At 62.8% G+C, this 113,603-nt stretch carries 105 protein-coding genes and 3 pseudogenes (1 of these 108 running past the window's edge); 38 read left to right on the top strand and 70 right to left on the bottom strand.

Going from position 1 to position 113,603, the window contains the following annotated elements; genetic code table 11:
- Nucleotides 1-55, bottom strand: partial view of a TetR/AcrR family transcriptional regulator gene (locus tag AC1DQK_RS08745; RefSeq protein WP_477869489.1) — the 5' portion only. Its footprint begins 572 nt before the window's first position; 55 of the gene's 627 nt are visible here — the first part of the coding sequence; its start codon is at nt 53-55; its stop codon lies beyond the left edge, outside the window.
- A 92-nt stretch (nt 56-147) separates the two neighbouring features.
- Here AC1DQK_RS08745 and AC1DQK_RS08740 point away from each other — a divergent pair, with 92 nt between their 5' ends.
- From AC1DQK_RS08740 to AC1DQK_RS08725, 4 genes are read left to right on the top strand one after another with little or no spacing between them, the layout of a single operon-like run.
- The gene (locus AC1DQK_RS08740; protein ID WP_477869487.1) at nt 148-1,275 is read left to right on the top strand and encodes an acyl-CoA dehydrogenase family protein; all 1,128 of its coding nucleotides are present in this window, start codon (nt 148-150) and stop codon (nt 1,273-1,275) included.
- A 10-nt stretch (nt 1,276-1,285) separates the two neighbouring features.
- Entirely contained in the window at nt 1,286-2,470 is a 1,185-nt protein-coding gene (locus AC1DQK_RS08735; protein WP_477869485.1) for an acetyl-CoA C-acyltransferase, read from the top strand.
- Nucleotides 2,471-2,483: 13 nt separating this feature from the next.
- A complete protein-coding gene (locus AC1DQK_RS08730; RefSeq protein WP_477869483.1) occupies nt 2,484-3,245 on the top strand; it encodes an SDR family NAD(P)-dependent oxidoreductase in 762 nt (253 codons plus the stop codon).
- The gene (locus tag AC1DQK_RS08725) at nt 3,242-4,033 is read left to right on the top strand and encodes an enoyl-CoA hydratase/isomerase family protein (protein WP_477869481.1); all 792 of its coding nucleotides are present in this window, start codon (nt 3,242-3,244) and stop codon (nt 4,031-4,033) included. Before AC1DQK_RS08730 ends, AC1DQK_RS08725 begins: the two co-directional genes overlap by 4 nt.
- Before the next feature lie 126 nt (nt 4,034-4,159).
- On the opposite strand, the gene AC1DQK_RS08720 is transcribed toward AC1DQK_RS08725, so the two are convergent.
- From AC1DQK_RS08720 to AC1DQK_RS08710, 3 genes are all read right to left on the bottom strand, one after another.
- A complete protein-coding gene (locus AC1DQK_RS08720; RefSeq protein ID WP_477869480.1) occupies nt 4,160-5,314 on the bottom strand; it encodes a hypothetical protein in 1,155 nt (384 codons plus the stop codon).
- A 294-nt stretch (nt 5,315-5,608) separates the two neighbouring features.
- Nucleotides 5,609-6,487 carry an LLM class F420-dependent oxidoreductase gene (locus AC1DQK_RS08715; RefSeq protein WP_477869478.1) on the bottom strand — a complete coding sequence of 293 codons (879 nt, stop codon included), beginning with the start codon at nt 6,485-6,487 and terminating at the stop codon, nt 5,609-5,611.
- Between the two features lie 128 nt (nt 6,488-6,615).
- A complete protein-coding gene (locus AC1DQK_RS08710) occupies nt 6,616-7,395 on the bottom strand; it encodes an SDR family oxidoreductase (protein ID WP_477869476.1) in 780 nt (259 codons plus the stop codon).
- Between the two features lie 639 nt (nt 7,396-8,034).
- On the opposite strand from AC1DQK_RS08710, the gene AC1DQK_RS08705 reads away from it, so the two are divergent.
- Complete coding sequence (locus AC1DQK_RS08705) at nt 8,035-10,473, top strand: TonB-dependent receptor (RefSeq protein ID WP_477869474.1); 2,439 nt, start codon at nt 8,035-8,037, stop codon at nt 10,471-10,473.
- Nucleotides 10,474-10,582: 109 nt separating this feature from the next.
- On the opposite strand, the gene AC1DQK_RS08700 is transcribed toward AC1DQK_RS08705, so the two are convergent.
- From AC1DQK_RS08700 to AC1DQK_RS08675, 6 genes are read right to left on the bottom strand one after another with little or no spacing between them, the layout of a single operon-like run.
- Nucleotides 10,583-12,652, bottom strand: a complete 2,070-nt coding sequence (locus AC1DQK_RS08700) for a 3-hydroxyacyl-CoA dehydrogenase NAD-binding domain-containing protein (RefSeq protein ID WP_477869472.1) — start codon at nt 12,650-12,652, stop codon at nt 10,583-10,585.
- Nucleotides 12,653-12,699: 47 nt separating this feature from the next.
- A complete protein-coding gene (locus AC1DQK_RS08695; protein WP_477869470.1) occupies nt 12,700-13,584 on the bottom strand; it encodes a crotonase/enoyl-CoA hydratase family protein in 885 nt (294 codons plus the stop codon).
- Nucleotides 13,585-13,634: 50 nt separating this feature from the next.
- Nucleotides 13,635-14,393: an SDR family NAD(P)-dependent oxidoreductase gene (locus AC1DQK_RS08690; protein WP_477869468.1), complete on the bottom strand. Its 759-nt coding sequence runs from the start codon at nt 14,391-14,393 to the stop codon at nt 13,635-13,637.
- An 18-nt stretch (nt 14,394-14,411) separates the two neighbouring features.
- Entirely contained in the window at nt 14,412-15,593 is a 1,182-nt protein-coding gene (locus AC1DQK_RS08685; RefSeq protein ID WP_477869466.1) for an acetyl-CoA C-acetyltransferase, read from the bottom strand.
- A 49-nt stretch (nt 15,594-15,642) separates the two neighbouring features.
- Nucleotides 15,643-16,809: an acyl-CoA dehydrogenase family protein gene (locus tag AC1DQK_RS08680; RefSeq protein ID WP_477869464.1), complete on the bottom strand. Its 1,167-nt coding sequence runs from the start codon at nt 16,807-16,809 to the stop codon at nt 15,643-15,645.
- 7 nt (nt 16,810-16,816) lie between these two features.
- Nucleotides 16,817-17,602, bottom strand: coding sequence for an SDR family NAD(P)-dependent oxidoreductase (locus tag AC1DQK_RS08675; RefSeq protein ID WP_477869462.1), 786 nt, complete (start codon nt 17,600-17,602; stop codon nt 16,817-16,819).
- A gap of 154 nt (nt 17,603-17,756) precedes the next feature.
- On the opposite strand from AC1DQK_RS08675, the gene AC1DQK_RS08670 reads away from it, so the two are divergent.
- On the top strand, nt 17,757-18,164 hold the full coding sequence (locus AC1DQK_RS08670) for a nuclear transport factor 2 family protein (RefSeq protein WP_477869460.1): 408 nt from the start codon (nt 17,757-17,759) through the stop codon (nt 18,162-18,164).
- Nucleotides 18,165-18,205: 41 nt separating this feature from the next.
- Here AC1DQK_RS08670 and AC1DQK_RS08665 read toward each other — a convergent pair whose 3' ends face one another.
- The 4 genes from AC1DQK_RS08665 to AC1DQK_RS08650 form a co-directional block, all read right to left on the bottom strand.
- On the bottom strand, nt 18,206-18,661 hold the full coding sequence (locus AC1DQK_RS08665) for a VOC family protein (protein ID WP_477869458.1): 456 nt from the start codon (nt 18,659-18,661) through the stop codon (nt 18,206-18,208).
- Between the two features lie 39 nt (nt 18,662-18,700).
- Nucleotides 18,701-20,140 (bottom strand): aromatic ring-hydroxylating oxygenase subunit alpha, encoded by a 1,440-nt coding sequence (locus AC1DQK_RS08660; protein ID WP_477869456.1) that lies wholly within the window; start codon nt 20,138-20,140, stop codon nt 18,701-18,703.
- Nucleotides 20,137-21,360 carry an aromatic ring-hydroxylating oxygenase subunit alpha gene (locus AC1DQK_RS08655; protein ID WP_477869454.1) on the bottom strand — a complete coding sequence of 408 codons (1,224 nt, stop codon included), beginning with the start codon at nt 21,358-21,360 and terminating at the stop codon, nt 20,137-20,139. Before AC1DQK_RS08655 ends, AC1DQK_RS08660 begins: the two co-directional genes overlap by 4 nt.
- Nucleotides 21,361-21,452: 92 nt before the next feature.
- The gene (locus tag AC1DQK_RS08650; protein ID WP_477869453.1) at nt 21,453-22,265 is read right to left on the bottom strand and encodes a helix-turn-helix transcriptional regulator; all 813 of its coding nucleotides are present in this window, start codon (nt 22,263-22,265) and stop codon (nt 21,453-21,455) included.
- A gap of 107 nt (nt 22,266-22,372) precedes the next feature.
- On the opposite strand from AC1DQK_RS08650, the gene AC1DQK_RS08645 reads away from it, so the two are divergent.
- Complete coding sequence (locus AC1DQK_RS08645) at nt 22,373-23,371, top strand: NADP-dependent oxidoreductase (protein WP_477869452.1); 999 nt, start codon at nt 22,373-22,375, stop codon at nt 23,369-23,371.
- A gap of 16 nt (nt 23,372-23,387) precedes the next feature.
- Here AC1DQK_RS08645 and AC1DQK_RS08640 read toward each other — a convergent pair whose 3' ends face one another.
- Together AC1DQK_RS08640 and AC1DQK_RS08635 are read right to left on the bottom strand one after the other, a co-directional pair.
- Nucleotides 23,388-24,143: a glucose 1-dehydrogenase gene (locus AC1DQK_RS08640; RefSeq protein WP_477869450.1), complete on the bottom strand. Its 756-nt coding sequence runs from the start codon at nt 24,141-24,143 to the stop codon at nt 23,388-23,390.
- Nucleotides 24,140-24,580, bottom strand: coding sequence for a putative quinol monooxygenase (locus AC1DQK_RS08635; protein WP_477869448.1), 441 nt, complete (start codon nt 24,578-24,580; stop codon nt 24,140-24,142). Before AC1DQK_RS08635 ends, AC1DQK_RS08640 begins: the two co-directional genes overlap by 4 nt.
- A 113-nt stretch (nt 24,581-24,693) precedes the next feature.
- On the opposite strand from AC1DQK_RS08635, the gene AC1DQK_RS08630 reads away from it, so the two are divergent.
- Complete coding sequence (locus AC1DQK_RS08630; protein WP_477869446.1) at nt 24,694-25,914, top strand: cytochrome P450; 1,221 nt, start codon at nt 24,694-24,696, stop codon at nt 25,912-25,914.
- Nucleotides 25,915-26,050: 136 nt separating this feature from the next.
- Here the strand turns inward: AC1DQK_RS08630 and AC1DQK_RS08625 are convergent, their stop codons facing one another.
- Entirely contained in the window at nt 26,051-26,647 is a 597-nt protein-coding gene (locus AC1DQK_RS08625; protein ID WP_477869444.1) for a carboxymuconolactone decarboxylase family protein, read from the bottom strand.
- 34 nt (nt 26,648-26,681) lie between these two features.
- Nucleotides 26,682-27,188: a nuclear transport factor 2 family protein gene (locus AC1DQK_RS08620; protein WP_477869442.1), complete on the bottom strand. Its 507-nt coding sequence runs from the start codon at nt 27,186-27,188 to the stop codon at nt 26,682-26,684.
- A 132-nt stretch (nt 27,189-27,320) separates the two neighbouring features.
- Here AC1DQK_RS08620 and AC1DQK_RS08615 point away from each other — a divergent pair, with 132 nt between their 5' ends.
- Together AC1DQK_RS08615 and AC1DQK_RS08610 are read left to right on the top strand one after the other, a co-directional pair.
- Nucleotides 27,321-28,181: a TetR/AcrR family transcriptional regulator gene (locus AC1DQK_RS08615; RefSeq protein ID WP_477869440.1), complete on the top strand. Its 861-nt coding sequence runs from the start codon at nt 27,321-27,323 to the stop codon at nt 28,179-28,181.
- 105 nt (nt 28,182-28,286) lie between these two features.
- Complete coding sequence (locus AC1DQK_RS08610; RefSeq protein ID WP_477869438.1) at nt 28,287-29,933, top strand: AMP-binding protein; 1,647 nt, start codon at nt 28,287-28,289, stop codon at nt 29,931-29,933.
- A gap of 127 nt (nt 29,934-30,060) precedes the next feature.
- On the opposite strand, the gene AC1DQK_RS08605 is transcribed toward AC1DQK_RS08610, so the two are convergent.
- Genes AC1DQK_RS08605 through AC1DQK_RS08585 form a run of 5 tightly spaced genes read right to left on the bottom strand, consistent with a single transcriptional unit; the run spans nt 30,061 to nt 34,148 of the window.
- Nucleotides 30,061-31,038, bottom strand: coding sequence for a class I SAM-dependent methyltransferase (locus AC1DQK_RS08605; protein WP_477869436.1), 978 nt, complete (start codon nt 31,036-31,038; stop codon nt 30,061-30,063).
- Between the two features lie 2 nt (nt 31,039-31,040).
- Complete coding sequence (locus AC1DQK_RS08600; protein ID WP_477869435.1) at nt 31,041-31,253, bottom strand: DUF5989 family protein; 213 nt, start codon at nt 31,251-31,253, stop codon at nt 31,041-31,043.
- Nucleotides 31,250-33,019, bottom strand: a complete 1,770-nt coding sequence (locus tag AC1DQK_RS08595; RefSeq protein WP_477869886.1) for a carbamoyltransferase family protein — start codon at nt 33,017-33,019, stop codon at nt 31,250-31,252. The genes AC1DQK_RS08600 and AC1DQK_RS08595 overlap by 4 nt, the downstream gene beginning before the upstream one ends.
- Nucleotides 33,019-33,729: a ferritin-like domain-containing protein gene (locus AC1DQK_RS08590; protein ID WP_477869433.1), complete on the bottom strand. Its 711-nt coding sequence runs from the start codon at nt 33,727-33,729 to the stop codon at nt 33,019-33,021. Before AC1DQK_RS08590 ends, AC1DQK_RS08595 begins: the two co-directional genes overlap by 1 nt.
- 11 nt (nt 33,730-33,740) lie before the next feature.
- The gene (locus AC1DQK_RS08585; protein WP_477869431.1) at nt 33,741-34,148 is read right to left on the bottom strand and encodes a cupredoxin domain-containing protein; all 408 of its coding nucleotides are present in this window, start codon (nt 34,146-34,148) and stop codon (nt 33,741-33,743) included.
- Between the two features lie 132 nt (nt 34,149-34,280).
- On the opposite strand from AC1DQK_RS08585, the gene AC1DQK_RS08580 reads away from it, so the two are divergent.
- The 8 genes from AC1DQK_RS08580 to glpD all read left to right on the top strand — a co-directional run bounded on the left by AC1DQK_RS08580 (nt 34,281) and on the right by glpD (nt 42,867).
- On the top strand, nt 34,281-34,877 hold the full coding sequence (locus tag AC1DQK_RS08580) for an RNA polymerase sigma factor (RefSeq protein ID WP_477869429.1): 597 nt from the start codon (nt 34,281-34,283) through the stop codon (nt 34,875-34,877).
- Between the two features lie 7 nt (nt 34,878-34,884).
- Nucleotides 34,885-35,508, top strand: a complete 624-nt coding sequence (locus tag AC1DQK_RS08575; RefSeq protein WP_477869427.1) for a zf-HC2 domain-containing protein — start codon at nt 34,885-34,887, stop codon at nt 35,506-35,508.
- Between the two features lie 29 nt (nt 35,509-35,537).
- Nucleotides 35,538-36,734, top strand: coding sequence for a S8 family peptidase (locus AC1DQK_RS08570; RefSeq protein WP_477869425.1), 1,197 nt, complete (start codon nt 35,538-35,540; stop codon nt 36,732-36,734).
- Complete coding sequence (locus AC1DQK_RS08565) at nt 36,652-37,422, top strand: TorF family putative porin (protein WP_477869423.1); 771 nt, start codon at nt 36,652-36,654, stop codon at nt 37,420-37,422. Before AC1DQK_RS08570 ends, AC1DQK_RS08565 begins: the two co-directional genes overlap by 83 nt.
- Nucleotides 37,423-37,479: 57 nt before the next feature.
- Nucleotides 37,480-38,709, top strand: a complete 1,230-nt coding sequence (locus tag AC1DQK_RS08560) for a hypothetical protein (RefSeq protein WP_477869421.1) — start codon at nt 37,480-37,482, stop codon at nt 38,707-38,709.
- On the top strand, nt 38,706-39,791 hold the full coding sequence (locus tag AC1DQK_RS08555; protein ID WP_477869419.1) for a type III polyketide synthase: 1,086 nt from the start codon (nt 38,706-38,708) through the stop codon (nt 39,789-39,791). Before AC1DQK_RS08560 ends, AC1DQK_RS08555 begins: the two co-directional genes overlap by 4 nt.
- A gap of 98 nt (nt 39,792-39,889) precedes the next feature.
- The gene (glpK, locus tag AC1DQK_RS08550; RefSeq protein ID WP_477869417.1) at nt 39,890-41,377 is read left to right on the top strand and encodes a glycerol kinase GlpK; all 1,488 of its coding nucleotides are present in this window, start codon (nt 39,890-39,892) and stop codon (nt 41,375-41,377) included.
- Nucleotides 41,378-41,391: 14 nt separating this feature from the next.
- Nucleotides 41,392-42,867 (top strand): glycerol-3-phosphate dehydrogenase, encoded by a 1,476-nt coding sequence (gene glpD, locus AC1DQK_RS08545; RefSeq protein WP_477869415.1) that lies wholly within the window; start codon nt 41,392-41,394, stop codon nt 42,865-42,867.
- Here the strand turns inward: glpD and AC1DQK_RS08540 are convergent.
- Together AC1DQK_RS08540 and AC1DQK_RS08535 are read right to left on the bottom strand one after the other, a co-directional pair.
- Nucleotides 42,864-43,058: a hypothetical protein gene (locus tag AC1DQK_RS08540; RefSeq protein WP_477869413.1), complete on the bottom strand. Its 195-nt coding sequence runs from the start codon at nt 43,056-43,058 to the stop codon at nt 42,864-42,866. The genes glpD and AC1DQK_RS08540 overlap by 4 nt on opposite strands.
- Nucleotides 43,059-43,186: 128 nt before the next feature.
- Nucleotides 43,187-43,624 (bottom strand): response regulator, encoded by a 438-nt coding sequence (locus AC1DQK_RS08535; protein WP_477869411.1) that lies wholly within the window; start codon nt 43,622-43,624, stop codon nt 43,187-43,189.
- Nucleotides 43,625-44,202: 578 nt separating this feature from the next.
- Between AC1DQK_RS08535 and AC1DQK_RS08530 the strand changes: the two genes are divergently transcribed.
- Nucleotides 44,203-44,667 (top strand): nuclear transport factor 2 family protein, encoded by a 465-nt coding sequence (locus tag AC1DQK_RS08530; RefSeq protein ID WP_477869409.1) that lies wholly within the window; start codon nt 44,203-44,205, stop codon nt 44,665-44,667.
- Nucleotides 44,668-44,673: 6 nt separating this feature from the next.
- Here the strand turns inward: AC1DQK_RS08530 and AC1DQK_RS08525 are convergent, their stop codons facing one another.
- Both AC1DQK_RS08525 and AC1DQK_RS08520 read right to left on the bottom strand, forming a co-directional pair.
- Nucleotides 44,674-44,913 carry a hypothetical protein gene (locus AC1DQK_RS08525; RefSeq protein ID WP_477869407.1) on the bottom strand — a complete coding sequence of 80 codons (240 nt, stop codon included), beginning with the start codon at nt 44,911-44,913 and terminating at the stop codon, nt 44,674-44,676.
- A 13-nt stretch (nt 44,914-44,926) separates the two neighbouring features.
- On the bottom strand, nt 44,927-45,250 hold the full coding sequence (locus AC1DQK_RS08520; protein ID WP_477869405.1) for a hypothetical protein: 324 nt from the start codon (nt 45,248-45,250) through the stop codon (nt 44,927-44,929).
- A 94-nt stretch (nt 45,251-45,344) separates the two neighbouring features.
- Here AC1DQK_RS08520 and AC1DQK_RS08515 point away from each other — a divergent pair.
- Nucleotides 45,345-45,437: pseudogene (locus tag AC1DQK_RS08515) on the top strand (IS5 family transposase); the annotation flags it as partial.
- A gap of 91 nt (nt 45,438-45,528) precedes the next feature.
- On the opposite strand, the gene AC1DQK_RS08510 reads toward AC1DQK_RS08515, so the two are convergent.
- From AC1DQK_RS08510 to AC1DQK_RS08490, 5 genes are all read right to left on the bottom strand, one after another.
- The gene (locus AC1DQK_RS08510) at nt 45,529-45,927 is read right to left on the bottom strand and encodes a hypothetical protein (protein ID WP_477869403.1); all 399 of its coding nucleotides are present in this window, start codon (nt 45,925-45,927) and stop codon (nt 45,529-45,531) included.
- A 68-nt stretch (nt 45,928-45,995) separates the two neighbouring features.
- Nucleotides 45,996-46,259 carry a hypothetical protein gene (locus AC1DQK_RS08505; RefSeq protein WP_477869905.1) on the bottom strand — a complete coding sequence of 88 codons (264 nt, stop codon included), beginning with the start codon at nt 46,257-46,259 and terminating at the stop codon, nt 45,996-45,998.
- A gap of 26 nt (nt 46,260-46,285) precedes the next feature.
- Nucleotides 46,286-47,308 carry a 4-hydroxy-2-oxovalerate aldolase gene (dmpG, locus tag AC1DQK_RS08500; protein WP_477869401.1) on the bottom strand — a complete coding sequence of 341 codons (1,023 nt, stop codon included), beginning with the start codon at nt 47,306-47,308 and terminating at the stop codon, nt 46,286-46,288.
- Nucleotides 47,305-48,234: an acetaldehyde dehydrogenase (acetylating) gene (locus AC1DQK_RS08495; RefSeq protein ID WP_477869399.1), complete on the bottom strand. Its 930-nt coding sequence runs from the start codon at nt 48,232-48,234 to the stop codon at nt 47,305-47,307. Before AC1DQK_RS08495 ends, dmpG begins: the two co-directional genes overlap by 4 nt.
- 12 nt (nt 48,235-48,246) lie before the next feature.
- Nucleotides 48,247-49,026, bottom strand: coding sequence for a 2-keto-4-pentenoate hydratase (locus tag AC1DQK_RS08490; protein ID WP_477869397.1), 780 nt, complete (start codon nt 49,024-49,026; stop codon nt 48,247-48,249).
- Between the two features lie 84 nt (nt 49,027-49,110).
- Between AC1DQK_RS08490 and AC1DQK_RS08485 the strand changes: the two genes are divergently transcribed.
- Complete coding sequence (locus AC1DQK_RS08485; RefSeq protein WP_477869395.1) at nt 49,111-49,881, top strand: IclR family transcriptional regulator; 771 nt, start codon at nt 49,111-49,113, stop codon at nt 49,879-49,881.
- On the opposite strand, the gene AC1DQK_RS08480 is transcribed toward AC1DQK_RS08485, so the two are convergent.
- The 4 genes from AC1DQK_RS08480 to AC1DQK_RS08465 all read right to left on the bottom strand — a co-directional run bounded on the left by AC1DQK_RS08480 (nt 49,814) and on the right by AC1DQK_RS08465 (nt 54,958).
- On the bottom strand, nt 49,814-50,842 hold the full coding sequence (locus tag AC1DQK_RS08480) for a ketopantoate reductase family protein (protein WP_477869393.1): 1,029 nt from the start codon (nt 50,840-50,842) through the stop codon (nt 49,814-49,816). The genes AC1DQK_RS08485 and AC1DQK_RS08480 overlap by 68 nt on opposite strands.
- A 201-nt stretch (nt 50,843-51,043) precedes the next feature.
- Nucleotides 51,044-53,440, bottom strand: coding sequence for a TonB-dependent receptor (locus AC1DQK_RS08475; RefSeq protein WP_477869391.1), 2,397 nt, complete (start codon nt 53,438-53,440; stop codon nt 51,044-51,046).
- A 177-nt stretch (nt 53,441-53,617) separates the two neighbouring features.
- Nucleotides 53,618-53,851 (bottom strand): SDR family NAD(P)-dependent oxidoreductase, encoded by a 234-nt coding sequence (locus tag AC1DQK_RS08470; RefSeq protein ID WP_477869389.1) that lies wholly within the window; start codon nt 53,849-53,851, stop codon nt 53,618-53,620.
- A 78-nt stretch (nt 53,852-53,929) separates the two neighbouring features.
- Nucleotides 53,930-54,958, bottom strand: coding sequence for an NAD(P)-dependent oxidoreductase (locus AC1DQK_RS08465; RefSeq protein ID WP_477869387.1), 1,029 nt, complete (start codon nt 54,956-54,958; stop codon nt 53,930-53,932).
- A 104-nt stretch (nt 54,959-55,062) separates the two neighbouring features.
- Between AC1DQK_RS08465 and AC1DQK_RS08460 the strand changes: the two genes are divergently transcribed.
- Nucleotides 55,063-55,818 (top strand): enoyl-CoA hydratase-related protein, encoded by a 756-nt coding sequence (locus tag AC1DQK_RS08460; protein ID WP_477869385.1) that lies wholly within the window; start codon nt 55,063-55,065, stop codon nt 55,816-55,818.
- A gap of 44 nt (nt 55,819-55,862) precedes the next feature.
- Here the strand turns inward: AC1DQK_RS08460 and AC1DQK_RS08455 are convergent, their stop codons facing one another.
- The 13 genes from AC1DQK_RS08455 to AC1DQK_RS08395 form a co-directional block, all read right to left on the bottom strand.
- Nucleotides 55,863-56,633 carry an SDR family NAD(P)-dependent oxidoreductase gene (locus AC1DQK_RS08455; protein ID WP_477869383.1) on the bottom strand — a complete coding sequence of 257 codons (771 nt, stop codon included), beginning with the start codon at nt 56,631-56,633 and terminating at the stop codon, nt 55,863-55,865.
- A gap of 90 nt (nt 56,634-56,723) precedes the next feature.
- Nucleotides 56,724-57,845 (bottom strand): acyl-CoA dehydrogenase family protein, encoded by a 1,122-nt coding sequence (locus tag AC1DQK_RS08450; RefSeq protein WP_477869381.1) that lies wholly within the window; start codon nt 57,843-57,845, stop codon nt 56,724-56,726.
- Nucleotides 57,842-59,044 carry an acyl-CoA dehydrogenase family protein gene (locus AC1DQK_RS08445; protein ID WP_477869379.1) on the bottom strand — a complete coding sequence of 401 codons (1,203 nt, stop codon included), beginning with the start codon at nt 59,042-59,044 and terminating at the stop codon, nt 57,842-57,844. The genes AC1DQK_RS08450 and AC1DQK_RS08445 overlap by 4 nt, the downstream gene beginning before the upstream one ends.
- 2 nt (nt 59,045-59,046) lie before the next feature.
- Nucleotides 59,047-59,919 carry a MaoC/PaaZ C-terminal domain-containing protein gene (locus AC1DQK_RS08440; RefSeq protein WP_477869377.1) on the bottom strand — a complete coding sequence of 291 codons (873 nt, stop codon included), beginning with the start codon at nt 59,917-59,919 and terminating at the stop codon, nt 59,047-59,049.
- 73 nt (nt 59,920-59,992) lie between these two features.
- Entirely contained in the window at nt 59,993-60,934 is a 942-nt protein-coding gene (locus AC1DQK_RS08435; protein ID WP_477869375.1) for an acyl-CoA dehydrogenase family protein, read from the bottom strand.
- 2 nt (nt 60,935-60,936) lie between these two features.
- Complete coding sequence (locus AC1DQK_RS08430; protein ID WP_477869373.1) at nt 60,937-62,079, bottom strand: acyl-CoA dehydrogenase family protein; 1,143 nt, start codon at nt 62,077-62,079, stop codon at nt 60,937-60,939.
- Entirely contained in the window at nt 62,076-63,284 is a 1,209-nt protein-coding gene (locus AC1DQK_RS08425; RefSeq protein WP_477869371.1) for a CaiB/BaiF CoA transferase family protein, read from the bottom strand. The genes AC1DQK_RS08430 and AC1DQK_RS08425 overlap by 4 nt, the downstream gene beginning before the upstream one ends.
- Before the next feature lie 125 nt (nt 63,285-63,409).
- Nucleotides 63,410-64,555, bottom strand: coding sequence for an acetyl-CoA acetyltransferase (locus AC1DQK_RS08420; RefSeq protein ID WP_477869369.1), 1,146 nt, complete (start codon nt 64,553-64,555; stop codon nt 63,410-63,412).
- Nucleotides 64,556-64,557: 2 nt separating this feature from the next.
- Entirely contained in the window at nt 64,558-64,959 is a 402-nt protein-coding gene (locus AC1DQK_RS08415) for a Zn-ribbon domain-containing OB-fold protein (RefSeq protein ID WP_477869367.1), read from the bottom strand.
- Between the two features lie 20 nt (nt 64,960-64,979).
- Nucleotides 64,980-65,753 (bottom strand): SDR family NAD(P)-dependent oxidoreductase, encoded by a 774-nt coding sequence (locus AC1DQK_RS08410; RefSeq protein ID WP_477869365.1) that lies wholly within the window; start codon nt 65,751-65,753, stop codon nt 64,980-64,982.
- Between the two features lie 370 nt (nt 65,754-66,123).
- On the bottom strand, nt 66,124-67,008 hold the full coding sequence (locus tag AC1DQK_RS08405) for an IclR family transcriptional regulator (RefSeq protein ID WP_477869363.1): 885 nt from the start codon (nt 67,006-67,008) through the stop codon (nt 66,124-66,126).
- A gap of 189 nt (nt 67,009-67,197) precedes the next feature.
- Complete coding sequence (locus AC1DQK_RS08400) at nt 67,198-67,950, bottom strand: SDR family NAD(P)-dependent oxidoreductase (protein WP_477869361.1); 753 nt, start codon at nt 67,948-67,950, stop codon at nt 67,198-67,200.
- A 34-nt stretch (nt 67,951-67,984) separates the two neighbouring features.
- On the bottom strand, nt 67,985-68,794 hold the full coding sequence (locus AC1DQK_RS08395; RefSeq protein ID WP_477869360.1) for an enoyl-CoA hydratase/isomerase family protein: 810 nt from the start codon (nt 68,792-68,794) through the stop codon (nt 67,985-67,987).
- A 352-nt stretch (nt 68,795-69,146) separates the two neighbouring features.
- Between AC1DQK_RS08395 and AC1DQK_RS08390 the strand changes: the two genes are divergently transcribed.
- From AC1DQK_RS08390 to AC1DQK_RS08365, 6 genes are all read left to right on the top strand, one after another.
- Nucleotides 69,147-70,124: an enoyl-CoA hydratase/isomerase family protein gene (locus AC1DQK_RS08390; protein ID WP_477869358.1), complete on the top strand. Its 978-nt coding sequence runs from the start codon at nt 69,147-69,149 to the stop codon at nt 70,122-70,124.
- A 74-nt stretch (nt 70,125-70,198) separates the two neighbouring features.
- Nucleotides 70,199-71,065 carry an SDR family oxidoreductase gene (locus AC1DQK_RS08385; RefSeq protein ID WP_477869356.1) on the top strand — a complete coding sequence of 289 codons (867 nt, stop codon included), beginning with the start codon at nt 70,199-70,201 and terminating at the stop codon, nt 71,063-71,065.
- Nucleotides 71,066-71,551: 486 nt separating this feature from the next.
- Nucleotides 71,552-72,358: an SDR family NAD(P)-dependent oxidoreductase gene (locus tag AC1DQK_RS08380; RefSeq protein WP_477869354.1), complete on the top strand. Its 807-nt coding sequence runs from the start codon at nt 71,552-71,554 to the stop codon at nt 72,356-72,358.
- Nucleotides 72,359-72,412: 54 nt separating this feature from the next.
- A complete protein-coding gene (locus AC1DQK_RS08375; RefSeq protein WP_477869352.1) occupies nt 72,413-73,162 on the top strand; it encodes an enoyl-CoA hydratase-related protein in 750 nt (249 codons plus the stop codon).
- 96 nt (nt 73,163-73,258) lie between these two features.
- On the top strand, nt 73,259-74,065 hold the full coding sequence (locus tag AC1DQK_RS08370; RefSeq protein WP_477869350.1) for an alpha/beta fold hydrolase: 807 nt from the start codon (nt 73,259-73,261) through the stop codon (nt 74,063-74,065).
- Between the two features lie 161 nt (nt 74,066-74,226).
- Complete coding sequence (locus AC1DQK_RS08365; protein WP_477869348.1) at nt 74,227-74,988, top strand: SDR family NAD(P)-dependent oxidoreductase; 762 nt, start codon at nt 74,227-74,229, stop codon at nt 74,986-74,988.
- A gap of 200 nt (nt 74,989-75,188) precedes the next feature.
- Here AC1DQK_RS08365 and AC1DQK_RS08360 read toward each other — a convergent pair whose 3' ends face one another.
- Together AC1DQK_RS08360 and AC1DQK_RS08355 are read right to left on the bottom strand one after the other, a co-directional pair.
- Complete coding sequence (locus AC1DQK_RS08360) at nt 75,189-76,298, bottom strand: NADH:flavin oxidoreductase (protein WP_477869884.1); 1,110 nt, start codon at nt 76,296-76,298, stop codon at nt 75,189-75,191.
- An 86-nt stretch (nt 76,299-76,384) separates the two neighbouring features.
- On the bottom strand, nt 76,385-77,512 hold the full coding sequence (locus AC1DQK_RS08355; RefSeq protein WP_477869346.1) for an acyl-CoA dehydrogenase family protein: 1,128 nt from the start codon (nt 77,510-77,512) through the stop codon (nt 76,385-76,387).
- Nucleotides 77,513-77,747: 235 nt separating this feature from the next.
- On the opposite strand from AC1DQK_RS08355, the gene AC1DQK_RS08350 reads away from it, so the two are divergent.
- Nucleotides 77,748-78,782: a zinc-dependent alcohol dehydrogenase gene (locus tag AC1DQK_RS08350; RefSeq protein WP_477869344.1), complete on the top strand. Its 1,035-nt coding sequence runs from the start codon at nt 77,748-77,750 to the stop codon at nt 78,780-78,782.
- Between the two features lie 50 nt (nt 78,783-78,832).
- Here AC1DQK_RS08350 and AC1DQK_RS08345 read toward each other — a convergent pair whose 3' ends face one another.
- Entirely contained in the window at nt 78,833-79,966 is a 1,134-nt protein-coding gene (locus AC1DQK_RS08345; protein WP_477869342.1) for an acyl-CoA dehydrogenase family protein, read from the bottom strand.
- Nucleotides 79,967-80,155: 189 nt separating this feature from the next.
- On the opposite strand from AC1DQK_RS08345, the gene AC1DQK_RS08340 reads away from it, so the two are divergent.
- Nucleotides 80,156-82,207: an oxidoreductase gene (locus AC1DQK_RS08340; protein WP_477869340.1), complete on the top strand. Its 2,052-nt coding sequence runs from the start codon at nt 80,156-80,158 to the stop codon at nt 82,205-82,207.
- A gap of 33 nt (nt 82,208-82,240) precedes the next feature.
- On the opposite strand, the gene AC1DQK_RS08335 is transcribed toward AC1DQK_RS08340, so the two are convergent.
- Together AC1DQK_RS08335 and AC1DQK_RS08330 are read right to left on the bottom strand one after the other, a co-directional pair.
- Nucleotides 82,241-83,059, bottom strand: a complete 819-nt coding sequence (locus AC1DQK_RS08335) for a sugar phosphate isomerase/epimerase family protein (protein WP_477869338.1) — start codon at nt 83,057-83,059, stop codon at nt 82,241-82,243.
- 45 nt (nt 83,060-83,104) lie between these two features.
- Nucleotides 83,105-83,920 carry an enoyl-CoA hydratase/isomerase family protein gene (locus AC1DQK_RS08330; protein ID WP_477869336.1) on the bottom strand — a complete coding sequence of 272 codons (816 nt, stop codon included), beginning with the start codon at nt 83,918-83,920 and terminating at the stop codon, nt 83,105-83,107.
- 432 nt (nt 83,921-84,352) lie between these two features.
- On the opposite strand from AC1DQK_RS08330, the gene AC1DQK_RS08325 reads away from it, so the two are divergent.
- Both AC1DQK_RS08325 and AC1DQK_RS08320 read left to right on the top strand, forming a co-directional pair.
- Nucleotides 84,353-85,987 carry a class I adenylate-forming enzyme family protein gene (locus AC1DQK_RS08325; RefSeq protein WP_477869334.1) on the top strand — a complete coding sequence of 545 codons (1,635 nt, stop codon included), beginning with the start codon at nt 84,353-84,355 and terminating at the stop codon, nt 85,985-85,987.
- Nucleotides 85,988-86,037: 50 nt separating this feature from the next.
- Nucleotides 86,038-86,877 (top strand): enoyl-CoA hydratase/isomerase family protein, encoded by an 840-nt coding sequence (locus AC1DQK_RS08320; RefSeq protein WP_477869332.1) that lies wholly within the window; start codon nt 86,038-86,040, stop codon nt 86,875-86,877.
- Here the strand turns inward: AC1DQK_RS08320 and AC1DQK_RS08315 are convergent.
- Nucleotides 86,864-87,841, bottom strand: a complete 978-nt coding sequence (locus AC1DQK_RS08315) for a LysR substrate-binding domain-containing protein (protein ID WP_477869330.1) — start codon at nt 87,839-87,841, stop codon at nt 86,864-86,866. The genes AC1DQK_RS08320 and AC1DQK_RS08315 overlap by 14 nt on opposite strands.
- 142 nt (nt 87,842-87,983) lie before the next feature.
- On the opposite strand from AC1DQK_RS08315, the gene AC1DQK_RS08310 reads away from it, so the two are divergent.
- The 3 genes and pseudogenes from AC1DQK_RS08310 (at nt 87,984) to AC1DQK_RS08300 (ending at nt 91,650) form a co-directional block, all read left to right on the top strand.
- Complete coding sequence (locus AC1DQK_RS08310) at nt 87,984-89,678, top strand: FAD-dependent monooxygenase (RefSeq protein WP_477869328.1); 1,695 nt, start codon at nt 87,984-87,986, stop codon at nt 89,676-89,678.
- Nucleotides 89,679-89,704: 26 nt separating this feature from the next.
- Nucleotides 89,705-91,096: pseudogene (locus AC1DQK_RS08305) on the top strand (FAD-dependent oxidoreductase); the annotation flags it as partial.
- Between the two features lie 26 nt (nt 91,097-91,122).
- Nucleotides 91,123-91,650: a nuclear transport factor 2 family protein gene (locus AC1DQK_RS08300; RefSeq protein ID WP_477869326.1), complete on the top strand. Its 528-nt coding sequence runs from the start codon at nt 91,123-91,125 to the stop codon at nt 91,648-91,650.
- 195 nt (nt 91,651-91,845) lie between these two features.
- On the opposite strand, the gene AC1DQK_RS08295 is transcribed toward AC1DQK_RS08300, so the two are convergent.
- Both AC1DQK_RS08295 and AC1DQK_RS08290 read right to left on the bottom strand, forming a co-directional pair.
- Complete coding sequence (locus AC1DQK_RS08295) at nt 91,846-92,844, bottom strand: DUF1214 domain-containing protein (RefSeq protein ID WP_477869324.1); 999 nt, start codon at nt 92,842-92,844, stop codon at nt 91,846-91,848.
- Nucleotides 92,845-93,131: 287 nt separating this feature from the next.
- Nucleotides 93,132-94,334 carry a sulfotransferase family protein gene (locus tag AC1DQK_RS08290; RefSeq protein WP_477869322.1) on the bottom strand — a complete coding sequence of 401 codons (1,203 nt, stop codon included), beginning with the start codon at nt 94,332-94,334 and terminating at the stop codon, nt 93,132-93,134.
- A gap of 623 nt (nt 94,335-94,957) precedes the next feature.
- On the opposite strand from AC1DQK_RS08290, the gene AC1DQK_RS08285 reads away from it, so the two are divergent.
- The gene (locus AC1DQK_RS08285) at nt 94,958-96,037 is read left to right on the top strand and encodes a phosphotransferase (protein WP_477869320.1); all 1,080 of its coding nucleotides are present in this window, start codon (nt 94,958-94,960) and stop codon (nt 96,035-96,037) included.
- Between the two features lie 118 nt (nt 96,038-96,155).
- Here AC1DQK_RS08285 and AC1DQK_RS08280 read toward each other — a convergent pair whose 3' ends face one another.
- The 3 genes from AC1DQK_RS08280 to AC1DQK_RS08270 all read right to left on the bottom strand — a co-directional run bounded on the left by AC1DQK_RS08280 (nt 96,156) and on the right by AC1DQK_RS08270 (nt 99,904).
- Nucleotides 96,156-96,677 (bottom strand): aromatic-ring-hydroxylating dioxygenase subunit beta, encoded by a 522-nt coding sequence (locus tag AC1DQK_RS08280; protein WP_477869318.1) that lies wholly within the window; start codon nt 96,675-96,677, stop codon nt 96,156-96,158.
- On the bottom strand, nt 96,677-97,969 hold the full coding sequence (locus AC1DQK_RS08275) for an aromatic ring-hydroxylating oxygenase subunit alpha (RefSeq protein WP_477869316.1): 1,293 nt from the start codon (nt 97,967-97,969) through the stop codon (nt 96,677-96,679). Before AC1DQK_RS08275 ends, AC1DQK_RS08280 begins: the two co-directional genes overlap by 1 nt.
- A 198-nt stretch (nt 97,970-98,167) precedes the next feature.
- Nucleotides 98,168-99,904, bottom strand: coding sequence for an enoyl-CoA hydratase-related protein (locus AC1DQK_RS08270; protein ID WP_477869314.1), 1,737 nt, complete (start codon nt 99,902-99,904; stop codon nt 98,168-98,170).
- A gap of 173 nt (nt 99,905-100,077) precedes the next feature.
- Between AC1DQK_RS08270 and AC1DQK_RS08265 the strand changes: the two genes are divergently transcribed.
- A complete protein-coding gene (locus tag AC1DQK_RS08265; RefSeq protein ID WP_477869312.1) occupies nt 100,078-100,872 on the top strand; it encodes an SDR family oxidoreductase in 795 nt (264 codons plus the stop codon).
- 49 nt (nt 100,873-100,921) lie between these two features.
- On the opposite strand, the gene AC1DQK_RS08260 is transcribed toward AC1DQK_RS08265, so the two are convergent.
- The 5 genes from AC1DQK_RS08260 to AC1DQK_RS08240 form a co-directional block, all read right to left on the bottom strand.
- The gene (locus AC1DQK_RS08260) at nt 100,922-102,523 is read right to left on the bottom strand and encodes an AMP-binding protein (protein WP_477869310.1); all 1,602 of its coding nucleotides are present in this window, start codon (nt 102,521-102,523) and stop codon (nt 100,922-100,924) included.
- A gap of 71 nt (nt 102,524-102,594) precedes the next feature.
- Entirely contained in the window at nt 102,595-103,392 is a 798-nt protein-coding gene (locus tag AC1DQK_RS08255) for an enoyl-CoA hydratase-related protein (RefSeq protein WP_477869308.1), read from the bottom strand.
- A gap of 123 nt (nt 103,393-103,515) precedes the next feature.
- A complete protein-coding gene (locus AC1DQK_RS08250) occupies nt 103,516-104,688 on the bottom strand; it encodes a thiolase family protein (RefSeq protein ID WP_477869306.1) in 1,173 nt (390 codons plus the stop codon).
- A 28-nt stretch (nt 104,689-104,716) separates the two neighbouring features.
- The gene (locus AC1DQK_RS08245) at nt 104,717-105,850 is read right to left on the bottom strand and encodes an acyl-CoA dehydrogenase family protein (RefSeq protein ID WP_477869304.1); all 1,134 of its coding nucleotides are present in this window, start codon (nt 105,848-105,850) and stop codon (nt 104,717-104,719) included.
- Between the two features lie 118 nt (nt 105,851-105,968).
- Entirely contained in the window at nt 105,969-106,727 is a 759-nt protein-coding gene (locus AC1DQK_RS08240; RefSeq protein ID WP_477869302.1) for a short-chain dehydrogenase/reductase, read from the bottom strand.
- Nucleotides 106,728-106,875: 148 nt separating this feature from the next.
- Between AC1DQK_RS08240 and AC1DQK_RS08235 the strand changes: the two genes are divergently transcribed.
- Nucleotides 106,876-107,688 carry an SDR family NAD(P)-dependent oxidoreductase gene (locus AC1DQK_RS08235; RefSeq protein WP_477869300.1) on the top strand — a complete coding sequence of 271 codons (813 nt, stop codon included), beginning with the start codon at nt 106,876-106,878 and terminating at the stop codon, nt 107,686-107,688.
- Nucleotides 107,689-107,927: 239 nt separating this feature from the next.
- On the opposite strand, the gene AC1DQK_RS08230 is transcribed toward AC1DQK_RS08235, so the two are convergent.
- The 5 genes and pseudogenes from AC1DQK_RS08230 to AC1DQK_RS08210 form a co-directional block, all read right to left on the bottom strand.
- Nucleotides 107,928-108,821: an SDR family NAD(P)-dependent oxidoreductase gene (locus AC1DQK_RS08230; RefSeq protein WP_477869298.1), complete on the bottom strand. Its 894-nt coding sequence runs from the start codon at nt 108,819-108,821 to the stop codon at nt 107,928-107,930.
- Nucleotides 108,822-108,941: 120 nt separating this feature from the next.
- Nucleotides 108,942-109,721, bottom strand: coding sequence for an SDR family NAD(P)-dependent oxidoreductase (locus AC1DQK_RS08225; RefSeq protein WP_477869296.1), 780 nt, complete (start codon nt 109,719-109,721; stop codon nt 108,942-108,944).
- A 215-nt stretch (nt 109,722-109,936) separates the two neighbouring features.
- Nucleotides 109,937-111,985, bottom strand: coding sequence for an acetoacetate--CoA ligase (locus AC1DQK_RS08220; protein ID WP_477869294.1), 2,049 nt, complete (start codon nt 111,983-111,985; stop codon nt 109,937-109,939).
- A gap of 131 nt (nt 111,986-112,116) precedes the next feature.
- Entirely contained in the window at nt 112,117-112,911 is a 795-nt protein-coding gene (locus AC1DQK_RS08215; RefSeq protein WP_477869292.1) for an SDR family oxidoreductase, read from the bottom strand.
- Between the two features lie 521 nt (nt 112,912-113,432).
- Nucleotides 113,433-113,603: pseudogene (locus AC1DQK_RS08210) on the bottom strand (electron transfer flavoprotein subunit alpha/FixB family protein); the annotation flags it as partial.

The raw sequence follows: 113,603 nt of genomic DNA, 5'->3' as shown, positions 1-113,603 counted from the left end.
CCTCGGCCTTCTGCTCGCGCGTACGAAACGGTGATTCGGTGTTTTCCAGCTGCACTTCGGCTTCCAATGACCCTGATCGCTGCTTGACATGAAACCGATGGGGATGCAATCTACTGATGAGTAACCACCCCCAATCGCAGAGGTTTCATGATTCTTACGGAGACCCAGTCGGCCATCAGGGATGGCGTGCGAGACTTCGCCCAGGAACGTATCCGCCCGCGCAGTCAGGCGTTTGAGTCGGCCAAGGGTTATCCCAAGGAATTGTTCGAGGAGGTTGCCGGTCTCGGCCTGATGGGGATGGTCGCGCCCGAATCGGTCGGCGGCGCCGGGGCAGATTATGTTTCCTATGCGCTTTCGCTGATCGAGATCGCCGCCGCCGACGGCGCTCTTTCGACGATCCTCTCGATCCAGAACAGCCTGCTGGTCGGTGGGCTGCTCAAGGAAGGGACCGAGAATCAAAAGGCCCGCTTCCTCCCCGAGCTGATCGGTGGCCGCATTATCGGCGCCTTCGCCCTGACGGAAACCGACGCTGGATCGGACGCGGCCGCGTTGCGCACCCGCGCCACCCGTGCCGACGGCGGCTGGAAACTCAATGGCGCCAAGCAGTTCATCAGCTCCGGCAGCATCGCCGGGCTGGTCATGGTGTTCGCCGTCACCGATCCGGAAGCGGGCAAGAAGGGCATCTCCGCTTTCCTGGTGCCCACCGACAAGCCGGGATTTTCGGTCGACAAGATAGAACATAAGCTGGGCCAGGGCGCGTCGGACACCTGCGCGATCCGCTTCGACGATCTATTCGTCGAGGATGACCTGCTGTTCGGCCAGGAAGGGCGCGGCCTCAACATCGCGCTCGCCAATCTCGAGGCCGGGCGGATCGGCATCGCAGCGCAATGCGTGGGCATGGCGCAGGCGGCGATGGAGATCGCAATCGGCTATGCCCGCGACCGCAAGAGTTTCGGCAAGCCGATCATTGAGCATCAGGCGGTGGGTTTTCGCCTGGCCGACCTCGCCACCCGGCTGGAGGCCGCCCGCCACCTCGTCCTACATGCCGCGACCTGCAAGGACGCCGGGCTTCCCTGCCTGAAGGAAGCCTCGATGGCCAAGCTGTTCGCGTCGGAGGCGGCTGAAGCCATTGTCTCGGGCGCCCTTCAAACGCTCGGCGGCTATGGCTATCTGGAGGAATATGGCCTGGCCAAAATCTACCGCGACGTCCGCGTTTGCCAAATCTACGAGGGCACTTCCGACATTCAGCGGATGGTGATCGCCCGCGCGCTTTGAGGATAGCATCATGAACATCGATCCGATTGTCATCGCATCTTATGCCCGCACCCCGATGGGTGGTTTCCAGGGCGCGCTTGCGGGCGCTTCGGCCACTGAGCTTGGCGCCACGGCAGTGAAGGCCGCGGTCGAGCGCGCCGGCATCGACACCAGCCAGGTAGAGCAGATCTTCATGGGCTGCGTGCTGCCCGCGGGTCTCGGCCAGGCCCCCGCCCGCCAGGCCGCGCTCGGCGCGGGCCTGTCGATGTCGGCCGAAGCCACCACCGTCAACAAGATGTGCGGATCTGGCATGCAGGCTGCGATCATGGCGCATGACGCGCTCGCCGCCGGCAGTGCCGATATCATCGTCGCCGGCGGCATGGAGAGCATGTCCAACGCGCCCTACCTGCTTGCCAAGCATCGTGGTGGCGCGCGGATCGGCCATGATGTCGTCAAGGATTCGATGTATCTCGATGGCCTCGAGGATGCCTACACCCCGGGCAAGCTGATGGGCGCGTTCGCCGAGGACTCGGCGCGCGACTATCAGTTCACCCGCGAGGCGCAGGACGATTATGCGATCCGTTCGCTCAGCCGCGCCAATGCCGCGATCGACAGCGGCGCGTTCAACCGCGAGGTCGTGCCCGTGACCTTGGAGACGCGCGGCGGCACCGTCACCATCGAGCGCGACGAACAGCCTGGCAAGGCGCGTCCCGACAAGATCCCGACACTGAAGCCCGCCTTCGCCAAGGACGGCACGATCACCGCCGCTAATGCTTCGTCGATCTCCGACGGCGCCGCCGCCCTGGTGATGACCCGCGCGAGCGTGGCCGAGAAGCTCGGGCTGCCCGTTGTCGCCAGGGTGGTGGCGCACGCAGCGCATGCGCATGAGCCGGGGCTGTTCACCACCGCGCCGGTCCCTGCGATCCGCAAGCTGCTCGCGAAGGCCGGCTGGGCCGTCGGCGATGTCGATCTGTTCGAAATCAACGAGGCGTTCGCCGTGGTGGCGATGATCGCCGCCAAGGAACTCGACATCCCTGCGGAGAAGCTGAACGTCAACGGCGGCGCCTGCGCTCTCGGCCATCCGATCGGCGCCAGCGGCGCGCGGGTAATCACCACCTTGCTGGGCGCACTCGAGCACCGCGGACTCAAGCGCGGCGTTGCCAGCCTGTGCATCGGCGGCGGCGAGGCTACCGCCTTCGCTGTCGAAATCGTCTGAGGGGAAGAAGTTCATGGATCTTAACGGAATTGCCGCCATCGTTACCGGTGGCGCCTCGGGGCTCGGCGGAGAGACCGCCCGCCTGCTCGCGGCAAATGGCGCGAAGGTCACGATCTTCGACCTCAACGCGGAAATTGGCGCGGAAACGGCTGCCGGGATCGGCGGCCATTATGTGCCGGTCGACGTGTCTGACGACGCCAGCGTCGCCGCTGGGCTGGCCGAAGCCGAACAAAAACACGGCGTCGCCCGTATCCTCGTGAATTGCGCCGGCATTGCGCCGCCGGCACGCATTGTCGGCAAGGACGGGACTCCTCACGCGCTCGATATTTTCCGTAAGGTTGTCGACATCAACCTCATCGGCACGTTCAACGTCCTGTCGAAGTTCGCGGCGCGCCTGATCGCGGCAGAACCGCTCGGCGAGGAACGCGGCGTGATCGTGAACACCGCTTCGGTGGCCGCCTATGACGGCCAGGTCGGCCAGGCCGCCTATGCTGCGTCCAAGGCCGGCGTGGTCGGCCTCACCCTGTGCGCTGCGCGGGACCTCGCCCAGCACCGTATCCGCGTGATGACGATCGCACCGGGGATCTTCATGACGCCGATGATGAAGGGCCTTCCGCAGGCAGCGCAGGACTCGCTCGGCCAGCAGGTGCCGCATCCGAGCCGCCTTGGCAACCCGGCCGAATATGCGCTGCTCGTCGAGAGCATCGTCCGCAATCCGATGCTCAACGGCGAAGTGATCCGGCTGGACGGCGCGATCCGGATGGCACCGCGATGACCGACAGTCCCCTCCTCTTCGAACGCGACGGCCCGATCGCAAAGATCACGCTTAACCGGCCCGCCGCCGGCAATGCACTGGATCTCCCGCTGGGCAGCGCGCTGGTGCAGGCGGCGATCCAATGCGACAGCGACCCCACGATCCGCTGCGTCGTCCTCACCGGCGCGGGCCGCATGTTCTGCACCGGTGGTGACATCGCAGTGATGGCGTCGTCGGGCGACCAGGTAGGCGCCGTGGTCAGCGAACTTGCCAGCACGCTGCACATGGCGATGTCCCGCCTCGCCCGGATGGACAAGCCGCTGGTCATATTGGTCAATGGGCCCGTGGCCGGCGCCGGCTTTGGGCTGTCGCTATGTGGCGACATCGTGCTCGCCGCGCGATCGGCAAAGTTTTCGGCAGCCTATGGGGCGCTGGGGGTAAGCCCCGACGGCGGCCTGACCTGGCTGCTGCCGCGCCTCGTTGGGTTGCGCAAGGCTCAGGAGATCATCATCTCCAATCGCCGGATCGACGCCGAAGAGGCCGAGACGATCGGGATGATCACCCGGGTCGTCGACGATGAGGCGCTGGCCGACGAAGGTGCGAAGCTCGCCGCCGGCCTCGCTCGATCGGCTACCCGCGCGATCGGCACGTCGCGCGCGCTATTGCTTTCCGCATTCGACAATGGCTGGGAAGTCCAGATGGAACTCGAAGCGCGCGGCATCGCCGCCAACATCGCCAGCCCCGAAGGCCGCGAGGGCGTCGCGGCCTTCCTAGCCAAGCGCAAGCCCGACTTCGCAGGCCTCAAATAAGGATCAGCACAGGAACTGCCGGCCCGCCTTCGCCTATGCTGGCTGAGCCGGCGAGACCCACTTCGTTACCGCTTCACGCGGCATCACGATCGAGCAGGTGACGTGCTCCGCATCGACAGGACCGGCTCACAGGACAGGTTCCGACCTGCGCATGCGATTGAGTGTCGGCAGGATCAGTTGCTTCAGCTTGCAGCGCGCCTTCAAATATCGGATGCGACGGCGAAGTTGATTTACCCAAGGCGCCTCGATCCCGTTCTTCAGCGCCGTTTCCACTATGTCGTCGAGATAGGCGACCTGCACCGGATTATACGCCTTCAGGCCAGCGATCTGATTTGGCCCAAGACTGCCCAAGGCTGGTGGCACGGCTTGCCCGGTCGCGAGAAAGTTGAGCTTGGTTCTGATGCATTTTTCGCAAACTCCGCAATTCCTGCCGGTCATTGGCCCCTGCCAACAGACCCTGAGATTCGCGAGGGCTTCCGGCCACTGCCCCAACCCCTCGATCTTCGTCGAGCGCGTGAATTCACCGGCGTCATAACGGATGGCCATGTCGCCTGACAGATAGGGGATGGTCAGGGGATTGGATCCCCAAGGCAACTCGAGGTGCCCATAATCCTCGTCTGAGCCCAGCAATGCCGTCCCCGCGTCGCCCGACCATTGATGCATGACGGCGGCCAGTCCCGCGCCGAACTCCATCTCCCAGTCATCACAGATCTTGTTTTTCCAATCCGTCCGACAGCTCGAAACAGGTATTGATCGCGATGCCAGGGTTGCTCGGGAGGCCGATAGCGCAATCTTGAAAGCCTTGTCGTCCACCAGCGGTATGTCGAAGCCATGGATCAATATGGCTGTTCTGAGGTCGCAGCTTGCGCGGCCCGCGCTTTTTTCCTGGTGACGCATAACGGTGAAGGTCGCGTCGACACCGCCCGAGAAGGCGACAACAGCGCCCTCCCGCGACGCTTTCGGGCAATCCATCTCCTCGTCGGCGGTCACCTTCATCTTGTGATAATACGGACGCCAGCAACTCCATATGGCCGCATATTGCTCCGCATTCTCCAGCATCCTGCGAGAAACAGGCGCCGCGATGTGCAAGTCGCGCCCCAGACGCATGGCCCTGTGCAGGAACGCACAGACTGCAAAATCCTTGTTATCTACCGGGCTCGGCACGACGTCGCCACACATCTCCCAAGTTACCACGCCTGCATCGTCAGTTTCGGCCGTTCTGATGACAGAACCCTCGCCGCGTTTTTCATATAGGCGCACTACCAGCGGACGTATCGCCATATCTCCTGCTCTATCCCGTGTTTTTGTTTAGAGTTACGGTTACACTGCCCGGTCTGCATTGAAAATCTACTCGGGATGCCTATTCAGAGTTAATCTGATTTAGTAGCTTGCCGAGGCAGGCCGACACCCGGCTTCTCGCGGGCCATGGTGGAGCCGGCCCCGGCGCAGGCCTGTGGCGATCAGGGTGCGCTATGGGTTGCGCCGGGCGCTTTCGATGCCCGACACATTGCGAGCCTCGTAGTTTGTGCCGCTGCTGGGGCGGATGTGAACTTCCGCAGTCCTTTGCCCGCCCCGCTAGCGATCGACGCGCTGCAGAACCTCGGCGAGGAAATCGATATGTTCCTCTGGAGTGCGATAGCCGCGATGCATCGTGCCGACACTGGCATGGGTGCCCCCCGCATCGCGCCAGCGGCGCAAACCATCGACGCTGTCGGCAACGTCGGGGCCGCGGCCGCCCTTGTCGTGAAGGATCAAATGCGCGCCGAAGCCTTCAACCGGCCGCCCGGCCTCCGCAAGCAGTTCGCGCAAGCGCTTCCAGCCAGGAAGCGCGCTGTCTTCCAGGCCTGCTGCGAAGATGAACCCATCGGCCAGCCTCGCCGCACGGCGATATGGCGCCTCTCCGAAACCGCCGCAGAAAATCGGGATCGGGCGGTTCGGACGCGGGATGATGTTGCCCCGGTCGATCTTGTCGAAGGTTCCCTCGAAGCTGACCAGGGGTTCGCTCCATAGCCGGCGCAGATAGGGGATCTGCTCGTCGAGCTTCTTCCCACGCTTGTGAAAGTCCTGGCCGAGCGCATCATATTCGACATAATTCCAACCCGTACCTACCCCGAGCGTCAGGCGCCCGCGCGAGAAGAGGTCGAGATCGGCGGCCTGCTTGGCGACGAGGGCGGTCTGGCGCTGCGGCAGGATCAGGATGCCGGTGACGAACTCGATCCGCCTGGTGATGCCGGCGAGGAAGGAAAATGCCGTGAACGGATCATGGAACGGGTCCCTGTCGGTGTAAGGGCCCCAGAGCGGGGGATCGCGGTTTTCGTGGACGGCACCGACGACATGGTCGTACATGAGAAGCGAGGCATATCCCATCGCCTCCACGGCCTGCCCGATCTTTTCGAGCGACTCTACCGTCCCGCTTTCCGTCTGAGGATAGACCGCCCCAATCTTCATCGACATCCTCCAGCGCTCTCTCGAGCGCTCGGCCATCTTTTGGCTTTGCAGCAGACCATATGCAGGCTGATCATGCCTGTCCAGCATCGACCGAGCCGGAACCGCGCATGCGCGCGAGCCTGTTCCGACAAGCTCTACATCGCCGAAATGCCGCCATCGAGCTTGATCTCCGACGCAGTCATCATTCGGCTCTCATCGGACGCGAGATAGAGTACCGCATAGGCAACATCGTCAGGCTGGGCGATGCGACCTATTGGTATCTGGCGCGCCAGCTTGTCGTTGCGCACATCCCGCGCGCCGCGCGACAACGTGTCGAGCAGCGGGGTATCGACGAAGGTCGGATGAACCGAGTTGCAGCGGATATCCAGACCTTCATGCGCACAATGAAGCGCGATCGACTTGGTCAGCATCCAGCCGGCCGCCTTGGACGCGTTATAGCCTGCAAAGCTGTGATAAGCGATCAAGCCCGAAATCGACGATATGTTGATGATCGAACCCGGCTGATGAGCGCGCATGATCGCAAGGGCTGCGCGGGTCCCGAAGAATATGCTGTCGACATTGATGGCCATCGCCCGATGCCATGTTTCGGTCGGCAGATTCTCGATCGATCCCACCGGGGCGATGCCTGCATTGTTGACCAGTACCGACAGGCTGCCCATGCGCTCGGCGGCCGCGGCCGCCACATCCGGCCAGGACTGCTCGTCGGTCACGTCCAGAAAGGCAGCATAGGCCACCTTGGCGCCCATGGCATCGTTGATCGCTTTCGCTTGCTCGCGGGCGCCGTCGCCGTTGACGTCGGCCAGCATGACCTGCGCGCCATGCCGCGCCAGCATATGCGCGATGGCAGCCCCTAGTCCCTGGGCAGCTCCCGTGACCAACGCCGCCTTGCCGGCAACCCGACCGGAGTACTGCATAGTATTTCTCCCTGACCTGTAGATTATAACTTCGGCACACCCTAAACTCTTGACCCCGTTGATCAACGGCGGGGCCCAAGAAATAGATGCCTCAAGACCCTTTTATCTGCACATTTCAGAGAAGCCGATGAACGTCGGCAAGGTCGGATGGCCGCTGTCAATATTTCGTGGCGCCCGAGGCAGCGGTGGCGCTTCCCTTCCAGTAAGGCACGGGGCACGTCACCAATTATGTTAGTTGCTCACAATCGCCCCCGAGAACACTCTCCTTCGGTGGCGCCTGAACTCACCTGTCAGCGCACCGATCAAGAAGCAGTTATCTTCGGCTGCATGGCGAGCTTGCGCCATGCAGATCAGGGGGACGCAAGAGGGGGTAGCTTTGGCGAAATGAAGCGGTAATCGACACCCTCGCCGGCCCGACCCCTCGATGCAGGGCGACAGTTTGCACGATGTCGCGGCCCCAACGCCGCTGATGGAGCGGACGGCCGGCCCCGGGCACGCGCAGGACGAGCGGATGCCGGCACGAAGCCTGACTGAAGGATGCCGCTAAAGCCTTATAATAAGGCTGCCGCGTGCTCCGAACAACGAACAACAACAAGCCGGACGGGACACCGCCGGACGTTACACGGGGAAGGATACAGCATGGAAGAAGGTTTCAAGCATAGCCAGGGCCAGCGACGGATGCGGCCAGACGCCTACGCGACCTCGGTCATGACGGCGGTCGGGTGCTTTCTCATGCTGAACATCGGCGCGCCCGCCTCGGCAGAGACGGCCGAGGCGCAGCCGATCCAGGAAATCGTGGTGACCGCCCGCAAACAATCCGAAAGCCTGCAGAAGGTGCCCGTGACGATCACTGCCATCGCCGGCGCCGAACTCGCGCGATTCAAGCTCGACAAGCCGGAAGACGTGGCGAGCCGCATCCCGACTTTGAACGTGTCTTGCTGCGGTTCCGGATCAGGCGCCCAGGTCAGCCTGCGTGGCGTCGGTTCTTCCTATCTCTCCGCAGCGTTTGACTCGGCTGTCGCACTGGATTTCGACGGCGTCGTCGTCAGCAGCATGCGCGTGCTGCAGTCCGGCTTCTTCGACATGCAACAGGTCGAAGTCCTCAAGGGGCCTCAGTCGCTATATTTCGGCAAGAGCGCCTCGGCCGGCGTGCTGTCGTTCAAGTCGGCGGATCCGACCGACCATTGGCAATTCGGCGGCAAGGCATCCTACGAGTTCGAGCAGAAGGGCTATACCGCCGAAGCCTTCGCCTCCGGCCCGCTTACCGAGACGCTGGGCCTGCGGCTGGCGGGCAAGTATAACGACATCAAGGAAGTGCTGCATAATTCGGCGCCCGGCGTGCGGCATCCCGACCGCGGCGAGAAGAACGCCAACGCTCGTGCCACCCTGCAGTGGAAGCCCTCGGATTCCTTCTCCGCCAACCTCAAGATCAATTATGTGCATCACGCAGCCGACGGATCGATCCGTAACTCCGTGATCGGTTGCGGGAATAACGGCGTCGCCGATCCGATCAGCCTGGCCGGTGGCGCCTTCCTGATCCCGGCCGGCTACAACTGCGACATCTCCGGCAATCGCTACGTCCTGCCGGACATCGCAGCGCCGCTGGCGATACAGGCGCCGCTCGGGAAAGATTTCCACCATGGCGTGCCTTACGCGAGCTCCGACATCTATTTCGGCCGGCTCAAGTTCGACTGGAAGCTCAGCGACCAGCTGACCGTCTCCTCGATCACCGGCTACCTCGATCAGAACTCCGTCGATTTCGACGCCTTCAGCTATGGCGGCGTGCTGGGCGGGGCCAGCTTTGGCACCGGCGCTGGCCTGGCGTTCAACAAGCTGCGCCAGTTCAGCCAGGAGGCGAGGCTGACCAGCAGCTTCGACGGCCCGCTGAACTTCATGCTCGGCGGCTTCTACGAAAAGCGCCACATCGAGTACAACACGTCGCAGAACGGGATCAACATCGCTGTCCTCGCCGGTCCCGACCCGATCACGGGGAACACCTCCGACTGGTTCAAGGAACATCTTACGCATACCGATGCGGTTTCAGCCTTCGGCAGCGTCAATTACGACATCACGAGCCAATTGAAGCTTTCGGGCGGTGTGCGCTGGACCCATGAGAAGAAGGACCAGCTGATCTCGATCCCCTACGAAAACGTCATTCTGAGCAGCGCTTTCGGCTTTGCGCCGAGCGGCTTCGTCGCTGATCCGATCAATTACAAGGACAGCAACGTCTCGCCGGAAGTGTCCCTGAGCTACCAGCCGACCAGGGACCTCAACTTCTATGCGGCGTACAAGAAGGGCTACAAGTCCGGCGGCATCGACAACAGCGCCCTGCCGTCCAACGCACTGCTTGGCCTGTCGAGCGCGGATCCCGCGGTCAAGGCCCGGACCGCCGCCGCACTGATCTATAAATCGGAAACCGCCAAGGGCGGCGAAATAGGCATGAAGTCGCAATGGCTCGATCGTAAGCTCACGATCAATGTCTCGATCTACGACTACAAGTTCAACAACCTGCAACTGCAGATCTTCGACGGCCGGGCCGTGCAGTTCCGCACGACGAACGCCGGCGAGCTGACATCCAAGGGCGCGGACGTCGATTTCAGGTGGGTGACCGATGTCCCGGGGCTCACACTCTATGGTGCGCTCGCCTACACCGACGCCAAATATTCCAAGACGTTCATCCCCGACCCCGACAATGCGCCGCTCGGCGATCTCAAGGGCCGCGCGTCTTCCGGGGCGCCGAAATGGTCCGGCAATGCCGCGGCCAACTTCCACACCCCCGTGGGGAACGACTTCGCCCTCGACCTGACTGGAAACGTGCAGTTCAAGAGCCGCTACTATACCCGCGACGGCAGCCTGTCCGACTATGTTCAAGGCTCGTCGACCAGCTTCGACCTGGCCGCCTCCTTCGGCCCTCAGGATGGCCGCTGGTCGGTGGCCCTGATCGGCACGAACCTGGGGGACAAGCGCACGGTGACATCCAGCGGCCCGCGGCCGTTCCAGTCGGCGACTGGCGACGACGTGATCCTGAACCTGAGCGAGGGCCGCAAGCTGTTCGTCCAGGCCGGGTTCAAGTTCTAGACCAGGCACATGTGCTGCGGGCGGGCGGAGCTTTCGACGAAAGCCGAGCCCGTCCGCCGCACAGGGCACAGAATATGATCGTCCAGGCCGCGCCTGGCCCCTGTGACGGTCAGGTGAAGAAACCGCCCGTCGCGGCGAGCCGCTCGAGCAAGGGCGAGATTCGGATCGCATCGCCCGCCTGTTGGCGGGCCTTCAATCGATCGACGATTCCGGCAAGACCGACCCCGTCGCCCCAGAACATCGGCCCGCCCGAATGGACCGGCCACCCATAGCCGGCGACCAGGGCCATATCGATATCCGACGCCTTGAGCGCGACCCCCTCTTCGAGAAGCTTCGCACCTTCGTTCACGACAGGATCGAGCAGCTCGAAGACGATCTGCTCCTCGCTATAGCTCTTCTGGCCGATCCCGGCCCGATCGCGGAACGCCGTGATCACATTCTGCACGTGCGGCGACGGCCGGCCGACGCGCTGTTCGTCATAATCATAATAGCCGGCGCCCTTCTTCTGGCCCCAGCGGCCGCTTTCGCACAATATTTCCTGCACCGTGCGGCCGGCCGTATTGTTCGCGTCCCAGCCGATGACATCCAGGCCGACCAGGTCGAGCATCGCGAAGACGCCCATGGGAAAACCGAAATTGGCCATCGCCGCATCGATGTCCCAGGGCAGCGGGCCTTCGAGCAATATGCGGTCGGCGGCTTCGCCTCGCCGCGCCATCAGGCGGTTGGCGATGAACCCGTCGCACACGCCGGAGAGGACCGCGACCTTGTCCAGCGTGCGCCCCAACGCCATCGCCGTGGCGACGACGGCGCCGGACGTCTTCTCACCTCGGACCACTTCAAGCAGTCGCATGATGTTGGCCGGTGCAAAGAAATGCAGTCCGACCACATGTTCGGGCCGCGCTGTGACCGCGGCTATTGCATTGAGGTCGAGAAACGACGTGTTGCTGGCGAGGATCGCACCGGGCTTCGCAATCACATCGAGCTGGCGGAATATGGATTGCTTCAAGTCGAGGCGTTCGAAGACGGCCTCGACGACCAGGTCAGCCTCGGCAGCGCCCTCGATCGCGGAACTGCTGCTGAGCGCCGCGAGCCGCTTGTCGGCCTCACCCGGCGTAATCCGGCCCTTTTCGGCCAGCGATCGGATAGTCTTGTCGATGCGCTTCGACGCCAGTTGCAGCGCCGCACCGTCCAGGTCGATGAGCGTGACCGACAGTCCAGCATTGAGGAACGCGGTCGCGATGCCCGTTCCCATCGTGCCGGCCCCGATCACCGCGATCGACCTTAGCGGCTGGGGAATCACATCCCTGCCCAGCCCCGGGATCTTGCTGGTCGCCCGTTCGGCGAAGAAGATATGGCGTTGGGCCGCCGATTCCCGGCTGGCCATCAGGTCCTCGAACAGCGCCCATTCCCGTGCCAGGCCTTCGTCGAAGGAAAGCATGGCCGCCGCCTCGATCGCCTTGATGATGTTGCCCGGAGCCTTGAAGCCCTTGAAGGATCGTGCGTTCTTCTCCTTGAACGCCGCGATGTGCCTGGACGCGTCATCCGCTGAAAGATCCGGAGCCAGGTCGCGCGCCAAGCGCAGCGGAGCATTTTCGTCCGCGAGGCGGGCGGCATAGGCGATCGCCTCGTCGCGCAGCGTGCCCTCGGCGGACAGCAGGTCGATCAGCCCGGCCGCCTTGCCTGCGCTCGCGGCGATCGGCTTGCCGAACACGATGAGGTCCAGCGCCGCCGCGATGCCGGCGAGCCGCGGGGTCCGCTGGGTGCCCCCCGCTCCGGGGAGAAGACCGAGATTGACCTCTGGCAGCCCGATGCGGGCAGAAGGCTCGGCAATCCGGTAGTGGCAAGCCAATGCCAGTTCGAAGCCGCCCCCAAGTGCGGTGCCATGGATCGCCGCGACCACCGGCTTTGCGGCGCCCTCGATGATCCTGAAAATGTCGTTGAGGTCCGGCTTCAGAAGCGGCTTGCCGAACTCGCCGATATCGGCGCCGGCAAAGAATGTCCGGCCCGCACAGGCGATGACGACAGCCTTGACGGCCTCATCCGCCAGCGCCCTAGTCACCCCCGCCTCGAGACCGATGCGCACGACATGGCCCAGGGCGTTCACCGGGGGCGAATCGACTTCCAGAACGGCAACCCCATTGATGGTCATCAACTGGGTTACCGGGTTGAGCCTGGTCATCATTCCACTCCTTGTCCGCGCATAGATCGGTGGCCGCTGCGACGGCGTCAGCTGTAGGTCGGCTCGTCCCACCATGGGAAAAAGTCCGGCATGTTCGCAGACACGCTGTCGGGAAAGGCCACGGCGCGCTTCTCGATGAAGGACGCCACGCCCTCCGCTCCATCCGCGGACCGCCCCCGGGACAGGATCGCGCGACTGTCGATCCTGTGGGCCTCCATCGGGCTGCTCATGCCAAGGCCCCGCCACAGCATCTGCCGCGTAAGTGCGATGGAAACGGGCGCGCTGCTTTCGACGAACCCGCGCGCAAGCGCGCGTGCGGCCGGCCGCAGCGCGTCCGGCTCGTACACAGCCTTTACGAGGCCGCCCTCGACCGCTTCTGTCGCCGGGAACAGGCTTCCGCTGAAACACCATTCCAGTGCCTGCGCGATGCCGACGATCCGCGGCAGAAACCAGGACGAGGCGGCTTCCGGAACGATCCCGCGCCGAACGAAGACGAAGCCGAAACGCGCGTCGCGACTGGCCAGCCGAATGTCCATCGGCAGCGTCATCGTCGCGCCAATGCCGACGGCCGGACCATTGATGGCGGCGATCACGGGCTTCAGACAGCGGAAGATGCGCAAGGTGAGCCGTCCGCCGCCGTCGCGGGCCGCACTGGCGCCATAGTTGAACGTGCCGTCGGCGTTCAGGAGGCCTTCGCCTCCCTCGGTTATGAAGCCCTCTGGCCCGGCGGAGATATCGGCTCCCGCGCAGAAGGCCCGGCCCTCTCCGGTCACGATGACGGCGCGGACCCGATCATCGGCGTCGACCCGATCGAATGCATAGATCATCTCGGTCATCATAAGCGGCGTGAACGCGTTGAGCTTGGAAGGCTGCGCCAGCGTCAGCGTCGCTATGCCATCTTCGACATCGTAGCGGATGGTCTTGTAGGTCATGGCATCCTCCCTTTTGGCCGACGTCCAGATCACCGGTGGCAGGACGAACTCTACAGCGGCGTCAGCAGATGCCCGCCATCCACCACGAGGTCGCTCCCAGTCATGAAAGCCGATGCGGAAGAGGCCAGCAGCAGCAGCGCCCCATCGAGATCGCCAAAGCTGCCGAAGCGCCGCATCGCCACCCGCTTGCGCATTGCCTCGCCGTGCGAAGATGCGAGGAACTCCCGGTTGATATCGGTCTCGAAAAAGCCGGGAGAGATCGAATTCACCCTGATCCCATAGCGTGCCAGGCTCCACGCCAGCTGCCGGGTCAGCTGCAGCACGCCCGCCTTCGAGATATTATAAGGCGCGATGCCATCCATCCCGCGGTGGCCGGTGATCGATGCGATATTGATGATCGATCCCCCGGATTGGGCTGCCTTCATCCGCCGCGCCGTCTCCGTTGCGACCAGCCACACCCCCTTCAGGTTGATGTCGAGCACATGATCGTAATCGTCCTCTGTCAGGGCGAGCACGGCCCCCGATCGCTCCACTCCGGCGTTGTTGACGAGAATGTCGATCGGCCCGGCAATATCCAGCCCGGCGGCGATGCTGTCGGAATCGGCCACATCCATCGCCACCGCGCGGGCGCTTCCTCCCGTGGCGGCAATGCGGGCGACCAGCGCTTCCAGCTGGGGCATACGCCGCGCCGCCACCACCACCTCGGCGCCGGCCTGCGCGAGCGTGCAGGCGAAATGCGCGCCCAGCCCCTTGCTCGATGCCCCGGTTATCAGTGCCCGGGTACCGCTTAGATCCGCACGGAGAGTCACCGGCCGCCCCCCTGAATCCTAGAGCGCCTCGATGATCGTGACATTGGCTATGCCGCCGCCTTCGCACATGGTCTGCAGGCCCCAGCGCTTGTTGCGGGCGCGGAGCGCATGGATCAATGTCGTCATCAGCTTGGCGCCGGACGCGCCCAGCGGATGCCCCAGCGAGATCGCGCCGCCATTGACGTTGAGCCGATCCGGATCGGCACCGACATGGCCGAGCCAGGCGAGGGGAACAGGCGCGAAAGCCTCGTTCACTTCATAGAGGTCGATGTCCTCGATCCGCAGCCCGGCGCGCTTCAGCGCCCGATCGGTCGCGGGCAGGGGTTCCTCCAGCATGATCACGGGGTCACCGGCCGTGACGGTCAGGTTGTGAATGCGAGCGAGCGGCGTAAGGCCATGCGCCTTGAGCGCCGCCTCGCTCACCACCATCACGCCGGCTGCGCCATCGCAGATCTGGCTGGCATTCGCCGCCGAGATCTTGCCACCTTCGCGCAACAGCTTGACCGAACCAATCGACTGGAGCGTCGCATCACGGCGGATGCCCTCGTCGGCCATATGAAGCGAAACATTGCCGTCTGCATCGGCGACCTCGACCGGCACGATCTCCGCGGCGAAGGCGTCCGCCTGTGCCGCAGCGGCGGCGCGGCGATGGCTTTCCAGCGCGAAGGCGTCGCAATGTTCACGGCTGAAGCCATATTTGTCGGCGATCGCCTCGGCACCATCGAACTGGCTGAATTCGGGGACGCCGAAGCGCTGCAGGATCGTCGGAGACCAAGGGCCGACCCCTAGTCCCGCTGCCGTCGCCAGGGTCATCGGCGAGCCCATCGGCACGCGCGACATGCTTTCCACGCCGGCGGCGATCACCACGTCCTGCGTACCGGACATCACGGCCTGGGCAGCGAAATGGATCGCCTGCTGCGAGGACCCGCATTGGCGATCTATGGTCACGGCAGGCACGCTCTGCGGCAGGATGGATGCCAGCACCGCATTGCGGCCGACATGCATGCTCTGCTCGCCGGCCTGGCCGACACAGCCCATGATGACGTCATCGATGGCGGCGGGGTCGATGCCGGCGCGCGCTACCAGCGCGTCGAGCACTTTGCCGGCAAGGTCTGCGGGATGCCAGGCGGCGAGCCTGCCGTTGCGGCGGGCGCCGGCCGTGCGGCCTGCCGCAACGATATAGGCCTGCTTGCTGCTCATGCTGATATGCTCCTGCGGATGTTCGGGTGGTCTGGACGGCGCGGTCCGCTCATTGTTCGAGCGAGCGCGCGATCAGCAATTTCATGATCTCGCTGGTGCCGCCGTAAATGCGTTTGACGCGCACATCCTTGTACATCTGCGCGATCGGATATTCGTTCATATAGCCATAGCCGCCGAACAGCTGCTGACAGCTGTCGACGACCCGCTGGGCGCGCTCGGCCACCCATAGCTTGGCCATGCTGGCGCCTGCGGCGTCCAGTTCGCCGCGCACATGATCCGCGATGCACTGATCGACGAAGCTGCGGGCGACCATCGCCTCGGTCTTGCATTCGGCGAGGCGGAACTGCGTATTCTGGAAATCGAGCAGCCGCTGCCCGAAGGCCTTGCGGTCCCGGACATAGGCCAGCGTATGATCGACTGCGGCCTCCATCAGCGCGAGGGCCTCGATCGCGATCATCAGCCGCTCCTGCGGCAGTTGCTGCATGAGCTGGTGGAGGCCATGGCCTTCCTCGCCTCCGATCAGGTTCGCCGCTGGCACCTCCACGTCATCGAAGAACAGCTCCGACGTGTCGGCCATTTCCAGGCCGACCTTGTCGAGATTGCGCCCGCGCCGGAAGCCGACCGCATCGCCGGTTTCGACCCCGAACAGGGAAATCCCCTTCGACCCGGCGGCCGGATCGGTGCGGGCGACGACGATGATGAGGTCGGCATGCTGGCCGTTGCTGATGAAAGTCTTCTGGCCGCTGATCTTGTAGGCGCCGCCCTCGCGCACCGCGTTCGTGCGGATGCCGCGCAGATCCGATCCGGCACCGGGCTCGGTCATGGCGATGGCGGTGATGACCTCGCCCGATACGATCTTCGGCAGCCAGCGACGACGTTGCTCGGCTGTGCCGTAGCGCTCGATATATGGTGCGACAATGCCGTTGTGCAGCGGTACGCCCCACCCGTCAGCCCCGGCCAGGCCAAGGCGGCGGATCAGCACCGCCTCATGGCGAAAATCGCCGCCCGCACCGCCATATTCGGGTGCAATCGATATGCCGAGCAATCCAGCTTCGGCCATTTCACGCCACGCTGCGCGCTCGACGATGCCGTCGTCGCGCCAGCGGGCGAGCCGCTCGGGCGACACATTGTCGGCCAGGGTGCGGCGCACCGAATCGTCGAACAGGACGAGTTCCTCGTCCATCCAGCGCGATGGTTGATCGAATATGCCTGTCATGGGAACCTCAGCGCGGGGCCATGCGGATGGCGCCGTCCAGCCGGACATCCTCACCATTGAGATAGCCGTTCTCGATCATCGCCAGGGCGAGCTCGGCATATTCCGCCGGATCGCCGAACCGCTTCGGAAAAGGCACGCTGGCCGCCAGCGCATCCTTCACATGATCGGGTGCCGCATTCATCAGCGGCGTGTTGAAGATGCCGGGCAGGATCGTGTTGACGCGAATCCCCTCGCCCATGAGATCGCGGGCGATCGGCAGGGTCAGCGCGACGATGCCGCCCTTCGAAGCGGAATATGCCGCTTGCCCCGCCTGGCCATCCTCGGCGGCGACGCTGGCCGTCATCACGATCGCCCCGCGCTCGCAGGAAGCGCCCACCGGATCGAGCCCCAGCATCCCGGCCGCGGACTTGGCGATGCAGCGAAATGTGCCGACCAGATTCACCTGGATGACGAGATTGAAGGCATCGAGCGGAAAGTGCCGGATTTCTCCGCTCTTCTTGTCACGGCTTGCCRTCTTCACCGCGTTGCCGATGCCAGCGCAGTTGACCAGGATGCGCTCCTGCCCATGCGCCGCTCGCGCCGCGGCGAAGCCGTCGTCCACGCTCTCGTCCGAGGTGACGTCGACCTCGCAGAAGACGCCGCCGATCTCCCCGGCCAGCGCGGTCCCCTGCTCGACATTGAGATCGAAGATCGCCACCTTCGCGCCCTTGGCCGCCAGCCCCCGCGCGGTTGCCGCACCGAGGCCGGATGCACCGCCAGTGACCACCGCAGCGGCCTGGGAATCGAGTTTCACAATGAGCTTCCTTTACAATCCACCGACGCGGCCAGCTCGTGAGGGCCAATGTCCAGTGCTGCGGCGACAGTAGCGAAGCAATGGCGGGGCCGACCCTGCCATTTTTGACGGTCTTGGCTGGACGGGTGCGACGGTAGACTCTCTCGAACATGATATGGAAGGCAACGCCATGACCCCGCTGGAAGCGACCCAAGCGATGTACGACCACGCCTCGCGTGGCGAATGGGAGATGGTCGCCGCTTTCATGGCGGAGGATCTCGTCATCCACGAACCGCCGACGCTGCCCTATGGCGGGGAATGGCGCGGCCGCGACGCGCTCCAGCGGCTATTCACCCATGTAATGGGCTTCTGGGATGATCCGCATGTCGAATGGATCGATCTGGTCGGCGGGGATCATCACGTCGTCGCGCTGCTGCAGATGAGCGCGACCGTGCGCACGACCGGCAAACATTTCACGCAGCGTATCGCCGAGGTGACGCGCTTCGATGTCGACGGGAAGATGGCGGAGATGCACATCCACTATTTCGACGCGGGTGAAATAGCGCGCCTGCTCGCGGGATGAGGAGTGCGTCCTTCGCTGCAGAGCCGGCCGCAGGTGGGTTGCTACAGCGCGAACGCCCCGTCCGGATCGGCTTCCATCAGTTCGACGATGTTTCCATCCGGATCACGCCCATAAGTAGCGGCACATAGGCCGGGCAGGCGCTGGGGCGGGCAATTGAACGGCATGCCCGCCGCCTTCAGCCGCTCATATTCGGCATCGATGTCGGTCACGCTCATGCAGATATGGGTATAGCCCTGGTCGTTGACCGGACGCCGGGGATCGCCTGTCTTGCCGGCCGGATTTTCGAACTCGAACAGTTCCAGGCAGGCATTGCCCGTCCGGAGCATCACCATCTTCACTGCCGTATCGCGCAAGCCATAAATCGCGTCTGCCGCGGCATTGCCCGCCCCCCAAGCATATTCGAGCGCGACCTCGAATCCAAGGAGATCGCAATAGAAGCGGGTCAGCCGGCCGATATCCCCGGTCGTAATGCTGGCATGGTGGATGCCCTTGATCATCTGCGCCGTTCCGCTGTCCGATTTTATCGCACACACCGCTCAGGGGTTGATCGATTTCCCGGGTAGTTGGCCACTGAGATATTTGTCCAGCGTGCGGCTGAAGTGGCGGATGCGGCTCTCCTGATAGTGGCCGAGCTCGATCCTGCCATTCGCCGAAGCCTTCATCCCCTTCTGGAGCGAAGCGAGGTTCGCCAGATCCTGGTCGAACACGCCCGCCAGCCCCGCTCCGATCAGATGCGCCACGGTGGTAAAGGATTCGTCTTCCCCGATCAGGTGCATATGCGGCGCCTTGGGCGGCGTCGTGCCCAGCGGTGTGCGGGTCAGGATGCGCACCTCCATCAGGCAATGGTCGACATCGCGCCACGGGCGCCAGCGATAGACGATGTTGGGCACCAGCCCGCCCCAGGGCGCGAAGTTGGGGAAGATGTTATAGGTGAAGTTGTCGAGTACCTCGCTGTCCGACGACTGCGCATAATCACGCCCGTCCATCGCCTGGAAAGCTTCGCGGTTGGCTGCGGCCAGAACCTTGCGCGCGAGCAGCGGGTCATCCGGTGCGAATCCGCCAAGGTCGGCACTGGTGGCGAAGCGAACACCGCCATCTTCGCCCAGGAAATCGGCGATCGTCTCGAGGATATAGCGCTGGTCACGGCCGCGCACATGCGGAGAAAGCGCGCCATTGGGCGTGATCGCCCGGTTCATATGATCGCCATAGAGGTCGTAGCGGGTATTGGCGTCGGCGGTGAACCCCAGGATCTGCGGATGCGTGACGACCGAGTGGAAGGCCTCCATGAAAGCTTCGGCCGTCGCCTTCCAGTTGGCGGGGAATACCCGCCCGATCCAGGCCGCTGTATGGCACTCCTCGAGCTTCCAGAGATCATAATGTTCGACCCCGGGGCCGACCCATTCCCGAAAGGACGGCAGTTCATGATTCTCCGTCACCATGACGAAGCCGTGCCAGCGCTCCACCCTTAATTCAGGCAGCGACAGGTCCCTGCCCTCGAGGTGAGGGAAATCCCAGCGACAGGGGATTTCCTTGAGCGTCCCATCATTGTGCCAGGTGAAGCCGTGGAAGGGGCAGCGCAGATTGACCGAACGCCCGCCCTCGTCGCGTAATAGCCGCCCGCGATGCAGGCAGACATTGTGGAAGGCCTTGATCGAACCGTCCGACTGGCGGACCAGCAGATAATTTTTGTCGGCGATCTCATAGACGACAGTGTCGCCCGGCTCTGGCAGATCCTCCTCGCGCGCCGCAAACTGCCAGATATTCGGCCATAGCCTTTCGCGCTCGGCAACAGCGAAAGCCTCGCTGGTGTAGCGTGCCGGATCGAGCGGCTCGTCGCCCAGGTTCTGATTGGCTTCCGCGACCAGACAATCGGGCGCCCCCCTCGTGTCGCCTGCCAGCATGTCGCTATAGCTCAGCCCGGGGCAGCGATCCTCGCGGGGGAGGGAAAGGTCGGCGTCGCTCATCGATTCGCTCACTCGCTTTGATCCAGGGGCATCGCGCAGGCTTCGGCAATATGGCGATGGACGTTGTGCAGCGCGGCCTCGTTGGCTCCCAGCACGACGTGGAAATCCGCTGGCGCGGTGAGCAGATTGGAAAAGCCCGACGCCGCGACCCGATAGTCCTCGGTCTGCACCACCTGCGCGGTCAGGTCATAGGCCGTCTCGCAGGCTTCACGATGCGCGTCGCTCTCGATGCCGAACGGCGCATAGACGGCGAAATGGCAGATCATGCGACCTGCGCCGTCCGGGAACAGCCGGAAGACCTGCGTGAAATAGACGCCCGGTACCACCGCACCGAAGAAAATGATCGTGTTGGGGAAGAGGTAATGGACCCCGCCATAATCGGTTTCGGGCCACTCGTCTTCGGGTTTGCCGACCAGATCCGCGACCGACAATTCGGGGAAATTAACGCGATAATGCCGGCCGAAGGAGTCGTAGACTTGGCGGTTGGTGAAAAATGCCTGCCCGATACTCGATCCGTGCAGCGCCTTGAAATGATAGCTCTCGCCGTAAGTGTCGAGCGCGAATTTCCAGTTGGCGTCAGCCGCAAGAATGCCCTTCTTGACAGGCTCGGCGCGGTGCAGCTCCAGCTGTTCGAGCACGGCGCCGAAGCTGCCGAGATGCGCCTCGGCGTCGATCGGCCCCGCATCAGGATCGACGCGCACCAGGATCAGCCCGAGATGTTCTGAGCAGGGCAGCTCGATCAGGTTGCGCGAGCCGATCGCGCAGTCGGCAAAACCATCCTTGCCGGGTTGGCCGACCAGACGCCCTGCGGCATCGAAGGTCCAGGCATGGAACGGGCAGGACACGCGCGGCAGATGCCCGCTCCAGGGTTCGCGGCTTTCGACCAACCGCGCCGCGCGATGGGTGCACATATTGCGGAAAGCGCGAACCGCGCCGTCCTTGCCGCGCATGACGAGGACCGAGGGCCCGGCCGCATCGAATACCAGCGCGTCGCCGGGCTCCGGAAGGTCGCCGCTCAGTCCGGCAAGCACGGGCTCCTTGTGGAAGACGCCGCGCATCTCCGCGGCGTGGCGCGCTTCGCCGGTATAGATCGACTTGTGGAGCGGCAACGGAGCTTCGGCGCTGTCGGTACGATCGTCTGCGACCCGAGCGACCAACTCGCGCAGGGCCTGACGCGCATTGCGGCGCCGGACCTGCGCCCAATCGTCCGACTGGAGATCAGCCTCTGCCATATCCTCGCCTCGCTTCGTCGCGTCTGGTTTCAAGCTGGGTATGACATGATTGCGCCGCGGCTTTAGCTAGCGGTTTTGATGGGAGACACGGATCACGCGTTTGCGCCGAGATAACCGAGCTGGCCGGCCTTGAAGACAGCCTGCGCCCGGTTGATCGCGTTCAGCTTCTCGCCGGCGCGATTGATATGGTAGCGGATGGTGGCATGGCTAAGCGCGATGATCATCGCGATCTCCCGGTCCGTCTTGCCGATCGCGGCCCAGCGGAGGCATTCGACTTCGCGCTTGGACAGCTCGCAGTCCGACGGTATGCGCCGCTTGGTCCGCATCGCCGAGACATAGCCGCTGATGAAGCGCCGCGTGATCGCGCCTAGGATCCCGCCGATCGCCGCAAATATGTCGGACAGATCATCGGCCTCCGGATCGCAAGGCGCGAAGCTATTGGCCGAGACCTGCGCGAACGGCAGGTGGACCGGAACCATGATCACGGCCTTGAAGCAGGACTGGCTCGTGAAATAGCCGCCTGGATCAATTTCCTTCAGATAGGGATTGGGCGACGCGGTGAAAAAGCCGCGCGCGCTGCACCAGAAGGGTTCGCTTTCGTAACGGCAGGAGCGAGGCAGCAAGGCATGCAGCGCAAGGTTGCGATCCTCCCACCAGCGTTCGCCTTCGGCCCGCCAGCCGAACAGATCGGCGGCGAGGACCGATCCGTCCGCATCGGTGATCGCTTCCCTGGAGGCGATGTTTGCGCACAGAGCGGCGCGCAAGCCATATTGCGCGGCGAAATCGCGGATGCTGAGCGCGGCATCGCGGATGTCCTCGACGCGACGGACGGTTGCCCGCTCGACCAGATCCTCCATCTCGATCGAACTGCACAGCCTGAAGTCATTTCTGCTGGAAGCACTCATGATTCTCACCTCCTAAACCTGCGATTGTCCGGTACCTGTCATTTTTGCGTGTAGCCGTGGCGGCGCAGGCGCGGGATTCGGGGCAGGTCCAGGAAGGAAGACCGCTCATGCCCGTCACTCGCCAATGGCTTCTTGCCGGTCATCCGAAAGGCTGCCCGGTCGAGGAGAGTCACTTCCGTCAGGCGACCGTCGAGGTCAGAGGGCCGGACGAGGGCGAGATGCTGCTGGCCACGCGCTATCTGGGCTTTGATCCGGCGCAGAAAGGCTGGATGGAGAATATTGCCGATTATGTAGCGCCGATGGCGATCGGAGACGTCATGCGTGGCAGCGCGATCAGCGAGGTGATGGTAAGCCGTCGCCCCGGCTTCGCTCCGGGCGATCTCGTGCTGGGCACCACCGGCTGGACCGAATGGCATATATCCGATGGCGCCGGCCTCGAACGGATCGAAACGACGCTGCCGCCGACCGCGATGCTGTCGATATTGGGTACGACCGGCATGACGGCATGGTGCGGGCTGTTCAAGCGCGGGCAGCCTGTCGCTGGCGACACGGTGCTGATCTCGGGTGCCGCCGGCGCGACCGGATCGGTCGTCGGCCAATTGGCAAGGATCGCCGGATGCCGGGCAATTGGCATCGCGGGCGGAGCGGAGAAGTGCCGCTGGCTCGTCGAGGAAGCCGGCTTCGACGCCGCGATCGACTACAAGGCAGGTAATCTGTCCGGGCAGATCGGCGCCCTCTGCCCGGGAGGTGTCGATGTGGTGTTCGACAATGTCGGCGGCGGCGTGCTCGATGCGATGCTGGGCAATATCGCCACCGGGGCCCGCGTGGTGATCTGTGGAGGGATCAGCCGTAACGAAACCGGCGGCTTGCCCGTGGGCCCCAGGAATTATTTCAACCTCGTCTTCCGCCGCGCCAGCATGAGCGGTTTCATCGTGCTCGACTGGGCGTCCGAGTTTCCGGAGATCCGCACGCGGCTCGAGCGGCTGATCCAGGCGGGCCGGCTTTCCTATCGGGAGGATATCGAACATGGCTTCGAAAACGCTCCTTCCACTCTGATGCGCCTGTTCGCGGGCAAGAACCGCGGCAAGCAATTGCTCAAACTTTAACCCGCTATTATAAACTCTAAGCCGTAATTCCCCCATCGACGGCCAGTTCGGCGCCCGTTACGAAACCGCTCTCGTCCGACACCAGGAACAGCACCGCGGAGGCGACGTCCGCCGGCAAGCCGGCGCGCGCCAGGGGCGTGTTGCCGGCACCGAATGCAGCGACATCCAGTCCGGGCACGGCATCGGTCAGCATCGGCGTATCGATGATGCCGGGCAGGATCACGTTCACCCGGATGCGATCGGGAGCCAGGCTGCGCGCCGCTGCGCGCGACATTCCGCGCACTGCCCATTTGGTGCCGGTATAGGCGAAGAACGAAGGATCGGCCTTGAGTCCGGCGATCGAAGACACGTTGATGATCGAGCCGCCGCCCGAGCGCTTCATCGTCTCGGCGGCGAATTTCATCCCGAGAAAGACGCCGGTCTGGTTGATCGCAACGGTTCGGTCGAACAGCGCGTGGTCGGTTGCGACGATATCGGCCATGACAGCGATGCCGGCATTGTTGACCAATGCGTCGAGCCGCCCATGGCGCTCCTCGACAAGCGCGAACAAGGCGGCCCAGGAAGCCTCATCGGCAACGTCGAGACGCTGATGCCAGGCGCTCGGGCCGATATCCGCGGCGACCGCTGCGGCCATGTCAGCGCGGATATCGGTGACGATCACCTCGGCGCCCTGCTCGGCGAGCAGACGGACATGCGCTTCGCCCTGGCCGCGGCCGGCGCCCGTCACCACCACCACCTTGCCCGCGACGCGCCCTGCTCCCTGCGCGGTCATCGGGCGGCCTCTGCCAGAGCCGCAGCGTCTCGATCGCGCAATGCGGACCACCAGTTCAGGATGCTCAGCGGGAACAGATCGGCATAAACACGAGTCCGCTCGCTTACATCATCGCTGAGCCCTTGCTCCTGCGTCGGGTCGAGCGGCGCGGCGCCCGCAACGGGATCGACCCATTCGAGTTCGAAGCGCTCGATCAGCGCCATGATCGGCTCGGCGGCGGCTTCATGGTGCGGCGCTGTTTCATGGGCAAGGAAACCGGCATAATCGTCGAATGATTGCAGGCAGTAATAAGTGTTCGGCTGCTTGCCGCGCCAATATTCATAGCGCCTGAGGCCCGGCTCGTTGCCGGTCGAAGCCTCGTAGAGCGCGCGCGCCATCGCCTCGAACGCGGCAGCACCGCCCTCCTTGACGCGCATATGCACCAGGCAAGTCGCCATATCCTCTCCTTGCAGCCGTTTTTGATAGTGGCCGTGCTGCTGGGTCCAGCTAGTAACATGCAGCAGTGCTGCTTGCAATCGTCAATCGGCGGCACGTTGAGGGGAGAAAGCCGTTGGCGACGAGTAAGCTTGATCTGTTCGGTCCGGATGCGCACAAGCATTGGTTCGAAACCTACAGGCTGCTGCGCGAGCAGGAGCCGGTGTACCGGGTGCCGGACTCGACCCTTTTCGTCCTCACCCGCTACGACGACATCGCGATGGTGGTCCGGGACAGTGAGCGCTTCTCGAACGAGGCCGACAAGCATGGCGGCGAACCCTTGCTGCTCCACCCCGAGGCACGCGAGATCTACGACCGGCGCGGCTGGTCCAAGGCCTTTCCCCTTGCGCAGGATCCGCCCGAGCACAAACGCTTCCGCGGGCTGGTCAATCACTTCTTCACCGGCCAGCGGCTCGAGCAGAGCCGTGTATTGATCGAGCATCATGTCGATCGCCTGATCGATGCTTTCGCCGGAGCGGGAGAAGCCGAATTCATCGCCGCCTTCGCCGAACCACTGCCGGCCGCTGTCATCTCAGGGCTGCTTGGCCTGCCGGCCGAGGACGGCGAACGGCTCAAGCGATGGTCCTTCGCCTGGGCGCTGCCGTTCGCGCGGGGGCTCAGCCTCGAACAGGAGATCTGGGTCGCCGAGCAGGGCGTGGAATTCCAGCATTATCTGAAAGCCCATATCGACTCGCGCCGTGCCAATCCCACGGCCGACATCATATCGGAGCTCGCCCATGCCCGCGTCGACGATTACGAACTGACCGATGGTCAGATCGTCCAGATCATCGATCACCTGTATATCGGCGGCAACGAAACGACGGCGTTCGCGCTCGCCTCCGGTCTGTGGATGATGCTGCGCGATCCCGAGATCCACGCCGAGCTGAGGCGCGATCCCGCGCGCATCAACGGCTTCGTCGAGGAAGTTCTGCGACTCGAGTCGCCGACCCAGGGTCTCTATCGCACCGCCACGCGCGACACCGAAATCCGGGGCGTGAAGATTCCGAAGGGCGCCACCCTGCATCTGCGCTTCGCGGCTGCCAATCGTGATCCCGAGGTGTTCGAGGACCCCGACAGGATCAAGCTTGATCGGCGCAATGCCATGCGCCACATGGCCTTCAGCCAGGCGGAGCATCATTGCCCGGGCTCGGGCTTGTCCCGCCTGGAACTGCAGATCGCGTTCAAAGCATTGATCGCACGGCTGCCGAATCTCCGGCTGCCAGAGGGCCGCAACGATTTCGAACATCATCCCGGCTTCGTGCTGCGTGCGCTCAAGGCGCTGCACATCGCCTTCTAGTCCCGGCTTCCCCGCCGGGGCTCAATTCGAAGCCCTAGAGTGATTTCGAGGCAGATGGAATCATCTGCCGGCTCGGAAATCACGGAAAACGGACAAAATCTAGGCTCGATCCGGTTCAATCTGAACGGGATCGAGTCTAGCCCCGCACGGCAACCGCCTCCTCGCTCCACGGGGCGATCGTCATGCCGTCGTCGCGCTGATAGCCCTCGGGCAGGTCCTCCACCAGGTGCCAGGCGGCCGAGAGGCGCCCATAACCGATGAAGAATGCGATGAAGGCGCCGAGCTCGACGATTTCCATCTCGCTGAAGTGCTCGCGCAGTTCCGCGAAGGTTGCATCGTCGATGGCGAAATGGTTGGTCGAGGAAATATCGGCATAGACGAGCGCAGCCTTTTCCGCCGCGGACAGGTCCTTGGACTCCTGCGGCCGTTCGAGCGAGCAGACCGCCCCTTCGGTCAGCCCGTCCTCCATCGCCGATTCATAGCGTATCGCCATGCAGCTGCGGCACTGATTGTGGAATGCGACGCGCAGGCGCACCAGTTCGACCAGCCGGCGCGGCAAATGCGTTGATTGATAGAGCGTCATGCCGAAGCTCAGCACGCCTTTGGCGAGATCAGGGTTATGCGCCAATATGCGCATGATCCCCTGCTCGGTCGGGCTGGCCGTATCGCCGCCAGCCAATGCGCGCAGATCGGCGCGCCATTCGGATGCGGGAAGGGTGGAAAGGCGGGCCATCGCAATATCTCCTGGGGGCGTTTGGGGCCACCGCTCAGCGGAAGCGGAACAACGGATGGTGAGGCGTGAAATCGTCGGCGCGGGGCACCGCCGCCAGCAGGGGCGAATCGCCGCATGTGCCGGAATGGTGGGCGTTCAGCAGGAATGTTCGTTCGGCAAAGCGCCATTCGCCCGCACGCCGCTCCAGCCGGTCGAGATAGCGTCCATAAAAGAGCTGCCAGCCCTGCCCGCCGGCGCCGTCATCGCCAACAGCATGCGTTATCGAGCAACTGTCGGCGAGCGCGATGTCGCCATCGATCCTCAGCACTATGTTCGATGTCGCATGGAAGCGGCGCAGCGACAGCGCGGCATTGGCGAGCAGGAAGGACGTCGCCTCCTCGCCATCGCCCTTGAAGAAGCCTAGATCGATTATGGCGTCAGGCCAGAACAGCAGGGCGAGGCCCTCCCGGTCCTGCCAGTCGACAGCGCGCCCATAGGCATGCAGCAATCGCGTGCACTCTGCTTCGGCAAGCAGGCGAGTCGTGGCGTCCTCTGCCATCATGTCGGCGTCCACTCCTGTTGCCGGTTTCGTCCCGGATCGTCTGCAAGCAGCAGTAATGCATGATGATGGGTTGCGATCAAGCGGCTACCGGGTAAACTCGCAAATTGGGGAGCACACCCCTGCGGAGAGACGATGGACAGGACCGAAGCGAAATCCGGCGAGAGGCTGCCCGGCGAACTCCTATCAGGTGATCCATCGGCCGTCGGCGATGCTGCAGCGGCCGGCGAAGGCAGCGACGACACCCGCAAGGCCATTCTCGATGCGGTGGTAAGATGCTTCACGGCGCAAGGATGGGCGGGCACGAACATGTCTCTCGTGGCACGGGAAACCGGAATGACGCGGGGCAAGATCCAATATTATTTCCCCGTGCTCGAGGAGCTGAAGTTCGCCGCGATCGAACATCTCTATGAGTCCTGGCGCCGCAGCTATTTCGATCGCATCAGCCCGGATGCCCCCACCCGCGTGAGCTTCGATCGCGGCGTCGAGGTATTGTGGGAACTGGCGCGCGATCCGCTGCATGTCGCGATGGCAAATGTGGAGGCTGCCGCGCGCACCGACGAGGGACTGCGACGTCGGCTGGCGGAATTGCATATCGAGGATGAGGAGCAACTCGATCGCGCGACGCGCCAGACCTTTCCCGCGCTCGCCGCGGTGGGAGGACACGAACTGCATCTCGGCCGTTACTTCACCACCATCTTCATCGATGGCCTCGCCTCCCACAACTTTCCCGCCGACGCGCCGATCTGGCGGGCGCGGCTTGTCGCGATGCTCAAGGAATGCCTGAGCGACTTCTGGGTAAGACGCGGGGTCGTGGATCTCGATGGCGAGAGGCCGGGCATTGCATCCGAAACCCCCGCGACGGAACAGGGTGGATCGGTGCCGCCTCCTCCCAATCGGGACCGCACGCAGGAGACGCTCGCGCTGCTGCGCCAGGCGATGGAAATATTATCGGGTGATCCCGCGCCGTCGCCTGACCCCGCCATCACGGGCTGATCGAGGCTCGACTGGCATTTTTGGCGGTGGCGTCGTGACCGTCCGGAGATCAACCATGTGGATCATGGAGGCCCGCCGGCCCTTCGCCGATAGAGAGCCGAAGCCGTGACGATCCACTTTCCCACCGAGCTGCCTGCCCATCTCCGCCGTTATGCCGACATGGGTTCATGGCAGGACAACAGGCTCGACCAATGGGCACGCCGGCGCGCCGAGGTCACACCCGACGAGCCGGTATTCCTCGGCGATCCCGCCCGCCCCAGTTTCGCCAGCCTGCTCGGCGACGGGGAGGCGCTTGCGCGGGCGCTGATCGACCTCGGCATCAACTCCGGCGACGTCATCAGTTTCCAGACCCCCAACTGGGTGGAAGCAGCGGTCATCAACCTTGCGGCAGCGCTGGGCGGCTTCGTCATCAACCCGATCGTCCACATCTACCGCGATGCCGAGGTCCAGCACATGCTGGCCGATTGCGCAGCACGGATCTTCTTCGTTGCCGAGGCATTCCGCTCGATCGACTATGCGGGGATGGTCGATCGGATCACGCCGCATCTCCCGATGCTGGCGCAGACCATCTTCGTCCGGCCGCAAAGCAGCAGCCCATCCTTTGCCGACCTCGTCGAGCATGGGCGCAAACTGACGCATCCGCTCGTCGGCGCCGATCCCAATTCGGTCAAGCTGATCCTCTATACTTCGGGCACGACCGGCCGCGCCAAGGCCGTGCTGCATTCGCACAACAGCCTGGCGCGCGTGCTCGACGCCACCTTCCGCCACCGGTCGCCGGTCGGGCGGGACGTGATCCTGATGCCGTCACCGGTGACGCACATCACCGGCTATGCCGGCGCGCTGGAAATGCCCTTCCAGTTCGACTCGCGGGCGGTGCTGATGGAGCAATGGGACGCCGCCCGCGCCGTCGAACTGATCGAGCGTTATCAGGCGACCTACACCACCGCAGCGACACCCTTCCTGGTCGAACTCTGCCAGGCGGCGCACGCGGCCGGCCGGTCGCTCCCCAGCCTGCGGAGCTTCGCCTGCGGCGGCGCGGCGGTGCCCGACGAGTTGATCCGCACCGCTAATGCGGCGCTCGCAAACCCCTGCGCCTATCGCGTCTATGGCAGTTCGGAAGTGCCGCAGACCACGCAAGGCTATTCGCCCGTCCTTGAGCCTGATCTTGCCGCCGCCAGCGACGGCCATGCGGTCGATTATGAGCTCCGCATCGTCGATGACGAGGGGCGGGACTTGCCCGCCGGCATGGACGGAGAAGTGCTGGTGCGCGGCCCCGGCATGTTCCTCGGTTATGGCGATCCGGGTCAGACCGATCAGGCGATCACCGCCGACGGCTTCTTCCGCAGCGGCGACATCGGCCGGCTGGACGACCGCGGAGCGCTCACCATCACCGGGCGCAAGAAGGACCTGATCATCCGCGGCGGCGAGAATATCTCCGCCAGGGAGATCGAGGACGTGCTCCAGGCCCATCCTGATGTGGCGCTGGCGGCGGTGGTGGCTATGCCGCACGCCCGGCTGGGCGAAGGCGTCTGCGCTTATATCGTCCTGCGCCCCGGGGCCGAGGCGTCCGCCGCCGATCTGGCGGCGCATGTGCGGGCCTCGGGTTTGGCCCGGCAGAAATGCCCGGAACGCTTCGAGTTCCTCCAGGATCTCCCCCGCACGGCATCCGGGAAGATCCGCAAGGACCTGCTACGCGACGATATCCGGCAGCGGATCAGCGCCGATGGCGAACCCGCCACGCCGTCTCGCTGAGGCGACGGCCGCCGCAGGGCGCAAGAAACACTTCAGACGACCGGCGCATGCAACTCGCCGGTCTCTATATATCGCATCGTCGGTCGCGGCGCCGCCGACGATCGCCGAGAATTATATCGGACTGCCGCTATAGCCGGGCGCACCCCGCACGACCGACGACGACGAACATGCCGCCTTCCGCCGCTATCCGCCCAATCCAGCTCAGCTGCGCCACTATGTCTTCCAGCCACCAGCCGCCCTCTTCGGCATCGGTCAGTTGCTGCGATCCGTCGTCCTGGCCGAGCAGCGCGCTCGGTACGGACCGGATATAGTCGATGCCGTTGGCCGCAAACCAATGGCGCAGCTGTGCCATCGTGTGCGTATGTTCTTCTGGATGATGATATTGATCGCGTAGCCAGGCACGATACCGTTGCGGTTGCTGCTGCCGATCGGCGAGCACCTTGTCTCCGGGAACCCAGCGCCAACCACTGAGCCGCGCGATCAGTCGCCTCGCCCTGTGCGGCAGGCGCGCATAGCTGTTGTACAGGCCGATGATCACCAGCCCTCCCGGCCGGGCAAGTCGCGCCAGATGGCTGAATGCGACGCCTGGGTCGGGCGTATGATGCAGCACGCCCGAGCAATAGACGATATCGAACGCTCCGGCGCGCAGCCCGGGATGATGCACGTCGGTCTCCACGAACGCGATCTGGCCGACCCCGAGACGCTTCGCCGCCGCCCGGCCGAGAGCGAGCGAGGCACGGCACAGATCGGCGGCGATGACCATCCGCTCGCCCCGGGCGAGATAGAGGCTCATCTGGCCGGTGCCGCAGCCCACTTCCACGATCCGCGCATCATAGGGGATCGCTGCATCGAGGAGCCGCGCGAACTGGCTGCGCTGGGCACGGGCGCGCAACCAATCGATGCTGTCGCGCGGCGGATAACCCGGAAATGGCGCCACCGTATAAAAGCTTCTCACCCGTTCGGTCCGGACATCGCCGGGCAGGCGGAGATCGGCTATTCCGTCTGCCGCCTCATAGCGCGCCCCGCAGTCCTGGCAGCAGAGCGCGCCATCGAGCGAGCCGCCGCAGCCGGGACAGGCGAGCAAGCACAGCGCGCGGCGATCCATCGCTAGAAGATCGAATAGATGAAAGGCGCCAGGGCCTCCACACCGGCGGCCAGCGCCAGGATGACGCCCACCGAACAGAGGAAGACCACCAGCGGGATCATCCATCGCCGACCGCCCGGCGCGTGCCACATGCCGCGGACCAGATCGGCGATCGTGCCGGATGCGCTGCCGACAATGATGAGCTGACGCCGCAGGCGTCCCTTGCGCCGGATCATGCGATAGCCTCCACTGCTTGTTGGTGCCCGACCCGATCGCGGTGGACGACCACGTCGTCGGCCACCAGCAGATCGATGCCCGCCCGCCGGAACGTCGAATAGCCTTCTGCGGCACTGGTGACGATCGGATCGCCGGCGAGGTTGAAGGATGTATTGAGCAGGACCGGTATCCCGCGCCGACGCCCATAGGCGCCGAGCAGCGCGTGGAGGCGCGGCGCCAACTCGGCCTCCAATATCTGCACGCGCGCGGTGCCGTCGACATGGGTGACGGCGCTCAGGCTGTTTCGCCATTCGGGCCGGACCGGGAATACGCCGGACATGAAGCGGCCAAGACGCGCGCCACCCGAGGACAGGTCGAAATAGGTCGCCGCATGCTCGGCCGGTACCACCGGCGCAAACGGGCGAAAGGATTCCCGGAACTTGATGTCGCGGTTGATCCGGTCGCGCATTGCCGCGTCGCCCGGATCGGCGAGGATGCTGCGATGGCCGAGTGCGCGCGGGCCGAATTCCGCCGCCCCCTCCATCCAGCCGACTATGGCCCCTCGCCCGATGGCATCGGCCACCTCATCGATCAGCTCGGCTTCATCCGCCCGCTCGAACGGAAGCCCGTCCTCGGCAGCAAGGCGGGCAAGATCATCCGGTTCGACCGCCGGCCCCCAGAAGGGATGGTCGGGGCAGTCGCGATGCGGCTGGTTGAAGAGGATGCGGTCTGCCCACAGCGCCGCCCCCAGCGCGCAGCCCGCGTCGCCCGGCGCGGACGGCACGAACAGCCGCTCGAACCCAGCCTCGCGCAAGATGCGGGCATTGGCGACGCCGTTCAGTGCAACGCCGCCGCCAAGGCAAAGGTCGACAAGACCCGTTTCCTTGCGAAGCGACGCGGCAATGTCGACCATCACGTCCTCCAGCACCGCCTGCGCGCTGGCCGCGACATCGGCATAATGCCGTCCTTGCGCGGTCCCCAGGTCGATCGGCTCGAAACGATCGCGGGGCGGGCCGAACAGGCCCACGAAACGGCGGGAATAAGCGGAATCGACCGTCCGATGATAATCGAAATAGTCGAGGTCGAGCGCAAAGGCGCCGTCCGGCGTCCGCTGCAATATCCGCCGCACCTCGTCGGCAAAGCGCGGCGTGCCATAGGCAGCAAGGCCCATGACCTTATATTCGCCCTCATTGACCGGGAATCCCAGCCAGGCCGTGAAGGCCGAATAGAAGAGGCCAAGCGAATGGGGGAAGCGCACCTCGCGCAGAAGGTTGATCTCCGCCGGTCCGCCAGTGCGCTTGCTGCCATGCCCCACGGTCAGGGTCGCCCATTCGCCCACCCCGTCGGCGGTCAGGATCGCGGCCTTTTCGGTTGGTGCGGTCAGGAAGGCCGTTGCCGCGTGGGAGAGGTGATGGTCCGTGAAATGGACGCGGCGCGTCGGGATTCCCAGCTGGGCGCTGATGATGCCCCGCACCCATAATTTCTCCCCGACCATATTCTTCATCGCCTTGGGGAATATGCGCCAGCTGTGCGGAAAAGCACGCAACAGCGTCATCAACACCCGGTCGAACCTGAGCGCTGGGCGCTCATAGAAAATCACCGCGTCCAGTTGCTCGGGGTCCAGCCCGGCATGGTCGAGACACCATTCTGCCGCCTGCAGGGGGAAGGCGGGGTCATTCTTGCATCGCGAAAGCCGCTCTTCCTGCGCCGCGGCCACGGGTAGGCCGTCGACCAGCAAGGCGGCTGCGGCGTCGTGATAAAAGGCGGAAATGCCAAGGATCTTCATCAATATTGCCCTCCCCCCTTGTCGCGCGGCCGCGTAGCGGCGCACCAGCCGGGTGCCTCCTGTCGCGCCGCCCGCTTCGCGACCCAGGCGAAGGGCGCCAGCAGGAGGAAATAGAGCAGCGTCAGGATGATCTTCGAGATCATGTCGGCGAGGATCAGCGCCAGGCGGAGATAGGCTCGCCAGAAACGGCGCAGCCGCGCGGCCCACAAGGCCCTAGGGGCATGGCCCGGCGCCAGGCGGCTGAGTTCCGCGCGCGAATAGCGCATATGCCCCTCCTCATCGCGGGCGATCTTGCCGATGACCGCCTGCGTTTCCGGATCATGGTCCAGCACCGCGCCATAGGCGGCGAAGGCGCGGGACGCGGCCCGTTCCGACAGGTGGATGAAGGCCAGCAGTCCCGTCATGCGCTCCTGCTCGACCACCAGCCGGTCGAAGCCGCGTTCGCCGGGAAGGAGCCCGTCGCCCAGCGCGCGGTCGGGCCCGGGATCAGCGATGGTCCGCCGCAGCGCCAGCCCGCGCGCCTGGAACAGTTCGGCATGGCGCACCTCGTCGCGCGCATGGGCGAAGAGACGGCGCCGCAGCTGCGGGTCGTCGGCAATCTCCGCCGCGCGGAACAGGTCGCGCGCGCCCTGCGCCTCGACTTCGGCAAATTGCAGCAGCTTGCGGGCCCGGCGTCGCGGGTCGGCCCAAATCAGCCGATCGATGAACATGCGCCAGCTTTTCACTGCACCACGATCCGCCCGGTCATGCCGAACATGCCATGCATGAAATGTGTGCAGCGCACCTTGTAGCTGCCAGGCTGCGACGCGATCAGGTGCACGTCGACGCTCTCGCCTCCGCCCAGTTCGACGCGCCCGCCGCCGATTTTCGTCGCATCTTCGGGCTTGATCCGAGCTTGGGCGAAAAACTCCTTGCTGGCAAAATCATGGCCGCCCGAAGCGCTGTTCACGAAGTGCAGCGTGTAGGGCTGCCCATGCTCCAGCATGATGTTCGAGGGTTCGAACTTGAAGCTCGACAACTGGATGGTGAGCAGGCGAGCGCCGCTCCAGCTGTCGGCCGCGGTTTGCGCCCCGGCCGATGACGTCAGGATGAGCGCAGCCAGCACCGTGAACGACCGCCAACGAGACATGCCTGCCTCCTCTATCGCCTTCAACGGGCATGAGTGTCGGCGGCCAGCATGGCTGGTTCACCGCTTTGCGAAAAAATTTTGAACCTGCAGTCCGCGGGCGCACACTCATGCAGCGGTGCGAAGGAGTCGCCTTTGGAGACCGTCGAGACTGCGGGCCGGGGAGAAATCAGGGCGCATATGCGCGCCGAGGAAGATTTGCGCCTAGTCGCCCGGATCAAGCGGCGGGATCTCAAGGCCTTCGAGGCGCTCTATCGGGATTATCAACCGCGGCTGGGGCGATTCCTGATGAACATCCTGCGCCGGCCGCATCTGGTCGAGGAGGTGCTGGACGACACACTGCTGGTACTGTGGGACCGTCCCGACAGTTTTTCCGGCAGGGCCAAGTTGTCGACCTGGCTGTTCAGCATTGCCTGGCGCAAGGCGATGAAGGCGCTGCGCAAGCAGGACGAACCGGTCGAGGATATCTTCGCGGAAAACCGGATGAGTCCGGATCCTTCGCCCGAACAAAGTGCCGGGGACCGGAGGTTGCGGGCGGCATTGCTGGATGCGCTGGCCGGCCTTTCGCCCGAACATCGGGCGGTGGTCGACCTCAGCTATTTTCACGAGATCGACTATCGCGAGATCGCCGAGATCATGGATTGTCCGAGGGACACGGTGAAGACGCGGATGTTCCATGCCCGGCGGCATCTGCGCCGCGAACTGGCCGGCGAATTCACCGACTGGATCTGAAAAGCCCATGGCCGACATCATCTCCTTTTTCAGCGATCCGCATCGGGCCATCGAGCTTCTGCTGCCCTGGTATGCGACCGGGAAGCTGGACGACGGCGACAGAGCCACGGTGGACGCGCATCTTGACACCTGCACCCTATGCCGGGCGTCGCTGGAGCGGGAAAAGCGGCTGAAGGGGGAAATCGCGCAGCTGCCGATCCGGGCCGATCTCGGCTGGGAAAAGCTGCAGCGCCGCCTCGCGCCCGATCAGACCCAGCGGAGGCCGCCCAGGGCCTGGCGGACGCCGACATGGCCGGCACTGGCGGCCTTCGCCACGGCGCAGGCCGCACTGCTATGCGTCGCGGTCCTGCTGATCTGGTCCGCCGCTCCCCAGGCCGGCTATCGGACCCTGGGCGCCCCATCTTCGCGGAACAGCGGGAATCTCATCGTCATGTTCCGGCCTGACACGGTGGAACAGGAAATGCGCTTCACGCTCAACCGCGCCGGGGTGCGGCTGGTCGACGGCCCCACCGCCGCTGGCGCCTATGTGCTGGCGGTTTCGCCGGCGCGGCGGGATACGGCGCTGGCGGATCTGCGGACGCGGCGCAGCGTCATGCTGGCCCAGCCGATCGAGGCGGGACAGGCGCGGTGATCGGCCGCCTCCTTCGGCTTCTCGCCCCGATGGCCATGCTCGCAGCGCCGGTTGTCGGCCACGCCGCCGAGGGGGAGCAGATCCTGGTGATGCTGCGCATTCCGCCGCCGCATTTCCGGGCCGGCGAGTCCTATGGCAGAGGCTATGGCAACAGGATCGGCCGCAATCAGTTGATGCGGCAGGCCCAGCGCATCGCGCACGACCATCATCTGACGCTGATCTCCGATTGGATGATGCCGGCCATCGACCTCGACTGTTTCGTGATGCGCGCGCCGAGCGGGGTATCGGCGGATGCGATGGCGGAAGAGGTTTCGAAGGACGGTCACGTCGCCTGGTCGCAGCCGATGCATGATTACAGGACGCTGGGGGATCAAAACGGGCAAGGGCCTGGGCATGACGATCCGCTCTATCCGGCTCAGCCCGCCAGGATGCTCTGGCATCTGGATGCATTGCACCGGCTGGCGACGGGTCGCGGTATCCGGGTCGCGGTCATCGACAGCGGCATCGACGCGCGTCACCCTGATCTGGCAGGGCAGGTCGCCGCCAACGTCAATCTCGTCGGCGACCGCGCTTTCGCCGCTGAAGCCCACGGAACGGCGGTCGCCGGCATCATCGCGGCGCAGGCGGACGACCGGATCGGCATAGCGGGAATCGCGCCGGGCGCACGCCTGCTGGGGCTGCGCGCCTGCTGGCAGACGAGCGCGTCCGGCGGCGGCGCGGTCTGCGACAGCCTGAGCCTTGCCAAGGCCCTGCACTATGCCATCGACCACGGCGCGCCGGTGATCAATCTCAGTCTTGGCGGGCCATCGGATCGGTTGCTTGCGACGCTGCTCGACGCGGCGATGGCACGCGGCGCTTCGGTGGTCGCGGCCTATGACCCGCATCGTCCCGATGGCGGCTTCCCGGCTTCCTGGCCCGGCATCATCGCCGTTTCCGGGAAGGCGGTGCCGGGCGCGCGCGCGAACATCTATGTGGCGCCCGTCGCGGATATTCCGACGACCCAGCCCGGTGGAGGATGGGGGCTGGTCGATGGAACATCCTATGCGGCCGCGCATGTGAGCGGGCTCGTCGCCTTGATCAAGCAGGCGAAGACACATAGGCAGGGGCGATCCATGTTCGTCAAAACGGCAGGAGGGCTCATCGATGCGCTTGCCTCGGTGCAGGGCAAGGCGGCGGGATGCGAAGGCGCCTGCCGCGGCTCCATGGCGTCGGCGAGCCGCGACTAGCTTCAGCGCTGCCCTCTTCGCCACTGCCCTTGCCACAGGTCCCGCAGCCGCACAGCTGGGCGGAGCCCTGACGCTCTCCAGCCAGGCGCGACTGCGCGGACAGCAGATCAGTGGGCACCGGCCCGCGGCGGAGCTGGAGCTGTTCCATGACAGCGATGGCGGCTTCTACATCGGCGGATCGGCGGCGTTCGTCGCGACGCACCATGGAGGTCTCAAAGCCCTGTCGTTCAGACAATATGCGGGCTTCACCCGCGGCCTGTCGTCGGCAACAGCGATCGAGGTGGGCATGGTCCACAATGGCTATACCGAATATTCGGCCATCCCCGGCGGCGGCAGCTATACCGAAGCCTATGCCGGCATCAACGGCCGGCATCTTTCGGCCCGGGTCTCGCTGTCGCCGGGCTATTTCCGCAAGGGCGAGCCGACTCTCTATGCCGAAATGAACGGCAGTCTTGACCTTGATCCCGAATGGTCGCTGTTCGCCCATTCCGGTCGGCTTACACGCCTGCGGAATCATTCATACAGGCGCGGCGGCGACGCCACCGACTGGCGGATCGGCCTGCGCCGCCGCCTGGGACCGGTCGATCTCGATGCCGCCTGGACCGGCTATGTGGTGGATCGGCCCCGCTATGGCGGGCGGGACCGGCAGGACGGCGCGCTGGTGATCGCTCTGGCCTACGCTTTTTGAACCAAAGCCGCGGCTGGCGGCACAAAGGTCCGTTTCTGCTTGGTCCGGTGCCGCGTCATGCCTCTCACCCTCGCCAATCCGAGAGCGGACCGGCGCCTTTCGATCCGCCCGGCCGACGCCCTCCGCTGGGCCGCGCAGCTCCTGCTCGGCGGGATATCGCTGCTGCTGCTCGCGCTGGCCGTCAGCATGAACCACCAATGGACCGACCGTCACCTGCTGCCCGACATTCTGGTGCCGACCAGCTGGCTGATGGCGATCGTGCAAGTCGAACGATTTATCCTGATCGCGATCGCCATCGCATTGCTGCTGGCCGTTCACCGGATCAGGGCACGGCGCTGCGCCTCCGTCTGGCGAGGGCTCATCATCGCGATGGCCGTGGTTCTGGCGTTTCCCGCGAGCGAACTGGTCATGCAGCTCATATCAGGGCGGCGTGGCCTCGCATGGAGCCCCACCGACAGACCGCTGCGCATGGCCGACCCCCCGGTCGGCTGGAGCTACATCCCCTCGCGCAGCGAGGCCGATCCCGAATATGCCTGGCGGCCAGTCTATTTCATCGACAGCCATGGTTATCGTGTCGCAGCCAAAGGCGCTGCGCTCGACCTGGCGGCCCCCTCGATCCTGTTCGTCGGGGAATCGATCATGTTCGGCAAGGGCCTGAACTGGCGCGACACGGTGGCAGGGAAGGTGCAGGCGCTGAGCGGCATCCAGAGCGCCAATCTCGCGGTCAATGCCTATTCCCTCGGCCAGGGCTTTCTCCATCTGCAGCGAGAATTGCCGAAATTCCGGCGACCCGTGGCGGTTGTCATCCTTTTTTCGCCCAGCCTGATGGTGCCTGATCTCGATCGAAACCGGCCGCGGATCGACAGCGCAGGACGCTGGCATCGCGCCTCGCCAACCTGGGCGCTCGGCCATCTGGCCCGAGTGCTGTTTCCCTATCACAGCACCTCCGCCATTGCCGAGGCGGTGGCGGGCGATCGCCGCCTGTTAAAGGCGGAGGTGGCGATGGCGCGCGCGCGCGGTGCCGAACCGCTCATCCTGGTTCCGGTTTTCCAACCGGAACGCCCCCGCGAGCGCGCCCTGCGGGGGATGGTTCTCGATGGGTTGGCGGTTCCTCACCTTGTCGTTCCGCTCGATGAAAGTTGGAGGCTTGTCGGGGACGGCCATCCCGACGCGCGCGGCGATGCGGCGATGGCGCGGGCGCTTTGGGCGCGATTGGGAAGGCCGCGAACCTCGCATGGTCCTGCCGAGGCCGCGTCACGGCCTGAACTGCGGTCGAATGGACGATGAAAAACGGTAGAGCCTGCATCAACGCGATCGGCTGCGCCGTGCCGGAACAGGATGTGCATCACGCGTTCATCGATTGGGCGAAGCGCCAATTGCACGATGGCCGCGCGCGCGATCTGTTCATGCGGATGGCCGACCGCAGCGGCATCGAGCACCGCTGGTCGGTGCTGCCCCCTGCGCCCGGGGGCGGATCGCCGGTCGATGCAGGGGGCTTCTATGCCGGCGCCATGCCGCCAACGTCGAGCCGCATGGCGCTGTATCATCGCCTTGCGCCGGCGCTGTCCCTGCGCGCGATAGACAGCCTTCGCGCGAAGGCGCCGATCGAGGGGATCAGCCATCTGGTGGTCGCAAGCTGCACCGGATTCGTCGCGCCCGGCGTCGACCAGATCATCGCCAGGGCACTGGGCGTGCCGGAGGTGGAGCGAACGCTGATCGGCTTCATGGGATGCTATGCCGCGGTCGCTGCGCTGCGCACGGCCCGGCATATCGTCCGGTCGGAACCGAAGGCGCGCGTGCTGGTCGTCACCGTCGAGCTATCCTCGCTGCATCTTCAGGCCGAGCAGCAACTCGAGCGATTGCTGATGATGCTGCAATTCGGGGACGGAGCGGCAGCCGCGCTCGTCACGGCCGAGGGCGAGGGCTTCGACATCGACGCGCCGTTCGCGCTCAATTTGCCCGAGTCGGCCGAATTGATCCGCTGGGAGATCGGCGACACCGGCTTTCTCATGCATCTCGGGGGTGAAGTCCCCGGTCGTATCCAGGCGGCGCTCAAGGACAGCCTGACACGACGCCGGATCTGCGGCACGGCCGACCCGTCCGCCATCGACAACTGGGCAGTTCATGCCGGCGGGCGATCGATACTGGACGCGGTGCAACAGGGGTTGGAACTGAACCGCGAGGCGCTTGCCCCTTCGCGCAGCATATTTGCCCGCTACGGCAATATGTCATCGGCGACGCTGATGTTCATTCTGGCGGATATGCTCGAACAGAACGGGACAGGCACGGGGATCGCGCTCGCTTTCGGACCCGGCCTCGCGGCCGAAGGCTTCCGCTTCGCTCGAGCTCGCCAAGTCCCCCACGAATAGTTGGGAAATGATGACCCGCGGCGGCGCGCAGCACTTGATCCGGCCGGCCCTGCCGCGCCAACGTCGTGCAAGCGTGCAGCGATCGAGGAGTGGGAAGCGTGGCCGACACCATCATCCTGGCGATAGACCAGGGCACGACATCGACGCGCAGCATGACCTTCGGCACCGACGGCGTGCCCCGGCAGACGGTGCGTCGCGAATTCGAGCAACATTATCCCCAGCCGGGCTGGGTCGAACATGATGCCGAGCATATCTGGCGCGACACCGTCGACACACTCAGGCAAGCGGTGGCGTCAGATGGCGGCAAGGTCGCCGCGATCGGCATCACCAACCAGCGCGAAACGGTGGTGCTGTGGGATCGCAAGACTGGCGAGCCGGTCCACAAGGCGATCGTCTGGCAGGATCGACGCACCGCCGGAATGTGCGCGCAACTCAGGGCCGATGGCAACGAGCCCCTGGTTGGCGAGCGCACCGGGCTCATCCTCGATCCCTATTTTTCGGGTACCAAGCTCAAGTGGCTGCTCGACGAAATCGAAGGCGTCCGCGCCCGCGCCGAGCGGGGCGAGCTTGCGTTCGGTACGATCGACAGCTTCCTGCTGTGGCGGCTGACCGGCGGGAAGGTCCACGCGACCGACGCGAGCAACGCGTCGCGCACCTTGCTGTTCGACATTCACAAGGGCGCGTGGGATGCGGATATGCTCGAGATGCTCGACATCCCCGAAAACCTGCTGCCCGAGGTCAAGGACAACAGCACCATCTTCGGCGAGACCACGTCCGGTCTGCTCGGCAAGCCTGTCCCGATCGGCGGCATGGCGGGCGACCAGCAGGCGGCGGCCATCGGCCAGGCCTGTTTCCGGCGCGGCGATGTCAAATCGACCTACGGCACCGGCTGCTTCATGCTGCTCAACACCGGCAGCGACGCCGTCGCCAGCAGCAACGGCCTGCTGACCACGATCGCCTACCAGCTCGGCGGTGAGATCACTTATGCGCTCGAGGGCTCGATGTTCGTTGCCGGCGCCGCCGTGAAGTGGCTCCGCGACGGCCTCGGCCTGATCGACCGCGCCGCGGATACCGACGACATGGCGAGCAGGCTTGATGGCAATGGTGGCGTCTACATGGTGCCCGCCTTCGTGGGCCTCGGCGCGCCGCACTGGGATCCCGATGCCCGGGCGTCGATCACCGGCCTGACCTTCGCCGCCACCGGCTCGCACATCGCGCGCGCCGCGCTCGAATCGGTCGCCTATCAGACCGCCGACCTGGTGGATGCCATGGTCGCGGACGGCAGGTGCGACGCGCGGCATATCCGCGTCGATGGCGGGATGGCAGCGAACGACTGGTTCTGCCAATTTCTGGCGGACATGCTCGATATCGAAGTCGCACGCCCCGCCAATATCGAGACCACCGCGGCGGGCGCGGCTTTTCTGGCGGGCATGGCGGTCGGCATCTGGAACGGCCCCGAGGAGATCGCAGCGGCCTGGAAGGAGGATCGGACGTTCAGACCGATGATGAAGGACGATCGGCGGATGATAATGAAGAGGGGTTGGCAGGAGGCGCTCGACCGAACCCGATCGAGGTCGAACGCTTGAAGGGCGAAACGCACATGGCCGGAACCGACGTCGACCTGCTCGTCATTGGTGGCGGAGTGAACGGCACCGGTATCGCGCGCGATGCCGTCGGTCGCGGGTTGAGCGTGATGCTGGTCGAGCGCGACGACCTCGCCGCGCACACCTCGTCGTCGAGCACCAAGCTGATCCACGGCGGGCTGCGATATCTTGAATATTACGAGTTCCGCCTGGTCCGCGAAGCGCTGGCCGAGCGCGAGACGCTGATCGATGTCGCGCCGCACCTGATCCGGCCGATGCAGTTCGTGATGCCGCTCGCCGACGGCATGCGCCCGGCCTGGCTGATCCGCCTGGGGCTGTTCCTGTACGATCATATCGGCGGCCGCACACGCTTGCCCAAGTCGAAGGGCGTGCGGCTGGACAGGAGCCACTGGGGTGCCGGATTGAAGCCCGTCCGCCACGGCTTCGTCTATTCGGACGGCTGGGTCGACGATGCCCGGCTCGTCGTGCTGAACGCGCTGGATGCCGCCGAACGCGGCGCGGACATCCGTGTCCGTACCCGTTTCGAAGGCGCGCGCCGCGAGACCGACCATTGGGTCGCGACATTGGACGACGGAAGCACCGTGTCGGCGCGAGCGATCGTCAACACCGCCGGCCCCTGGGTCAGCAAGGTGCTGGAGGGGGTGCCGCAGGCGCACGCCGAAATCCCGCCGCGGCTGGTCAAGGGCAGCCACATCATCGTGCCGAAGCTGTTCGGCGGCGACCACGCATATATCCTGCAGAACGAGGACATGCGGATCGTCTTCGCGATCCCCTATGAGGGCGATTTCACGCTGATCGGCACCACCGACAAGCCCTTCGAGGGCGATCCGTCACACCCCAGCATCGACCCCGACGAAACCGAATATCTGTGCACGAGCGCCAACCGCTATTTCACGCGGCAGATCGGCGCGGGCGATGTCGTGTGGAGCTATTCGGGTGTCCGCCCGCTTTTCGACGACGGCCACGAAGACGCCACAGCCGTCACCCGTGACTATGTCCTGCGGCTGGGGGCAGAGAGGGCGCCGCAGATCCTGTCGGCGTTCGGCGGCAAGATCACGACCTATCGACGCCTGGCCGAGCACGCGCTCGAACAGCTTGAACCATTCCTGCCGCCGATGGCCAAGCCATGGACCACGGGCGCCGCTTTGCCTGGAGGCGATCTCCCCAACGGCGATTTCGCGACCTTCCTCAAGGGCGTCCGCGCGCGCTGGCCTTTTCTCGACGAGGCAAACGCGACCCGCATGGCGCACGCTTATGGCACCCGCATCGACCGGATACTCGGCGATGCCGCTCGGCTCGACGACATCGGATGCGGTTTGTCCACATCCGAGATCGATTATCTTGTCGATGAGGAGTGGGCCTGCACTGCCGACGATATCCTGTGGCGCCGGACAAAGCTTGGATTGCACGGCGGCGGCGACCTAAAGGCAACCGTCGAGGCGTATCTGGCAGCGAGATACAGGGCTGACTAGTCCGACGGAGATTGTCGATCACCAGAGGCTTCGTCGAGCAGGCGCAATATGTCCGCCTCTCCCTCATCGGCCATCTGGTTCAATATCTGCGCGGTGCGTGCGTCGGTGGTACCCTTGGCAAGCCGCCGGCACTGTTCCACGCGCCCGCGCATCTTGTTGATGAGTTCGGCTTGGTCCATGAATTTGGACACCCCCACGGTCCAGTCGCGCCATAACGGACAATCTGGCGATTGGTTTCACGAAATGCAGAGACGATCAGCTTGCCAAGGCGTAGCCAGTCGTTCCGGATTCGTAACCAACTGGGCTTTCGTGGGGACTTTCATGATCGTCGTTGGTCGCCGGGAGCGACGCCCGCTCCGCGAAAACTCTCGCGATCGGCAAGCGCACGCACCATGAATCCACGCAGTTCGTGCGCCTGAATGGGTTTTTGGCACAGAGGGATAGCCGCAAAACTTTCGGGAATAGCAGACTGGTCGTAGCCGCTGATGAAAATGACGGGGGTGGACTGCTGCCTGAGCCTTTCGACCAGAGGATAGACCAGCAGCTCCCCGAGTTTGATGTCCAGGACGGCGCAGTGAATTGCCTCGGCGCGGCGCACAAGTTCGAGGCCCTCATTGAGCGAAGGAACAGGCCCTATCACATGGCCCCGCTCAGCGCGAACCAGATCGGCCAAATCGCTAGCCTGCAGATAATCGTCCTCAACTACAAGGATGGTATAACCAGAAAGCGCGAATTCTTGCGGCGCATCTTCCGGCAATCGAGATTTTCTTATCTCCTACCCAATCCTGCAAGTGAAGACCATTTAATCCGTCCCACGGTTAACTGAGATCCACTCCCCCTTTTTTTAGAAATTGAGTCCGGCTCAGATATATGCCCCCCCTTGCCAGCGGCGGCAGCAGACATCGCCATCGAAAGTTAATAAATAGAGATCGATCCTGGATTTTGAATCCATTATGGATGCAATTGTCCGAAGAGAGTCAGGCCGGGGGTAAACCCGAGCGGCCTGTGGTGCAGCAGCACAGGGAGGCCGCGGCTATGCGATGTGCTCAGCCTCTACGAATAGGCCTGGAGCCAGCGCTTTCGCGCTGGTAACGAAATCAGGTTCAGCGGCAAGCCTTTGCCAGGATCCTCGGGAACTCTCGATAAGAGGCAGCTGACTTTTAACATGGGCCGTCTTTACTTACTAAAATGTTAGCAGCGCCACGTGTCAACAGGAATCCCGCTCCGCATCAAGCGCCTCTCTGTCAGGCTGCAACCGGCATCAGCAGAACATCTCGCCTCTAACCGAACTAACCCGTGCCCTCCCCCTCACCTCTTTCAACCAGGAGAACCGTCATGTCCCGGCCCCCACTTCCGCCCTTTACCGAGCAGAGCGCCGTCGAGAAGGTGCGCCTGGCCGAAGACGGCTGGAACAGCCGCGATCCCGCCAAGGTCGCGCTGGCGTACACCCTCGAGACCCGCTGGCGAAATCGCGCGGAATTCGTGACCAGCCGCGAGGAGGCCCAGGCCTTTCTGACCCGCAAGTGGAACAAGGAGCTCGACTATCGGCTGATCAAGGAGCTGTGGGCATTCACCGGTAATCGCATCGCCGTGCGATATGCTTATGAATATCATGACGACAGCGGCCAGTGGTTCCGCGCCTATGGCAATGAGAATTGGGAGTTTGCCGGGGATGGACTGATGCGGGAGCGTCATGCCAGCATCAACGAGCACCCCATCGCCGAAGAGCAGCGCAGGTTCAGGTGGCCGCTTGGGCGCCGGCCCGACGATCATCCCGGCCTCAGCGACTTCGGTTTCTAGAATGATTCACGTCAGGTGGAAATCACCTGACGACCCGGAAATCACGGCAAGAAAAGGAAAACTGGACCCGATCCGGCAGACCATTCCAAGGAACAGGGCAGTGACGCCGCCGCTGACCTCGCCACGGCTCCAGCCATTTTCCCTGATGATATCCGCAAGGAAAACCGCCAAGGCGACCGATACTCCCAGGAACCCGCTCAGGAAGGCACGAACATATGTGGCGGCCAAGGTCACCGGCAAGTTCATCTGGACTCCCGGCTCAGTAGTACACCGACAATTCCACACCCACTGTCCTGGGCGTAGCCGGCTCCACCTGCTCGCGCGCGTTGATCGAGTTTCCGTAGAATGAACTGTTGGTGATGCCGTGCGAGTTGCCGGCGTTTTCAACGAAGAGATTCAATGCCCAACGATCTGCGGAAACGCCCGCGCGGGCCGTGATCAGATCGTAGGCGGGAAGCCGACGGTTCGACCCAAGCGTCGTATTGAACTGCGTGTTGCGGATGTCCGTTCCCTGATAACCCAATAAAAAGAGGCCCTTAAGTCCTTCATTGAATCTCGGCTCATAATCGATCGAACCGCTCATCGACAACGGCGGAACGAACGGCGCGCGATCTCCGCGCCGCGCATTGATGAGCTGGACATCTTCGGTCAGCCGGCTTTTGTTGTAGCTGAGCCCAACCTTGATTCATGCTGTCACCGATGCAAACGGCCGACCCTTGAGCTTCTTCATGACCGCAGGTCAGCTCAGCGACTATATCGGCGCGGCGGCCTGTTGGACGAGCTGTGACCCTAATTCCGCGAAGCAAACCCCAATCCGCCATCGCATTCGGCGCAGGTCATGGCAACATTCCCAAATGCGAATTATGCCGACGAGCCATCGCCATTGAGCAGCCAAGTAAATGCATCCTTCTCATCGTGAAAGGTGGCATAGGCATCCTCTGGAACGGTGCGTTTGATCTGCAAGGCAGTCAGCATCGAATTCGGCATAAGGATTGCGACACGACGCGACAGTGCGCGCACCCGCGCGGCGAGCCTTTGCAGGCAAACCGCAACTTCCTGTGACTGCACTCCTGCATTGATGAGATCGACCATGGTGCGGTGGCTGCCCCGTGGGTGTCCGGCTGCTATAAGGCTCGCGAACGCTGCGTCCACCTCGCGCTCCAGGGGAGCGAGCTGGGTAACTGCCAGGAAACCGGTGTACGTCAGCCGTAGATAGTTGCGGCTAAGGTCGGTTTCGATTTTGAAGGCTTGCTCGCTCATGTCGTAGCTTACCTTCCTGTACACACAGAATAAAGGGCGACATGGATCGCGGCGAGCGCGGTTGGCGATCAGCTAGGAAAGCGAGAATGGGGATTTTCATTTTCGCGATGCCGGACGCTCAGACCGCGGTACCTAATATCTCGACCAAATATACCGAGCGCCTCGCCGAAGCCGGGATCGAGCCTTCGGTCGGCAGCGTCGGGGACGCCAAGGAACGCGCCGTAGAGTGTGGCGCGATCACCGTCAGCGAGTTCAACCAACCCGGTCTTGAGGACCAGGCCAAGCTCAATATCAGTCGCGGGCGTGAGCTCTATCGTGACGGACGCGACCACCGAAAGTATCGACCTGCCGCACGCTCTCAGCTTCTAGCTATGTCGAGAGCAATATCGACGATCATGTCCTCCTGTCCGCCAACCATCTTGCGCTTGCCCGCTTCGACAAGAATGGTGCGGGTGTCGACGCCGTAGTCGGCGCTCGCCTTTTCCGCATGGCGAAGGAAGCTGGAGTAGACCCCGGCGTAGCCCAGTGTCAGCGTTTCGCGGTCGACGCGCACCGGACGATCCTGCAGCGGACGGACGATCTCTTCAGCGGCATCCATCAATGCATAGAGGTCACAGCCGTGATTCCAGCCCATGCGGTCGGCGGCGGCAATGAACACTTCGAGCGGCGCGTTGCCGGCACCGGCACCCATGCCGGCAAGGCTTGCATCGACGCGGACCGCACCGTTCTGCACCGCGACAATCGAGTTGGCCACGCCAAGGCTGAGGTTATGGTGGGCGTGGACCCCGCGCTGCGTTTCCGGCTTGAGCACTCGGTCATAGGCCTGGAGACGGGCGGCGTACTCGTCCATGTTCATGGCACCGCCACTGTCGGTGACATAGACACAGTGCGCGCCGTAGCTTTCCATCAGCAGCGCTTGGCTTGCCAGCGCCTCGGGGCTGGTCATGTGGCTCATCATCAGGAAGCCGGAGACGTCCATGCCGAGGTTGCGGGCGGCTTCGATATGCTGCCTGGAGACGTCGGCCTCGGTACAGTGAGTGGCGATGCGGACTGACTTCACGCCCATGTCGCAGGCGTGCTTCAGGTCGTGCACCGTGCCAATTCCGGGCAGCAGCAGCGTGGTCAGGACGCTGTGCTCAAGCACTTCGGCGACTGCGCCGATCCAGTCCCAGTCGGTATAGGCGCCAAAGCCGTAGTTGAAGCTCGATCCCTGCAGGCCGTCGCCATGCGCAACCTCGATGGCATCGACCTTCGCCTGGTCGAGTGCACGGGCGATCGACCTGACGTGGTCAAGCCCATATTGGTGGCGGATGGCATGCATGCCGTCGCGGAGGGTGACGTCCTGGATGTAGAGCTTGGTCTTGGTTGGATCGAATGTCATGCCGCCATCCTTTCAGCGATCTTCTCGGCGGTCTTCAGCGCGGCCGAGGTCATTATATCAAGATTGCCGGCATAGGCAGGCAGGTAGTGCGCGGCACCTTCCACTTCGAGAAACACGCTGACCTTGAGACCGGTATATTCACCGTCCATCTCCGGAATCCGCAGCGGGCGGTTGGATCCGATATGCTCGAACTGCACCGCCTGCTTGAGCCGATAACCGGGCACGTAGGTCTGCACTTCCGCGACCATGGCCTCGACCGACTGGCGAATTGCATCCTGGTCGGCGTTCTCGCAGAGGCAGTAGACGGTATCGCGCATTATCAATGGCGGTTCGGCTGGGTTGAGGATGATGATCGCCTTGCCGCGCGTGGCGCCGCCGACGTCGACGATCGCCTGACTCGTGGTTTCGGTGAACTCGTCGATATTGGCGCGGGTGCCAGGGCCAGCACTCTTCGATGAGATCGAGGCGACGATCTCACCGTAGTGGACCTTGGCGACACGGTTGACCGCGGCAACGATCGGGATCGTCGCCTGCCCGCCGCAGGTCACCATGTTGACGTTGGCGGCATCGAGATTGGCGTCACCGTTGACCGGGGGAATGGTGAACGGGCCGATCGCAGCCGGGGTAAGGTCGATCATCCGCTTGCCGGCGGCCAGCACCAGCTCGCTGTTGCGCTTGTGCGCGCCGGCTGACGTGGCGTCGAACACGATGCCGATGTCGGCGAACTCGGGCATTACCAAGAGGCCATCGATACCTTCAGCGGTGATCGGCACGCCCATCCGGGCGGCGCGTTTCAACCCATCGCTTTCGGGATCGATGCCGACGAAGGCGCCGATTTCGAGCCGCTGCGAAAGCCGCATGATCTTGATCATCAGATCGGTGCCGATGTTGCCCGAACCGATGATCGCCACTTTGGTCTTGCCCATGTCGATCAACCTTTACGCGTAAGTGAAACTGCAGGCGCCGATGCCCGCGACCTCGATATCGACCCGGTCGCCCGGGGTGAGCGCGACCATCGGGCCGAGCGCCCCGGCGAGCAGGATGTCACCCGCCCGCAGCGGCTCACCGCGGGTCGCCAGCGTCCGCGCCAGCCACGCGGCGGCATTGAGCGGATGGCCAAGCGCCGCAGCGCCGATGCCGGTGGAGACCTCCTTACCATTGTAGCGCATCACCATCGCGGCACCGGCGAGGTCCAGCCCGGCAAGCGGCAGACCTTGATCGGCAAGCACGAAGAATGCCGAAGAGCCGTTGTCGGCCACGGTATCGGCAAAAGTGATCTTCCAGTCGGCAATCCGGCTGTCGACAATCTCGATGGCGGCATGGACGGTGCCGACAGCAGCGGCGACCTGTTCCACTGTGGTGTCGGGCAAAGGCAGGTCAGCCGCGAGGACGAATGCGATTTCGGCTTCGGCCTTGGGCTGGAGGCAGTGGGCGGGCGATAGCGTGCCGCGGTCAGCCACGCGCATGTCGTCGAACAGCACGCCGAAGTCAGGCTGGTCAACGCCGAGCTGAGCCTGCACCGCCTTCGCCGTCAGCCCGGCCTTGCGACCGACGATGCGCCGGCCCTGGGCTTCCCAGAACCGGGTATTGATCGTCTGCACGGCATAGCCGCCGATGGCATCGGTCGGCTCCAGGCCATCGCGCATCGGCGGGACAGCGCCCCCGGTGTAGGCGTCGCGCAGGCGCCGCGCCAACTCTGCATGGTCAGGGACTGTCATCGCCACATCCTCTCTATTTTCATCAAGGACACACTAGCTTCACCTAGGGCTTGAATATAGCTTGGCCCTGCATCATCATCTCGCATGGTGAGAAAAGGTACGCCTCCGATCGCGGCGCTTGGCCGTACGCTTGCGCTGCTTGAAGCCGTGATTGCCGATGGGGGACAATCGAGCATAGCCGCTCTTGCGCGTGCCAACAGTGTTCCTCCAGCTACTGCGCATCGACAGGTGGTTTCGCTCGTCGCGGCCGGATACCTGGGCGTGTCGGATCGTGGGCGCTACATTCCCGGGCCACGGCTGCTCGGCCTTGTGCATCGACTGGACGTGCGCCAGGTGATCGTCAACATCGCGGCATCGCAGCTGCACGAACTGGCGGTAGCGACTGGCTGCGTTGTGCAATTGGGCACGTTCGAAAACGAGATGGTTACTTACCGGATCAAGACCGGAGAGGGGGCGGGTTCCTTGTTCACGCAAGTGGGAATGCAGCTCGAAGCTTATTGCTCGGGAATCGGCAAAGTCCTGCTTGCCCACCTCCCCGAAGCCCAGCGCCGGGCCTACCTCGCCGGGGGGCCGTTCGTGGCGCTGACGAGCCGCACGATAACCGATCCATGCCAACTGGAGAATGAGTTGGAACGGGTCCGGGCCAGAGGCTACGCAACCGACGAGGGTGAGATCGCCGACGGGTTAGTCTGCGTGGCAGTTCCTATCCAGGCCCCGGACGGTCAGGTCCATGCCGCCATTTCCGTATCCCGTGCAAGTTCCGCAGACCCATCCGAAGGGCTCGGTACTATCTTGGACGGGTTACGCGCAGCGGCCCGGACCATCGAGCAGGCAGCATTCGGGACTCCGGACTAACAAGCTCTGGCTTGAGCAAGCCGTTCTGGGTGAGCAGGTCCAAAATTCGGTCATGGGCCGGTTGGTGCAAACCCAACTCACGCCCCATACGCACAACCGCACCGGTGAGCACGGCGAACTCAGATTCGCGCCGTTCCAGCAAATCCCGTTGCAGTGAACTCGTCGCCTCTTGTGGGAAGCCGGCGACGAAATCGAGTGTGCTGGCCACGCAGCCTTCCGGGAGTTGCACACCGCGCGCGACCGCCAGCTCATGGATTTCCTGCATGGCTCCACCAAGCAGCGACCAACTTTCCAGCGATTCACGCAAGCGGCCGACCGGGATCCCGAGTGCTGCGCCTACACCCCCAATCGCGGATGCGAGCAGGAATTTCTCCCATAGGGTCGCCGCAATGTCGGACGGCCGGGAAAACGGGATGCCGCCTGCCGCAAACCTGGTGGCCAAGAGGTCGGCATCTGTATCGTCGGCTGAGCGCCATGGGCCAAAAGCGATTTCAGGCGGCACCCCGGTGTGTACGACGACACCATCGACCAGGACGAAGAACCCATGCACTCTACCGGCCAGCACCCTGGCGGTGGGCAACCCCAGGGCGACATGGTCGGGTGCGTCGACCCCATTCTGCAAGGTCAGCACCGCGCGTGCAGGCCTGTGCCAGCTTCCAAGTTCAGCAAGCACCTCGCCAAGGCTTGCGCTTTTCGTGGCGATGATGACGAGACCCGCAGTCTGCGCCTTGGCCGTACTGCTATGGCAGTTGATCCGGACTACGCGTCGCTGATTGTCCATATCGAGCAGAATGCCGTGCTGTTCGATATCCGCTCGCCGCTGCCCGCGGGCCACAACGGAAACCCGTTGCCCACTGCCTGCCAATTGCGCCGCAAGAAAACCACCCAGTGCACCTGCTCCGATGACCAAGACTTCCTCGGAGTGATGGAGCGCACCCGGCATTTGTGGTTGCTTGTCCATCACTCCTATCAGGGGCATCTCGCTCGGTTCGTCAAGGTCGGTCGGCGCGCGCAGCCATTGACTGCCTGCCGTCTCCGGAACCTTGTCCGGACGACGGCATCTGCTTCGGCTCCTGCTTTTCGGTTGGCGAGCCGAGGTTTGTCTTAAGTGTTTGGCCCCTACATCAGTTGGACATAGGGGCCGGCTTTCAACCTATCTAGATTAAAACTTTTCGGGTCGGATGGTCAGCCGCAGCCAAAATTCGCGACCGCGAGAAATGGGACCTTCGAAATCCGGCAGCGTGCCTGCAGTAGTGCCCGTGCCCCCTCCTGTGCTTGGCGACTGGAAACCGCTGAACGCATAGTGCCGGTCGGTCAGGTTTCTGCCGATGAATGCAAGCTCATAGCTCCCGGATTGCGAGCCGACCGCCACCCCCGCATCGACGAGAACCCTTCTGGGGGCCTTCCCGATCGGGTTCAGTTCCTGGGAAAGGAACGAACTGGACGTGTAGATCGCATTGGCGTTCAATGTCAGCTTGAGGTCGTCTGAAACGGGGAGCGAGTATGTCGAGCCCAGGCTGGCACTGAATTTCGGAGCGCGCGGGAGGGTGCGTCCCTTGAACTCCTGAAGGTCGGGAACCGTCCCTGCGTCAGGGCCATCGATGGCGCACCCGTTGGCGATTGTCTGGCCGACGTAGCATGGAGCAACGAACGACGAGGCGTAGCGCGATGTATTATATCCGAATGCGCCGTACAAATTCAGGCCCGGGACCGCCTGAGGGTTGAAGTTGAAATCGCCTTCGAGGCCCTTCACGCGCGCCGACGATGCATTGAGGATCGAAAGTGCAATCGTGACCGGATCGAGGCGGCTAAGCTGCAGATCCTTGTAGAGATAGCTGTATGCGGAAAGGTTCACCCGCAGTTGACGATCGAACAGGCGCGCCTTCACCCCTCCTTCGAATCCACGGACGGTTTCGGGCTTATAACTGTTGTCGATCAGCGTGACGGCCGGATTTGCCAATAGGGCGCTGAAGGAGATGCCAGAAATGTTGTACGAGCCGGACTTGTAACCGTGCTTGTAAGAACCAAATATGTTAAGGTCCTCGTTCGGTTTGAAAGAGGCAGTCACCTCTGGCGACCAATTGTCATACTTACGATCGTGCACACCGAATTTGGGGTTTGCCACTCCGCCGACGGTGATCGCGCCCTGATGCTTGTGGTCCTCGGAATAACGAACGCCGGCCGAGAGGTTCAACTGGTTGGTGATGTCCCAACCAAGCTGCGCGAACGCGGAGTAGGACTTCGATTTCAGCGGAAAGCGATATTTCGGGATAAGCGGGGTGAGAGCGGCGATATTGATTACTTGCTGCTCTTCGTCGGTAAACTTGTCGTGTTGATAAAAACCACCAATCATGAAGTCGACAGGGGAGTCCGGGTTGCTGAATGACAGCCTGACTTCCTGACTAAACGTATCCTTGGCGACATCGTAATAGCCGCCGATGAAGAAGCGCCCTCCACTGGTCTGCGAGTCGAGAACATGTTGGCGTAGGTGGAAATAGCCCGAGAGCGAACTCAAGGTCAGGTAATCCGAGAGCGCGTAGGAGATGTCGGATACGAGCAGCGCCTGCCGCACCCGAAGGTAGTTGGCGTCCGAATTGAACCGGGGGTTTCCCGTCAATGCGGCGGCCGCGGCTGCGGGAAACGGCGCGAAAACGACGGTATCGTTGGCAATGCAGTCGTCGGTACCCGGCACTGCGGCCAAGCCCTTGGAGACGCCCTGGGGGCAGGCGAACTTCTGGCTGGTCGAATAGCTGCCGTTGTCCGACACATGATCATAAGTCCCGCGCAACTTGACTGTCAGCCGGTCGGTGGGAACCCAATTCAGGCTGATGCGACCGCCCTCTTCATCGGTTCCCGGCGCATGAGAGAAGGCGGCATTGGGAGCTACGTTGGTGAAATATCCTCTCTGTCGCGAGAAACGACCGGCTACGCGTGCTGTAAGGCTGTCCGACAAGGGCCCCGAAACATAGCCATCCAGGTCAATCTGATGGGCTTTGAATTCGTAACCAGCGCTAAACTGGGTTTGCAACGTCGTGGTCGGCTCTGCGCTGTGCATCGAGACAATGCCGCCGCTCGAATTCTTGCCGAAGAACAGCGCCTGGGGCCCCTTCAGAACTTCGACCTGGCCCAGGTCGATCGTCGCCATGCGCACAACACCGCCAAAACTGATGGGTATACCGTCGATATTGATGGTCACCGCCGGTTCCGTGGCCGGGTTGCTTGTCGGACTCGCGACCCCACGCAAGGTGAGGTTACCGCCATAGGGACCGGTCGCGGGCGAGATGACCAGTTGCGGGGTCAGCTTAGCGACATCGACGATGCTCGTGACACCGAAGCGGGCAAGCTTCTCGCCGGAGAACGCGGTGAGAACGACCGGTGTTTCCAGCGAGGTCTCATCGCGCCGTCGCGCGGTCACGATGATATCGTCAACAGTTCCCACAGCCTCTGAGGACGCGGCCCGACCTTGATCCGCGGCAGATTCGTCCGCTGCAAGCGCTGGAGTGCTAAGGCTGGCCCACGCCAGCGCGGCAAAGCTCACTAAGCGAAGTTCGTTTTTCATTTTAATCCCCTCCCAAACCGTTTTGCCGGTCGGATCTACTTACGGTTCCCGACCTTGGCGAAGTCCTTCCCGGTTCGATCGACGCGGTCGAACGCCCGGACCTTCACTTCATTGATCCTTGATCGTAATAAGAGGAATCGCAAGGGACGAACACGGGACAAAACTAGAATAAAGTCTTTAACACATGCTCGTTAATCGCCCGCGCGAGCTCGCGGCACAAGGCCTGGGTGAACGACTCCACGCCACCTTTTGACTGCCGTAGCCTGCATTACTGAATCCGCTGCCGAGGCCAGCAATCGACGATATGTTGACGATCGCGCCCTGCGTTCTCTTGAGGACATCGAGGAAGGCAGAGGTGACGTTGTAGTATCCGTCAGGCGCGGCGGCGTCAAACCTGCCTGCCAGCGACAAAGCCGTGCAGCGACATCCAAAGGCGAGCGGGAGTGTAGCGGATACAGCCAGCCAGCCCGGTCACCTATGACTTATCCTCTACTGGTAATTGAGGCTTCGCGCCATTGCTTCCACCTGATCCAGCAGCCGCAATCGCGGGGCCACTTCACCAGCTATCTCCCTGGCGATCCCGATATCTTTGTGCAGAATGTCCAGTTTGCCAGCGTAGTCTGGCCGGACATGGCCACCGGCGAAATCGATATATGCCTCGATCAGGCCCTTGATGCCGCCAGTCTCGCCGACTGCAGAGGCACGCCGAAACTCTGCCAGTGCGGCCGAATCGCCGAGGCCGCCCGCCATGATCTCAGCCAGCTCGGCAGGGGGCAGCCCGGCTGACCGCGCACAGGCGAACCCCTCTCCAATCGCCGCCACGATCGTGAAACCGATGATCTGATTGCAGGCCTTGGCAGTCTGTCCCATCCCCAGACCGCCGACATGCGTGACCCGCCGCCCCAGGCTTTGCAACACGGGCGCCGCGACTTCGAAATCGGCTGCCCGCCCTCCCGCCATGACCGCCAGCGAACCGGCCCGTGCGCCCGCCGGGCCGCCCGAAACCGGTGCATCAAGCCACGCGGCACCGTTCCGCGCTTCGAGTCTCTCGGCAAAGTCGATCGTGTTCCGGGGCGAAATTGTCGAATGATCGATCACGAGGCGCGGTGCCGGCTTGGCTTCGGCAATCCCATCCGGGCCGAATACCACCGCCTCAATCGCATCTGCATTGAGGAGACACAGGCACAGGATCTCGCAGGCTTCGGCAAGTTCGGCAGCCGTTCCGGCGATCGCGACGCCTTGCTCGGCGAGCATTTTCGATCGGCTGGCTGTGCGGTTCCAGACCATCAGGTCGTGCCCGCACTCGTGCAGGCGCATCGCCATCGGTAGACCGATGTCACCCAATCCTATGAAACCGATCCGCGCATTTGCGCCGCCTGCGTCGCCTGCCGCCATCCCACACCTCGTGCATGACTGAGTTCGCCTGCCGGGTTCATGCCTTGAATGCGAACAGGCGAACAAGTGCCGATCGCAGTTGCCACATTCACGTCGAATTCCGCTCCGTTTGATCCCGATCATCCTTCAGGATTGACAAGCGGCTGCAGTCACAGGCGGAATGGCGCAAGCAGACGCTGCGCCCGCGAAACCGTGGCGGTGGGTCTTGGATGCGAAGGGCAGAGGCGATGATCGAATCGAAACGTACCGGTCAGGTCCTGACCATCACTCTGAACGCGCCCGAGCGTCTGAACGCCCTGACCTCGTCCGACTGTCACGAGCTGTCGGAAATCTGGGACATGTACGAGGCGGACGACACCCTGCGCGTTGCCATCATCACCGGCACCGGGCGTGCTTTTTGCGCCGGCCACGACCTCGCCGACGATTTCTCGATTCCCTTGCCCGACACCGGATGGGGCGGCCTGGCCCACCGGCAAACCATGGACAAGCCGATTATCGCCGCAGTCAACGGACTTGCCGTGGGTGGCGGCTGGGAAATCGTGCTGGCGTGCGACCTGGTCGTCGCCGATGAAACCGCAAGATTCGGCCTCCCGGAAGCCCTCGTGGGATATGCCGCACTGGGCGGAGGTGCCAGCCTGCTGCCGCTGCGCATGCCCTGGCACATGGCCATGCGTTATCTGCTTACCGGGGAAATAATGGACACGCACGAGGCCCAACGCTGGGGGCTGGTCAGCGACATCGCCCCGCAGGGCACCTGCATGGAAGTCGCCAATCGCTATGCAGAGGCTATCATTGCCGGCGCGCCGTGGTCGATCAGGGCCACCAAGTCCGTGGCCCGCGCGGCGGTTGAGCCAGCTGCCGCCAATGAGGCGGTCTATCAACTGTCGATGGAGTGGTTCAACCGCGTCAGGAAGATGAACGACGCCAAGGAGGGCGAGGCTGCGTTCAGGGAAAAGCGCAAGCCGAACTGGACCGCAACATGAGCCAGGTCCAGCGCAGCGTGACCAGCGGTGCGGTTTCGCCGATTTCAGCGGTGATCGGCGATCCTTCCCAAAACAACGCCGGCAGACCACGCCCCGTCGACGGCGAGTTCGGCTCCTGAAATGTAGGATGCGGCGTCGCTGGCGAGGAAGAGGGAAGCATAGGCAACCTCGGTCGGCTCCCCGACTCTCCCCATTGGTACCCTGAAGCTCTTGGCGAGGCCCGACATGTCGCCCCCACCGGGGTTGAGCATCGGCGTATCGATCGCGCCGGGATGGACGGAATTTACCCTGATCCCGCGGTCGGCAAATTCCAGCGCGACAGACTTCGAGAGCCCGCGCACACCCCATTTGGTGGCATCGTAGGCAGCGGTCCCGCCCGTTCCGCGCAGACCGTTGATCGATGAGATGTTGATGATTGAGCCGCTGCCGCGGTCGATCATCCCCGGGAGGACTGCCTGCATTCCCAGGATGCAACCTTTCAGGTTGACCGTCATCACCTGGTCCACCCTGTTGGGTGAAAGTTCGAGAAATGGCGTAGAATCTGCAAGCGCGGCGTTATTGACGAGGATGTCGACCTTGCCCGCAATCTGCTCCACTTCACTGACCAGATCTGCCCAGTTCTGCTGGCTGGCTACGTCAAGCCGTCGGAAGGTGGCAGCCTTGCCGATTCCGGCCGCAATTCCCTCGCCTTCCTCGGTGAGGACATCGGTCAGGAATACGCGCGCGCCTGAAGCGGCAAACAAGGTGGCGGTGGCAGCGCCCTGGCCGCGCGCGGCTCCGGTGATTATCGCGGTCTTGCCTTCGAGACTGATCATCCATCCCACTTTCTTGCTATCGCGGCTACATGGCCACTTTGCCGGTGCCGATCAGGCCCTGACGCGTTCGCCGCTCGGAAGGACGGGTCGTCAGCGAGATCCCGTCAGCCTCGCGAACCTGGCTTCGTGATAGAGCTCGTCTCCCCACGTCTTTTCGATTTCGATCATCCGGCGCACGTAGCGGCTCAGCTCATATTCGTCGGTGATACCGATGCCGCCGTGCAGCTGGATAGCGCCCTCAAGCACGGCTCGCCCATGCCGGCAGACGAGCGCCTTTGCAGCCGAAACATCGGCCTTGCGCGCGTCCGGATCGTCATTCGCCAAGGCCGCAGCAGCCATTAGCGTCCCCGAGCGTGCCTGCTCGGTGGCAGTCACCATTTCAGCGAAGCGGTGCTGAAGCGACTGGAACGTGCCAATCGCCTTGCCGAACTGGTGGCGGGTCTGGAGGTAGCCGGCAGTCAGCGCCAACATACGGTCCATCAAGCCCAGCGCCTCGCCGCAGATCGCGACCGTGCCGTGGTCCACCGCGGATTCGAGGCTCGCAAGTCCCGACGGCGATGCGAATAGCGGCCCTTCAACCGCGGCCCCTTCCAGCACGACCCGCGCCAGCCAACCACCATCCAGGCTGCGCAGAGGAGCCACTGTCACGCCGGGTTGATCGGCAGACACCAAATAAACGTTCAGACCATCCTTGTCCGACCGGGCAGTCACGGCAAAGTGCGTTGCCATCGCACCGTCGACAACAATCTCCTTGGCGCCCGTCGCCACCAACAGACCGTTCCGATCCTCGACGCGGGTCTCGACCGACTCCAGGTTGAAGTCATGCACGGACTCGTCGCATGCGAGCGCGATCCTTACGCTTCCATCACCCATTGCCGGAAGATACTTTGCTCTCAAGGCATCGGAGGCGCTAAGCCGCAGCAGCATCGGTGCCACCACGGCAGCCGTCACGAAAGGTTCCTGCGCCAGTGAGTGGCCGAGCGCCTCGCTGACCAGCATCGCCTCGACCGCGCCTAGCTCGATGCCACCGCTGGCCTCAGCAATGACGAGGCCAGCAAGGCCAAGCTCCGCCATCTGCTCCCAACGTGCGATAACGGCCGTCGTGGCGACCTCAGCCGGTTTGGTGACCAGTCGCCTGGCGGCGGCGCTCCGCGCGAATTTCTCTACCGTCTCGACGAGTGCGCGCTGATCCTCGGAGAGGTCGAATTTCATTGTGCACCCCACCGGCTGACAGATTCGCGATAGATCAGATTTTTCTGGATTTCCGTGGTGCCGCCGACCAGCCCCGATTTGCGAAATTCAAGATAGGTGGCGCTGGTACCGTTCAGCATGTGGCCGTAGGGCGGCGTGCCCTCAGCGCGGCCATTCCGCGCCTCCTCATCGTACGTGAGGCCGACTGGCCCACCCATGTCCATGAGCAGCGTGGATAGGCGCTCCAGCAGGTCCGTGCCGCAGAGCTTGAGGATGGATGCGGAAGGTGCATTGGGGTCATCAGGCGCGGCTGCAATCACCCGCATGAGCGTCCACTCGTGCGCCCTGAGATCGATCTTGATACGGGCGATCTGCGAGCGAAATGCGTCGAGCCGAGCTGACGAAACGCCGCTTTCGGAGAGACGCTCGGCCAGCCGCTGCGCGAACTGGAGAAGCCGCTTTGACTGGCCGAGTCCCGCGATTTCCGTGCGCTCGGCATTCAGCAGAAACTTGGCGACGGTCCAGCCCTGGTTCTCGCCAAGCACGACGTTCTCGATCGGAACCGCTACATCCTCAAGGAACACCTCGTTGACGTCGTGCGCACCGTCGAGCGAATGGATCGGGCGGACAGTGATGCCCGGAGTGTCCATCTCAAGGAGCAGGAAGGTAATCCCTTCCTGCGGGCGACCGCTGTCGGAGGTGCGCACTAGGCAGAACATGTAATTCGACCAATGCGCCCAGGTCGTCCAGATCTTCTGCCCGTTGATGATGTACCGGTCTCCATCGCGCACCGCCTTGGTGCGCAGCGAAGCCAGGTCGGACCCGGACCCCGGCTCGGAATAGCCCTGGCACCACCAGTCGCGCAGGGTAGGAATGCCGGGGAGGTAGCGGCGCTTCTGCTCGTCGGTACCGAAGGTCTGGAGGACCGGGCCGATCATGTTGATATGCGGAATCTGGCGCGGCGCGCCGGCCATGAAGCACGCTTCCTCGAATAGGACGCGCTGCATCGGGGACCAGCCGGGGCCGCCGAACTCGGCTGGCCAGGCGGGTGTGGCCCAACCGCGCTCGTCAAGCAGCGCCTGCCAGCGCAGATAGTCCTCTTTCCTCAGGTGTTGGAGGTTCTCAACGCGCTCCTTGATGTCATCGGGCACCATCGGCGGGATTTCAGCGCGGATCATGTCGCGGAACGCGATGTCAGCAGGAGAGAGGTTCAGGTCCATACTTAGAACGCCTTCTCGATCGCTATCTGGCCTTCGGCAAAGACTAGCACGCCACGGGCAGGGATGCGGGCTTCGATGCGCGCGCCCGATGCCTCGTTCCAAAGCGCCAGTTCCAAGATCTCGCCGGGGAAGACCGGCGCGCTAAACCTGCCGGAAATTGCCCCGAGCCTGCGGGTGGCGGAAGTCCCCGGTGCCTCGCATAGCGCCTTCTCGGCAAAGGCGGCGCAAATGCCGTAAGTGGCCATGCCGTGCAGGATCGGCGCCGGAAAGCCTGCCTTGGTCGCGACTTCAGGAAGCATGTGCAGTGGGTTCTGGTCACCCGTAAGTGCGAACAGCTGAGCTGCCTGCGGCGAAGTCGGCACTTCGACGACGAGGTCGGGCGCGCGGTCGGGAATCGGGTTGGCCGCGGGCTTTTCGGCCGGCGGCGCGCCCACAACCTGGTCCAACCGGCAAATGACAGTCATCGACAGCGAGGCGTAGTGCGTCCCCGACTCCGCGTCATGGAGTTCGCGGGCCATGTTGAGCAGGCAGCCACGCCCCTCCCCTCTGTCGAAAATGCTCTCCACCCTCGATTGACTGCGCACCTTGCCTTCCGTCGGCAGCGGTGCATGGACCACGAGGCCCTGGCTGCCGTGCAAGAGGCCGGACAGTGTCAGGCCCAGCCCCAGGGCATGGAGACGGGGCGCTGCCAGCACCGTCGCGAGGGCGGGCAAGGTCAGCGCAGGCGGCAGCGGCCCCAGATAGCGCCGCATCCAGTCATCGGCCAGATCCATGCCGCAGCCCACGCTCAGTGCATAAAGGCAGCTGTCCAGGCTGGTGTAGGATTGCTCCATCACCACCGGCGCCATGCCCATCAATGCATCATAATCCTTCATGACATCTCACCGCTTGCAGAATTCTGGTATGCGCTGCCCTGACGCCGCGCCAATCTCGCGATGAAGCGGGCCATCACCCATTGTCACTAGCTCCTATCGGGTCGCTGGCGGCGATGACCGTTTCCCAGGCGCCTAGTTCCAGTCCAACGCGACCGACAGCCACTGCCCAGTGGCGTTGGCCGCCGAAATCCTCGCTCCAACGCCACATGTTGCGGCTGAGGCGGGCCAGCGGGTATTCCAGGGTTACCCCGATCGCCCCGTGGATCTGATGCGCCAACATCGCGCCCTTCTCCACCGCACGGCCCGCCCGCAACTTGGCGATGGCGACAGCCAACGAGCCATCCCCGTCGTCCATCCTGGCGCAGGCCATCCGCGCTGCAGCCGCAGTCGCCACCGCTTCACTGGCAAGTTGGGCCAGCATGTGCTGCACCGCCTGGAACTTCGCAAGCGGCCGGCCGAACTGGCTGCGCTCCTGTGCGTAGCGGACCGAAAGATCGAGCGCGCCCTGCAACGCTCCTGCGATCTGCACAACGCGCAGCAAGGCTCCGGCAAGGATCAGCTGATCCTCTTGCGGCGGCCTCCCGGCGATTGCACGGTCAGCGTTGCCAGCCGGGGAAGCTAGGGCAATCGCCGCGCCGCTGGCGGTGAGGACACGGGCATCGGCCGGAAGGTTGAGCCCTGGCTCGCCTCCCGCAAATCCCGAAGGCAAGCTCAGGAACACCGGTCCCTGGGCAGGTGCCTGGCCTGCCGCGCAGAGCAGGGCATTGGCAACCAGCGTATCGCCCAGCGGGGCAGGTTCACCGCATGACGCCGAATGAGCGAGCACGTCGAATAGCTCGGACCATTTCAGTTCGAAGCCGCCAACGGCTTCCGGGCACATCGCCAGTGGCAGGCCCAGTTCCTCGGCCTTGGCCCACAGCACCGGATCGCATTCCTCGGTTTCATCGCGCCGCCGGTTCTGCCCATCGGCATGGAGGCGGACGACCTGCTCGAGGAGGATATCGGAAACCGACATGGTCACCGCACTCCCAAAGAGCGGGCAGTGATGCCGCGCAGGATCTCGCGCGCGCCCCCGCGCAGCGAGAAGGTCGGAGCTGCCCGGATGGTATGTTCGATAGCCTTCCGCAAGTCCGCTGCCGGCATGTCAAACAGGCTCCTCACCGCAGGCGCCGTGCGCTGCTCGAGCTCGGCGCCGAGATCCTTGGTGATGACCGCAAGATAGGACGTATCCTCGTTGCGCTCGAGCTTGCCCGCAACCATCAACGACAAAGAGCGCAGCACCGCCGTTTCCGCGATCAGCGCGCCCAGCGTCGCCAGATCCGCGCTTTCCACTCTGGCCTCCGGTATCTCCGCGAACTTCGCAGCCGCTGCCGCGACCAGCGGGAATGCGCTGAGGAACCGCTCCGATCCGCTGCGCTCGAGCGCCAGCTCCGACGTCACCTGCGCCCAGCCCTGCCCCACGGTGCCGAGCACGCGCTCGTCGGGCACAAAGACGTCGTTGAACACGACTTCGTTGAAGTGCGATTCGCCGTTGAGATCGGCGATTGGCCTCACCTCGATGCCGGGGCAGTCCAGTTCGATCAGGAACTGGGTCAACCCGCCCTGGCGCATTTCACGCGCCGGACCCTGCGTGCGGAACAGGCCGATCATTACCTGGCAATACTGAGCGTTGGTGGTCCACAACTTGGTGCCGTTCAGACGCCAGCCTCCGGTGTCACGATCTGCGCGGGATTCGAGCGAGGCCAGGTCCGAACCGGCGTTGGGTTCGCTCATGCCGATGCAGAACGAGATGTCGCCGCTGGCGATGCCGGGCAGATAACGCTGCTGCTGCTCGGGCGTGCCGACTTTCAGAATGAGCGGGCCGCTTTGGCGATCGGCGATCCAATGGAGCCCTACCGGTGCGCCCGCCGCAAGCATTTCTTCCTGCAGGACGAAGCGCTCGAACGCACTTCGGCCGGCACCCCACGGCACGGGCCAGGTCATTCCGATCCAGCCGCGCTTGCCGACCGCCCGGCTGAATTCCCGATCGACACCCGCCCACGAATGAGCCCGGTCGAAGGTCGTCCAGTCCTGCGCATAGCCGGCCAGGAATTCCCTCACCTCCTGGCGAAGCTTCAACGCCGCAGGCGGAAGCATTGCAACGCCCTCGGTCACGCTCATAGCACGCCCTTCTCGGCGAGCTGCTTGACCGCACTCTCGTCCATCCCAAGCACTTCGTTCAGGACTTCTGCTGTGTGCTGGCCGATGACCGGTGGCCCCAACCGATATTCCGCAGGCGATTCCGAACATCTGATGGGGCTGGCAGCGACCGCGATCTCGCCTGACAGCGCATGCGGCAGCTTCACCTCGATTCCGCGCGCGATGAAATGCGGATCCCGTTCAAGATCGGCCATCCGATTGATGGGACCACAGGAAACCCCGGCGGGGTTGAGCAGGTTGATCCAGTACTCTCGGCTGTTCTGGACCAGGATTTCAGTCAGCGCCGAGGCAAGCTCGCTGCGATGCGCGACCCGCGCACCCATGCTATTGTAGTCGGGGTTTTCCATCCAGTCGGGCCGGCCCACTGCCGTTGCCAGTCGAGCGAACTCGCGGTTGTTGAAGGTGGCGATGAGCAGATAACCGTCCGCCGTCCGATAGACCCCGTAGGGCGAGGCGCTCGGGTGATCGTTGGCAGTACGCGGCATCTCGAATCGGCCGTTGAACCAGGCGGTGAAGGTGTTCGCCATTGCTGCCACCTGGGACTCGAACAGCGAGATGTCGATGTACTGCCCTTGCCCCGTCTGGTCGCGGTGGCGCAAAGCCAGCAGGATACCGATCACTGCGTCCTTGCCCGCGAGGATATCGGCGATCGGAACGCCCACCCGCATCGGCGGGCCGTCAGGTTCCCCGGTCACGCTCATCAGTCCCGACATAGCCTGCATGAGGAAGTCGTATCCGCTGCGTGTTGAATAGGGTCCGGTCTGGCCGAAGCCGCTGACCGAGCAATAGATCAATCCAGGATTCGACTGTTTCAACGACTGGTAATCGAGGCCGTATTTCGCCAGCGTATTGGGCCGAAAATTCTCCACGAAGATGTCGGCTTTTCCCGCAAGTTCGCGAAGCAAAGCGGCGCCTTCCTCGGTCTGGAAGTTAACCGCGATCGACCGCTTGTTGCGGTTCGCCGCCTGGAAATATGTCGATTCCCGCGTTTCCTTGCCGTTAAAGTCGATCAGCCAGGGCGGGCCGACGTGACGGACATCGTCACCCTCGCCGGGGCGCTCGACCTTGATGACATCAGCACCGAAGTCTCCGAGGCACTGCGTCGCCGTCGGCCCCGCGACAACCCGAGTCATGTCCAGAACTTTGATACCAGACAGTACCGACATCAGTATGCTCCTTGTCCCCTCCGTTTATGAGAAGGATTGCATGGCTGTGTAGGTGCAGTGACTTCAGCAGGAAACGCGAATTGGGCTACCGGTGGCAGTTACTACAAATCCGTTATTGCAAGGCTTCACCGGGTTGCGGTGCTGCCCAGCACGGCTGTCACCTGACTGGAGAGGAAGCCGCCATTGCCGTGCGCCACAGCGATTTCAGCGCCGTTTACCTGCCGCTCGCCAGCCGATCCGGTCAGTTGCCGATAGGCTTCGACAACGGTAAAGAGTCCGTACATGCCAGGGTGAACGCAGGCCAGACCGCCGCCGTTGGTATTTACCGGAAGGCTGCCGCCGGGACCGATTACTCCGGAGGCGACAAAGTCCCCGCCCTCCCCCTTCTTGCAGAAGCCAAGGTCTTCAAGGAACATGATCGTGTTGATCGAAAACGCATCGTACAATTGGACGACGTCGACGTCTTCGGGAGTGATGCCCGCCTGCTCGAAAGCACGCTGGCCGCTGAATTTTGCGGCAGAGGTCGTCAGATCGGGCATCTGCGCGATCTGGTAGTGGTCAGTCGCCTCGCCCAGGCCCAGCAGGTAGGCCGCCTTGCGATTTTCGACCCGGTCCTTGCGGACCATGACCACCGCGGCGGCGCCGTCGGTGACCAGGCAGCAATCCAGCACCGAAAGGGGATCGGAAACCATCCGCGCATTGAAATAGTCTTCTTGGGTGACAGGTTTGCGCAAGAAGGCTTCCGGATTCAACATTGCCCAATCGCGAGCTGATTTCACCACCGCGTACAGATGGTCGCGCGTCGTCCCGAATTCATGCATGTGGCGGCCTGCGGCAAGCGCATAGCCCCCCACAGGCAGGCGCAGGCTGTAGGGCTTTTCGTAGATGTTCGGCGCCGCCGCGCTGACCAGCCCGCCAGTACCTGTGCGCTGATTGCTGCCATAGGCTATCAGCGCCACGTCGATCTCGCCTGCAGCAAGCGCAAGCGCGGCGACGTTCATGTGCGTGAGGAAGGCCGATCCCCCGGTGCGGTTATTATTTGTCAGCTTTGGCCGGATGCCCAGATATTCGGCAAAGGTCAGACCGCTGAGAAAATCGCTCGGCTGACCGATGAAGAGACCGTCGACCTCCGAGAGGCCGATGCCGGCTTCATCAAGCGCCGCGAGGGCAGCGCGCGCGGCGAGGTCCATCGAAGTGAAGCCGGAGGCCTCGCCAATTCCGAAGGTGGCGGCGCCGACAATGGCGGCTGGCGTGCGACGATCAATCGTCATGGTCAGGAAGCTTTCCCCGGCTTGCCGCCGGCGGCTGGGACAAACACGACGGCGTGCTGGTCTTCGAACGGTACGATCTTCGCCTGCAACCGCATGCCGATGAAGACATCGGCCGGTTCGACCCCTTCGACTCGGCTCAGCATCCGCGGGCCTTCGTCCAGCTCGACGATCACCACGCCATAATCGGCATTCGGCGGTCGCACGCGAACGATCGTGGCGGCATACACAGCTCCCCCGCCCGAAGCCTCGATCCACTCAAGGTCGGTATTGCCCGTGCCCGGCTCTGCGACGCGCGGGTAGAAGAACGGCTTGCCGCTCGATCTGCTCTGCTGGAGCATGAACTTTCCCTGTGCCAGGAAGGCGAGGAATTCCTGGTCGGGTAGGATTGCGTCAATGGTTGTCATGGACAGGGTTCTCGCCTGGTTCAGGTGCTGATGTGGAAGCCGCCATTCACCGAGAGGGTCTGTCCCGTGATATAGGAGGCTGCGTCCGAAAGCAGGAAGCACACCGGAGTTGCCACCTCTTCAGGCGAGCCCCAGCGGCCCATCGGGATCTGGGCGAGGTAGGTGTCACGAAATTTTTCGCCGCGAACGGTCTCGGTCATCGGCGTCTCGACCACCCCGAACGCGACTGCGTTGACCCGGATTCCCTTGCTTGCCCACTCGCGCGCGGCCGACATGGTCAGACCGGTGATCCCCGACTTTGCGGCACCATAGTTGATCTGGCCGACGGTTCCGCGGCGACCTGCATCCGACGAGATGTTGACGATGGAGCCAGGGGCCTTTTCCCCCGCAGCCGCCTGGGCGAGCATTTTCCGGCCCACCGCCTGAAGCAACCGGAAGGGCGCAGTCAGGTTGACGTCGATCACGGCTTCCCAGGTGTCCATGTCCATCTTGTGGATCATCGCTGCACGGGAAATGCCGGCATTGTTGACGAGCCCCTCGATGCTTCCGCCCCAATCGGCAGCCTTGTCGACTGTTGCATTCACGAAGTCACCGTCAGTCACATCACCCGCTGCAGTGATGAGCCGCTCGGTCGCAGCCTCGTTGCTGAACTGGGCCAGCGCGTCCGCGTTGCGATCCATGGCAACGACCCGCCCGCCCAGCCCAAGAATGGAATTGGCAATGGCACGACCGATCCCCTGGCCCGCGCCGGTGACGACGATGGTCTTGTTCTCCAGTGTCATCGGATTGTGCATTCGCTGGCTCCCGAGAATTCAACGCCGTAGAACTACCGCCAAATGCTTTGCGAAAGACCCGTCTTTTTCGCAAAATACTTGACTACGATTTCCATGGATGGGGTGCGAACTGCCAGCAAGTCATCACTTGCCCGGCCTGAGGTTCATTCCGCTCCCCGCCCTTCGAGTGTTCGAGATTAGCGGCCCGCCGATCGCGTGACAGCCCTTTGCGCATGGCATGCGCGGATTACCACATATGCGTCACGCAGATGAATGCCGGCGCGGGCGTACTCCGCCGCTGAGAGATCCGTCCCTCGCTCGCACGCAATTCGATCTCAGCACTCGTCGCGTTCCTCGCGCGTCCTGCGAAGCCTCGAAAAGTCCACTACCCTCATCCCGATTCCCGGGCGCTCTCGAGCAGGTGATCCCGAATGAGGTCGGTCACGAATTTGACGAGCGAGTCCTTTTGCGGCGCAATGATCTCGGCCGCGCCGCCCACGCCGATGACCGTGGGAACCGGGAACATTTCGTGCGGAAGGACTACGGCGATAACCGCAGCGCCGGGGCTTATTTCGCTCTTGGCGACGTACAGATAGCCATTCTGTCTGACGAAGCTGACATCTTCCAGCAGCTGGTCGAGATGGATAAGGCTTTCATCAGGCGCCTTTTCTGCATTCACCCGCCGAACCAGTTTGCTGATCTCAGAATCGCACACGTCCCTCAACAAGGCACGTCCGCTCGTGGACCTCAGCAGCGGGCGTCGCTGCCCAGGGGTAAGATGCAGCCGAAGCGACGTTGTCGCTTGGGCTACCTGGATATATTGAGATTCAAGCTTATTGCGGATTGCAAGGTACGCGGTCTGTCCTGAAATCGCATTGACCTTGCGAACTAGCGAAGACAGCCGGTCCTCGCCGTGCAATTGGCCCATCACCCACGAACCAAGCAACCGTACCCGGCTGGTTGGAGCGAATGTGCGATCGGCATTGTTATACGACAGGTAGCCAAGCACGTTCAGGCTGCGCATGATCTCCGATGTGCTCGATTGCGGATAGTCGAGCGCGCGGGCAACCTGCGCGATGTTTGCCGGGGCCTGGTGATGATCGAAGAACTCGAGAATCTGCATGGTGCGGCCAGTGGATTTTACGACACTGTCAGGCAGCGGCTCCCATTTGGCAGGTCTTCCGGCGCCATCATGTGACGAAACTGCGCCGCCGTCCTGCCCGAATGGGGTGACTTCATCCGTTTCGCGGCCGACAGCGAGTTCGAGTCCCAACATCCATCTCCCACCATGCGTGAGCCGTCGTTAACCTGCCGCATACCGCGGCCTGGGCTCGACGATCATCCTTGGATGGGGTAACACATATGCGATAGTCAGTAAAGCACTCGTACTAGAAGGCCGAGCACGAAGAAGCCGAACCCGCCCGGCACGGGCTCGGCCTTTCCCATGATCCGTTTTCGAATCGGGCTAGTTGACCATCGCCATGCCACCGCTCACGCTAAGCGTCTGGCCGGTGATGTAGTCGGATTCCCCGCTGGCGAAGAACAGGACCGCCATGGCGACTTCCTCGGGCTCGCCGACACGGCGCATCGGGATGACCTTGGTCAGGTTCTGCTGCACCGATTCGGATTGCGCATAATAGAGCGCCGTCCGGGTCGGGCCGGGCGAAACGCAGTTCACGTTGACGCCGTAGCGCGCGAGTTCACGGGCCAGCGTCTTGGTGAAAGAGATGATGCCGCCCTTGGCACCCGAATAGACTGCTTCGCTCGGGCTGCCAATGCGTCCAGCCTCACTCGCGATGCTGACGATCTTGCCCTTGCCCTTCTCCACCATGCCGGGGGCGAAGTGGTGGCAGAGATGAACCGGGCCGGTGTAGTTGATGGCGATGACCGTATCCCAGGTTTCCGGTTGGCTGTCGAGGAAACGCTCCATCAGGTCCCAGCCAGCGCCGTTGATCAGGATATCGACTGTGCCAACGCTAGCCAGGACGCTGGCCGCGAAGGCGTTGATGCTGTCGCGATCGGTCAGGTTCACCTTGTGGAATTCCGCCTTGCCGCCGGCGCCCACGATTTCGTTGACGGTAGCTTGACCGCCCTCGTCGTTCATGTCGGCGATGACCACGTTCGCACCTTGCGCGCCCGCCATGACCGCGATTGCCTTGCCAATGCCCGAAGCAGCACCGGTCACGACCATCGACTTTCCTTCAAATCTGCCCGTCATAGTTGGACACCTTCCCTTTGTGAGCTTCAGTTCGCTAAATCTTGCAGGTCTGGTCGAAGACCGGTGCCCGCTTTTCACGATGCGAGGCGACGCCCTCCTGGACCTCAGGCCCGGTCAGCCCGAGCATCTCGTAGGCCACGGATGCATCGAACGCCGGCCCCGCCATGCGGAACCAGTTGTTGAGCGAGTTCTTGGTCCAACGGATCGCGCTCGGCGCTCCGTTCGAAAGGCGCGTGGCCACTTCCAGCGCCTTGGCGTCGAGCTCCTCGTCGTCCACCGTAAGCGAGACCAGGCCGATACGCTCCGCTTCCTCGCCAGAGATCGAATCACAGGTCAGCAGGTAGTATTTGGCCTTGGCCATGCCACAGAGCAGTGGCCAGATGATCACCGAGTGGTCGCCGGCGGCGACGCCGAGCCGGGTGTGTCCATCAATGATTCGCGCAGTCTTCGACGCGATCGAAATGTCCGAGAGCAGGCCGCAGACCAGCCCGGCGCCGACAGCCGGCCCCCGCATCGCGCTGATGATCGGCTTGGAGCAGTTGATGATGTTGTAAACGAGGTTGCGGGTTTCCTTCCAGACCTGGTTCCGGAAGTGATAGTCGGTCATGCAGCGCTCGACGATGGCGAAGTCGCCGCCAGCCGAGAACGCCTTCTTGCCGCCGCTCAGGATTACGGCCGATATTTGCTCGCTGTCGTCGATATCGCGCCAGATGGTGACGAGTTCGGCATGCATCTTGGCGCAAACCGGGGTCAGCTTTTCGGGATCGCCCATGGTGATCCGCAGCACGCGCGGCGCAGGGAAATCGAACAGGAGCTTTTCGTAGTTGTCGAGAAAGGCGGTCATCGTTCCTCCAAGATGGCTCCCATGTTTCAGGGCAACGCAATCCCATGCCGGCGCGGCATCTGCCAACGGGGCGCGGCATAGGGCTTGCGGGCTTGATAAACACCGACGCCCGCGCGTTACCATTCTTAAATCCCGAACGACTGGATATACCGCGTACGTGGCACATAGGCTGCCGATCCGGCGAGACATTGAAACTGGAAGCCGATCTTCGCAGAGGTGCAGGCTACTCGGAACTTCATTACTGGCGAGCGCAGAGGGCGCAGCCCGCCTAAGTGTCTGCCAGGCGAAGTCCCAACCGGTTCGGGGTCCGTCCAGCGCTGGACGGACCATTCAGATTGAAGGATCAATGGTCATGCCGGACGGCACTGTGCAAAGCATGCGGGTCAGTTCCGCGCCGATAGCCAGCAACGGAAGCGCCTCGCTCTGGGATTTCGGGTCGGGGGTGGCTTGCTTCGAGGTTCACACCAAGATGAACGCCCTCGACGTGGGCGCGCTCGATCTTCTCGCGGGCACGATCGAGAACGCTGAAAAGACATTCGGCGCCCTCGTCATTGGCAATGACGATCCCAAGGCGTTTTCGGCGGGTGCAGACCTCGCCTACAACCATGCCATGGTTGCGCGTGAAGATTGGGCCGCGCTGGCGACCTACTTCAAGAACGGCCAGGACCTTTACCAGAAGCTCGCCTCCGTGCCCGTCCCCGTGGTGGCCGCGGCACACGGCTTCGCACTTGGCGGCGGCTGCGAAATGATGCTCCATTCGCACGCCGTCGTCGCCCATGCCGGGCTGAGAGCGGGCTTACCCGAAATCAAGGTCGGCCTTATCCCGGCCTGGGGCGGCTGCACCCAACTGCTGCTGCGACTGGTCGAACGGCATGGACCGGAAGAAGGCCTCGCGCAGGCGCTGGCCGCGCTTCAGGCCGGCGCAATCGCCTCGTCGGCTGCAGAGGTCGAGACGATGGGATTGCTCCGCCCCGGCACCCAGGTCGTCGAGAATCGCGCCGCCCTCCTGCCGGCGGCCCTTGAAAAAGCGCGGGCGATGATGACCGAAGGCTTCACACCCCCTCCTCGCCCGCAACTGACCTATTGCGGCCAGAAAGCCTATTCGCTGCACCTCGAACGGCTTGAAGCTAATGTCGCCAGCCGATCGCTGGGCGAAGACAGCGCCGTCGTCATGCGCGAAATCATCGGCGTCCTGACCGGATATCCCGAAGTGGTCGAAAAGAGCACGCATCCGATCGCCGTTTCGCTCGCCGGAGAATTGGCGAGCGCGGCCCGGTTGATCCGAACCGATGGCGCGCGCGGGGCGATTGCAAAGCTGATCGGACATTGACCGGCGGCTGTAACGACCAGGTTCGACACCGATGATAGAAGTGCCAGACGATTAAATCAGAATCGAGAACAGAAATGACGCAACAGGACCTCAGCGCCGCCGCCGCAAGACCCCCCGCTGCCAAGATGGCTTCGCGTCCCATTTCGCTGGCGGAAGGCCTGTTCCGCGACAAGGTCGTGCTGGTTTCAGGAGGCGCTACCGGGATCGGTCGGGCGACCGTGTGGATACTGGCCCGGCTGGGGGCGAAGGCGGTCACTTGCGGCCGCTCGCAAGAAAAGCTCGACGTCCTCGTTGCCGAGCTTGCCGAATATGGCCTGTCCGTGGACGCAATTCAGACCGACATCCGTAAAGCGGACGAGGTGGCCGCGCTGTTCCAGCATGTGGAAACCCGATACGGCAGGCTGGACCTCCTGATCAACAATGCCGGTGGCCAGTTCCCCCAGCCCGCTATCGACATGAGCGCCAATGGCTTCCGCGCCGTCGTGGAAAACAACCTGTTCGGCACGTGGTCGATGATGCAGACAGCAGCCCGCTTCTGGCGCGACACCGGGGCCCCCGGCTCGATCGTCAACGTCGTGGTGGTCGTTGATCGTGGCGTTCTCGGTGCCGCGCATACCACAGCGGCACGTGCCGGGGTGATCTATCTTTCGAAGACGGTCGCGGTCGAATGGATACCGCTGAGAATTCGGGTGAATTGCGTCGCACCCGGGACAATCTTCACTGAAGGCATGGCCGGATATCCCGAGGAGGTGAAGAAAACCTACACTCGCAGCAACCCCATGCTGCGGCTGGGGGATCCTTGGGAAATTGCCGAATCCTGCCTGTTCATCGGATCGGATGCCAGCAGTTTCACCACCGGGGAAATCCTCCGCGTCGATGGTGGAGGCCAACTCTGGGGCGAACAGTGGACGCAGGGCAAGCCCGACTATTTTCGCGAATAGGTGTCCGTCCAGCCGTACCGGCGGCCACCGGCATGGTCTCGGCGAAAGCATTGCTCACCGCATATGGTGTCGATTCCCGATATGTTAGTGCATATGTTTTACCATGCGCGGTGCGGAATCGTATTTTTCAAGCAAGTGCCGGGCGCGCTGTTGCCGATCTCGTAGACTCGCCCCATCGCAATCAACACATATGCGGCAGTTGCGCCCGTTCGATCGATTGATCTGCGATTCACCTCAGTCTTGCGTGCGCGCCTGACTTGCGTACGTCCTGCCAACCTGCGTTGCTCCCTGGATGTATCGGGTTGCAGGCGGCGGCGCGTTGATCGACAGTCAATCCTGATTTCTGGATTGCCGGCGTTCAAAACCCACACTTGCGCGCGGCGCACTTAAAACGCTAATACAAATTCTAAGCGACGCGTTCTTGCAAGGATGGCAAGAGTGTGTTCAACCCTCCGCAGCCGTCAGGCGAGTACAAGGGAGAGAGGTATGACGGGCCGTCGGTTGGAAGGCAAAGTCGCGATCGTCACCGGCGCGGGCGGCGGCATGGGCCGCGGCTATGCGCTGCACCTGGCTCGTCTCGGTGCCGATATTGCCATTCTTGACAAGGACCTCGAGGTCGGCAGGCGCAACGGCGAGTATGCCGAAGGCAGCGTGGCAGATGAAGTCCGCAGTCTTGGTCAACGCGCTATCGCCGTACAGGCCGATCTCTCCAATCGGGCCGAGGCGACCGCGGCGGTCGAGCAGGCCGCCCGCGAACTGGGCCCGATCGACATTCTCGTCAACAATGCCGGCGGCTCGATCACGCCGGCGGCACGCAGCTTTGCCACGATTGTTCCCGACGAAGATATCGACCTGCTGATCAAGGCCAATTTCCTGAGCGCAGTCTACATGTGCCAGGCGGCTTTCCCCCTGATGACCAAACCGGGTGGCAGTGTCATCAATGTTGTCACTTTCGGCGTCTTCGGCAGCGATATCACGGGCCAGGGCGCCGCCTACGGCGCTGCAAAGGCGGCGCTGCATACCTACACCCGCCACCTAGCAGTCGAAGTTGGTCCTGCGGGCGTTCGCGCGAACTGCATCGCCCCCGGCCTCATTCTCACTCCGCGCATCGCCGCCGCCGCCAAGGCACGCAATCTCGGCACGGATGATCAGGCGAAGTCGGTGCCGTTGCGCCGCCTCGGCAGGGTCGACGACATGGTTGGCACGGTCGAGTTCCTGGCAAGCGACATGTCGAAATACATCACCGGTGAATGCATCTGCGTGACCGGGGGACTGGGGCTCGCCGCAATCTGACTTGAGCGATGCGGGGGTGCGTTCCAGCACTAGGACAAGAGATTAGGGCGAACAATGACTGCAGAACATGTCTTTATCGAGGTCGAACGGCGCGAAGGCTTCGCGATCGTCAGCTTCAATCGGCCGGAGCGGAAGAATGCATTGGTCCCCGAACTGCTGGCTTCGTTCGACGCGGTGATGAAGCAACTGGATGACGATCCGGACATCATGGCGGTCATCCTCACCGGCAAGGGCGAAACATTCTGCGTTGGACTCGACGTCGCGACACTTCAGGAAGTTGGGCCGGAAACCTTCCTACCCTTCAACCCGGCAAAGACGATCACCGACTGGAATGGCCCGGTCATCGCTGCAATCAACGGCCTCGCGGTTACCGGCGGGTTCGAGATCACGGTTGCTTGCGATATCATCCTTGCTTGCGAGGAAGCCGCCTTCATCGACACCCATTCCCGCGTCGGCCTGCTCCCCGGCTGGGGCCTATCGGTCCGGCTGCATCGGGCCATCGGTCTCTATCGCGCCAAGGAGCTGGAATTGACCGGCCGGCGCCTGCCCGCATCCGAAGCGGCCGAATGGGGCCTGGTCAACCGCGTCGTGCCGCGGGCCGAACTGCTCGATGCCGCTTGTGAAATGGCCCGCGCCATTGTCGCGGGCGCACCCGGCTTGCCGGGCGAGACAAAGGCGCTGATCGACGGCGTCAGCCGGCTGACCTTGGCGGAGGGTCTTGTCCTTGAACAGCAGATCGGTTTCGAGAGACAGGCCAGAAGCGGGCGCGATCTATCATTTGCCCACATGGGGAAATCCAAATGATCGCCGCAAACTGTCGCTCGGCGGGCATGCCACGGGAAGTCCAACCAGCCGAAATTGCCAAACCTTTTAGTCCAACCGCGTAATTGGAGAGTGAAAATGGATCTGGAAAAGAAATTCGTGCAAGTGGACGGCGCCCGTATCGCCTATGTGGATGTAGGCGAAGGCAAGCCGACGGTCCTGCTTCAGGGCGGCGGCCCGGGCGCGAGCGGCATCAGCAACTATCGCCGCAATGTCGACGAGCTTTCGAGGACCCGCAGGTTGATCATCCCCGACTTGCCGGGTTACGGCGACAGCGAGGACAAGCTCGGCTTCCAGGAAATCTACAAGTCCATGGGGGAATTCCTGATCCATTTCCTCGATGCGCTGGGCCTCGACAAGGTCGATTGCGTCGGCAATTCGCTGGGCGGCATGACGACCGTGGGCGCCTTGCTGCATTCCTCCCATCGCATCAACAGGGCGGTCCTCATGGGGCCGGGTGGCTTCCAGCCGGTCTTCACGCCGATGCCGACCGAAGGCATGCGCCGCATGGGCGCCGTCAATGCCAGCGACAATCCCACCCGCGAGCAGATGCGCGGTGTGATCGAACTGCTCGTGAACGACAGCTCGTTCATCACTGACGCGCTGCTCGACGAACGCGTGAAGGCCGCGTCGGACCCGAAGCGGTTCAAGCCCTTTGCCCGCCCGTTCGGGGAAATGTGGCGCGAGGACCTGGGCAGCATCAAGAATGACATCCTGGTGATGTGGGGCCTTGAGGACCGGGTCTGCCCGGTCGACATGGCGCCGGGTATCATCAAGGCCTTCCCGAACGCGTCGCTCCACCTCCTGCCCAACTGCGGTCACTGGGTGCAGTGGGAAAAGTCCGAAGATTTCAACCATTTGGTGGCGTGGTTCTTCGACCGCTAATCACACTCCAAAGGGCGGTCTGCGGCCCCGGGGAACACCCCTCGGCCGCAGACCGTAGCCTTTTCAGTACATCAAGCTAGCGCAAGGCCCGCATGGCAAGGCTTCAGCCTTGGTTGAAACTCACTCAGTCGCGCCGAGGCTACATCTAGGGGAGCGTCGGGATGCGGGTTCAGGACAAAGTGGCGCTCATAACCGGTGCCGGCGGCCCGATGGGGCGCGCCATCGCGGTTCGTTTCGCGTCCGAGGGGGCCACAGTTGTCGTCACCGACATCTCACAGAGACGGCTCGACGAGTGTGTCGGCGAGCTTGAGGCGATTCCCGGCCGGGCGGGCGATATTCTTGCCGTCCGGGCGAATGTCTTGCTTGAACAGGAGGCTGTCGCGCTCGCCCGCGACGCCGTCGAGAAGTTCGGCCGCGTCGACGTTCTAGTCAACGTCGTGGGGGGTATAGCTGGCAAGCATCCATTTTGCCGATTCCTCGAAATGGATGAAGAGCAATGGCAAGCGACGTTTTCGTTCAATCTGGATGGCACGCGCTTCCTGATCCGAGAGCTCGCCCCCGGCATGCTTTCCCGGGAATATGGGCGCATCGTGAATATTGCCTCGATAAGTTATGCCGGAGACTGGGGGCAATCGGACTATGCCGCTTCGAAAGCGGCCGTCGTCGCCCTGTCCAGGACGCTGGCGATCGAATTGGCCCCGTCGGTGACCGTAAACTGCATCACCCCTGGAGTCATCAAAACGTCTGCGACTGCGAGGATTCCGGCCGACATAGTCGAGAAAACCCGCCAGCAGAATTTGATGAAGCGCCTCGGCGAGCCGCGAGAGGTTGCTGCGGCGGCTATATTTCTCGGCAGCGACGACGCAAGCTACATAACCGGCGAAATCCTATCGGTTTCTGGCGGCATCTGGCGGGGCCTTTGACGAGAAGCCTAATTCGCTATCGTCCAGGCATCAACGTCCAGACCAGCCTCCCATTGGAACCAACAATACTCTCGCGGGCCCCGATCATCTGGGTGCGATGACTTTCCCCGGTCCGGCCCGTCGAGCGCGGCGAAGAGCGAGCCCCGAAGCGGTCAAAGAGCCCATGGCTGTGAGATCGAGGCAGAACCGGGGAGCGCACTCTAGGTAAGTTGCCGCAGCGCGTCCTTGGTGAACGGCTTCAACGCCCCGAATTCGCCGGCCTGGACTATCTCCGCCCAGTTCGGATTGGCAAGGAGTGCGCGGCCGATGGCGACGAGGTCGAATTCCTCCGCCTCCAGCCGGGCCATCAGATCATCGAGCGACCGTGTCTCCGCCACTTGAATGCTGACCCGGCTGTTATCATCGGCCATGAAGTCGCTATCCAGGCCCACATTGCCCACCGTTATGGTCGGCCTGCCGGAAATCTTCTTCACCCAGCCCGCAAGATTGAGGTCCGACCCTTCGAATTCTGGCTGGTAATAGCGCCGCGTACTGCAATCGAAGATGTCGACACCGGCTTCGACCAGCGGCTCTAGAAATGCTTCAAGCGAATGCGGATCCGTAACCAGCCGCGCCTTGTAATCCTGTTGCTTCCATTGCGACCAGCGCAGGACGATCGGAAAGTCAGGGCCTACCCGGTCACGAGTTGCGGCAACTATGTCGGCCGCAAAACGCGCGCGATTGGCGACGCTGCCACCATAACGATCTGTTCGGCGGTTGCTCTTCTCCCAGAAAAACTCGTCAATCAGATATCCATGAGCCCCATGGATCTGCACGCCGTCGCAGCCCAGGCGCTGGGCATCGGCGGCCGCTGCTGCAAACGCCTGGACGACATCGGCAATATCCTGCTCGGTCATTTCGTGGCACAGCGGTTCCAACTGCTGCGTAAGCCCCGAAGGCGTATAGGCGGGGACCGACGGGTCAGGCGAAGCACCGGGATGCCGGGCCGATCCGGTATGCCAGAGTTGCGGAATGATGGCCGCACCTTTGGCGTGGACCGCGTCGATGACCCTTTTCCATCCGGCCAGCGACTCGTGCCCGTGGAAGAACGGCACCCGCTCGTAGGCATTGGCCGCGGGATGATTGATGCAAGTACCCTCGGTTATGATCATGCCGACCGACGCGGCGCGGCGAGCGTAGTAATCGCGCACATCATCGCCGGGGACATTATTGGGGGAACGGTGACGCGTCATCGCCGGCATGACGACACGGTTGCGCAGCTTCAGCGACCCGTGTTCGAACGGTCGGAACAGGACTTGAACGTCTGTCACCAAACTTCTCCAAATCTCAACATATAAGGCCGACGACCCGAATCTCTCACGCTTCAACTCGACGGCCTTACAACCCTGGCAAGGAGCTAGGCCTCCTGAGTCTTGTCCAGAACATACCGCGCGATTACCAACTGCTGGATTTCGGCGGTGCCTTCCTCGAACCAGAAGCCACGCGCATCGCGATAGATGCGCTCGATCACGGCTTCACGCGTATAACCCCAGCCGCCATGAACCCGCAGCGACAGGTCGGTGACGCGGCCGATCATGTTCAGATTGAACAGCTTGGCAGTGGCCGCCTGGGCAGTGAAATCCTTGCCCTGCTCGCACAGCAGCGCGGCATGCGCCACCAGATGTCGGGCGGCCTCTATATCGGCCTGCATCATCGCGATGTGCGTCTGAATCTGCGGGCGGGAGGCGATCGCCTTGCCGAACGTGGTGCGGCGCTTAGAGAAGCGCACCGCCTCGTCAAGAGCGCGCTGCGCCAGGCCGACCATCGAGTTGGACAGCGAAACACGGCTGTAGTCGAGGAAGAACAGAGCGACCTCGAGGCCGTGCCCGACCTCGCCCAAGCGGTATTTGTCCGGCACCGCCATATTGTCATAGGTCAGGAACGCATGGCCGGTGCCGTGCAAGCCCATCGTATGCTGAGTCGCGTCGATGCCGAATCCAGGCGTGTCACGCGGGATCAGGAAAGCGGTCAGCGAGTCCTGCCCGCCGCGGTCATCGCTGGCTGCAACGATGAGGAACCAGTCTGCGCGGTCGGCCCAAGTGATGAGGTGCTTTTCACCACTCAGGTACCAGGTGTCGCCTTCCAAACGCGCCCTCGACTTGAGATCGCGCCCCGTGCCGCCGGTCATCTCAGTAAGCGCGAACGCCACGACCGAGTCCCCTTCGGCCATCCGCGGCAGGATCGCCTTCTGCTCGGCATTGCCGTAGTGGTGGATCGGACGCCAGATGCCATTCGTGGTGTGGACCAGCATGCGCCCGATGCCGGGACCTTCAGCAGCCGCTTCGAGATACGGCATATATTCGGTCACGCTCATCCCGTAGCCGCCGTATTCCACCGGCAGGCTCAGCTTGTAGCAGCCCATTTCGGCCGCGCGGCGGTTAAGGCGATCCGGAACGGTCTCCGTCTCCGCGACTTCCGGATAGATTTCTTCTACCTCGGTCAGGAAGAACTCGCGAAATTTGTCGAGTGGAATAGCTTGGCTCATCCGGGTAATCTCCATTTGCGATGCGCTCTCGCTTCTTAGCGGCGCAGCTGAACCCTGCCCGCGATCCCGACAGGGTTCGCAAGGCCAGATGCAAAACGCTAGTTTTGAATTCTAGGCCAAGTCAACATTGCGGGGGCACGCGCCGGCTCACCCTGCCGGATACCGTAAACGCGTTAATTCCATCGGGTCCTACCGAGCGGTCGTCCTGAGCTGATATTCTGCTAGAGTTCCCCGCATGAAAACCGAACCGAGCAATCTGCGTGTGGTCATCTCGCCCGGCCACATTGCCTTGGCAGCAACCCCGCGCGAAACCCGTGAGCCCGGCTGGGCGCGACTAAGAGTGCTGGCTTGCGGCATTTGTGGAACCGATCTCCACCTCCATCACGGCATGAAATTGCCAGTCGGCGCGGAATACCCGGTCTATCCGGGCCATGAGGTCGCGGCCGAGGTGATCGAGGCCGACCCCGGCGTCGGCCCGCAGCCCGGCACGCGCGTGGTGGTTCACCCGCTGCTTCCCTGTGGCAAATGCGAAGACTGCATGTCCGGGCGGGAGCACTATTGCGCGTTTGGCGAGATGCTCGGCGTTCACCGCCCAGGCGGCCTCGCCCAGGAAATGGTCTGGCCTTCGAACCGACTGGTGCCCGTCGACGATCTCGATCCCAATCTGGCCGCACTGCTGCCCGATGCCGTCGCCACCGCCTACCATGCCGTGCAGCGCGCCCAGCTTCCGCGCGGCGGCAAATTGGTTGTGATCGGGTCAGGCGGCGTCGGCACCAACGTCCTGCAAATCAGCCGCGCCATAGATCCTGATCTGAAGGCAATCGCCGTCGTACACAGCGAAGGAACCGCCCAGCGGATCAGGGGGCTTGGATTTCCCGTGGTTCAGGGTCTTGATGGCGCTGGGCGCGCGGTTCGGAAGGAATTCGGCGAGATCGACGCGGTGATCGATTTCAGCGGCGCCCTGGCTGCCGCCACCGAAGGCGTTCGTATGCTGAAGAAGCAGGGGCGTCTCGTCCTGGGTTCGGTCCTCGACGAAAAGGTCTCCATCGGGACCACATACACCGGTCTGATGACCCGAGAGATCGAGATCGTCGGAAGCTATTCGAACAGCCTCAGCGACCTGCAGGCCGTGACCGAATTAGTGCGCAGCGGCAAGTTGTCCCTGGATGGGCTGATCAGCCATAGCTTCCCCCTGGAGGACATCGCAAAGGCGTTCGACGTGCTGGAAAAGCGCCCGCCCGGGATGGTTCGCGTCGTCATTACCGCCTGACGCGAGATTCATCCTGCGAAGGTACGGTCGATGACGGTTCCAGAACGCCGCTACCTCTCGTACGCCGCATAGGCATGCTTGGCGATCAGCAGCTTCTGGATCTGGTTGGTGCCCTCCCAGATCTGAGTCACCTTCGCATCGCGCATCATGCGTTCGACTGGATAGTCGGCCGTGTAGCCATAGCCGCCATGGAGCTGGACGGCGTCCGTGGTCACCGACATGGCTGCATTGGTGCAGACCAGCTTGGCAATGCTCGCAAATGCGCGGGCACGGTCGTCGTTCTTGCCCGCGATGGCAACGCAGCGGTACAGCATGCTGCGCGCCGCTTCCACCTGCGCGGTCATGTCCGCTATCATGCCGCGGGTCATCTGGAATCGCGATATCGTCTGGCCGAACTGCGTGCGCTGGCTGGTATAGGAAATTGCCTCGTCCAGCGCGCCCTGAGCAATCCCGAGCGCGTGAGCCGCGATCAGCGGCCGGCTGTAAGTCAGGATCTCCATCATGATACCGTAGCCGCCGGACGGGTCCCCGACGATACGGTCAAGGGGGATCAGGCAGTCGTTGAAAATAACGTCGGCCAGCGGCGATCCGCGGGTTCCCATCTTGCGTTCGTTGCGGCCGAACTCCAGTCCCGGGTCGTCACGATGCACCATGAAGATACCGAACCCGCCCGCCGCATTGCGGGCAAGGACGGAATACCAGTCTGATTTGCCGGCATTGGAGATGAAGCGCTTTCCGCCGCGGATGCGCCAGCCAGCGGCCACCTGCTCGGCGGTCGTTTTCATTCCCGCGACGTCAGATCCCCCGCCTGGCTCGGTCAGGCAGAAGCTCGCCTGGTCGTGGCCTGCCGCAACGTCGGGCACGATCCTGCGCTGCAACTCCGGATCGCCCGCCAGCACCAGCGGCATTATCGCAACCCAGCTGGTGAGCATCAGGTGCGCCGTGCAGGCGCATACCCGTGCGATCTCTTCGACGGCCAGGACCTGGGCCATGAGATCGCCATCGGACCCGCCCAGCGCCGCCGGGAAGGGCAACCCCGGCAGGTCCAGCTTGCGCAGCGCCTGTATCGACTCAGACGGGAATCGCTCTTCAAGATCGACGACCGCCGCAAATGGCTTGATTTCCGTCTCGGCAAAGCGCCGCAGGTTGTCCCGATGCGCCTCGTAGTTGTCATCTGGCTCCATCGTGCCACTCCCTGAGATCAGCGATCGAATTCAATCCTCTTTTGCACGATGTGGCGATCTCGCTGCCAGCAAGACATACCTAAAGCGAACCTGCGGCACCCAGTTCGTGCATGCTTGTTAATTCGGGTGGGCGGCTGGCCAAGCGAGCCTCGTCAATCTAGCGGTCGTCGCCACACCGGGGAGCTTTCGATGGTCGAACGCAGCGCGCTGAGTCACGCCTATCCGCATCTGTTCGCGCCGTGGCGATCGGGGCCGGTTGCAATTCGCAATCGCATCGTCATGGGGGCGATGCATACCGGTATTGAACGCCTCGACCGCCCCGAGGAACGTATCGCCGCGTTCTACCGCGCGCGTGCCAAAGGTGGCGTCGGTCTGATCATAACAGGCGGTGTTTCACCCAATGCCGAGGGACGAATGGATCCCGAGGCTCCGTGGCTGGCCCACGGGAGGGACACCGAGTGGCACCGTGCGATCGTCGAATCGGTGCGCGGAACCGATGCCCGTATCTGCATGCAATTGTTGCACGCGGGGCGCTATGCCCGCCATGAGGAGTGCGTCGGCGCCTCCGCTCGCCAGGCGCGGATCAACCGGTACGCGCCGACGGCTCTTTCCACCGATGCGGTATGGCGCACGATCGAGGATTTCACCCGCGCGGCCGAATTCGCCCATGGCTTCGGCTACCACGGCGTTGAGATCATGGGTTCCGAGGGCTACCTGATCAACCAATTCACGGCTCTGGCAACCAACGATCGGCGCGACGAGTTTGGAGGATCGCTGGAGAATCGGGCTCGGTTGGCATGCGAAATCGTCAAAGCCATCCGACTTCGCCTGCCTGAGGATTTCCTCGTCATCTACCGGATCTCGGCGCTTGACCTGGTGCCCGGAGGCATGACCGGAGACGAGACCCGGCAACTGGCAGCGATGATCGAGCAGGCCGGCGCGACGATGCTGAACACCGGGATCGGCTGGCATGAATCAACAGTGCCAACCATTGCCGCCGTCGTCCCCCGCGCCGCCTGGGCCTATGCAGTCCGGCAGGTCAAGGAGGCGGCGACCATCCCTGTCATCGCTTCGAACCGCATCAACAACCCCGCCGACGCGGACAGTCTCCTGTCCGCAGGCGTTGCGGACTTCGTCTCGCTCGCACGTCCAATGCTTGCGGATCCGGATTTCGCCATTAAGGCCGAAGCTGGCCAACCCAATCGCATCGCCCCTTGCATTGCCTGCAACCAGGCGTGTCTGGACCGGGCGCTGCGCGACCTGCGCGTCTCGTGCATGGTCAATCCGGCGGCCGGACACGAACTCGACCTCATTGCCGCCCCGGCCGCGACCAGCAGGCGGATCGCCGTCATCGGCGGAGGCGCGGCAGGCATGAGCCTCTCGTTTACGGCCGCGGCGCGCGGTCACGCGGTCACCCTGTTCGAAGCGGGCCCGCGCCTCGGCGGGCAGCTGCTGATGGCCCGTGTCGTGCCCGGCAAGTCCGAGTTCAACGCTGCGCTATGCTATTTCGAACAGCGGCTGGTGGACGAGGGTGTAACGGTTCACCTCAATCATCCGTGCTCGCCTGACGAACTCACCGTTGCCGGGTATGACGACATCGTCGTCGCGACCGGCGTCTTCCCGCGCGTGCTCAACATTCCGGGTGGCGATGATCCGCGCGTCCTCAGCTATGTTGAAGTGCTGCGCGATCGCAAGGTGGTCGGGCGCCGGGTGGCGATCATCGGGGCGGGCGGCATTGGCTTCGACGTTGCGACATTCCTGCTGGGCCAATCGAACGAGCCCCACGGAATCGATGACTTCGCCCGGGAGTACGGGCTGGACCTCAGTCTCCAGGCGCCCGGCGGGCTCGGGGCGGCAAGCGCCCCGCCGCCTCCCCTGCGCCAGATAACGCTGATGCACCGCAAGCACAGCCGGCCTTCGGGAATTCCGGGTGCCGTTTCGACAAGCTGGATTCACCGCGCCGCCCTGCAACGCGCAGGCGTCAAATTCCTGGGTGGGGTAACTTATCGCCGGATCGCATCGGAGGGTCTGGTCATCGAAGTGGACGGGCAGGAGCAGGTGATTCCGGCCGATACGATCATCGTCTGCGCCGGGCAGGAAGCCGAGCGATCGCTTTACGATGCGTTGATCCGTATGCAGCCGGCCGCGCGAATACATATCGTTGGCGGTGCCGACCGGGCAGGAGAACTGGACGCGGTGCGGGCAATTGACCAGGCCACGAGGCTGGCTCTGACACTCTAAGAGCAGCCCGTCCGCGGGGCCGATCTTTCGCGGTTACCCTGACAGGATGTCCAGGGCGGCTTTGCGCATGATGGAAGCGACTTCCAAGTCCGGCATCGCCCTCGCAAATCCCTTCGCGGGCACTTCCAGCGCCACGGGAATATCCCCCGGCAGCTCCGCCATGAGTGCGCGCAGCGGCAGCGTTCCGGTGCCAGGGACCCGCCTGTCCACCACCGACTCGCGGATAATCGCGTTCATATCCTGCGGGTCGGGCCGTGGTCCGGCGTCGCACAGCTGGACGCAGGCGATCCGTCCGGCGGGTAGCCGCTGGACATCGGCGATCCCGTCTCCGGCACGATCAATGTGCAGAGGGTCGATGACGAGGCCGATGCTGTCATCGCCTGTGCGTTCGATAATCCGCATTCCCTGTGCAAGTGTCTTGACGCCCATGTAGACGATGCATTCGAGGCAGGTGCGCAGCCCATATGCCGCGGAAAGCTTCGCCACCCGTGCAAGGTTGTCAGCCACCCGGCTCTCGTCCGCATCGTTTACGATTACAATGAGGTTCCGCGCCTGCAAGCGAGCGCTCGTCTCGAGCACGCGCTCCAGAGCTGACATATCCACGCTCGCCGTCAGTTGGAGCACTTCTATGTCGTTCACATAGATCCCGGTCGCATCCAGTCGCTCGATCGCTTCAGTCAGCAGCGGGGAATTACCGAACATGGGTAATTCTGGCTGGTCGCGGATGGGGATCAGCCTGAGCGAGACCCCCTGGTAACCCGCGTCGGCAGCCACCGAGATGAATGCGGGAGGCAGCAGGTGCGGCAGTGTCAAATAGCACAGGACGAAATCCCGCCCGACGGAACCTGTCATCGCTCCGGCCTTTCATCCGCCAAACGCATGTCAGCCCGCATCCGCTCAGCTGTCGGTGTAATTGGGCGCGCGCTTTTCCTTGAATGCTGCGATGGCCTCGCGGTGGTCGGCGGTTTCCATCAACAGGATTTGCTGACGATCCTCGAAAGCGAGTGCAGCCTCGATGCTGCCGATCTGGGACAGGGCATTGAGCGATTCCTTAGTCATCCGCAGCCCCATCGGTGCCGTCTTCAGCATGTCGTTGGCCAGCTCCAGACCGGTTTCAAGCAGCTTGTCCGCGGGAACGACATCGCTCACCAGCCCGGTCGCAAGCGCGCGCTGCGGCGAAATGAAGCGGCCGGTCATGAGGAACTCCGAGGCAACCGACAGACCCACCAGCTTTGGCAGAAAATATCCGGACCCCATGTCGGTGCCGCTCACGCCGATCCTGATATAGGCAGCATTGAACTTGGCTTCGGGCGTGCAGTAGCGAATGTCCGCGGCAAGAGTGAGAGAGAAGCCCGCGCCGCAGGCCGGCCCCTGGACCAGCGCGATGATCGGCTGCGGACAGGACCGCATCGAACGCGTCACTGCGGCGTAGCGAACCTGGATATCATACTGACGCTGTGCGCGACCCGGCCCTGGGGATGCAAAGGCCTGCGAATCGAGGTCGCCGCCAGCGCAGAAAGCCCTGCCCTCGGCACGGACCAACACGACCCGGACGTCGCGCCGCTTCTGCAGCCCCTGAAAATAGTCGGCAAGTTCGTCCGCCAGTTCGGGGCTCATCGCATTGAGCGCCTCCGGCCGATTCAGCGTGAGAATCTCGATCGGTCCGCGGTTCTCGACAAGGGTAAGCGGCTTGGCTGCGGCAGTGGCGGTCATGGATCCTCCGGAAGCAAATTGGGGTTCGAACAGATAGTCTATTGGCACTGGCACATAGTGCCGTCGATCAACGGACCGAGGCCAATGGCCGCGCCGATCATCGAGCCGCGCGTCGCAGGATGTACCGGCGAAGTTCGCGGACCGGCTTGAGCGGCGATTGTCCTCTCCTCGTTTGACCGGATGATTATCAGCATTTGCCCGAGATGAGCGAGTTGGCCGCTGAAGTGCCAGATATGCGGTAGTTCGACACCGCAATTGACAGACAGCCCTGCGCTGCCGGAAAAATGCCGTCCGGGCCAAATTTCGGCCCCCGCCCACAACCAGGTGCCACGCCGTGGTTCACCTGACACGGCGCGGAACTGACCGAGAAAATGTCTGACATCGGGCGGAGGCTGACCATAGGTGCAGTGTCCGCTGACCTGGAGGCGGATCGTGGGTAAGGGCGTTGCCAATAATTCGGTGGAGCAAGCCGCGAGCAGTGAGTCTGGCTCAGCCAGCAGCTTGCGCGACATTGCGCTGGGTGACCTGCTGCGCGAAGCCGCGCGCGAGGCGGGTGATCGCGTGGCGCTGGTCGATGGCGTGGAGGACCCAGCTCTCCGCAGGCGCTGGACTTACAACGAATTGCTGGCAGAGGCGGAACAAGTGGCCCGCGCCCTGTTGGCCCGTTTCAAGCAGGGTGACCGCATCGCGATCTGTTCGCCAAACTCGGCCGAGTGGGTCATTTTCGAGTATGGCGTCGCGCTGGCGGGCATGGTGCTAGTGCCGGTCAATGCTGACCTGCGCCAGGCCGAACTTGCCACTACTCTTCAGGACTGCGAAGCAGCGGCGCTGTTCCACGCCGACAGATGGCGCAAGAACGACATCGCGGCCAATGCGGCGGCTGTCCGCGAGTCCGTCATGCCCGAGCTTGTGCTCGTACCGCTTTCCGACTGGGACGAGTTCCTCGCCTCGGGCTCTCCTGAAACAGCCTTGCCGCAGGTCCATCACCGCGATCCGGTGGCGATCCTGTTCACATCGGGGACGACCGGCAGGCCAAAGGGCGCCATACTGCACCACGGATTTGCCAATCCGCCGCGCAGCGTTGCCGACTGCTGCGATTTTCGCCAGCACGGCGTCTACATGAATCCGACGCCGATGCATCATATCAGCGGGAGTGCGGTAACTCTGTTTGCGGCGCTCTCCCGGCACGGCACCTTCGTGCTAATGTCCCATTGGGATCCGGCATTTGCGCTGGAACTGATCGAATCGGAACGCGTCAACGGCACGCTGCTCGTTCCTACCATGATAGTGGCGCTACTCGATCATCCGGACTGCGACACGCGCGACTTGTCGAGCCTGGACTTCATTGTGACCGGCGCCGCTCCCGTGCCGCCCGCGCTGCTCGAACGCGTGCGCGAACGCATCGGCTGCCCGGTGCTGATCTGCTTTGGGCAGACCGAGTCGGGCGGGCCCGTAACCAACACCACATTGTCCGACGGCCCCGAAGAAATTGCCCACACCCTTGGCCGGGTCCTGCCCGGCGTCGAGGTGGAGATCCACGATCCGGCAACCGGAGCCAACCTGGCTCCGGGCGAAGTGGGCGAGCTCTGCTTCAGAGGCCCTCAGATCATGCTCGGCTATTACGGCCGCGAAGATGCAACGCGCGAGACGATAACCCCGGACGGATGGCTGCGATCAGGCGACCTCGGGACGCTGGATGAACACGGGTACGTCAGGATCAACGGTCGCCTCAAGGATATGATCATCCGCGGCGGCTCCAACATCTACCCCCGGGAAATCGAGGATGTCCTGTTCGAGCTGCCGGCGGTCGCCCAGGCGGCGGTGATCGGCCTTCCCGATGACAAATGGGGCGAGATCGTTCTTGCAGTGGTGCAGGCCGCCGAAGGATACTCCCTGCAATTCGCCGAACTCGACCAGCATTGCCGCGAAAGAATGGCTCCTGCAAAGGTGCCCGTGCTCTGGTGCCAGATCGAAGACTTCCCCCTCAATCCAAGCGGGAAGATCCAGAAGTTCGAGCTTGCCAAAAGGGTCCGCGAGGGCAAGCTGAAGCCCGTGTCGGTCCGCTGAGAGGCTGGCAGTGCGTCGGGGATCCAACGACCTCGTCCTCATACATTCATTTGACGGCGCAGGCCTGTCCGGTAACGGCTGGTGACGGAATGAGCGAATTTGTTGAACTTCAGGTCGATCAGGGCCTGGCCACGATCATCATCAACCGGCCGGAGCGCATGAACGCGCTGACGCCGGACATGATAATGGACCTGACTGACATTGCCCGTGATCTTGCCGGAGACCCGGAATGCCGCGTGGTCGCCATTCGCCATACCGGCAAGGACCTGTGTACCGGGGCGGACACCGGCGATATTGCCGATGCGGCCAGACAGAGCCCAGCCGAACGCGAGCGGGCCTTTTACCATGGCCTTGCCACCCGCATTCAACCGCTGCTGCGGGCCTTCCTCGCCTTGCCCCAGCCGGTAGTCATCGGTGCCCGCGGTCACGCGATCGGGTTGGGCGTGCAATTCCTCCTGACCGCGGACCTTGTCGTTGCTTCGGAAACGCTGAAAATCTCACTTCCCCAGGTTAAGCTCGGCCACGTCTTCGATCACGGCGAATCCTACCTGCTCCCCCGCCTGATCGGACAGCGCAAGGCGATGGAGCTCGCCCTGCTGGGTGATCGCATGACCGCCTTCGATGCCGAACGGTTCGGACTGGTCAACTTCCTCGTTCCCGATGCGGAGCTCGAAACGCGGACCGACGACATCGCCGCCAAATTGCTGGCGATGGCCCCGCTTGCCCTGCTCAGCAGCAAGGCACTGATGCGCTCCAGCGAAACGGCAGACATGGAAATCCAGCTAAGCGCTGAACGAATGTTCGCATCCCGCTGCGCCGGGACCGAGGACTTTGCCGAAGCCATCGCGGCATTTGGAGAAAAGCGCCAGCCGCACTTCACTGGGCGGTAGCTAGCACCTCCGGAAGTACCGACAGCGTTTCGGGCGCCAGACCACGCTCGCCCAGGAACGCTTCCAGCTCCGTCGCGGCCTTGGCGGTTTCATGCAACAGCCAAGTGCGGAACGCCCTCAGCGCAGGTCCGTCCGGACGACCTCTGCGGGTCACGATATAATGCGGCAGCGACACCGAGAATAGCCGGTCAACCGGCAGGGCCAATCGCCCGTTCTGCAAGTCTCCAGCGACGAAGAACAGGTTGCCCAGTGCAATTCCGGCCCCTTGCCGTGCAGCTTGGTAGGTCATGCTCAGCGAATCGAAGCGGATGTTACGAAGCGCGCCAGCCTCCGGAACATCCAGCGCCTGAAGTAACCCGGTCCACAAATCGCCCTCTCGCGCAGCCATCAGGAAAGTCTGCTCAGCCAACCATGGCTGCCCTGCCATGCGGCCTTGTTCCGCAAGCTTGGGCGCACAGACCAGCGCAAAGTAGGTTTCGAATAAACGATCGCAACGGAACGCTTCCCCGAGCGGCGGCATGCCGGTCAGCGCCATGTCGAAATCATCGTTGCGCCATTCTGCATCCTTGATTGACAGGCTGAATTCAAGATGGATTTCAGGATACAACTCTTGGAAATTCGCCAGCCTTGCCGACAACCACTCCGTGGTGAAGGTCGAATAGAACCGCAATCGCAGCGTATTGTCGCGCTGCCGGTCGCTCGCGAGCGCATGACTGGCCATGTCGATCTCGTCGAACGCGCGCCCTATTGAGTCCAGGAATGCGGCGCAACCAGGCGTCGGTTCCACGCCTGCAGGCCCCCGCCGCAGCATGGTGCGGCCAAAATGCTCTTCCAGCAGCGTCACGTGCCGGCTGATCGCTCCCACCGAGACACCCAATTCCTTCGCCGCTGCCGAAAGGCTGCCACGCCGCCCCGCCGCCTCCAGTGCGCGCAGAGCATTGAGCGAAGGAAGGCGATAGCGCATCGGGCTTTTCGATCCTGAGATAACCCGCTGGCGTGCAATGCGCAGCGTTCGCACACCGGGTTTGAGGAAATTGTCACTACCCCTACCAGGAATGGCAAGGCAACCTCCAAGCAGAAAATATCTTGATAGGGGAAGGATTGCGATGGCTGGCGAACACTATGATTTCGACGTGATCGTCGCCGGTGCCGGACCGGTGGGTCTGACCATGACCATCGATCTTGGACGCCGCGGCATCAGTACGATGATCATGGAACGGGATCCCACCACCGCACCGTGGCCCAAGATGGACCGTTCCAACGCGCGGACCATGGAAATCTTTCGTCGCATGGGCATAGTCGACCGGGTTCGCGCACTCGGCTATCCGGGCGACAACCCGATGGACGTGTTCCTGGTAAGAACCATGAACGAGCCGCCTATCGCCACCATCCCCTTCCCCTGCGTCGACGAGAAGCGCGCGCAGGTCGCGGCGTGCACCGACGCCACCTTGCCGCTCGAACCTTACCAGCTGGTCGCGCAGAACGATCTCGAACCCCTGCTTCGCGAGGTTGCGGAGGAAACGCCCACCACCGTCGTCCGATACGGTCTCGAATTGATCGGGTTCGAGCAGGATGAGACCGGAGTGACCGTCACTACCCGCCGTACCGGAGGTGACGAAACCCCAATCGCCCTCTCTCCCGAAAACCTCAATGCAGAAACGGTCGGAGAAGGTGCGGGCGCCATCGAGACGTTCCGCTGCCGCTACCTTGTCGGCTGCGATGGCGGCCGCAGCACTGTGCGCAGCCTGCTCGAAATTCCTATTGAAGGGATTTCGGCGCCGAACGATCTGCGGCAGGTGATCTTCAAGTCCGACGATCTCTACGAGCGGATGGCTGTGCCCAAAGGGCGGCACTATAGCTTCGTAACCGGCGGTCATGCGATCGTTGCGCAGGGCTCACGCAAGGAGTTCACGCTGCATTCGCCCCTTCCGGCCGACACCGACTTCCACAGGCTGCTGCGCGAATTGATCGGGTTCGATTGCGACATCCGGATCAGCCATGTTCTCACTTGGCGCCCCCACCTTCGGGTTGCCCGGTCCTTCCGCAAGGACCGGGTGTTCATGGCCGGTGATTCGATTCATCTCGTCATTCCCACCGGCGGGCTGGGCATGAACACAGGAATTGGTGATGCCATCGACCTGTCGTGGAAACTCGCCGGTACGATCCAGGGCTGGGGCGGCCCGGAACTGCTCAACTCGTACGAGGCAGAACGGCGCCCGGTGGGCATCCGCAATGTCGAGGCTTCGACCTGGGCGGCCGACGGTGCGTTCTCCTGGCAAGCGACTGTTACACGCGAAACGCTGGAATTCGGCCCGGCGGGCGAAGCTGCGCGCGCGCGGATTGCCGCCACCTTCACCGCGCAGCAAGGCCGCATGCACGGAATGGTCGGCGTGGAGACATGCTATTCCTACGCTGGTTCAACCATTGTCGCCCATGAACCGGGCAACATGCCGCACTGGGAATTCAGCCGGATTGTCCCGCACAGCCGACCGGGTATCCGAATACCGCATATGTGGTTGAAGGATGGGGGGGCCATGCAGGACCTGTTCGGCAGCGGCTACACTCTGCTAGATCTTTCAGGAACTTATGACAGTGCTGCGATGGAAGCGGCCTTCGCTGAAATCGGCGCGCCGCTCGAAGTCATCCGCCTCGACGAGCCGCACGTCCGAGAGACTCTAAAGGCTTCTGTCCTGCTGATACGACCTGACCTTCACATCGCCTGGCGGGAAACGGGCTACCCCGATTCAATCAATGAAGTCGCCCGCGTCGTTACCGGACATGGCCCGGGTTTTCGGCCCTGATTTAAGAGCCTGAAAGGGAGAACAGGCAAATGATGCGCGAAACAGGGGAAATCCCCAACGCAGCCGATGTCGTCATTCTCGGCGCAGGTATTGCCGGCCATGCGGCAGCCCTGGCCGCGGCCGACGCTGGTGCGCAAGTCCTGCTGCTCGAAAAGGCATCCCAGCCGGGAGGCAGTTCCGCAATGGCCGGCGGGGGATTCATCTTCGCTGGCACCGACCTGATGATCGCAGCGGGCTATGATGAAGGCCCCGAAGATCTGCGTGAGAAGTTGTTCACTTCGGGCAAGAACCGGAACAACCCCGTGCTCGTCGATGCCTTTGCCTATCATCAGCTCGAAGCATACGAGTTCCTGAAGGCGAATGGGGCCAAGTTCAAACTCAGCCCGCTGGATCGCTGCCTACATGAGACCGGCACCGGCCGGGTCATAACCAACTTGCACATGGCGGCGCGCGCACACGCCAATATCACCTTTGCCTCCAAGTGCGCCGGAATGAAGCTGTTGCGCGACGCCGATAGCGGCCGCGTCTGCCAGGTTATCGTCGCGTTCGGCGACCAGGTTATCGAGATCGAGGTCCGCCGTGCCATCGTCCTTGCCACTGGCGGCTTCTCGCGGTCGCGCGAATTACTTGGCGTGTTTGCCCCGGAACTGCTCGATGCGGTCAAGCACGGCGGCGTCGCCAACACCGGCGATGGCATGATGATGGCGTGCGACCTCGGCGCTGGCCTTGCCGATCTTGGCTACGTCAGCGGCTCATTTGGCGGTGCAATCCGCAACTATCCGCACGGCGTCCAGGGAGCAGACGAAGTGCCGCCGCTGCTGTTCAGCTTCTTGTCGGGCGGGATCATGGTCAATTCCGCCGGCGAGCGCTTCGTCAACGAGGGCCAGACCTACAAGGCACTCGGCAATGCCGGAATGGCCCAGCCGGGCGGTGTCGCTTTCCAGATCTTCGATGACAAGGTGCTGGCAACTACGCTCGAAGACAGTACGGTCAACAACTATCCGGAAGGCATTGCCGCCGGCTATATCCGCACCGCCGACACGATTGCCGAACTGGCGGCGCATATGCAGCTCGACCCGGCCGCGCTCGAACGTACGATCGAGCGCTACAATGCCAATGCCCGCAATGGCATTGACCCCGATTTCGGCCGTACCCGCAATTTGATGCCGGTCGACACCGCGCCATATTGCATCGCCGCCACGGCCAACGCGCTGACAACCACCTATGGCGGCATCACCAGCAACGGCGACATGGCCGTCGTCGACTGGTTGGGCGAACCGATCCCCGGGCTGTTCGCGGCCGGCGAGGTGGTAGGCGGGTTCCACGGAGCTGGCTACTACAGCGGCACTTCGCTTTCATCCTCCGCGACATTTGGCATGCTGGCCGGTCGGGCAGCCGCAGCCTATCCTGCCGCCTGAACTCGATTTCTTCTGGGAACCAGCCGATGACCGCGCAGCATACCACTCACGTTGATGCCATTCTCGCGGACTTCGTGAGCCCGCTCGATGATCCAGAAGGGCGTGCCCGGGCGCTGGCGACTCTGCGGTCATGGCACCTCGGGATCGAGACTGACGATTTCGCACTGCTCGAAAGCCTGATGCACGAGGACATCGTCATCGAATTGCCATTCAATGAAAGCGGCCGCACCGAAGCCGGTTTCTACCGCGTCTATGAAGGCATCCCCGCCTGCCTCGAATTCTGGCGGATAGCTTCAACCTTCGAGGGCGAAATGCGCCCCTTCACCGACATGGACCTGACGGTAAACCCCGATGGCTCCCGGCTCTTCCTCGAAGCGCGTGGCGACATCACCATGCAATCCGGCACCGAGTATCGCAACCGTTACGTCCTGCGCGTCGATTTCGCCGGAGGCAAGGTCCGCCGCTATCGGGAATACTATAACCCGATCACGTCTGCCCACGCCTTCGGCCGGCCGATCGCCGGGCAGTTCATGATCGAGAATCTTGCAATTTGACACCACAGTCTGCTCGCGGTTGGGAAAGTCCGCACGAGCTGCAAGATCACATTGCTCACGATCATCCTTTCTGTCGCTCAAACGACTGACCAACTTCGGCGCGGCCCTCACCGGATGGATGCCTTAAGCTCATATCCATGGCCTCCTTCCCGTGACGATTTGGTTTTCGCAAGGAAGGTTGACCACTCCATCCACTCAGCGGCGGCGCCACTGCTGGCCGATTACCCGCTTGCGGAGCGCGTCCTGGCGCTGGTGCGCGGTCACTCGCGCCGTATTTGCGGGGAGCGCCTGATCGAGCTGATCGAGCCGAACCACCTTCGGAGTGATTTCGGGCGCCGACGAGGCAAACCAGCGGAAGCGGATCTGGACCCGTTCGAGCCCCAGGGTATCGAGCCAGTTGGCCGCTCCGGTATCCCTGGCGCTCACCACGATTCGAACAACCCCGTCAGGATCGGCAACCGCCGTATGGCCGTTGATACTGGTCTGCGCATACATCCCGTTCAGCGCGCTATAGGCATAGTCCATCAATTGGACACTCCAGTAGGTGCATCCATCCGGGATCGTGCATTCAGCAATCCAGGCTTCGTCGTCGGTGACCTCAATCACGCCATGTGTATAGGCCTGACCTGAAATGCCGGCGCTGCCGAAGCTCCCCGAGACGTCGGCGAACTTGTTGACCTCGACGCCCTCGATCTGCTCGTTCATTACCCGAAGCATTGCGAGCACGTCATCGCGCACCGACTCGGCGGTGAATACAAGGTTCTCCGCAAATTGCTGGGCGGCGAGCTCCTGCTTGGCGATCGGCTGGTCGAGGCGCATGATCGACAGCTGGCCATCAATCTCGTTCAGCCAGTCGTAAGAGACCTGCCGCACCCAAACAAATGAATCGTCGCGCGTCGGATCGAGCTGCATCCATGCACCCGTGTATCCGGCCGGGCGTTGGGGGCTGAGGATGACCTCGAAAGTGCCGTCATCAGCGATTTCGCAATCGTCGACGTTGAGGTCTCCAAGCATCTTGTGACGCGTGAGATCGCCCACGCCGAGCGTGCCAGCGCCGACCTGCAGGTACATCAGCTTGGTCGTCCCGCGCTTGCCAAAGATGCGATAGGTGCCGCTGCCACGAATATAGGCGACTTCGTAGGTATTGTCGGCGTTGGAATTGAAACGGCGCATCTCGTGGTTGAGCAGAGTCAACCAGCGCGGATGGTCACGGTCGATACTGGCGAGCGACTGCAGCTCCGCGATCAGTGCCCAGGTCAGCGCCTGGGTGACCTGGCTCTGCTCTTCGACCGATCGGCCAGGAGTCGAGACACGATAGACCTCGGCACCTCCCGCAGCGAGCGTATCGATGAAGGCGCTCCACTGCGCCTGGCCGTATGTCCGGTCCTCAACCATGTCGTTCCCTTCTGATGACGCGGGAGTGGCGGCGTCCGTTGGCTATCCGGTAGCGTGAAGACTGCCGCCGATAGCTGGTTGTCTGGTCAGCCGCGCTGAATGAAACGACGAATATATTCGCCGAAGTACTGGTCAATCACGCGGTCGGTCAGGCCGAAGTCGGCGAGCGAATATTTGTGCGCGCCGTGCTTTCCCTGCTCGTTGGCAGTCTCCCAGCCGATCATCCGCTGTTCGGACTCAGGGGTCAGTACATGTCCGGCTCGCTCATAAAGCTCGCGGAAGGCAGGCATCGGATTGCTCCGGATCTGTTCGTACTGCACGTCCATGATCCGATCGCCCAACTGGTACTCATCCCGGATCGCCATGTAGCGGTGCGCATAGCGCGAGAACCGGTCCACCACCGTGTGGGCGATATCCCGTGCCTCGATCTCGGCGAAATATGGTCGCGAGAACTCCGTGCCCAGCTTGAGCAGCGAAGGGATCGAGACGTGCGGATCGCGGTGGATATGGATGAACGTGGCCCTGGGGTGCGATGTCAGGAAGTCGTGCGCGGAATTGAGCAGCGACTCGTTCTTGAACAGCCAGCGTCGGCCTTTTCGTCCGCCCTGCTGCCACTGGAGGTACCGGTAGAGGTCGGCCGCATATTCGTGATTGTCACGGTCCGAAGGGTAAGTCCGATCAATCAGGTAGTGGTAATAAGACGGTGATGGTGGGCGCCAACTGCTCCAAAAATTGTCGTTGAAAGTCAGGCCGAGCAGCCAGAGATCGGACTGCACTTCTTCCTCGCCATAATGGTGGCCGGCGCGCAACTCGGGATTGCTGTCGTTGGCCTCGATCAGCGGATCATCTGCGCGAGCGGCGGCAATTCGAGGGTCACGCCCCTGACCATTCCAATCGGGGAACGGCGCGGGATTAACCAGCTGCCACATGAAGGTCTTGAGCAGGTTGGGATCGGCGCCGAGCATGCGGTGCGTCTTGGTCGTGCCCGACCGGGGCATGCCGAGGATCACGATCGGATCACTGACGTCCTCCTCGCGAATTTCTGGGTGGGCCTTGAGATCAGCTGCGAAGCGCGCGCGGTTGACCAGTTGCCTCACGATGGTGTCGCGTAAGAGGCGAAGACCTTCCTGGTCGACTTGCACATCCTGGATGTAGCATTCAGTCATTCGGCGCAGCGCAACGATGAACCTCTCGTCCCCGAAATCGGTCAGGCCGGAAATCTGCCGCGCCTCGGCGAGCAGCTTGTCGGCGTCGAGAGCGCTGGCCAGTTCTACATGGGAAACGAGCATTGCGGTATTCTCCCTGTTCAAAACATGTTCGAGCAGACTTCGTGCCCCTGGCCGGCTCGTGCCGACGCGCGGCGACAGCAAATTTTCCAGGATTCACCGGTTCGGTCGGGCCGGGCGCGTCCGAAGACTCTTGGACAGGAACTGCAGCGCTTTGTGATGCCTATCGGGCGACCGGCCTGCAATTCCGATTGCTGCCAATGATGCGTCCAGCAGCGGCCAGAGGGGAACGCGTTCACGACGAAGCTGAGCGCCAGACTTCCGGCACCGTTGCTCAGCATCTTACTGCATGCCACCGCGATTGCCCCCGTGCCAATGGCAAGTTTGACATGGAGGTTCATATCCTCTCCGACAGATCGGACTCACGGCACGCCTAGAGCGAACGTATTAACTCCGCAACGGTCGCACCTCAGGTTTCAACTATATGTGATGTTGGCGCGGAACTGAACCGCCCGGGCTTTCCGGGAGGCAGTTTTGTTTGAGTCATGCGACCATGTCGAGGGGCTCGATGGTCGGCCACATACGCGTTAACCGTCTGACCGCGGCTTGACCTCCAAGGTTGGTGCGACCAGCGTGAATGATTAAAACTTTACTAGCACTAAAAAGTCTTGGCCATGGAGAAGATAATGCTAACCGCCGAGAAAATCCCGCTCCCGCTCACATTCGAGGAAATCGGGAGGGAATGGCTGAGCCAAGCCTTGTCACAACGCTATCCGGGTGTCGAAGTCACTTCATTCGCAATCGATAGCGGAATGCACACGACGTCGAGCAAGGCGCGCTTGCGCCTCCAGTATAACGATGCAGGGCAACGTGCTGGACTCCCCCCGCAGATGTACATCAAAGGGGGCTTCGACCCTCGCGTGCTCAAGCGGATTTGGGGTGGTCTGGCGATCGAGGTGCGCTTCTTCACGGAAATCGCTCCGGAATTGAAGATCAACATCCCGCGCTGCTATTTCGCGCAGTTCGATGAGAGAAGCCGCCAGGGTATCGTTTTGCTGGAGGACCTTACAGCCAGAGGCGCGACCTTCGGCGCGCCTAACCGGCCCATCACGCCCGACAGGGTGGCGGCAATGCTCGAACTCATGGGAGAGTATCACGGCCGTTGGTGGAACGACCCGCGGCTTGGGAATTACACCGCCCAGAAAGAACCTTTGCGCGTCTTCATGAAGTGGCAGTTGCGTCGCAGCTGGTGGAATCAGGTGATGGACATGCCGGCGGCTGCCTACATGCCTGCCGGAATGCGCGACGGGGACCTGGTCGAGCGCGCCGTCGACAGGTTGTGGGAACTGAACGACAGCCAGCCGCAGACCTACGTTCATGCGGACCTGCATGTCGGGAACAGCTATTACGAAACCGACTCCGCACCCGGCATACTCGACTGGCAATGCAGCATGCCTGGCAGATGGGGGCACGATGTCTCCTACTTCATGACCTGCGCACTTTCCATCGAAGACCGGAGAGCCAATGAACGGGACCTGCTCCGTCATTATCTGGGTGCCCTGGGCGCATATTGCGGCGAAGCGCCAAGCTTTGATGACGCATGGCTGGAGCACCGGCGACAGATGATGCATGGGCTGGCGGTGGCTGTTCCGACCCCGCACGAGCAGATGCCCGAGGCCAATACGATTTTGTACTCCTATCGCTTCTCGCAAGCTGCGGAAGATCTGGATGTACTTGATGCGCTGGGGATCAAGCGCTCCAACTGAGTGGGAACGGAAATGAAAATGACGCGGCCGGCGAGCCTCCCCGGAGGTCGGCTGCCGCCCTACTGAACCGAACCGGGCAACATGCTGTGGGCAGCGCATGGCTGTCCCCGGCATGCAGTCAGAGAATGATGCTGACTTTGCCGTGCGGCTGAAGGCTGTTCATCCCAAGCAGCACACGCTTACCGGTTATGCGGATTTCTCCATCCACATCGATCAGCCAGTAATGCGCGTGGCCGATATAGGTATCGGTCACGCTGTGCTTGGAGCGATAGGTCGTGAAGCTGCAGGTGACGTGAACGCCACGCTCCTCAACACCTAGAATTCGGACGTTGTGCACCGCGCGAACGGTGGTCGAATGCGGCCATTCCGCGTGCGCGGTTGGCTTGTTCAGCCGTTTCACGCGATGCTGCAGCCGGCGGTAATCGTCGGCAACGTAATACAAAGTGTTGTCGGGGCCGGTCTCCAAGCCCTTTCCCATCGTCGGCACCTCGTAGACCGAATCAGGCGTGAACAGCGCCAGCCAGTCGTCCAGCCCCCAGTCGTCGAGCAGGGCGGCCTCATTGTAGAGGAACTCCTCATACTCGGAACGCGTCCGCGGCTTCAACCCGGGCCGGACTTCCGCCGCATCCTTCACAGCCATTATTCGCCCTCCATCCGGCGTTTCCATTCACGCCAGAATGCCCTCATCTGCGCCTCGTCATCATGGCGAGGGGTTTCGCGCAGCATCCCGCGCGAAATATCATTCCACGGTGCAAACTTGAGCGCCCCGTAGCCGCGCTGCGCCGATTCCAGGGCCTCGACGTCGTCAGGGGTGGCGAAGCCGCCAGGCCCCAGAAACTCGAGGAAATTGTTGAGACGGCGATGCCGCACCTCCGGCTCCTCGCCGATCGGCGCCAGCGCCCACGAGCGGACCAACATCAGATCCGGCGCCACGGGGAAGAACGTGCGGACGGTAATTGCCATGATGTCATTCACCACGAGATTGGGGAATATCACCGTGTTCCGATCCCGATCGGCGATCATCAGGGCGCGTTCCGGGCCGACGCGCTCGACAAGTTCTGCGACCAGCCGCTCCTCGTCAGCCCTTCCTTTCTCGCCCCAAGTGGGAATGGTCCGCGCCACCGGGCGCCCCCATGGGGCTTTGACCTGGGTGGCGGCGTGGCCGTTTCCGAGGTCGAGGATGCCGTTGCACTCCTCGAGTGACTTGAAGTCGACGGCGTCGATACCGCCGAGCTCATCGACGAGATAGTCGAAGTAGGTCTCGTGCGTCTCGGCAGCGTGAAAACCGTCGTAGCTGTTCTCGCACAAAAGCTTCCAGTTGGCGCGGATGCTGTATTCCTGCGTGCCACTCACGATTTCCATGCCGTTGGGCGACTGGTCGCCTATCAAATCGAGGATATCGGTCACGCCAGCAAGATATTCAGGCAGAGGCACGATGTTCGCATCGTAGCTGATGAAGAAGAAGTCGCGGTATGACTCGAGCCGCGGCACCCGCGGCAAATCTACCGAGCCATCGCAATCGAAACCTTCGGGATAGGTCTTGGGACTGGACTTGGTCGCGAACTTGCCGTTGTTGTTGAACGCCCAGCCATGGTAGAAGCACTTGAAGCTGATCGCGTTTCCTGTCGGCTGGCGAACGACCTGCGCCCCGCGGTGCGGACACACGTTGAAAAACGCCTGGTATTCACCCTTGCGATTCCGGTTGAAGATCAGTTCGCGTCCTCCGACGGAACGGGTAAGGTAATCATTCGGCTTCTTCAGCTCCGTAGCGTGTCCGAGGTAAAGCCACGACCGGTCAAAGATCCGCTCTTTCTCCAGATCAAGGAGTTCCTGACTGGTGAATACTTCACGGTTGACCTTGAATGTTCCCGCCCCGGCATCCTCCCGCACCCAACGGCCAGCGTTGCGGCTGTGCTTTGCTGATGTCGCCATGACAATCTCCCGCGAATGCCAACATTTTACCCGGACCGCAGCGCAAGGCTGGAATTCAGAGCACGCTTTCGCCTACTTTAGTATAAGCGTTCGAATGTGCCAGTCGGAAAGGGTCCGGCGATAAACTCTTGGCCCATTTTTCTGGACCCGAAGGCGACGGATATGTGGCCGCCCTCCCCCCGAAAGAGGCGCTCAACTTCAACAGCCAGGGGAACAAAAAGCCTGACCCTCTGTGGCCAGTTGTTCGAGCAGCCGCGCCGGCCGTAGGCTCTCCCCCCGTTCCGCAGCAGCCGTCAGCCGGGCTACGATTGCATCCAGCCCCACCGTATCGGCCCAGAACATGGGCCCGCCGGTGTAGACCGGCCATTCCAGGCCGTGAATTGCGGCTGTGTCGATGTCCGATGCACGAAGGGCAATGCCTTTCTTCAGCAATCTCGCGCCCTCGTTCACCACTGGATAGAGCAGCCGCTCAAGGATATTCCCGGGGTCGGTTTGCCCCAGCGTCAGCGAAACAGCGTCTGCCTCACCGAACAACAGGCTTGGCCTGAACCCGTAATCGAACAGGGCAGCGTCGATGGTTGAGGCAGGCACGCCTTCGCGTCGCAATTGTGCCGCCTGATGACGCAGAACGGTAAACAGGCGGTCGGCGATGAGGTCGAGAGACGGCGTGCAAAGTACCGGAACCTTGCCCGATCTACGCAACAGGTCCACCAGCGCCGCAACCGCGGCTGCGTCGCTGCGCTTGGTGCGGACGACTTCTGCCAGCCGCTTTTCGCCAGCAAACATGTGCAGGCCTAACAGGTTTTCCGGAGCGCTGGCGGTTGCGGCCAGATCGTCGAGCATCGCCAGTCCGTCGGTCAGGACGACGATCGCGCCGGTCCGAATGTCTTCGGGCAAAGCCTGCGGGCCGGCGACGACAATCAGGTCAGCCTGGCCTGACACGGAGGTCGCCGGGTCGATCACGCTTACCGGAAGGCCACCGCCCGCAAAATATCCCGCCGCCGCTTCGGCTCGCCCGCCTTTGCCCAAAATGGCGATTGAGTTGATCCGCCGGATTGCACCGGCCGAAGGCAGGTCGGGAACCTTCGCTGCACGTCGCTCCGCAAAAAACGCATGGCGCTGGGCGAGGCTCTCGCGGGTATTCACCAACGCGTAGGAGAGCTCGTATTCGCGCTGGAGTCCTTCGGCAATTGGCAGTTCCACCGCGGCCTCAACCGCCTTGATGATCGCCTCTGGCGCATTGAAGCCGCGGAATTCGACCGCCTTGCTGTCGCGAAAGGCCGCGAAGAACTCCGGCTTGCCCCGCATCGGTTCGACCAGTTCCTGTCGATTGCGGATCAGAGGCAAGGGCCCACCTGCCGCGAGTATCCGGCGCGCGAACGTAATCGCGTCTGCTTCGAGCTGACCTTCCCCCGCCAGGCAGTCGATCAGACCCAGCTTCAGCGCCTCTGTGGCGCCCACCTGTCGCCCGCTGGTCATCAGCTCAAGCGCCAGTTCGGGGCCCACTATGCGCGGCAATCGCTGCGTACCGCCGGCACCCGGCATCAATCCGATCTTGACCTCGGGCAATCCGACCGCTGCGGAGGGGACGGCGATGCGGTGGCTGCATAACATCGCCAGTTCGAACCCGCCGCCAAGCGCCGTACCGTGGATCGCAGCGACAGTGGGCTTTCCAGAGTTATCCACGGCGTCAAGCACCAGCTGCAAGGCCGGCTCCTGCAATCCGCCTCTGAATTCGGTGATGTCGAAGCCGGCGATGAATGTTCGCCCGCCGCACAGCAAAATGATCGCCTCGACCGAGGGATCGGGCCGCATGGCTGCAAAACCATCGATAATTGCCTGACGGACGGTAACGCTAAGCACGTTGACCGGCGGCTCGTCGATCCTGATGATGCCGATTGGGCCATCCCGGCGGAGTTGAAGAACGGCGGCCATGCAATTCCCTTCCTAGATTCGTTTTGGGACCTTCGGCATGCGCCGGGGCGCGCGCCAAGGATGGCCTATTGCATCGTTGGGGGCCAGCGGTATCTAGAACACGTGAACTAGATATATTATCAACGGTAAGCGAAGCGCAGTAGAAATCCGACTTGAGCACAAGGGAGCAGGCCATGAGGGATTGTCCATTTGCCGGAAAGACCGCTTTCGTCAGCGGCGCCTCCAGCGGCATCGGGCGCGCCATCGCCGAGGAATTCGGCCGGCGAGGCATGCGGGTCGTTCTTGCCAGCCGACAACTGGCCGACGTCGAGCGGGTTGCGGCGGGAATTCTAGGCGCATCTGCCGTGCAGCTCGATGTTCGCGACGAAGCCAACTGGATCTCGGCGTTGGACACCGCCGAGGCACGGCATGGGCCGTTGGCCGTGATGGTGAGCAATGCAGGTGTTTCCGGCAGTGTCCTGCCCTTGAGCGAAACACCGTCGGCGTTGTGGGAATGGTCACGCGGGGTCAACCTCGACGGCGCATTCTATGGCCTGTCGCATGGCGCACGGCGCATTCTGGCCTCCGGTCAACCGGGGCACGTCATCGCCACCTCGTCGATGTCCATTTTTGCACCGCCGGCGGGTTCGGCCATCTATATCGCCACCAAGTCTGCGATCGTCGGATTGTGCGAATGCCTGCGCGCCGAAATGGCCGATCATCACGTCAAAGTCTCGGTGATCATGCCAGCGTCGGTGAAGTCCAACCTCATCGACGGCAATGCCGCGCGCGCGCCGGAAACCTTTCCGAGCCGGGACATGGCAGCGCAGGCGGCTGCGATCCGCAACGGCAAGGACCCTGAGGTTGTCGCAAGGCAGACCGCCGACGCGCTGGGAACTGACGAGTTCTGGATCTTCACCCATCCCGAGCTCGAACATCGGATCGACACACGAACCGCCGCCATAAAGGCGGCATTGCGGCGCGCTTGATGAGCTCTTTGGACCCGACGAGGCCGTAGCCCCGCCGCCAGTCGTTTTCTCAACCTCCGTTCACCGCTTCGAGCTTGAGCTTTTCCGTGATCATGGCTGTAAGGTCGCGCTTGAGCGTTTTGCCGCCCGCCGACCGCGGAAACTCGTCCATGAGCTCGAGCCGCTCTGGCAGCTGCCAGGTCGCAAGGCCCTCCGCGCGCAGGAAATCCAGCAATATGTCGAGTTCCAGCTTCGCTTCCGGCGTCGGGATGACGAAGACGCAGGCCCGTTCGCCGAGTACCGGATCGGGCATCGGCGCCACGGCGACATCCTGCACGTCGGGATGCCTGCTCAGCGCCTCTTCGATCACGAGCGGGGAAACATTGCGGCCGCCCCGCAGGATCATGTCCTTGATCCGGCCGACGATCTTGAGATAGCCATCTTCGTCGAACTGACCCATATCGCCGCTCTTGTAGAAGTGGTCCTCGGTGAACACCGCCTTTGTCTGGTCAGCCGCACCCAGGTACCCCCAGGACTTGTCGGCACCCCGCCAGGTCACTTCGCCGACCGATCCCGCCGGCAATGCGGTCCCGTCGGAATCGCGAATTTCGCACTCGCAACCGGGGACAACGCGCCCCACAGTGCCAAGCCGCTTTTCCCGTGAGTCATCAACGGTCGTCAGCGTCGGTGTTCCGGCGTCCGTGGCACCATAAATGCTCTGGATGATAGCGCCCGTCAGTTCCTCGACCTCGCGCGCAGCTTCATACGGAAGCGGCGCGCCGGCATTGGTGATGACGCGCAGGTTGCGGAAATCATCCCGCGATCTCGCCCGCAAGATAGGCAGAAGCTTGATGAGCTGGGCCGGAATTGCCGTCACATAAGTGCAGCGCTCGCTCACGATCAGATCGGCGGCGGCTTCGGGATCGCCCCAGCGCGGCAAAATCGCCGAAGTGGCTCCGGCCAGCAGGGGCATCAGGACAGGATAGACATAGCCGGTCGCGCCGGTTCCGGCCGGCGCGAGCGCTGCCGCGATGTCGTTTTCACCGAAGCGCGCGCCTTCCCTGGCGACGTTCAGCATGGTCAGCAGGTCATTGCTCGAAAAGCGGCTGATCTTCGAGATCGCCGTAGTCCCGCTCGACAGCATCACGGCAGCCGGATAGTCTGCATCCGGCCGGAGCGAGGCGATCCGCGCTTCGTCCAATGGCTCTGCCGCGATGAGCGTGTCAAACGGCTTGACCCCGTCAGCCTCCTCCTCCGCACCGATTACAAAATGCACCTTAATGTCCGGAAGATCGGACCTCAGCTCCGCGATCATATCGGCAAAGTCGAAGTCTCGGTAAACCTTGCGAGAGACGATCGCTTTGACCTGGGCCTGAGCAAGCAGATGCCCCACTTCCAGCTGCCGCCAACTGTCATGCAGCGGCATGTACAGCATGCCCAAGCTGTTGCACGCCAGGTGCAGCAAGGGAATCTCGTAGCTGTTGGGCAATTGGCCGGCGATTACGTCACCGGGCTGGAATCCCTCGGCCAACAGACCGCTGGCGGCGCTCAGGATGTCACGTCGGAGCTCTCGGTAAGTGACGCGCCGGGCACCCACGATGATCGCCACCTTGTCGGCATGGCGATCGGCTTGGGCAAAGAAGCGCTCACTCAGGGTGACATCCTGCCACAATCCTGCGGCACGATATTCGCTGGCTTTTTCGGGAGACGTGAGCGGAAGGTCCATCGTCATCGGTCTGGCTCCTAGCGAAAACGGGAAAAGTCGGGCTTGCGCTTTTCCATGAAGGCGCGTCCCCCTTCTTCCGGCTCTCCGGTTTCGAAGAACCCTGGGGCGATTTCCATCACGACGTCCGAGACGTTCTTGCCCATGTAGGGAAGCATGTGATCCTTGAACGAGGACTTGACTGTCTTCAGCGCCGTGGGACTGAGCGCCAACAATTCATCGCACCATTTCCGGACTTCGGCATCCAGCTGATCGCCCGGAACCACAGCGTTCACCAGACCCCAATCGAGCATCTGCGCCGCTGTATAGCGCCGGCACAGCATCCACATTTCACGCGCCCGCTTGTGGCCGATGATGCTCGCGAGATGCGAGACGACATAGCCACCCGCCGGCGAGGCCACGCGGGGGCCATTCTGTCCGAAAATTGAATCGTCCGACGCGATTGTGAAGTCGCAGAAATAGTGAAGATGATGCCCACCGCCGACCGCATATCCCTTCACGCGCGCGATGACCGGCTTCAGGCAGGAGACGATTTCCTCGCCCAGCATCCAGTCATGCCCTTTCAGACCGCCTTCGATCTCCCAGTCGATATCTCCGCCGGAGCTGAATGCCTTCTCGCCAGCGCCAGTCAGCACGATGACGCCAACCTCCCGGTCAGCGGACGCGCGGGCGATTGCATCGCGCAATTCCTCGATCGTGTGCCCATTGAAGGCGTTGAGCCTTTTCGGGCGGTTAATGACGATCGTGGCTACCGCGTCTGAGACGCTATAGAGGATGTCTGTATAGACGCCGGTGTCTTCGGGATTACCCTCGTTCATTATGCTGTCCTCTCACTCGGTTGGGCCCTGGCCAGACATCCCTCCGAACCGGGCGGCGTCATCAAATCCGGTCTGACCAGACTAAAATAACTTTGAGCTTCGAATGCACTTTCTTGCTGAGTCTTAGGGGCCGACCCGCTCGATAATCGTCGCGGTCGCCATGCCGCCGGCGCAACAAATGCTCTGAAGGCCAAACCTGCCGCCCCGACATTCGAGCGCGTTCAGCAATGTCGTCATGATTCGGGCCCCCGATCCGCCCAAGGGATGCCCGAGAGCGATCGCGCCGCCGTTCACGTTTAGACGATCATGTCCTACGCCGTGCGCCTTCATCCATGCCATTGGGACTGTCGCGAACGCCTCGTTGACCTCGAAGAAATCGATATCCGAAAGGTTGAGCCCGCTGCGTTCCAGGATCTTGCTTGTTGCTGCAATTGGCCCGGTCAGCATCATCTCCGGGTCCGAACCGACCACAGTGAGGGCATGTATCCTCGCCCGGACCTTCAGTCCCAGGCGATCCGCGGCAGCTTCCGAGGCCAGCAGCAGTGCGGCAGCACCATCGCAGAGTTGAGAGGAGTTTCCTGCGGTTACCCGCCCGTCTTCGCGAAAGCTGGCTTTCAGTGTCGCCAGCTTTTCGCGGCTCGTGTCCCGGCGAATGGTCTCGTCCGCCGCAATGATCCTGGCCTCGTCCAGGTCTCGCTCGGCATATTCAGCGAGGTCGACCGGGGCAATCTCACCGTTGAAATCACCGCGATCCGCCGCCGCCGCCGCGCGTCTGTGGCTCTCCATCGCGAAATCGTCGATGTCATCGCGCGTGAACCCGTAATGATCGGCAATCTTTTCAGCAGCCTCGCCCTGAGAGGTCAGATTGAAGCGGTTCGTCAACTTCCAGCCAAACACTTCTCCATGCAGGGCACGGTTGCTGCCCATCGGAACCCGCGTCATATTCTCCGCGCCGCCCGCAACGACGATGTCAGCCAGGCCGCTGGCGATTTCGCCTACTGCAGTGTGAATCGCGGCCTCGGACGCTCCACATTTGCGATCCACGGTCATGCCCGGGATATGTTCTGGCCATCCGGCGCTGAGCAGCGCCGTCCGCGCGATATTCCCGCACTGTTCCCCGATCTGGGTAACGCAGCCGAACACAACATCGTCGACATGATCCGTCGAAAGGCCATTTCGATCAACGATCGCACGCAGGACATTCGCCCCCAGATGATCGGCCCGCACGCCGGAGAATGATCCCCGAAAACGGCCGATCGGAGTCCGAATGGCATCGACTATCACTATTCCCGTCATATGGCTTCACCTTGAACAGGCCCGCATGTCAAAGCGTGCGTGCTATGATCTCGCGCATGATTTCTGACGTTCCGGCGTAAATGCGCATGACACGGGCGTCACGCCAGGCGCGACTGACGACGAACTCGTTCATGAAGCCATAGCCGCCATGCAGCTGAACCAGGTCATCAAGGATCCGGTTTTGCATCTCGGCGCTCATCAACTTGGCCATGGCGGCGCGATCTGCGCTGAGTTCGCCACGCAAAAACTCCGCGAGACAGTCATCCACGAAGGCCCGCAGCATCTCGAGCTGGGCGCGCGCATCGGCCAGCTTGAATTTGGTATTCTGAAACGAAAACAGCGGGGCGCCAAATGCGTTGCGATCCTTGGTATATTCGATTGTCCGGGCGAGCATCGCATCGATCGAAGCGGCCGCGCGGATCGGCACGACCATCCGTTCCTGCGGCAGTTCGGACATCATGTAGGAGAAGCCCTTGTTCTCCTCGCCGAGCAGGTAATGCGCCGGGACGCGCACATCCTCGAAGAACAGCTCAGCAGTATCTTGAGCAAGCAGACCGATCTTGTCGAGCTTCTTGCCTTTGAGGAATCCAGGCGCGCCTTCCGGAACAACGATGAGCGACAAGCCCTTTCGGCCAGCAGCGGGATCGGTCTTGCAGGCCAGGACGATCAGGCCGCAATTTATCCCATTGGTGATGAAGGTTTTCGAGCCGTTGATGACCCATTCATCACCTTCGCGGTGAGCCGTCGTCCTGATGGCCTTCACGTCGCTGCCTGTTCCAGGCTCGGTCATCCCCAGCGCACCGATCGCCTCGCCCGCGATCAGGCGTGGAATCCATTCCTGCTTTAGCTCCTCGGTGCCGAATTTCGTGATGTACGGCGTGACCACGTCGCTGTGCATGGAAAAACCGAGACCCGTCGCATTCTCGCGGGCAAGTTCCTCGATAATGACTGCGGCGAATCCGAAATCACCCCCCGCGCCGCCATATTTTTCAGGTGCCATGGGGCAAAGCAGGCCCCACTTGCCGGCTTCGCGCCAAACTTCACGCGGCACGATACCCTGCTTTTCCCATTCGAGATGGTACGGCACTACATGCTGTTCGAGAAATGCACGGACCGCGTCCCGAAACATCTCGTGCTCGGCCGTGAATACCTTTCGTGTCAACTCGCTCTCCACTAAATCATTCGGCTGAGGCAGGTTGAATCAATCGCTTCGTCAATCCGTCAAACCTGGAAATCGCGCCGCGTTACCAGATCAATCCAGACGAGCAGCGCTCGTCTGCTTAGACATAGCCGCCGTCGATCGTAAGAATTGTGCCGGAGGTGTAACCCGACAGCGGGGAAGCAAGGAATGCCACGGCATCGCCGATTTCATCTGCCGTCGCCGCCCGCCCGAACGGCAGGTGGGCAAACAGTTCCTCCCATCGATCTGCGCTGCCAAGCTCGCGCTCCGCTCTCGCCTGCATCATCATCTTAACGCGATCGGTCTGCACGAATCCGGGATTGATGCCGACCACACGAACACCGTCGAGGCACGAGGCACGCCCCATGGCCTTGACGAAGCCCATCAGCGCGGCATTGCCCGCCGACCCGGCGATGTACTCCGGCGGGAAGCGTTCTCCACCGGCGCCGATGACGTTGACGATCACGCCGTGCCGATCGGCAATTCGCTTGTAAAGCTTCTGGGTGAGCGCGAAATACCCGAAGACCTTCAGGTCCCAGGCCGTCCGCCACCGCTGCATGTCCAGCTCCTGCAAGGACCCGGGAGGAATCGCGCCGGCATTGTTGACCAGAATGTCCAGGTCCCCGCATTGTGCAGCCAAGGCATCCTGGCCTTCCTCGCGGCCGAGATCGCACGCAATGCCGGTTGCCGTGACCCCGGCAGAGCGCAGTTCGTTTACAGCGCGATCGAGCGCATCAACGTCTCTGGCGGCGATGACGACTTCGCACCCTTCCCGACCAAGCGAAAAGGCGGCGGCAAATCCGATCCCCTTGGAGGCGCCGGTAATGAGCGCCCTCTTGCCCGCTAACCTCAGATCCATTCGAGCATCCTGTTTTGATTTTTGTCCGTCCTGAAGGCGACCCTGAGCTCAACTTGCTGCTGATCGGTGCTTCGCGATCGACAATAAGCTTTTCACGAGATAGCACAAGCGTTCTAACTTTGACTGAACATTTTGCAGGGAGGTGATCATGAAGCTTGAAGGACGAGTAGCCATCATCACGGGCACTAGCCCGAACATCGGAGGCGGCATTGCCGAGGCGCTGGCAGCAGCAGGCGCTTCAATCGTCGCGGTCGATGCCCAGCGACAGAATGCAGAAGGTTGCGCCTCAGCAATCAAGGCAGCAGGTGGATCAGCGATCGGTGTGGTTTGCGATGTCACAGACGATGCGGCTGTCCAGGCAGCCGTTGAAAAGGCGATGGAAGCATTCGGCCGGATCGACATCCTCGTCAACAACGCCGCCTATTTTCACGAGCGAACGGTTGCTGAAATGGAACTGCCCGGCTGGCGCAAGGTGATATCGGTGATCCTGGACGGTTCATTCCTATTCACGAAATATGCGGCGGCGAAGATGATCAAGAGCGGCCGAGGCGGCGTGGTCATCAACGTGATCTCGACCACTGGCCACCAGGGTGCCCCGGGCAACATCGCTTACGCCACCGCCAAGGCCGGCATGCTGAATTTCACCCGGAGCGCAGCCATGGAGTATGCCGCACAGAACATCCGGGTCGTGAGTCTGACCCCCACTGCAACAAGCTTTGCGGAAAAGCCCGAGCGCGCAAGGCGCTGGGGTGTGGACGTTGGTGCGACGGGCCACGTCGGGGGCATGGCCGATCAATACGCCAACCGAATTCCGCTGCAGCGGCTGCCGAATGCGAGCGATTACGGTGCCGCCACCGTCTTCCTCGCATCGGATGACGCTGCGATGATCACAGGCATCGATCTGCGAGTCGATGGTGGCGCGGTCGCTCGCTATTGGGCGTGGGATCCGAGCAAGCCCTGAGCCTGATTAGGCCTTCGCTCCCGATGCTTGACCACGCACCGGTGCGTCGACGGTAAGCTCATATTTGTTCAACGCCGCTCGCCGACCCAGCGAGCGGCCTCTTTGTGGCCGCCACATCAAGGAATGAGACCTCGCATGAGTGAGCGCCGTCATGAGAAGTTCGAGAACGGATTATCACCGCTCTGCGGTTCGCAACGTTAGCCGCGGCCTCCAGCCCCTCTGGCGTAGCCGATCAAATATCAGTGGCCTAGTGCCCGCGTGGCCAGGGCCGGATTGCCCAATTCGCTGCGGCTGATGCCCAGGGCTTCCATTTCGCGCTCGGCCACGAACAGCCGTCCGGTATACTCCGCTGGATCTGAGCACGCGGCGAAGTAGATGATCATGCGCGCCGGTATAACCGTGTCGATCGGACGCGCTTCACCTTCTTGCGGGGAGAACCCGCGAGAGGCCAATCGGGCGGAGACCACCTCGGAAGCAACCCATCCCGGGTGCAAGCCTACGACGAACACATTCTGCCGTCGCAGTTCTGGCGCGATAATATTAGCCAGCCGGTCCAGCGCACGCTTGCTGGCGAAGTAGCTGGGCGTGGTCGCGTTGAAGCCGAACTTCGAAGCCGGCGGTACTTCTTCCTCGACCCGACGATGCGCTTCGGCAGATCCGGTGGTGATATTGATGATCCGTCCGCCGCCGCGCCGGGCCATGATCGGCGTAACGAGTTGCATCAGGATGAAGGGTGCGTGGAGATTGATGTCGAAATCGCGCGACCATTCATCAAAGGTGATGTCGAGAAAGGGCTTCGACCAGACGGTGCCCACCGTGGAGGCGGCGTTGTTCACCAGGATATCGACACCGCCGAAGCCGGCCACGGTCTCGTCGATGATACGCTTCAGGTCTGCGCGCTCCGCAAGATCGGCCTGGATGATCAGCGCCTCGCCGCCAGCTTCCTCGACCAGTCGCGCGGTTTCACCAAGGCTGCCTGGCAGGTCTGGATCGCGATCGACCGTACGCGCGACCAGTGCTAGCTTGACCCCGCGTCGAGCCAGATCGAGCGACACCTGTCGACCCACCCCGCGGCTCGCTCCGGTCACAATCGCAACCCTGCCGTTTAGGTCGAGCTCTTTCTGGCGTTCCATGTTCGTCCTCTCAGCGGGGCCAAGTCTGTGCTTGTGGCGCGCATCAAACGGTCGCGGCGCACACGCGAGCCATGTCCCTGCCCTCCTCTGCCGCCGCGTGACGCCTGGAAAGGAGATGCATCAAGAGTCCTTGCCAGCCAGGAAGCCGCCGTCGACGACGAGGATGGTCCCGGTGGTGAAGTTTGATCGCGCGGAGGCCAGGAACACGACCGCGTCGGCTATCTCATTTGGCTGGGCCACGCGGTTCAACGGATGCAACGAATTGGTCTGTGCAGCGCGCGCCGCGTCGCTCAGCAGCTTCGCAGTAAGGTTAGTTGCCACCATACCCGGGGAGACTGCGTTCACGCGAATATTGTGCGGCGCAAGTTCCAGCGCCAGCGTCTTTGTGAGCCCGACGACACCGTGCTTCGAGGCAACATAGGAACTGCGGTTAAGGATTCCCGTCTCCCCGGCGACCGATGCGATACTGACGATGGAGCCACTTACCCGTTCATCGACCATCCGCCGCGCAACCAGCTGGCTGAAGAGAAACGCCGACGTCAGGTTGATGTCGATGACATTCCGCCAATCCTCGATCGGGATATCCAGCATCGGGCGCCGCTCTCCGATCCCGACATTGTTCACGAGCACGCGGATCACACCAAGCGAGGTTTCGGCCTCAGCCACCGCGGCGCGGACCTCGGTTTCACGACCGGCATCGGCAACGATCGCGACCGCGCGACCTCCCGCAGCATTGATCTGGTCGGCCAGGGCAGCGGCACCGGCACCATCCTTGTCGACGACTGCGACATGCGCACCGCTCTCGGCGAGCAGCAGTGCCGTTGCCCGTCCGATTCCGGAGGCCGCGCCCGTTACGAGTGCGGGGATCTCGGCGAGGCCAAGATCAAAGGCCTTAATCATGGCAACTGCCTTTGCTCTCCGAACGGGATCGGGAGGTTGCGCGCGGCTTCTTCAAAAACATTCATGCACCCCTCTGCCCTCTCCATTCAACATTTCTAGTTCACCCGTGCTACTTTAGAAAGCCAGCAAGTCCATAGCCTTTTGCCCGGTCCATAGTCGCAACCCGTTTGCCATATTCAGTCTGTGCTCGGATAGAGTGCCCCAATGCGAACATGTCAGGAGACAGGCAGGTCCGCGAAAGCCACGTACCAATCTGCCGTTGCACGGTCGTGCTGCAGCAAGGCGCCGAATTGCTGTGCATCGATGTGCCCCTCAAGCAAATGGCGAAGCGGTACTTCGAGGCGCTTGCCCGTCGACGTATATGGGATTGCAGGGGCTTCCGCGATAAGGTCAGGGACATGCCGGGGACTCAACCTCGCACCAATCCGCGTAGCGAGCGCGTGTCGCAAGCTATCGTGCAGCACTTGGCCGTCCGCGAGGCGCACAAATAAAATCAGCACGTCGCGAAAATGCCCCGCTTGCGGAAAGACGGCGATCGCATCGGCGACAACCGGATCATCCTCGATGGCGCGATACAACTCGCCAGCACCGATCCGGATGCCGTGGCGCTTCATCGTGGCATCGGATCGGCCGAGAACCTTGCAACCTCCATCGTCATGGATGACGATTATGTCGCCCTGCTGCCACCGGCCGCCGTATTGCGACAAGTAATTTTCGGCCAGCCGGGTACCGCCCGGGTCGTTCCACAAGCATTTCGGCGCATTGGGGAACGGAGTCCCGATCACGAGCTCGCCAGCCCTGCCGCGGAGCGATCTCCGCTCTGGATCGATCGCGTCCACGTCCATTCCCAGCATTCGCGCCGTGGCCTCGCCTGCGTGGATCGGCAGGAGGCGGACTCCGCCAGCGTAGCCTCCGCAGACTTCGGTCGAGCCTGCCTGCGATATAATTCGGCAGTTCGGGGGCAGGACTCCGGTAAGCCATTCGAAGAGCGAAGCTTCGGTGACCGCGCCCGAGAGGACGAGCGCTTTGAGCCTGTGAAGGTCGTGCCTCGCGGCAGGATCGTATCCCCGCTCCTTCATACGAGCGACGAAACCGGGGCTCACCCCCAATATGGTTGCCCCTGAGCGTTCGGCGATGGACCAGAGGCAGTCGAGGTCGGGATGGAACGGACTGCCATCGTAAAGCACCACGCGCGTACCGAGACTGAGGGTTCCCAGCACGATACTCCACACGATCCAGCTTGGCGTGGCATAGAAGAACGGGACCGAGCCTTCGGTGACTTCCACGTGAAAGGTGAGGTCCTTCATTATGCCGAGGAGTGCGCCGGCATGGGTGTGAACAATCGCCTTCGGCGGCCCGGTCGTCCCGGAAGTATAAACGATCCACAGCGGATGATCGCTGGGCACCGACTCATATTTGAAAGCACCCCGCGCCGGCGCGGGGGTCGCCGAAAGCGACGACCAGCTCGACACTGGAAGGCCAGGAATATCCAGGCCGGCGGCATCATCCTGCAGGAGCACGAGATGCTCCAGCGTTGGCAGAGCCTCAACCAGATCGCGCACGACTTGGTCGCGATCATGCAGCACACCCGCATAAGTGTAGCGGGGCACGGCGATGAGCAGCTTCGGCTCGATCTGCGAGAAACGATCCGCCGCCGCGGCAGCGCCGAACTCGGAACTGCACGAAGACCAAATGGCACCGATGGCCGTAGCCGCGATAAAGCAGATAGCCGCCTCCACGACATTGGGCACATAGGCCGCGACGCGATCTCCCGGTTGGATCCCCATTGCCCTAAGACCGGTCGCAACCCTCCGTACCGCCGCGCCAAGTTCGGCCCAGGTCCAGTCAGTATGGCTACCGTCCTCACGATATGCCGTAACCGCCATCACATCAGCCAGACGTTCCTCGTGGCGCAGCACCATGCGCGCGAAATTGAGCCGAGCCCCAGGAAACCAGGTCGTGTTCTGAAAGCCCGTGCCCTCCATCACCGAATGGTAGGGAGCATCCGCCTCGACGCCGAAAAAGTGCCAGACCGCGTCCCAGAAGCCCGCCGGCTCCATGGTCGACCAGCGCCAAAGATCTTCATATGCATCGAACGACAGGCCTCGGTGCTGCTCGAGCCAGGTCATGAATGCGGTCAGTGTCGACTGGCTGCGATCCTCGGGCGTTGGTGTCCAGATCACACGCCCGCGACCGTTATCTGTCGTTTGCGCGATCGTTTTGGCAACCGTCCCAAGGTCGACATCCGTGCCTGCCGTGACCACGCCTTTTCTCCCATGGGGCGAGAAGTTATTGCCTTCCCCCTTGAACCGATCGCGAGCGCCGCGATCAGCTACAGCATACCAAACATCGCAGCTTGTTATTCCGCTACTTATTCCTTTGTTCGGCACGTGTCTCATCCCATGGCAGGCGACCGGAATGATTCCTTCATGTCTGCAGCACGCGTATCGATCCGGTCTTCCAGGTCACGGTTCGGAAAGAGCCAGAAGCTCGCTGTCCCGATCGCATCGGCAACCATGTTCGCAACCTCCTCAGGGTTAAGGCCGTTGCGCAGGAGTTCCTCCTGGAATTCCAACCGGTCGACCGAAATTTGGCCGGGCGACCGGGAGGCGTTCGCCTCCAGCAGTTGGGTCCTCACCGGCCCGGGAAGCAGGACCGAAATCCCGATGTTGCCGCCGGCCAGTTCGTCGCGAAGCCCCTCGCACAGTGCAAGCACCCCGGCCTTCATCGCGGAATAAACGCCGATCCGGGTCTTTACGTTGAGCACCGCCAGCGACGAGGTCGCCACCAGGTGACCCGGAAGGCCCGATGCAAGGATGCGGCTCAAGCCTTGCGTCAAGCCGTAGAAGTTGCCGTCTAGATTGACCGATCGCGACCATTCCCACGCGGCCTGCGATGTCTGGCTGAGAGGATCCGTGCTGCCGGCAACGCCGGCGTTGCTCACCATCACAGCCAGCGGTCCATGACGGTCCTCAGCCTGATCCAGCGCCGCGCCCCAGCTGGCCGGATCGCGAACATCGAGCAGTACGGCCGAAGCTCCGTCTATCTCCGCAGCGACGCGCTCTGCCCCGGCCAGATCGATATCGGCCACGGCGACTTTCATCCCTTGCCGGCTAAGCTCGATGGCAGTTGCCCGGCCGATCCCGCTTGCGCCCCCGGAGATAAATGCCAATCGGCCGGCAAAATTCATATTCATGGCAGCCTCCACGAGACGGTAGTTCTAGCCAAATGGGAAAGCTGCTGCCGTCGCCAAGTGACTGCCAGCAGCGCGCCCCGCCATTTCTGGCATGGCTCAGGAGCACGGTCAGAATTGCGCGAACGAGTGTCACCAATCATGCAAAAATAGTCACCAGAGCCAAGGAAAGCCACATCAGAGGCCAGGGTTTGCAGATTTCGACCTCCGCAAATCTCCGCATGACTTGTCTCTGTGCATTGCACTGCCGTCAACAACGATGAAGCAAATGCACCGCCATCGCTTCGCGTCTGAGCTGGAATGCGTGATGATTCCAGATATCCGGTAAGTATTCCAACGGACAGCCGACAACAGGCCGGGGTCCAGTCAGTCTCAGCCTGCCGAGGGAGGCTATCCGAAGCGATCGCCCGCCCCTGGGCCAGCTTGCGACAGACTCACGCTATCGGTTTGCGGTGCGCGGTCGCGATCGTGACACCGTTCGTGTAGTTCCGACCGTATCGACTAGCCGGCGTGCCGCTTTACAGTTTGCCGGYCAGTTCSGGCACGGCCTTGAACAGATCGGCGACCAGGCCGAAATCCGCCACCTGGAAGATCGGGGCGTCCTCGTCCTTGTTGATCGCGATGATCGTCTTGGAGTCCTTCATGCCGGCGAGATGCTGAATCGCACCCGAGATGCCGACCGCGATATA

The sequence above is a fragment of the Rhizorhabdus sp. P4_G5 genome, from assembly GCF_056401065.1.
Note: the sequence above shows the minus strand (reverse complement) of the source record. Positions and strands in the feature narration are given on the sequence as shown.

Bases quoted from the DNA above. Each gene is read 5' to 3' on its own strand.
- AC1DQK_RS08740 (WP_477869487.1), top strand. From the start codon at position 148: ATGATTCTTACGGAGACCCAGTCGGCCATCAGGGATGGCGTGCGAGAC.
- AC1DQK_RS08735 (WP_477869485.1), top strand. From the start codon at position 1,286: ATGAACATCGATCCGATTGTCATCGCATCTTATGCCCGCACCCCGATG.
- AC1DQK_RS08730 (WP_477869483.1), top strand. From the start codon at position 2,484: ATGGATCTTAACGGAATTGCCGCCATCGTTACCGGTGGCGCCTCGGGG.
- AC1DQK_RS08725 (WP_477869481.1), top strand. From the start codon at position 3,242: ATGACCGACAGTCCCCTCCTCTTCGAACGCGACGGCCCGATCGCAAAG.
- AC1DQK_RS08720 (WP_477869480.1), bottom strand. From the start codon at position 5,314: ATGGCGATACGTCCGCTGGTAGTGCGCCTATATGAAAAACGCGGCGAG.
- AC1DQK_RS08715 (WP_477869478.1), bottom strand. From the start codon at position 6,487: ATGTCGATGAAGATTGGGGCGGTCTATCCTCAGACGGAAAGCGGGACG.
- AC1DQK_RS08710 (WP_477869476.1), bottom strand. From the start codon at position 7,395: ATGCAGTACTCCGGTCGGGTTGCCGGCAAGGCGGCGTTGGTCACGGGA.
- AC1DQK_RS08705 (WP_477869474.1), top strand. From the start codon at position 8,035: ATGGAAGAAGGTTTCAAGCATAGCCAGGGCCAGCGACGGATGCGGCCA.
- AC1DQK_RS08700 (WP_477869472.1), bottom strand. From the start codon at position 12,652: ATGACCAGGCTCAACCCGGTAACCCAGTTGATGACCATCAATGGGGTT.
- AC1DQK_RS08695 (WP_477869470.1), bottom strand. From the start codon at position 13,584: ATGACCTACAAGACCATCCGCTACGATGTCGAAGATGGCATAGCGACG.
- AC1DQK_RS08685 (WP_477869466.1), bottom strand. From the start codon at position 15,593: ATGAGCAGCAAGCAGGCCTATATCGTTGCGGCAGGCCGCACGGCCGGC.
- AC1DQK_RS08680 (WP_477869464.1), bottom strand. From the start codon at position 16,809: ATGACAGGCATATTCGATCAACCATCGCGCTGGATGGACGAGGAACTC.
- AC1DQK_RS08670 (WP_477869460.1), top strand. From the start codon at position 17,757: ATGGAAGGCAACGCCATGACCCCGCTGGAAGCGACCCAAGCGATGTAC.
- AC1DQK_RS08665 (WP_477869458.1), bottom strand. From the start codon at position 18,661: ATGATCAAGGGCATCCACCATGCCAGCATTACGACCGGGGATATCGGC.
- AC1DQK_RS08655 (WP_477869454.1), bottom strand. From the start codon at position 21,360: ATGGCAGAGGCTGATCTCCAGTCGGACGATTGGGCGCAGGTCCGGCGC.
- AC1DQK_RS08650 (WP_477869453.1), bottom strand. From the start codon at position 22,265: ATGAGTGCTTCCAGCAGAAATGACTTCAGGCTGTGCAGTTCGATCGAG.
- AC1DQK_RS08645 (WP_477869452.1), top strand. From the start codon at position 22,373: ATGCCCGTCACTCGCCAATGGCTTCTTGCCGGTCATCCGAAAGGCTGC.
- AC1DQK_RS08640 (WP_477869450.1), bottom strand. From the start codon at position 24,143: ATGACCGCGCAGGGAGCAGGGCGCGTCGCGGGCAAGGTGGTGGTGGTG.
- AC1DQK_RS08635 (WP_477869448.1), bottom strand. From the start codon at position 24,580: ATGGCGACTTGCCTGGTGCATATGCGCGTCAAGGAGGGCGGTGCTGCC.
- AC1DQK_RS08625 (WP_477869444.1), bottom strand. From the start codon at position 26,647: ATGGCCCGCCTTTCCACCCTTCCCGCATCCGAATGGCGCGCCGATCTG.
- AC1DQK_RS08620 (WP_477869442.1), bottom strand. From the start codon at position 27,188: ATGATGGCAGAGGACGCCACGACTCGCCTGCTTGCCGAAGCAGAGTGC.
- AC1DQK_RS08615 (WP_477869440.1), top strand. From the start codon at position 27,321: ATGGACAGGACCGAAGCGAAATCCGGCGAGAGGCTGCCCGGCGAACTC.
- AC1DQK_RS08605 (WP_477869436.1), bottom strand. From the start codon at position 31,038: ATGGATCGCCGCGCGCTGTGCTTGCTCGCCTGTCCCGGCTGCGGCGGC.
- AC1DQK_RS08600 (WP_477869435.1), bottom strand. From the start codon at position 31,253: ATGATCCGGCGCAAGGGACGCCTGCGGCGTCAGCTCATCATTGTCGGC.
- AC1DQK_RS08595 (WP_477869886.1), bottom strand. From the start codon at position 33,019: ATGAAGATCCTTGGCATTTCCGCCTTTTATCACGACGCCGCAGCCGCC.
- AC1DQK_RS08590 (WP_477869433.1), bottom strand. From the start codon at position 33,729: ATGTTCATCGATCGGCTGATTTGGGCCGACCCGCGACGCCGGGCCCGC.
- AC1DQK_RS08585 (WP_477869431.1), bottom strand. From the start codon at position 34,148: ATGTCTCGTTGGCGGTCGTTCACGGTGCTGGCTGCGCTCATCCTGACG.
- AC1DQK_RS08575 (WP_477869427.1), top strand. From the start codon at position 34,885: ATGGCCGACATCATCTCCTTTTTCAGCGATCCGCATCGGGCCATCGAG.
- AC1DQK_RS08570 (WP_477869425.1), top strand. From the start codon at position 35,538: ATGGCCATGCTCGCAGCGCCGGTTGTCGGCCACGCCGCCGAGGGGGAG.
- AC1DQK_RS08565 (WP_477869423.1), top strand. From the start codon at position 36,652: ATGCGCTTGCCTCGGTGCAGGGCAAGGCGGCGGGATGCGAAGGCGCCT.
- AC1DQK_RS08560 (WP_477869421.1), top strand. From the start codon at position 37,480: ATGCCTCTCACCCTCGCCAATCCGAGAGCGGACCGGCGCCTTTCGATC.
- AC1DQK_RS08555 (WP_477869419.1), top strand. From the start codon at position 38,706: ATGAAAAACGGTAGAGCCTGCATCAACGCGATCGGCTGCGCCGTGCCG.
- glpD (WP_477869415.1), top strand. From the start codon at position 41,392: ATGGCCGGAACCGACGTCGACCTGCTCGTCATTGGTGGCGGAGTGAAC.
- AC1DQK_RS08530 (WP_477869409.1), top strand. From the start codon at position 44,203: ATGTCCCGGCCCCCACTTCCGCCCTTTACCGAGCAGAGCGCCGTCGAG.
- AC1DQK_RS08525 (WP_477869407.1), bottom strand. From the start codon at position 44,913: ATGAACTTGCCGGTGACCTTGGCCGCCACATATGTTCGTGCCTTCCTG.
- AC1DQK_RS08520 (WP_477869405.1), bottom strand. From the start codon at position 45,250: ATGAGCGGTTCGATCGATTATGAGCCGAGATTCAATGAAGGACTTAAG.
- AC1DQK_RS08510 (WP_477869403.1), bottom strand. From the start codon at position 45,927: ATGAGCGAGCAAGCCTTCAAAATCGAAACCGACCTTAGCCGCAACTAT.
- dmpG (WP_477869401.1), bottom strand. From the start codon at position 47,308: ATGACATTCGATCCAACCAAGACCAAGCTCTACATCCAGGACGTCACC.
- AC1DQK_RS08495 (WP_477869399.1), bottom strand. From the start codon at position 48,234: ATGGGCAAGACCAAAGTGGCGATCATCGGTTCGGGCAACATCGGCACC.
- AC1DQK_RS08490 (WP_477869397.1), bottom strand. From the start codon at position 49,026: ATGACAGTCCCTGACCATGCAGAGTTGGCGCGGCGCCTGCGCGACGCC.
- AC1DQK_RS08485 (WP_477869395.1), top strand. From the start codon at position 49,111: ATGGTGAGAAAAGGTACGCCTCCGATCGCGGCGCTTGGCCGTACGCTT.
- AC1DQK_RS08480 (WP_477869393.1), bottom strand. From the start codon at position 50,842: ATGGACAAGCAACCACAAATGCCGGGTGCGCTCCATCACTCCGAGGAA.
- AC1DQK_RS08475 (WP_477869391.1), bottom strand. From the start codon at position 53,440: ATGAAAAACGAACTTCGCTTAGTGAGCTTTGCCGCGCTGGCGTGGGCC.
- AC1DQK_RS08465 (WP_477869387.1), bottom strand. From the start codon at position 54,958: ATGATCGGGATCAAACGGAGCGGAATTCGACGTGAATGTGGCAACTGC.
- AC1DQK_RS08460 (WP_477869385.1), top strand. From the start codon at position 55,063: ATGATCGAATCGAAACGTACCGGTCAGGTCCTGACCATCACTCTGAAC.
- AC1DQK_RS08455 (WP_477869383.1), bottom strand. From the start codon at position 56,633: ATGATCAGTCTCGAAGGCAAGACCGCGATAATCACCGGAGCCGCGCGC.
- AC1DQK_RS08450 (WP_477869381.1), bottom strand. From the start codon at position 57,845: ATGAAATTCGACCTCTCCGAGGATCAGCGCGCACTCGTCGAGACGGTA.
- AC1DQK_RS08445 (WP_477869379.1), bottom strand. From the start codon at position 59,044: ATGGACCTGAACCTCTCTCCTGCTGACATCGCGTTCCGCGACATGATC.
- AC1DQK_RS08440 (WP_477869377.1), bottom strand. From the start codon at position 59,919: ATGAAGGATTATGATGCATTGATGGGCATGGCGCCGGTGGTGATGGAG.
- AC1DQK_RS08435 (WP_477869375.1), bottom strand. From the start codon at position 60,934: ATGTCGGTTTCCGATATCCTCCTCGAGCAGGTCGTCCGCCTCCATGCC.
- AC1DQK_RS08430 (WP_477869373.1), bottom strand. From the start codon at position 62,079: ATGAGCGTGACCGAGGGCGTTGCAATGCTTCCGCCTGCGGCGTTGAAG.
- AC1DQK_RS08425 (WP_477869371.1), bottom strand. From the start codon at position 63,284: ATGTCGGTACTGTCTGGTATCAAAGTTCTGGACATGACTCGGGTTGTC.
- AC1DQK_RS08420 (WP_477869369.1), bottom strand. From the start codon at position 64,555: ATGACGATTGATCGTCGCACGCCAGCCGCCATTGTCGGCGCCGCCACC.
- AC1DQK_RS08415 (WP_477869367.1), bottom strand. From the start codon at position 64,959: ATGACAACCATTGACGCAATCCTACCCGACCAGGAATTCCTCGCCTTC.
- AC1DQK_RS08410 (WP_477869365.1), bottom strand. From the start codon at position 65,753: ATGCACAATCCGATGACACTGGAGAACAAGACCATCGTCGTCACCGGC.
- AC1DQK_RS08405 (WP_477869363.1), bottom strand. From the start codon at position 67,008: ATGTTGGGACTCGAACTCGCTGTCGGCCGCGAAACGGATGAAGTCACC.
- AC1DQK_RS08400 (WP_477869361.1), bottom strand. From the start codon at position 67,950: ATGACGGGCAGATTTGAAGGAAAGTCGATGGTCGTGACCGGTGCTGCT.
- AC1DQK_RS08395 (WP_477869360.1), bottom strand. From the start codon at position 68,794: ATGACCGCCTTTCTCGACAACTACGAAAAGCTCCTGTTCGATTTCCCT.
- AC1DQK_RS08390 (WP_477869358.1), top strand. From the start codon at position 69,147: ATGCCGGACGGCACTGTGCAAAGCATGCGGGTCAGTTCCGCGCCGATA.
- AC1DQK_RS08385 (WP_477869356.1), top strand. From the start codon at position 70,199: ATGACGCAACAGGACCTCAGCGCCGCCGCCGCAAGACCCCCCGCTGCC.
- AC1DQK_RS08380 (WP_477869354.1), top strand. From the start codon at position 71,552: ATGACGGGCCGTCGGTTGGAAGGCAAAGTCGCGATCGTCACCGGCGCG.
- AC1DQK_RS08375 (WP_477869352.1), top strand. From the start codon at position 72,413: ATGACTGCAGAACATGTCTTTATCGAGGTCGAACGGCGCGAAGGCTTC.
- AC1DQK_RS08370 (WP_477869350.1), top strand. From the start codon at position 73,259: ATGGATCTGGAAAAGAAATTCGTGCAAGTGGACGGCGCCCGTATCGCC.
- AC1DQK_RS08365 (WP_477869348.1), top strand. From the start codon at position 74,227: ATGCGGGTTCAGGACAAAGTGGCGCTCATAACCGGTGCCGGCGGCCCG.
- AC1DQK_RS08355 (WP_477869346.1), bottom strand. From the start codon at position 77,512: ATGAGCCAAGCTATTCCACTCGACAAATTTCGCGAGTTCTTCCTGACC.
- AC1DQK_RS08350 (WP_477869344.1), top strand. From the start codon at position 77,748: ATGAAAACCGAACCGAGCAATCTGCGTGTGGTCATCTCGCCCGGCCAC.
- AC1DQK_RS08345 (WP_477869342.1), bottom strand. From the start codon at position 79,966: ATGGAGCCAGATGACAACTACGAGGCGCATCGGGACAACCTGCGGCGC.
- AC1DQK_RS08340 (WP_477869340.1), top strand. From the start codon at position 80,156: ATGGTCGAACGCAGCGCGCTGAGTCACGCCTATCCGCATCTGTTCGCG.
- AC1DQK_RS08335 (WP_477869338.1), bottom strand. From the start codon at position 83,059: ATGACAGGTTCCGTCGGGCGGGATTTCGTCCTGTGCTATTTGACACTG.
- AC1DQK_RS08330 (WP_477869336.1), bottom strand. From the start codon at position 83,920: ATGACCGCCACTGCCGCAGCCAAGCCGCTTACCCTTGTCGAGAACCGC.
- AC1DQK_RS08315 (WP_477869330.1), bottom strand. From the start codon at position 87,841: ATGCGCTATCGCCTTCCTTCGCTCAATGCTCTGCGCGCACTGGAGGCG.
- AC1DQK_RS08310 (WP_477869328.1), top strand. From the start codon at position 87,984: ATGGCTGGCGAACACTATGATTTCGACGTGATCGTCGCCGGTGCCGGA.
- AC1DQK_RS08300 (WP_477869326.1), top strand. From the start codon at position 91,123: ATGACCGCGCAGCATACCACTCACGTTGATGCCATTCTCGCGGACTTC.
- AC1DQK_RS08290 (WP_477869322.1), bottom strand. From the start codon at position 94,334: ATGCTCGTTTCCCATGTAGAACTGGCCAGCGCTCTCGACGCCGACAAG.
- AC1DQK_RS08285 (WP_477869320.1), top strand. From the start codon at position 94,958: ATGCTAACCGCCGAGAAAATCCCGCTCCCGCTCACATTCGAGGAAATC.
- AC1DQK_RS08280 (WP_477869318.1), bottom strand. From the start codon at position 96,677: ATGGCTGTGAAGGATGCGGCGGAAGTCCGGCCCGGGTTGAAGCCGCGG.
- AC1DQK_RS08275 (WP_477869316.1), bottom strand. From the start codon at position 97,969: ATGGCGACATCAGCAAAGCACAGCCGCAACGCTGGCCGTTGGGTGCGG.
- AC1DQK_RS08270 (WP_477869314.1), bottom strand. From the start codon at position 99,904: ATGGCCGCCGTTCTTCAACTCCGCCGGGATGGCCCAATCGGCATCATC.
- AC1DQK_RS08265 (WP_477869312.1), top strand. From the start codon at position 100,078: ATGAGGGATTGTCCATTTGCCGGAAAGACCGCTTTCGTCAGCGGCGCC.
- AC1DQK_RS08255 (WP_477869308.1), bottom strand. From the start codon at position 103,392: ATGAACGAGGGTAATCCCGAAGACACCGGCGTCTATACAGACATCCTC.
- AC1DQK_RS08250 (WP_477869306.1), bottom strand. From the start codon at position 104,688: ATGACGGGAATAGTGATAGTCGATGCCATTCGGACTCCGATCGGCCGT.
- AC1DQK_RS08240 (WP_477869302.1), bottom strand. From the start codon at position 106,727: ATGGATCTGAGGTTAGCGGGCAAGAGGGCGCTCATTACCGGCGCCTCC.
- AC1DQK_RS08235 (WP_477869300.1), top strand. From the start codon at position 106,876: ATGAAGCTTGAAGGACGAGTAGCCATCATCACGGGCACTAGCCCGAAC.
- AC1DQK_RS08230 (WP_477869298.1), bottom strand. From the start codon at position 108,821: ATGGAACGCCAGAAAGAGCTCGACCTAAACGGCAGGGTTGCGATTGTG.
- AC1DQK_RS08225 (WP_477869296.1), bottom strand. From the start codon at position 109,721: ATGATTAAGGCCTTTGATCTTGGCCTCGCCGAGATCCCCGCACTCGTA.
- AC1DQK_RS08215 (WP_477869292.1), bottom strand. From the start codon at position 112,911: ATGAATTTTGCCGGCCGATTGGCATTTATCTCCGGGGGCGCAAGCGGG.